Source organism: Roseivivax sp. CAU 1761, from assembly GCF_054482755.1.
In genome coordinates this window covers 55,697-151,630 of sequence record NZ_JBTLRM010000007.1, presented here as the reverse complement: position 1 = coordinate 151,630, position 95,934 = coordinate 55,697, and the positions used below count along the sequence as shown (strand labels likewise).

At 71.4% G+C, this 95,934-nt stretch carries 85 protein-coding genes (1 of these 85 running past the window's edge); 47 read left to right on the top strand and 38 right to left on the bottom strand.

Annotated elements, in window-relative coordinates:
• Positions 1–170 precede the first annotated feature (170 nt).
• On the bottom strand, positions 171–779 hold the full coding sequence (locus ACXYMW_RS06980) for an MOSC domain-containing protein (RefSeq protein WP_459034582.1): 609 nt from the start codon (positions 777–779) through the stop codon (positions 171–173).
• 53 nt (positions 780–832) lie between these two features.
• On the bottom strand, positions 833–1,900 hold the full coding sequence (gene recA / locus ACXYMW_RS06975) for a recombinase RecA (protein WP_459034581.1): 1,068 nt from the start codon (positions 1,898–1,900) through the stop codon (positions 833–835).
• Positions 1,901–2,086: 186 nt separating this feature from the next.
• Here recA and ACXYMW_RS06970 point away from each other — a divergent pair, with 186 nt between their 5' ends.
• The 3 genes from ACXYMW_RS06970 to ACXYMW_RS06960 all read left to right on the top strand — a co-directional run bounded on the left by ACXYMW_RS06970 (position 2,087) and on the right by ACXYMW_RS06960 (position 5,275).
• Positions 2,087–2,704 carry a gamma-glutamyl kinase gene (locus tag ACXYMW_RS06970; protein WP_459034580.1) on the top strand — a complete coding sequence of 206 codons (618 nt, stop codon included), beginning with the start codon at positions 2,087–2,089 and terminating at the stop codon, positions 2,702–2,704.
• Positions 2,705–2,879: 175 nt separating this feature from the next.
• On the top strand, positions 2,880–3,971 hold the full coding sequence (locus ACXYMW_RS06965; protein ID WP_459034579.1) for a carboxynorspermidine decarboxylase: 1,092 nt from the start codon (positions 2,880–2,882) through the stop codon (positions 3,969–3,971).
• A gap of 65 nt (positions 3,972–4,036) precedes the next feature.
• Entirely contained in the window at positions 4,037–5,275 is a 1,239-nt protein-coding gene (locus ACXYMW_RS06960; RefSeq protein WP_459034578.1) for a saccharopine dehydrogenase family protein, read from the top strand.
• Positions 5,276–5,798: 523 nt separating this feature from the next.
• Here ACXYMW_RS06960 and ACXYMW_RS06955 read toward each other — a convergent pair.
• Positions 5,799–9,230 carry an indolepyruvate ferredoxin oxidoreductase family protein gene (locus ACXYMW_RS06955; RefSeq protein ID WP_459034577.1) on the bottom strand — a complete coding sequence of 1,144 codons (3,432 nt, stop codon included), beginning with the start codon at positions 9,228–9,230 and terminating at the stop codon, positions 5,799–5,801.
• A 97-nt stretch (positions 9,231–9,327) separates the two neighbouring features.
• Between ACXYMW_RS06955 and ACXYMW_RS06950 the strand changes: the two genes are divergently transcribed.
• The 9 genes from ACXYMW_RS06950 to ACXYMW_RS06910 all read left to right on the top strand — a co-directional run bounded on the left by ACXYMW_RS06950 (position 9,328) and on the right by ACXYMW_RS06910 (position 19,792).
• Positions 9,328–9,795, top strand: coding sequence for an Lrp/AsnC family transcriptional regulator (locus ACXYMW_RS06950; protein ID WP_459034576.1), 468 nt, complete (start codon positions 9,328–9,330; stop codon positions 9,793–9,795).
• A gap of 234 nt (positions 9,796–10,029) precedes the next feature.
• Positions 10,030–12,489 (top strand): methyl-accepting chemotaxis protein, encoded by a 2,460-nt coding sequence (locus tag ACXYMW_RS06945; protein WP_459034575.1) that lies wholly within the window; start codon positions 10,030–10,032, stop codon positions 12,487–12,489.
• A 238-nt stretch (positions 12,490–12,727) separates the two neighbouring features.
• A complete protein-coding gene (locus ACXYMW_RS06940; RefSeq protein ID WP_459034574.1) occupies positions 12,728–13,003 on the top strand; it encodes a hypothetical protein in 276 nt (91 codons plus the stop codon).
• A complete protein-coding gene (locus tag ACXYMW_RS06935) occupies positions 13,000–13,374 on the top strand; it encodes a response regulator (protein ID WP_459034573.1) in 375 nt (124 codons plus the stop codon). Before ACXYMW_RS06940 ends, ACXYMW_RS06935 begins: the two co-directional genes overlap by 4 nt.
• Positions 13,371–15,521, top strand: a complete 2,151-nt coding sequence (locus ACXYMW_RS06930) for a chemotaxis protein CheA (RefSeq protein WP_459034572.1) — start codon at positions 13,371–13,373, stop codon at positions 15,519–15,521. Before ACXYMW_RS06935 ends, ACXYMW_RS06930 begins: the two co-directional genes overlap by 4 nt.
• On the top strand, positions 15,518–15,967 hold the full coding sequence (locus tag ACXYMW_RS06925) for a chemotaxis protein CheW (RefSeq protein WP_459034571.1): 450 nt from the start codon (positions 15,518–15,520) through the stop codon (positions 15,965–15,967). The genes ACXYMW_RS06930 and ACXYMW_RS06925 overlap by 4 nt, the downstream gene beginning before the upstream one ends.
• Positions 15,968–16,139: 172 nt before the next feature.
• On the top strand, positions 16,140–16,526 hold the full coding sequence (locus ACXYMW_RS06920; RefSeq protein WP_459034570.1) for a response regulator: 387 nt from the start codon (positions 16,140–16,142) through the stop codon (positions 16,524–16,526).
• Between the two features lie 181 nt (positions 16,527–16,707).
• Positions 16,708–16,893 carry a hypothetical protein gene (locus ACXYMW_RS06915; protein ID WP_459034569.1) on the top strand — a complete coding sequence of 62 codons (186 nt, stop codon included), beginning with the start codon at positions 16,708–16,710 and terminating at the stop codon, positions 16,891–16,893.
• A 604-nt stretch (positions 16,894–17,497) separates the two neighbouring features.
• The gene (locus ACXYMW_RS06910; protein WP_459034568.1) at positions 17,498–19,792 is read left to right on the top strand and encodes a Hint domain-containing protein; all 2,295 of its coding nucleotides are present in this window, start codon (positions 17,498–17,500) and stop codon (positions 19,790–19,792) included.
• Between the two features lie 59 nt (positions 19,793–19,851).
• On the opposite strand, the gene ACXYMW_RS06905 is transcribed toward ACXYMW_RS06910, so the two are convergent.
• The gene (locus ACXYMW_RS06905) at positions 19,852–20,460 is read right to left on the bottom strand and encodes a nucleotidyltransferase family protein (RefSeq protein WP_459034567.1); all 609 of its coding nucleotides are present in this window, start codon (positions 20,458–20,460) and stop codon (positions 19,852–19,854) included.
• A gap of 219 nt (positions 20,461–20,679) precedes the next feature.
• Here ACXYMW_RS06905 and ACXYMW_RS06900 point away from each other — a divergent pair, with 219 nt between their 5' ends.
• Positions 20,680–21,825, top strand: a complete 1,146-nt coding sequence (locus ACXYMW_RS06900) for a histidine kinase dimerization/phosphoacceptor domain -containing protein (protein WP_459034566.1) — start codon at positions 20,680–20,682, stop codon at positions 21,823–21,825.
• Here ACXYMW_RS06900 and ACXYMW_RS06895 read toward each other — a convergent pair.
• The 4 genes from ACXYMW_RS06895 to ACXYMW_RS06880 form a co-directional block, all read right to left on the bottom strand.
• Positions 21,767–23,098 (bottom strand): HlyC/CorC family transporter, encoded by a 1,332-nt coding sequence (locus ACXYMW_RS06895; protein ID WP_459034565.1) that lies wholly within the window; start codon positions 23,096–23,098, stop codon positions 21,767–21,769. The two genes, ACXYMW_RS06900 and ACXYMW_RS06895, sit on opposite strands and share 59 nt — an antisense overlap.
• Positions 23,099–23,168: 70 nt before the next feature.
• Positions 23,169–24,095 (bottom strand): site-specific tyrosine recombinase XerD, encoded by a 927-nt coding sequence (locus ACXYMW_RS06890; RefSeq protein WP_459034564.1) that lies wholly within the window; start codon positions 24,093–24,095, stop codon positions 23,169–23,171.
• Positions 24,092–25,618, bottom strand: a complete 1,527-nt coding sequence (locus tag ACXYMW_RS06885) for a hypothetical protein (protein ID WP_459034563.1) — start codon at positions 25,616–25,618, stop codon at positions 24,092–24,094. Before ACXYMW_RS06885 ends, ACXYMW_RS06890 begins: the two co-directional genes overlap by 4 nt.
• 52 nt (positions 25,619–25,670) lie before the next feature.
• Positions 25,671–25,820, bottom strand: coding sequence for a hypothetical protein (locus ACXYMW_RS06880; protein ID WP_459034562.1), 150 nt, complete (start codon positions 25,818–25,820; stop codon positions 25,671–25,673).
• A 100-nt stretch (positions 25,821–25,920) separates the two neighbouring features.
• Between ACXYMW_RS06880 and ACXYMW_RS06875 the strand changes: the two genes are divergently transcribed.
• Positions 25,921–26,490 (top strand): shikimate kinase, encoded by a 570-nt coding sequence (locus ACXYMW_RS06875; RefSeq protein WP_459034561.1) that lies wholly within the window; start codon positions 25,921–25,923, stop codon positions 26,488–26,490.
• Entirely contained in the window at positions 26,487–27,623 is a 1,137-nt protein-coding gene (gene aroB / locus ACXYMW_RS06870; protein WP_459034560.1) for a 3-dehydroquinate synthase, read from the top strand. Before ACXYMW_RS06875 ends, aroB begins: the two co-directional genes overlap by 4 nt.
• Before the next feature lie 353 nt (positions 27,624–27,976).
• On the opposite strand, the gene ssb is transcribed toward aroB, so the two are convergent.
• The gene (ssb, locus tag ACXYMW_RS06865) at positions 27,977–28,492 is read right to left on the bottom strand and encodes a single-stranded DNA-binding protein (RefSeq protein ID WP_459034559.1); all 516 of its coding nucleotides are present in this window, start codon (positions 28,490–28,492) and stop codon (positions 27,977–27,979) included.
• 302 nt (positions 28,493–28,794) lie between these two features.
• Between ssb and ACXYMW_RS06860 the strand changes: the two genes are divergently transcribed.
• Positions 28,795–29,358 (top strand): lytic transglycosylase domain-containing protein, encoded by a 564-nt coding sequence (locus ACXYMW_RS06860; protein ID WP_459034584.1) that lies wholly within the window; start codon positions 28,795–28,797, stop codon positions 29,356–29,358.
• A 10-nt stretch (positions 29,359–29,368) separates the two neighbouring features.
• On the opposite strand, the gene ACXYMW_RS06855 is transcribed toward ACXYMW_RS06860, so the two are convergent.
• Both ACXYMW_RS06855 and miaA read right to left on the bottom strand, forming a co-directional pair.
• A complete protein-coding gene (locus ACXYMW_RS06855) occupies positions 29,369–31,033 on the bottom strand; it encodes an ABC transporter substrate-binding protein (protein WP_459034558.1) in 1,665 nt (554 codons plus the stop codon).
• The gene (miaA, locus tag ACXYMW_RS06850; RefSeq protein WP_459034557.1) at positions 31,030–31,926 is read right to left on the bottom strand and encodes a tRNA (adenosine(37)-N6)-dimethylallyltransferase MiaA; all 897 of its coding nucleotides are present in this window, start codon (positions 31,924–31,926) and stop codon (positions 31,030–31,032) included. Before miaA ends, ACXYMW_RS06855 begins: the two co-directional genes overlap by 4 nt.
• Positions 31,927–32,243: 317 nt before the next feature.
• On the opposite strand from miaA, the gene frr reads away from it, so the two are divergent.
• From frr to lpxB, 12 genes are all read left to right on the top strand, one after another.
• Positions 32,244–32,807, top strand: a complete 564-nt coding sequence (gene frr, locus ACXYMW_RS06845) for a ribosome recycling factor (RefSeq protein WP_459034556.1) — start codon at positions 32,244–32,246, stop codon at positions 32,805–32,807.
• A gap of 35 nt (positions 32,808–32,842) precedes the next feature.
• A complete protein-coding gene (gene uppS / locus ACXYMW_RS06840; RefSeq protein ID WP_459034555.1) occupies positions 32,843–33,568 on the top strand; it encodes a polyprenyl diphosphate synthase in 726 nt (241 codons plus the stop codon).
• Positions 33,565–34,362 carry a phosphatidate cytidylyltransferase gene (locus ACXYMW_RS06835; RefSeq protein ID WP_459034554.1) on the top strand — a complete coding sequence of 266 codons (798 nt, stop codon included), beginning with the start codon at positions 33,565–33,567 and terminating at the stop codon, positions 34,360–34,362. Before uppS ends, ACXYMW_RS06835 begins: the two co-directional genes overlap by 4 nt.
• 2 nt (positions 34,363–34,364) lie before the next feature.
• Positions 34,365–35,573, top strand: a complete 1,209-nt coding sequence (dxr, locus tag ACXYMW_RS06830) for a 1-deoxy-D-xylulose-5-phosphate reductoisomerase (RefSeq protein ID WP_459034553.1) — start codon at positions 34,365–34,367, stop codon at positions 35,571–35,573.
• Entirely contained in the window at positions 35,561–36,904 is a 1,344-nt protein-coding gene (gene rseP / locus ACXYMW_RS06825) for an RIP metalloprotease RseP (RefSeq protein ID WP_459034552.1), read from the top strand. The genes dxr and rseP overlap by 13 nt, the downstream gene beginning before the upstream one ends.
• Positions 36,905–37,017: 113 nt before the next feature.
• Positions 37,018–37,143, top strand: coding sequence for a hypothetical protein (locus ACXYMW_RS06820; protein ID WP_459034551.1), 126 nt, complete (start codon positions 37,018–37,020; stop codon positions 37,141–37,143).
• A gap of 115 nt (positions 37,144–37,258) precedes the next feature.
• Positions 37,259–39,613, top strand: coding sequence for an outer membrane protein assembly factor BamA (gene bamA / locus ACXYMW_RS06815; RefSeq protein WP_459034550.1), 2,355 nt, complete (start codon positions 37,259–37,261; stop codon positions 39,611–39,613).
• Positions 39,613–40,314: an OmpH family outer membrane protein gene (locus tag ACXYMW_RS06810; RefSeq protein WP_459034549.1), complete on the top strand. Its 702-nt coding sequence runs from the start codon at positions 39,613–39,615 to the stop codon at positions 40,312–40,314. Before bamA ends, ACXYMW_RS06810 begins: the two co-directional genes overlap by 1 nt.
• A gap of 60 nt (positions 40,315–40,374) precedes the next feature.
• A complete protein-coding gene (gene fabZ / locus ACXYMW_RS06805; RefSeq protein WP_459034548.1) occupies positions 40,375–40,851 on the top strand; it encodes a 3-hydroxyacyl-ACP dehydratase FabZ in 477 nt (158 codons plus the stop codon).
• Complete coding sequence (lpxA, locus tag ACXYMW_RS06800; RefSeq protein WP_459034547.1) at positions 40,848–41,636, top strand: acyl-ACP--UDP-N-acetylglucosamine O-acyltransferase; 789 nt, start codon at positions 40,848–40,850, stop codon at positions 41,634–41,636. The genes fabZ and lpxA overlap by 4 nt, the downstream gene beginning before the upstream one ends.
• Positions 41,636–42,424: an LpxI family protein gene (locus ACXYMW_RS06795; RefSeq protein WP_459034546.1), complete on the top strand. Its 789-nt coding sequence runs from the start codon at positions 41,636–41,638 to the stop codon at positions 42,422–42,424. Before lpxA ends, ACXYMW_RS06795 begins: the two co-directional genes overlap by 1 nt.
• Positions 42,421–43,584, top strand: a complete 1,164-nt coding sequence (gene lpxB, locus ACXYMW_RS06790; RefSeq protein WP_459034545.1) for a lipid-A-disaccharide synthase — start codon at positions 42,421–42,423, stop codon at positions 43,582–43,584. The genes ACXYMW_RS06795 and lpxB overlap by 4 nt, the downstream gene beginning before the upstream one ends.
• 19 nt (positions 43,585–43,603) lie before the next feature.
• On the opposite strand, the gene ACXYMW_RS06785 is transcribed toward lpxB, so the two are convergent.
• The 11 genes from ACXYMW_RS06785 to ACXYMW_RS06735 form a co-directional block, all read right to left on the bottom strand.
• On the bottom strand, positions 43,604–43,996 hold the full coding sequence (locus tag ACXYMW_RS06785; RefSeq protein WP_459034544.1) for a hypothetical protein: 393 nt from the start codon (positions 43,994–43,996) through the stop codon (positions 43,604–43,606).
• Entirely contained in the window at positions 43,993–45,030 is a 1,038-nt protein-coding gene (alr, locus tag ACXYMW_RS06780) for an alanine racemase (RefSeq protein ID WP_459034543.1), read from the bottom strand. The genes ACXYMW_RS06785 and alr overlap by 4 nt, the downstream gene beginning before the upstream one ends.
• An 88-nt stretch (positions 45,031–45,118) precedes the next feature.
• Complete coding sequence (locus ACXYMW_RS06775) at positions 45,119–46,612, bottom strand: replicative DNA helicase (RefSeq protein ID WP_459034542.1); 1,494 nt, start codon at positions 46,610–46,612, stop codon at positions 45,119–45,121.
• 204 nt (positions 46,613–46,816) lie between these two features.
• Positions 46,817–47,491, bottom strand: coding sequence for an orotate phosphoribosyltransferase (locus tag ACXYMW_RS06770; protein WP_459034541.1), 675 nt, complete (start codon positions 47,489–47,491; stop codon positions 46,817–46,819).
• 24 nt (positions 47,492–47,515) lie between these two features.
• Positions 47,516–48,556: a dihydroorotase gene (pyrC, locus tag ACXYMW_RS06765; RefSeq protein ID WP_459034540.1), complete on the bottom strand. Its 1,041-nt coding sequence runs from the start codon at positions 48,554–48,556 to the stop codon at positions 47,516–47,518.
• A gap of 67 nt (positions 48,557–48,623) precedes the next feature.
• On the bottom strand, positions 48,624–49,583 hold the full coding sequence (locus ACXYMW_RS06760) for a phosphoadenosine phosphosulfate reductase (RefSeq protein WP_459034539.1): 960 nt from the start codon (positions 49,581–49,583) through the stop codon (positions 48,624–48,626).
• Positions 49,584–49,678: 95 nt separating this feature from the next.
• Positions 49,679–50,737 carry a glycosyltransferase family 2 protein gene (locus ACXYMW_RS06755; RefSeq protein ID WP_459034538.1) on the bottom strand — a complete coding sequence of 353 codons (1,059 nt, stop codon included), beginning with the start codon at positions 50,735–50,737 and terminating at the stop codon, positions 49,679–49,681.
• A gap of 3 nt (positions 50,738–50,740) precedes the next feature.
• A complete protein-coding gene (locus tag ACXYMW_RS06750) occupies positions 50,741–51,385 on the bottom strand; it encodes an FkbM family methyltransferase (protein ID WP_459034537.1) in 645 nt (214 codons plus the stop codon).
• A 15-nt stretch (positions 51,386–51,400) separates the two neighbouring features.
• Positions 51,401–53,722: a glycosyltransferase family 2 protein gene (locus ACXYMW_RS06745; RefSeq protein ID WP_459034536.1), complete on the bottom strand. Its 2,322-nt coding sequence runs from the start codon at positions 53,720–53,722 to the stop codon at positions 51,401–51,403.
• Positions 53,722–54,384 carry a sulfotransferase gene (locus ACXYMW_RS06740; protein ID WP_459034535.1) on the bottom strand — a complete coding sequence of 221 codons (663 nt, stop codon included), beginning with the start codon at positions 54,382–54,384 and terminating at the stop codon, positions 53,722–53,724. The genes ACXYMW_RS06745 and ACXYMW_RS06740 overlap by 1 nt, the downstream gene beginning before the upstream one ends.
• Positions 54,381–55,394: a glycosyltransferase family 2 protein gene (locus tag ACXYMW_RS06735; RefSeq protein ID WP_459034534.1), complete on the bottom strand. Its 1,014-nt coding sequence runs from the start codon at positions 55,392–55,394 to the stop codon at positions 54,381–54,383. Before ACXYMW_RS06735 ends, ACXYMW_RS06740 begins: the two co-directional genes overlap by 4 nt.
• Before the next feature lie 267 nt (positions 55,395–55,661).
• Between ACXYMW_RS06735 and ACXYMW_RS06730 the strand changes: the two genes are divergently transcribed.
• The 4 genes from ACXYMW_RS06730 to ACXYMW_RS06715 all read left to right on the top strand — a co-directional run bounded on the left by ACXYMW_RS06730 (position 55,662) and on the right by ACXYMW_RS06715 (position 60,708).
• Positions 55,662–56,570, top strand: a complete 909-nt coding sequence (locus ACXYMW_RS06730; RefSeq protein ID WP_459034533.1) for an AAA family ATPase — start codon at positions 55,662–55,664, stop codon at positions 56,568–56,570.
• Between the two features lie 109 nt (positions 56,571–56,679).
• Positions 56,680–57,939, top strand: a complete 1,260-nt coding sequence (locus ACXYMW_RS06725) for a vWA domain-containing protein (RefSeq protein WP_459034532.1) — start codon at positions 56,680–56,682, stop codon at positions 57,937–57,939.
• Between the two features lie 109 nt (positions 57,940–58,048).
• Positions 58,049–60,193 (top strand): OmpA family protein, encoded by a 2,145-nt coding sequence (locus ACXYMW_RS06720; protein WP_459034531.1) that lies wholly within the window; start codon positions 58,049–58,051, stop codon positions 60,191–60,193.
• A gap of 128 nt (positions 60,194–60,321) precedes the next feature.
• On the top strand, positions 60,322–60,708 hold the full coding sequence (locus tag ACXYMW_RS06715) for a DUF4174 domain-containing protein (protein WP_459034530.1): 387 nt from the start codon (positions 60,322–60,324) through the stop codon (positions 60,706–60,708).
• A gap of 44 nt (positions 60,709–60,752) precedes the next feature.
• Here ACXYMW_RS06715 and purL read toward each other — a convergent pair whose 3' ends face one another.
• Positions 60,753–62,912 carry a phosphoribosylformylglycinamidine synthase subunit PurL gene (gene purL / locus ACXYMW_RS06710; protein ID WP_459034529.1) on the bottom strand — a complete coding sequence of 720 codons (2,160 nt, stop codon included), beginning with the start codon at positions 62,910–62,912 and terminating at the stop codon, positions 60,753–60,755.
• A 138-nt stretch (positions 62,913–63,050) separates the two neighbouring features.
• Positions 63,051–63,278 carry a DUF1127 domain-containing protein gene (locus tag ACXYMW_RS06705; protein WP_459034528.1) on the bottom strand — a complete coding sequence of 76 codons (228 nt, stop codon included), beginning with the start codon at positions 63,276–63,278 and terminating at the stop codon, positions 63,051–63,053.
• A gap of 91 nt (positions 63,279–63,369) precedes the next feature.
• On the opposite strand from ACXYMW_RS06705, the gene ACXYMW_RS06700 reads away from it, so the two are divergent.
• The 3 genes from ACXYMW_RS06700 (at position 63,370) to rpsI (ending at position 65,925) form a co-directional block, all read left to right on the top strand.
• Positions 63,370–64,788, top strand: a complete 1,419-nt coding sequence (locus ACXYMW_RS06700; RefSeq protein ID WP_459034527.1) for an aminotransferase-like domain-containing protein — start codon at positions 63,370–63,372, stop codon at positions 64,786–64,788.
• Positions 64,789–64,966: 178 nt separating this feature from the next.
• Entirely contained in the window at positions 64,967–65,431 is a 465-nt protein-coding gene (gene rplM, locus ACXYMW_RS06695; RefSeq protein WP_459034526.1) for a 50S ribosomal protein L13, read from the top strand.
• 2 nt (positions 65,432–65,433) lie between these two features.
• A complete protein-coding gene (rpsI, locus tag ACXYMW_RS06690) occupies positions 65,434–65,925 on the top strand; it encodes a 30S ribosomal protein S9 (RefSeq protein ID WP_459034525.1) in 492 nt (163 codons plus the stop codon).
• 90 nt (positions 65,926–66,015) lie between these two features.
• Here rpsI and ACXYMW_RS06685 read toward each other — a convergent pair whose 3' ends face one another.
• Both ACXYMW_RS06685 and ACXYMW_RS06680 read right to left on the bottom strand, forming a co-directional pair.
• Entirely contained in the window at positions 66,016–66,663 is a 648-nt protein-coding gene (locus ACXYMW_RS06685) for a class I SAM-dependent DNA methyltransferase (RefSeq protein ID WP_459034524.1), read from the bottom strand.
• A 58-nt stretch (positions 66,664–66,721) separates the two neighbouring features.
• Positions 66,722–67,468: an IclR family transcriptional regulator gene (locus ACXYMW_RS06680; RefSeq protein WP_459034523.1), complete on the bottom strand. Its 747-nt coding sequence runs from the start codon at positions 67,466–67,468 to the stop codon at positions 66,722–66,724.
• A gap of 189 nt (positions 67,469–67,657) precedes the next feature.
• Between ACXYMW_RS06680 and ACXYMW_RS06675 the strand changes: the two genes are divergently transcribed.
• The 10 genes from ACXYMW_RS06675 to tsf all read left to right on the top strand — a co-directional run bounded on the left by ACXYMW_RS06675 (position 67,658) and on the right by tsf (position 80,435).
• Entirely contained in the window at positions 67,658–69,178 is a 1,521-nt protein-coding gene (locus ACXYMW_RS06675) for a M81 family metallopeptidase (protein WP_459034522.1), read from the top strand.
• Positions 69,179–69,295: 117 nt separating this feature from the next.
• Positions 69,296–70,900, top strand: coding sequence for an ABC transporter substrate-binding protein (locus ACXYMW_RS06670; RefSeq protein WP_459034521.1), 1,605 nt, complete (start codon positions 69,296–69,298; stop codon positions 70,898–70,900).
• A gap of 64 nt (positions 70,901–70,964) precedes the next feature.
• Positions 70,965–71,906 carry an ABC transporter permease gene (locus ACXYMW_RS06665; RefSeq protein ID WP_459034520.1) on the top strand — a complete coding sequence of 314 codons (942 nt, stop codon included), beginning with the start codon at positions 70,965–70,967 and terminating at the stop codon, positions 71,904–71,906.
• Positions 71,906–72,793 carry an ABC transporter permease gene (locus tag ACXYMW_RS06660; protein WP_459034519.1) on the top strand — a complete coding sequence of 296 codons (888 nt, stop codon included), beginning with the start codon at positions 71,906–71,908 and terminating at the stop codon, positions 72,791–72,793. The genes ACXYMW_RS06665 and ACXYMW_RS06660 overlap by 1 nt, the downstream gene beginning before the upstream one ends.
• 3 nt (positions 72,794–72,796) lie before the next feature.
• The gene (locus tag ACXYMW_RS06655; RefSeq protein WP_459034518.1) at positions 72,797–74,482 is read left to right on the top strand and encodes an ABC transporter ATP-binding protein; all 1,686 of its coding nucleotides are present in this window, start codon (positions 72,797–72,799) and stop codon (positions 74,480–74,482) included.
• Positions 74,479–75,645, top strand: a complete 1,167-nt coding sequence (locus tag ACXYMW_RS06650) for a M20 aminoacylase family protein (protein ID WP_459034517.1) — start codon at positions 74,479–74,481, stop codon at positions 75,643–75,645. Before ACXYMW_RS06655 ends, ACXYMW_RS06650 begins: the two co-directional genes overlap by 4 nt.
• A gap of 68 nt (positions 75,646–75,713) precedes the next feature.
• The gene (locus tag ACXYMW_RS06645) at positions 75,714–76,853 is read left to right on the top strand and encodes a M20/M25/M40 family metallo-hydrolase (protein ID WP_459034516.1); all 1,140 of its coding nucleotides are present in this window, start codon (positions 75,714–75,716) and stop codon (positions 76,851–76,853) included.
• Between the two features lie 4 nt (positions 76,854–76,857).
• On the top strand, positions 76,858–78,417 hold the full coding sequence (locus ACXYMW_RS06640; RefSeq protein ID WP_459034515.1) for a gamma-glutamyltransferase: 1,560 nt from the start codon (positions 76,858–76,860) through the stop codon (positions 78,415–78,417).
• A gap of 173 nt (positions 78,418–78,590) precedes the next feature.
• Entirely contained in the window at positions 78,591–79,367 is a 777-nt protein-coding gene (gene rpsB / locus ACXYMW_RS06635; protein ID WP_459034514.1) for a 30S ribosomal protein S2, read from the top strand.
• A 192-nt stretch (positions 79,368–79,559) separates the two neighbouring features.
• The gene (tsf, locus tag ACXYMW_RS06630) at positions 79,560–80,435 is read left to right on the top strand and encodes a translation elongation factor Ts (RefSeq protein ID WP_459034513.1); all 876 of its coding nucleotides are present in this window, start codon (positions 79,560–79,562) and stop codon (positions 80,433–80,435) included.
• 399 nt (positions 80,436–80,834) lie between these two features.
• Here tsf and ACXYMW_RS06625 read toward each other — a convergent pair whose 3' ends face one another.
• Both ACXYMW_RS06625 and ACXYMW_RS06620 read right to left on the bottom strand, forming a co-directional pair.
• Positions 80,835–81,596, bottom strand: coding sequence for a LuxR family transcriptional regulator (locus tag ACXYMW_RS06625; RefSeq protein ID WP_459034512.1), 762 nt, complete (start codon positions 81,594–81,596; stop codon positions 80,835–80,837).
• A 225-nt stretch (positions 81,597–81,821) separates the two neighbouring features.
• A complete protein-coding gene (locus tag ACXYMW_RS06620; RefSeq protein WP_459034511.1) occupies positions 81,822–82,100 on the bottom strand; it encodes a hypothetical protein in 279 nt (92 codons plus the stop codon).
• Positions 82,101–82,191: 91 nt separating this feature from the next.
• Between ACXYMW_RS06620 and ACXYMW_RS06615 the strand changes: the two genes are divergently transcribed.
• Both ACXYMW_RS06615 and ACXYMW_RS06610 read left to right on the top strand, forming a co-directional pair.
• Positions 82,192–82,863 (top strand): SDR family oxidoreductase, encoded by a 672-nt coding sequence (locus ACXYMW_RS06615; protein ID WP_459034510.1) that lies wholly within the window; start codon positions 82,192–82,194, stop codon positions 82,861–82,863.
• Between the two features lie 140 nt (positions 82,864–83,003).
• Entirely contained in the window at positions 83,004–83,786 is a 783-nt protein-coding gene (locus tag ACXYMW_RS06610; RefSeq protein ID WP_459034509.1) for a hypothetical protein, read from the top strand.
• Positions 83,787–83,856: 70 nt separating this feature from the next.
• Here the strand turns inward: ACXYMW_RS06610 and ACXYMW_RS06605 are convergent, their stop codons facing one another.
• The 10 genes in view from ACXYMW_RS06605 to ACXYMW_RS06560 are tightly spaced (at most 50 nt apart) and all read right to left on the bottom strand, a layout consistent with a single transcriptional unit that may run on beyond the window.
• The gene (locus tag ACXYMW_RS06605; protein ID WP_459034508.1) at positions 83,857–84,906 is read right to left on the bottom strand and encodes an alginate lyase family protein; all 1,050 of its coding nucleotides are present in this window, start codon (positions 84,904–84,906) and stop codon (positions 83,857–83,859) included.
• On the bottom strand, positions 84,906–87,635 hold the full coding sequence (locus tag ACXYMW_RS06600; RefSeq protein ID WP_459034507.1) for a hypothetical protein: 2,730 nt from the start codon (positions 87,633–87,635) through the stop codon (positions 84,906–84,908). Before ACXYMW_RS06600 ends, ACXYMW_RS06605 begins: the two co-directional genes overlap by 1 nt.
• A 27-nt stretch (positions 87,636–87,662) precedes the next feature.
• Complete coding sequence (locus tag ACXYMW_RS06595) at positions 87,663–88,292, bottom strand: alginate O-acetyltransferase AlgF (protein ID WP_459034506.1); 630 nt, start codon at positions 88,290–88,292, stop codon at positions 87,663–87,665.
• Entirely contained in the window at positions 88,289–89,644 is a 1,356-nt protein-coding gene (locus tag ACXYMW_RS06590; protein ID WP_459034505.1) for an alginate O-acetyltransferase AlgX-related protein, read from the bottom strand. Before ACXYMW_RS06590 ends, ACXYMW_RS06595 begins: the two co-directional genes overlap by 4 nt.
• A gap of 50 nt (positions 89,645–89,694) precedes the next feature.
• On the bottom strand, positions 89,695–90,450 hold the full coding sequence (locus ACXYMW_RS06585) for a hypothetical protein (protein ID WP_459034504.1): 756 nt from the start codon (positions 90,448–90,450) through the stop codon (positions 89,695–89,697).
• Positions 90,443–91,534: an alginate O-acetyltransferase AlgX-related protein gene (locus ACXYMW_RS06580; protein ID WP_459034503.1), complete on the bottom strand. Its 1,092-nt coding sequence runs from the start codon at positions 91,532–91,534 to the stop codon at positions 90,443–90,445. Before ACXYMW_RS06580 ends, ACXYMW_RS06585 begins: the two co-directional genes overlap by 8 nt.
• An 8-nt stretch (positions 91,535–91,542) precedes the next feature.
• Complete coding sequence (locus tag ACXYMW_RS06575; RefSeq protein ID WP_459034502.1) at positions 91,543–92,967, bottom strand: MBOAT family O-acyltransferase; 1,425 nt, start codon at positions 92,965–92,967, stop codon at positions 91,543–91,545.
• Between the two features lies 1 nt (position 92,968).
• Positions 92,969–94,348, bottom strand: coding sequence for a right-handed parallel beta-helix repeat-containing protein (locus tag ACXYMW_RS06570; RefSeq protein WP_459034501.1), 1,380 nt, complete (start codon positions 94,346–94,348; stop codon positions 92,969–92,971).
• Positions 94,341–95,747 carry a mannose-1-phosphate guanylyltransferase gene (locus tag ACXYMW_RS06565; RefSeq protein WP_459034500.1) on the bottom strand — a complete coding sequence of 469 codons (1,407 nt, stop codon included), beginning with the start codon at positions 95,745–95,747 and terminating at the stop codon, positions 94,341–94,343. Before ACXYMW_RS06565 ends, ACXYMW_RS06570 begins: the two co-directional genes overlap by 8 nt.
• A protein-coding gene (locus tag ACXYMW_RS06560; RefSeq protein WP_459034499.1) for a hypothetical protein crosses the window boundary here: on the bottom strand, positions 95,740–95,934 show its 3' portion. 972 nt of this gene lie beyond the right edge of the window; the window shows 195 of its 1,167 coding nt (coding positions 973–1,167); its start codon lies off the right edge, out of view; the stop codon is at positions 95,740–95,742. The genes ACXYMW_RS06565 and ACXYMW_RS06560 overlap by 8 nt, the downstream gene beginning before the upstream one ends.

Genomic DNA, 95,934 nt, shown 5'->3' with positions numbered 1-95,934 from the left:
CCCCCCCCCCCCCCCCCCCCCCCCCCCCCCCCCCCCCCCCCCCCCCCCCCCCCCCCCCCCCCCCCCCCCCCCCCCCCCCCCCCCCCCCCCCCCCCCCCCCCCCCCCCCCCCCCCCCCCCCCCCCGCGGCGCCCGCCCGCAAGGCGCTGCGGCCGCGCGCCGGGCGTCGCCTCAGCCGCGCGGCCGCCCGGCAAGCTTCTGCAGCCGATCGCCGGCGCGAATGGTGCCGTCGGCCATCACCCGGCAGAGGATGCCGCGCAGCCGGTGGCGGCGGTTCTCGGGCGCCGCCACCCAGTCCTTGGCATCGCTGCCGTAGCGGTGGCGCCATTTCGCGCAGGCCTCGTTGAACACCGCCGAGACCCGGAGCACGGCGCTGCCGGCCTGCAGGTACTGGCCCGCGGGCAGGTTGTCCTCGGACAGGTCCATGTCGACCACGAAGCTGTCGCCGGGATGGGCGACGCGGTCGCGGTCGCGCCAGACGAGGTCGAGCACGCGGCGCTGCAGGATGCAGACCTGGATGCCGGGATGCGGCGCACCCGAGGGCAGGCGCAGCCAGGGTCGCGTGGCCCAGCGCTCGCCCGGAATGCCCTCCGCCCGGGTCACCCGGATCTCCTCGACGAAGCGGCGCTGGCCGTAATCGGGGCGCAGGCACAGCATCTCGACCGCCGCGCCGTCCTTCGGCGCGGCGCGGATGGCGGGGATCGCCGCCTCGAGCTCGGCGCGCCGGACCTGCCGCTCGGGCGCCACGCGGGCGGTCTTGCCCGCGCCGTCAGAGCTCACAGCCGGCGCCGGCCCGTCCGCGCCCCCGGGGGACAGGGGACGGCCGGCCGCGCTCACCCCTCGACCACGTCGTCGTCGGATTCCTCCATGTGGAAGTCGAGCCCGTGCGCGGCGCGGATCTTGTCCTCGATCTCCATCGCCACGCCCTGGTTCTCCTTCAGGAAGGTCTTGGCGTTCTCGCGGCCCTGGCCGATGCGCTCGTCGCCGTAGGAATACCACGAGCCCGACTTCTCCACGACGCCGGCCTTGACGCCGAGATCAATCAGCTCGCCGGTCTTTGAGATGCCCTCGCCATACATGATGTCGAACTCGACCTGCTTGAACGGCGGCGCCACCTTGTTCTTGACCACCTTGACCCGGGTGGCGTTGCCCACCACCTCGTCGCGGTCCTTGATCGAGCCGATGCGGCGGATGTCCATGCGCACCGAGGAATAGAATTTCAGCGCGTTGCCGCCGGTGGTGGTCTCCGGCGAGCCGAACATGACGCCGATCTTCATGCGGATCTGGTTGATGAAGATCACCATGCAGTTCGAGCGGCTGATCGAGCCGGTGAGCTTGCGCATGGCCTGGCTCATCAGCCGGGCATGCACGCCCACCGAGCTGTCGCCCATGTCGCCCTCGAGCTCGCTCTTCGGGGTCAGCGCGGCGACCGAATCGACCACCACCATGGAGACCGCGCCGGAGCGCACCAGCGTGTCGGTGATCTCCAGCGCCTGCTCGCCGGTATCGGGCTGCGAGATCAGCAGCTCGTCGAGATCGACGCCCAGCTTCTTGGCGTATTGCGGGTCGAGCGCGTGCTCGGCATCGACGAAGGCGCAGACGCCGCCCTTCTTCTGCTCCTCGGCCACGCAATGCAGCGTCAGCGTCGTCTTGCCGGAGGATTCGGGGCCGTAGATCTCGATGATCCGGCCCTTCGGCAGCCCGCCGATGCCGAGCGCGATGTCGAGCCCGAGCGAGCCGGTCGAGGTCGCCTCGATATCCTTGAACGGGTTGTCCCCGCCCAGCTTCATGATCGAGCCCTTGCCGAACTGCCGCTCGATCTGCGCCAGCGCCGAGTCGAGCGCCTTCTGCTTGTCCGCGTTGCGCTTCGTGTCCATCGTCAGGAGATCTGCCGTTTTCATGAGAATCCTGTCCTTGTCTCACACGTGCCGCCGCGCGGCAATCGCTGCTTCGTTCGCCTCTTGTTCCGCGCAATATCGGACCAAAGAGGGAACATTGCAAGGAGAACGCCTTGCCCGCGGGTTACTTTTTCGTGCCCGAGTTAAGGCGTAGTTTACGCGGAACGAAACGATGCGGGGCGGGGGCGCATGCTGGTGTTCTGGAAGCAAAGACTGGTGCTCTTGGCGGTGCCCAAGACCGGCACCTCGGCCTATGCGCGGGCGCTGGCGCCGCATGCCGGGCTGGTGGTCAGCGACCCGCCCGAGCTCAAGCACGCGCCGGTCTACCGTTACAACCGCTTCTTCCGGCCGATGTTCGAGAAGATGGGCGCCGGGCAGATGGATGTGGCGGCGGTGATCCGCGAGCCGGTCAGCTGGCTCGGCAGCTGGTACCGCTACCGCCAGCGCGGCTTTCTCGACGGCCGCCCGGTCTCGACCCGCGGGCTCGATTTCGATACCTTCGTGGCGGGCTATCTGAGCGAGCCGCGCCCGGCCTGGGCCGATGTCGGCCAGCAGTCGAAATTCGTCGCGCCGCGGCCCAACGGCACCCGCGTCACCCATCTGTTCCGCTACGAGGACCAGGCGGCGCTGATCGGCTTTCTCGAAGAGAGGCTCGGCGTGGCGCTCGATCTGCCGCGCGAAAACGTCTCGCCGCGCGCCGATCTGGATCTGTCGCCCGATCTCCGGGCCCGTCTGCGCCGCCGCTGCGCCGCCGATTTCGCGCTCTGGGAGGGCATCGGCCGGGACGCTGCGCCGCCCCGCGCCTGAGCGCCGCCCGGCACCTTCTTCTGAGCCGAAATATCCCGGGGAGCCCGAGGGGCCGGCCCCTCGGTCCGGCGCCCGACGCCGCGCCGCCGCCGGGCCGGTTCGCGGCCCCGCCCGCCTTGCCCCCCGCGCCCCCATTGCCTATACGGACCGCTGCCGTCGCCGATGGAGGACGCAGATGCAGACGCCGTATTACCTGATCGACAAGGCGCGCCTGCTGCCCAATCTGGAGAAGATCGCGGGCCTGCGCGAGGCCTCCGGCGCCCGCGCGCTGCTGGCGCTGAAATGCTTCGCCACCTGGTCGGTCTTCGACCTGATGCGCGATTACATGGACGGCACCACCTCGTCCTCGCTCTTCGAGCTGCGCCTGGGGCGCGAGACCTTCGGCAAGGAGACCCACGCCTATTCGGTGGCCTGGGCCGATCACGAGATCGACGAGGCGGTGTCCTACGCCGACAAGATGATCTTCAACACCGCGGCGCAGCTCCTGCGCTTCGAGGCCCAGAGCGCCGGGCTGACCCGCGGCCTGCGCGTCAATCCCGGGGTCTCGACCTCGGGCTTCGACCTCGCCGACCCGTCGCGGCCGTTCTCGCGCCTGGGCGAGCACGCGCCCGAGGACATCGCGCCGGTGGCCGAGCTGATCTCGGGCTTCATGTTCCACAACAATTGCGAGAACGACGACTTCGACCGCTTCGACGAGATGCTGACCCATATCGAGGACCGCTTCGGCGCGCTGATCCGGCGCATGGAGTGGATCAGCCTCGGCGGCGGCATCCACTTCACCGGCGAGGGCTACCCGCTCGACCGGCTGGCCGAGCGCCTGAAGCGCTTCGCCGGCGAGAACGGCGTGCAGGTCTATCTCGAGCCCGGCGAGGCGGCGATCACCCGCTCGACCACGCTCGAGGTGACGGTGCTCGACACGCTCTACAACGGCAAGAACCTGGCCATCGTCGACAGCTCGATCGAGGCCCACATGCTGGACCTGCTGATCTACCGCGAGAGCGCCAAGATGCGCAGCGACGGGCCCGAGGAATGGATGATCTGCGGCAAGTCCTGCCTCGCCGGCGACGTCTTCGGGGAGTTCCGCTTCCCGGGCCCGCTGGCCCCGGGCGACCGGCTCTCGATCGACGATGCGGCGGGCTACACCATGGTCAAGAAGAACTGGTTCAACGGCGTAAAGATGCCCGCCATCGCGATCCGCGAGCTCGACGGAACGGAGCGGCTGGTGCGCGATTTCGGCTATGACGACTTCAAGGCGGCGCTCTCCTGACCGGCCGGCCCGCCGCGCGCCGCGCCGCCGGCCACGCGACATAACAGAGGGGACCTGACAGGCTCATGAAACGCAACGTGCTCATCATCGGCGCCGGCGGCGTCGCCCAGGTGGTCGCGCATAAATGCGCCCAGAACAACGACATCCTCGGCGATCTGCACATCGCCTCGCGGACCCGGTCGAAATGCGACGCCATCGTCGCCTCGGTGCACGAGAAGGACGCGATGAAGGTCGCGGGCACGTTCCAGACCCACGAGATCGACGCCACCCGGTCCGACCAGGTGGCCGCGCTGATCGAGAGGACCGGCGCCGAGATCGTCATCAACGTGGGCACCGCCTTCGTCAACATGCACGTGCTCGACGGCTGCCTGGCCACCGGCGCGGCCTATATCGACACCGCGATCCACGAGGAGCCCGACAAGATCTGCGAGACCCCGCCGTGGTACGCCAATTACGAGTGGAAGAAGCGCGACGCCTGCACCGAGAAGGGCGTCACCGCGATCCTCGGCGCCGGCTTCGATCCCGGCGTGGTCAACGCCTATGCCCGCTTCGCCATCGACGAGTTCATGGACGAGGTCACATCCATCGACATCGTCGACATCAATGCCGGCAGCCACGGCAAGTATTTCGCCACCAATTTCGATCCCGAGATCAACTTCCGCGAATTCACCGGCACCGTCTATTACTGGGAGGACGGCCAGTGGAAGGAAAAGGCGATGTTCGAGACCGGCCGCGAATGGGACCTGCCGGTGGTGGGCAAGCAGACCGCCTACCAGTCCGGCCATGACGAGGTGCATTCGCTGGCCACCAACTACCCGCAGGCCGATGTGCGGTTCTGGATGGGCTTCGGCGAGCATTACATCAACGTCTTCACGGTGCTGAAGAATATTGGCCTGCTCTCGGAGCAGCCGGTGCGGCTGGCCGAGGGCCAGGAGGTGGTGCCGCTGAAGGTGGTGAAGGCCTGCCTGCCGGATCCGGCGAGCCTCGCCCCCGATTACACCGGCAAGACCTGCATCGGCGATTTCGTCAAGGGCACCAGGGACGGCCAGGAGGTCGAGGTCTTCGTCTACAACGTCGCCGACCACAAGGAGGCCTACGAGGAGGTCGGCTCGCAGGGCATCTCCTACACTGCCGGGGTGCCGCCGGTGGCGGCGGCGATCCTGATCGCCCAGGGCCCCTGGGACGCCGAGACCATGCGCAATGTCGAGGAGATGGATCCCAAGCCGTTCTTCGAGGTGCTAGACCGCATCGGCCTGCCGACCCGGGTGCGCATCGGCGACGAAGACCGCGCCTGGAACGCCTGAACGCGGCGCTGCGGCCGGGCTGTCGGGTTGAACGCGCGCAGCACCGTCTCGTCGGGCCGGTGCGCGCGTGTGGCCGGTAAACCCGATCCGGTGACGGGCGCCCGCTTGTCTTTCCGAGAAGAGGGCAGCGTCGTCCCGCCGGGGTGGCGCTGACAAGCGCCGCCCCGGGGGGCGGGACGGCGCTGCCCGGCCTCGCAGCCGGGCGGGCCTTTGGATCGGCGCGGGGAACTTCAATAATGGCCGACACGGCCCGTCGACCAAATGACTTCCGCAAGCGTCCGCGCCACAGGCGCGCGGCCGTCGGTCGGGCCTGTCATCTCGGGAACCGCGCCAGAACCTGCGGGCGGCCTGTCATGCCGAGAAAAGGGCCGCGTCGTCTCGCCGGTGGGACGCTGACACGCGCCGCCCCGGCGGGGCCAGGACGGCGCTGCGCGGCCGAGTGGCCGGGCGCGGCCTCGGATCGGAGCGGGGGTCCTCGCGGCACAGAACCCACCGTGCCCGCAGACCCCAATTGCACGCCCGGCTAGGCCGCTGCACCCCGCCGCGCGAACATCGCGTCGGCCTGCGCGCGGACCTGCTCCGCCGCGGCCTCGCGCACCGGGCCGTAGCCGCGGATCTCCATCGGCAGGGCGAGGAGCGCCCGCGCGGGTTCCGGGTCGGCCGGGTCGAAGCTCTGCTCGACATGGGTCAGCACCTCCTCGAACCAGGTCAGCAGGGCGCGGTCGAGCCGGCGGTCGGCGCTGCGGGCGAAGGGGTCGTACCAGCGGTTACGGATGCGCCGGCCGCGCGCCAGCAGCCGCAGCGCCGGGGTCAGCCACGGCCCCAGCCGGATCTTGCGCGGCCGGCCGCGGGCATCGCGGCCCAGAGGCAGGATCGGCGGCGCCATGTGGTACTGCACCCGGAACGGGCCCGAGAACCGGTCTGCCAGTTCGTCCTCGAAGCCGGTCTCGGTGAAGAGCCGCGCGACCTCGTATTCGTCCTTGTAGGCCATCAGCTTGAAGAGCGACCGCGCCGCTGCCGCGACCACCGCGTCGGGCGCCTCGGGCAGGGCGGCGCGGAAGGCGCCCAGCCGGTCGCGGTAGCGCTCTGCATAGGCCGCATCCTGATAGCCGGCGAGGAAGTCGGCGCGCCGCGCGATCAGCGCCTCGGGCGTCTCCTCGTCCGGCGCGGCCTCCGCCAGCCAGGGGGCCAGCGCCTCGGGCCGCGCCGTCATCACCCGGCCGAGATCGAAGGCGCGGTTGTTGCGCTCCACCGCCACGCCGTTCAGCAGGATCGCCTGGCGTAGCGCGGTCTCGGAGACCGGCACGAGGCCGCGCTGCCAGGCGGCGCCGAGCAGCATCATGTTGGCAAAGACCGCGTCGCCCATCAGCGCCTCGGCGGCGCGGTTGGCGTCGAAGGCGCTGACATTGTCCGCGCCCACGGTGCGCCGGATCAGCGCCGCGCGCTCGCCGATCCTGAGATCGGCGTCGCGCCGCAGCACCAGGTCGCCGGTCGGCATCTCGGCCTCGTTCAGCACCACCCGCGTGCCCTGGCGGTAATGCACCGAGGCCTTGGGCGCGGAGCAGACCACCGCGTCGCAGCCCACCACGGCATCGGCCGAGCCGCGCTCGATGCGCACCTGGTGGATGTCGCCGGGCCGCGCGGCGAGCCGGACATAGCCCAGCACGGTGCCGAATTTCTGCGCGAAGCCGGTGAAGTCGAGCACGCTCGCGCCCTTGCCCTCGAGATGCGCCGCCATGCTGACCAGCGCGCCCAGCGTCACCACGCCGGTGCCGCCGACGCCGGCGACCAAGAGGTCCCAGGGCCGGGCCAGGTCGGGCAGGGCGGGCTGCGGCAGCTGCGCCTTCAGCGCCTCGAGGTCGAGACCCTGCGCCTCGGGCTTTCTCCGCTCCGCCCCCTCGACGGTGACGAAGCTCGGGCAGAAGCCGTTCAGGCAGGAGAAATCCTTGTTGCAGGTCGAGAGGTTGATCTTGCGCTTGCGGCCGAACTCGGTCTCGCGCGGCTCGACGCTCAGGCAGTTGCTCTCCACCGAGCAATCGCCGCAGCCCTCGCAGACCAGCGGGTTGATCCAGGCGAAGCGGTCCGGGTCGGCGGCCTTGCCGCGCTTGCGGCGGCGCCGCAGCTCGGTGGCGCAGGTCTGCTCGTAGACCAGCACCGAGACGCCCCTGACCTCGCGCAGTTCGCGCTGCACCGGGTCGAGCCGGTCGCGGGGATGGAAGCTGGTGCCCGGCGGGAAATCCCCCGACCGGAACTTGCCGGGCGCGTTCGAGACCACGGCGATGCGCTCCACGCCTTCGGCGCGGCAGGCCCAGGCGATGCCGGCGGGGCTGACCGGGCCGTCCACCGGCTGGCCGCCGGTCATCGCCACGGCGTCGTTGTAGAGGATCTTGTAGGTGATGTTGGCGCCGGCGGCGACGGCCTGGCGGATGGCGAGCGAGCCGGAATGGTACCAGGTGCCCTCGCCGAGATTCTGGAACAGGTGCTTGCGGCCGAAGAAGCGCGACCCGGCCGCCCAGGGCACGCCCTCGCCGCCCATTTGCGCGAAGCCCAGCGTGTCGCGGTCCATCCAGGCCGCCATGACGTGGCAGCCGATGCCCGAGGCCGCGACCGAGCCTTCGGGCACCTTGGTCGAGGTGTTGTGCGGGCAGCCGGAGCAGAAATAGGGCGTCCGCGTGGCGCCCGGCACCGACAGGACCGGGGCCGGGGTGGCGGTCAGCGCCTCGGCGCGCGCCTTGAGCCCTTCCTCGGGGAAGAAGGCGTGCAGACGCTCGGCGACGATCGGCACGAGCTGCAGCGGCGAGAGCTCGCCGGTCCAGGGGATCAGCGGGTCGCCCGCGGCGCGGTGCTTGCCGACCATCTTTTTCGGCTTCGAGCCCGGCCAGTCATAGAAGTATTCCTTGAACTGGCTCTCGATGATGCCGCGCTTCTCCTCGACGACCAGCACCTCCTCCTTGCCCTCGACGAAGGCCAGCGCGTCGCGCCGCGCCAGGGGCCAGACCATGCCGATCTTGTAGATGTCGATGCCGAGCCGGCGGCAGGCCGCCTCGTCGAGGCCGAGCAGCCGCAGCGCCTCCATCAGGTCGTGATGGCCCTTGCCGGTGGTGACGATGCCGTAGCGCGCGCCCGGCACGTCGTAGATGTGGCGGTCGATCGGGTTGGCCTCCACGAAGGCCTCCACCGCGTCGAGCTTGTGGCCGATCCGGGTCTCGATCTCGACGCTCGGCATGTCGGCGGCGCGCACGTGCAGCCCGCCCTCGGGCGCGATGAAGTCGGGCTGGGCGAAGACCGGCTCGGGCGGCAGCTCGATCGACTGGCCGGCCTCCACGGTCTCGGAGATCGCCTTGAAGCCGACCCAGGTGCCGGAGAAGCGCGACAGCGCGATGCCGTAGGCGCCGTATTCGAGGTATTCGCGGATGTCGGCGGGGTTCAGCACCGGCATGAACCAGGCCAGGAAGGCGGCGTCGGACTGGTGCGGCATCGACGAGGAAACGCAGCCGTGATCGTCGCCGGCGACCACCAGCACGCCGCCCTTGGGCGCCGAGCCATAGGCGTTGCCGTGGCGCAGCGCGTCGCCGGAGCGGTCGACGCCCGGCCCCTTGCCGTACCACATGGCGAAGACCCCCTCGACCTCGGCCTCGGGGCGCAGGCTGGCCTGCTGGGTGCCGAGGATCGCCGTGGCGGCCAGATCCTCGTTCACCGCCGGCAGGAACTCGATGCGGTTGTCGGTGAGCCTGTCGCCCATGCGCCAGAGTTCCTGATCGAGCCCGCCCAGCGGCGAGCCGCGATAGCCCGAGACGAAGCCCGCCGTGTTCAGCCCGGCGGCGCGGTCGCGCCGCGCCTGGTCGAGCGGGATGCGGGCCAGCGCCTGGGTGCCGGTCAGAAAGACGCGGCCCTCGGTGCGGTCGTAGCGGTCGTCCAGCGAATAGGTCTCGAAGCGGGTTTCGTGCCGGGTCATGGAATGCTCCTCCGATCCCGAAAGCATGCCCCGGATGGCGCGAGAAATGTGACCGGAATGCTTGCCCGACCGCGGCAGTCGTGAAAAATGTATCCGCATGGGGCAGGGTTACCGAAACAGATATCCGGAACTGGGCGAAGCGGAGCGCGCCATCCTGCGCGAACTGGCGCGCGACAGCCGAATCCCCAATGCCGAACTGGCGGCGCGCTGCGGCCTCTCGGCCTCGGCTTGCTGGCGGCGCGTGCGGGCGCTCGAGGAGGCCGGGGTGATCCGGCGCTACGGCATCGAGATCGACGATGCCGCGCTCGGGCTCGGCTTCCGGGCGATCGTCCACGTGGCGCTGACCCGGCACGACCCGACGCTCCTTGAAGGTTTCATCCGCGCGGTGCGCACCAAGGACGAGATCCGCGCCTGCTACGCCACCACCGGGCAGTCGGATTACCACCTGCATGTCGTCTGCGCCGATCTCGAGGCCTATAACCGCTTTCTCGAGGATTTCCTGTTCCGCCAGCCCGCGGTGGCCAGCGCCCAGACCAACCTCATCCTGCGCAGCCTCAAGGAATGACCGCCCGCCGGGTCGCGCGCATTCGCCTCGAATGCCGCATGTCCGGGGGGGGCGGGTTTCATCGCGCGTTAATCGCCCCCCGCGAAGGTGACGCCCGGCCGGAGACGAGACCGGCGGTTGCGGGGGCACGGCATGGAACTGGGCAATCGGAGGGACGGGGATGCGCCCCCGGATGCGCCTGAGCGGACCGCGGCGGGGATCCGGGTCCCGGGCTTTCGCTCGCTGCTGCCGCAGATGGCCGGCCTGACCTTCCTGTCGATCTTCCTGGTCTGCGCGGCGCTGACCGCGATCTATGCCCGCGGGCTCTCCGACACCGCGGCGCGGGGGGCCGCCGCGCGCGCCGCGGCGGAAACGACGTTCCTCGCGACGCTGCTCGAAGCCCCGGTGGCCGCGGGCGCACCGGCGGAGGTGGCGCGGCTCCTGTCGGCGCAGCGCCGCGCCGCGGGCCGCGCGGTGGCCGCGGCCGTGGTGATCGGCGCCGACGGGGCCGGGATCGCCGGCAGCGGCGACGGCGCGGCGCATCCGGCGCTCCGCGCGCTGGCCCGCCGCGCCCTGGCGGAGCGGCGCCTCGTCACCGCGGGAGACGGCCTGAAGATCGCCCGCCCCATCGGTCCGGACGCAGCGGGCGGGGCGGCGGCGGTGGCGTTCCGGTCCGGCGGTCTGGCGGCGCCGGTGGCCGGGCTGCATCGCGACGCCATGCTGGCCGCGGGGCTCGCCGGGCTGGCGGTGATGGCCGCGGCGCTGCTGCTGTACCGCCGCCTGCTGGTCACCCCGGTGCTGCGCGCCGGCCTGGTGATCGAGCGGCTGCGCGCCGGCGATTACGCCGTCCGGGTGCGCCAGACCGACCGGCGCGACGATATCGGCCGGATCTGCCGGTCGCTCGACGCCCTCCGGGGCGAACTGGCGGAGGCGGCGGAGGCGCGGCGCGCGGCCGAGCTGAAGGGCGCGGCCTTCCGCGACGCCTCGGTGGCGATGATGATCACCGATGCCGAGATGAACGTGCTGCACGCCAACCGCTGCATGGAGGTGGTGCTCGACGGGCCGGCCGGCGGGCTCGCTGCGGCGCGCCGCGCGGCGCCGCAGATCCTCACCGGGCGGGACGGCGATCTGGTGCCGCCGGAGCGGCTCGCCGCGATCCGCGACCGCCTCGCCGCGGGCGAAAGCCGGGTGCGCGAGGTCATGGAGGCGGGCGCGCGCTGGGTGTCGCTGACGCTGAACGCCATCACCTCGGAGACCGGCGGCCGCATCGGTTACGTGCTGGAATGGCGCGACGTGACCGAGGCGATGCTGTCGAAGGCCAGCCTCGAGGCGCTGCAATCGGGCCTGATGGTCGCCGAATTCGACGCCGATGGCGGCTTCCTCACCGCCAATCCCCCGCTGGTCGAGGCGCTTGGCCTCGAGGCCGAGACCGGCGCGGCGCTGCCGGATCTGGCCCAGCGCTTCGGCGACGGGGTCGCCGAGGTGCCGGAGATGCTGGCGCAGATCGCCGGGGGCATGAGCTTCGTCGGGCGCATCGCGCTGGCGCGGCCGCGCCGCACGCCGCTGCTGATCGAGGGCTCGCTGATCCCGGTCCCCGATCCCCGCGGCCGCACCGCCCGGCTGCTGCTGATCGGCCAGGACGTCACCGCCCAGAGCGAGGCGCTGCACGCCGCGCGGGCCGAGCGCGAGGCCGAGACCCGCCTCCGCGAAGACGCCATCGAGGCGCTGCGCGTGGCGCTCGGCCAGCTCCGCGGCGGCGATCTGGCGCTGCGGATCGAGGAGGCGTTCGGCGGCACCTACGAGGACCTGCGGCAGGATTTCAACGCCACCGTCTCGAACCTCGAGACGGCGCTCACCGACATCGTCGCCGGCGCCCGCAGCATCTCCGCCGCCTCGGGCGAGATCAGCGGCGCCGCGGAGGCGCTGACCCGGCGCACCGAGGCCAATGCCGCCACGCTGGAGCGCACCGCGGCGGCGCTCGACACGATCACCGCGGCGGTCCGCAGCACCGCCGAGGGCGCGGCGGAGGCCGATCAGGCGGTCGATGCGGCGCGCCTGCAGGCCGAGCAATCCGGCGACGTGGTGCTGCAGACCGTGGCCGCCATGGACCGCATCGCGGCCTCCTCGGACGAGATCACCACCATCGTCAAGCTGATTGACGACATCGCCTTCCAGACCAACCTCCTGGCGCTCAATGCCGGGGTCGAGGCGGCGCGCGCCGGCGATGCCGGGCGCGGCTTCTCGGTCGTCGCCTCCGAGGTCCGGGCGCTGGCCCAGCGCAGCTCCGAGGCGGCGCGCGAGATCAAGACGCTGATCGCCGCCAGCGGCTCGGAGGTGAAGACCGGGGTGGAACTGGTGGGCCGCACCGGCACCGCGCTGCAGCAGATCGTCGCCGCGGTCTCCGAGATCGCCGCGCGGGTCTCCGAGATCTCGGGCTCCGCCAAGGCCCAGAGCGTCAACCTCGAGGAGGTCAACGGCTCGGTCTGCCGGCTCGACCAGTCGACCCAGCAGGTCGCCGCGCGGCTCGAGGAGACCAACGCCGCCAGCGAGGCCCTGCGCAAGGATGCCGTGCTGCTGGTCGACACGCTGGCGCATTTCCGTCTCAACCCCGCGGCCCGCGCGGCGCCGCTCAGGGAGACCGGCACCGACTGCCCTTCCGGCGTGGTGGCGCTGCCCGGCCGCATGCGCCGCGGCGGGGCCGAGGCGGCGACATGACGCGCGGCCGGTGCAGAGCCGCGTCCGCCGCGCATCCCGCGTCTCCTTCGGAGACCGGGCGCGGGTCGGGGCCGGCGCCGCGGGCGCTGGGCGGTTGCCGCGCGCGCCCCCCGGCCGGGGATCCCCGGGACGCGGCCGCGCTGCGGCGTCCCGCCATCGCCCGGCGCGCGGAACGGCTCTGGGGGCGTGCGCTTGCGGCCGCCGCCGGGCGCGCAGATCGCGCCCGCGGGACCGCGCCGTGACCGCGCCGCTGATCCTCGCGCCCCGGCTCGACACCGACGCGGCCGCGGCGCTGGCCGAACAGCTGGCCGCCCGGCCCGGGCCGGCGCTCGGCCTCGACGGCCGCGAGGTGCGCCATCTCGGCACGCTCTGCGCGCTCGAACTGGCCGCCGCCGCCGAACGGATCCGCGCCCGGGGCGGGACGGTCGAGATCGCCATGTCGGCGGCGATGCGCGACGACCTGCGGCTTCTCGGCCTGCTCGACCTGGTGGCGGGCCCGGAGGGCGCGCCATGAGTCCGCGCATCCTCGCAATCGACGATTCCCGCACCATCCGCGCCATGCTGCGGCTGACCCTGGGGCGCGCCGGGTTCGAGGTCCACACCGCCGCCGACGGGCGCGCCGCGGTGGACCGGCTCGACGCCCTGGCGCCGGATCTGGTGATCACGGATCTGAACATGCCGCGCCTCGACGGCTTCGGCGTCATCGCGGCGATCCGCCGGCACGAGCGCTATACCGGCCTGCCGATCCTGGTCCTGTCGACCGAGAATGCCCGCGATCTCAAGGACCGGGCCCGCGCCCTTGGCGCCACTGGCTGGATCGTGAAGCCCTTCGAGGAGGCCCGCCTGATCGCCGCCATCCGCCGCGTCGCCGGGGCCGCGCGATGAGTGAGCTCGACGAGATCCGCGACTCCTTCTTCCTCGAATGCGAGGAATTGCTGGAGAGCGTGGCCGATCGCCTGGCCGGGTTGGGCGGCGAGCCGCATGAGCGTTCGGAAGCCGTCAACGCGGTGTTCCGGGCGGTGCATTCGATCAAGGGCGGCGCCGCCGCCTTCGACCTGCGCGCGGTGACGGCCTTCGCGCATGGCCTGGAAACGGCGCTCGACCGGGTGCGTCGCGAGGGCGCCGCGCTGGGACCGGCCGCCATCGCGCTGTTCGAACGCGCCGCCGACCACCTGGCCGATCTGCTCGAGGCCAGCCGGCTGCAACCGGCGCTCGCGGATCCGGCCGGAGCGGAGCTGCTGGAGCGGGTCGAGGCGGCGCGCCCGCAACAGACGGCCGTCGGCCCGGACGCCGACGCGGCCTGGCGGGACGCGCCTGGCATGGATGAGGCGTTCGCCCCGGTGGCGCTCTCCGCCGACCTGCTGCCCGCGCCCCCCGGCGCCGAGGCGGCAAGCGGCCTCGAGATCACCCTGCGGCCGACCCGGGCGCTCTTCGAGAGCGGCCACGATCCGGTACATCTGTTCCGCGAGCTCGAGACGCTGGGCCGGCTCGACGTGACGGCCGAGCGCGCGGCCAAGGCCGCCCCCGGCGATCCCGGCATCTGCTGGCGTCTCCGCCTTCACGGCCCGGTCGCCGAGGCCGAGGTGGCGGAGCTCTTCGAGTTCGTCGCGCCGCTGGCGGATCTCGCGATCCAACCGCTCGACGCGCCGCCCACGTCCGGTGCGGTGGCGTCCGGCGCGGCCCGGCAGGCCTCCGATCCGCCCGCGCCCGCGGTGACCGCGGCCGCGCCACCGGAGGCGCCGCCGCCCGATCGGCCCGTCGCGCCCGGCCCGGACCCCGAGGCGGCCCGGCCGACGATCCGGGTCGATCTCGCGCAGCTCGACGAGCTGAGCGACGCCCTGGGCGAGCTGATCGTCAACCGCTCCGCGCTGCACGACGCCCTGCACCGCGCGGGCCTCGCCGCGGCCAGCGAGATCGGCGTCGTGCTGGACGATTACGGCCGCCTCACCGAGCGCCTCCAGGACCGCTTCATGGCGCTGCGCGCGCAACCGGTGAAGCCGCTCTTCCGGCGCATGGCCCGGGTCGCGCGTGAGGCCGCCGACCGCGCCGGCAAGGCGGTCGGGGTGCAGATCGAGGGCGCCGAGACGCGCATCGACCGCACCATGATCGAGCGGCTGGTCGATCCGCTGACCCACCTGCTGCGCAACGCCGTCGATCACGGCATCGAGCCTGCCGGACAGCGCCGGGCGCGGGGCAAACCGGCGGCGGGGGCGATCCGGCTCTCGGCGGCCTGCCGCTCCGGACGCGTGGTGATCGAGATCGCCGATGACGGCGGCGGCATCGACCGCGCCCGGGTCCTCGACCTGGCGCGGGAGCGGGGCCTGGCGGCGCCCGAGGCGCGGCTCTCGGACCCGGAGATCGACGCCCTGCTGTTCGCGCCGGGCTTCACGACGCGGCCGGACATCACCGACCTGTCCGGGCGCGGCGTCGGGCTCGACGTCGTGCACCGCGCGATCCGCGCGCTGGGCGGCAGGGTTTCCGTCGCCTCGACCCCGGGGGCGGGGACCTGCTTCTCGATCGATCTGCCGCTGACGCTGGCGGTGCTCGACGGGCTGATCGTGGAGGCGGCGCGCCAGCGCCTCGTGGTGCCCACCGGCGCCGTTCTGGAGACCGTCACGGTGTCGGAGGGGAGCGCCGTGTCCGTGGCGCCCGACCGCCGCGCGATCCGCTTCCGCGACGCGCTGGCCCCGGTGATCGATCTGCGCGCGGCCTTCGGCGCCCGCGTCGGCGACTGGGTGGGCCGTGCGCCGCCGCCGGAGACGCAGACGGCCGACCGGGCCCGCATCCACGTCGTGGTCGAGGCCGAGCCCGGCGGGCTCTGCGCGCTCGCCGTGGACCGGGTGATCGACCGCCAGCAGGTGGTCATCAAGAGCCTCGCCGGGCCCTGCGGGCCGGTGCCGGGGGTCGCGGCGGCGACCATCCTGGGCGATGGCGGCGTGGCGCTGATTCTCGACGCGGCCGAGCTGCAGCGCTTCGGCTCACCGCCGGGGCGGGCGGCGGCGGGCGCCGCGACGGGGGGGGCGGGGCGATGAGACGGGATGCAGGGGCCTACCTGACCTTCGCGCTGGCCGAGCAGGAATTCTGCCTCGACGTGCAGGCGGTGCGCGAGATCCGCAGCTTCGCCCGGATCGCCGCGCTGCCGCGCATGCCGCGCCACGTGTTGGGCGTGGTCAACCTGAACGGCACCGTGCTGCCGGTTCTCGACCTCGCGCTGCGGCTCGGCCTGCCGGCGCCGCCCGGCCGGGGGCGGACCGTCGTGGTGGTGGCGCGGTCGGAGGCCGGGCCGGTCGGGCTCAAGGTCTGCACCGTGGCCGACATCGTGGCCCTGCAGGCGGAGGACATCTCCCGGGTGCCCGAGCGCTTCAGCGTCAGCGAGGCCGGCTGCCTGGCCGGGATCGCGGCGCCGGGCGGCCGGATCCTGCGCCTGCTGGATCTCGAGGCGCTGTTCGCCGCGCCGCTGCCGGAGGCCTGCGGATGAGCCCGGTCCGCGACGAGAGCGCCGCGCCGCGCGGCCGGCGAAACCGCCCGGCGGCGCCGCCGCCGGAGGCCGGCCATCCCCCGGCTCCCTCCGGCCAGAAGCCGGCGCTGCCCCGTGCCGCGGGCGTTCCGTCCCGATCGGCTGTTCCTGTTCCGAAGCGAGCGAGAGATCCATGGCTTTGAAAAAGTCCCTGTCGGTGATGGTCGTCGACGACATGAGCACCAGCCGCAGCCTGATCCTGATGGCGCTGGACCAGATCGGCCTCGAGAACATCGATTTCTGCAAGGATGGCCAGACCGCGCTGCAGCGGATCGCCGCGCAGCCGGTGCATCTGGTGATCTCGGATTACAACATGCCCGGGCTCAACGGCCTCGAATTGCTGCGCGCCCTGCGCGAGAACCGGCTGACCCAGCGGATCGGCTTCGTGCTGGTGAGCAGCACGCTCGACCGCCAGATCCTCGCCGCCGGACGCCAGCTCGGTCTCAACAACTTCATCCGCAAGCCGTTCGATGCGCGGCAGATGCGGGATTGCCTGCAGGCCGTCGTGGGACCGCTGTGACGGCGGGCCGCAGGGGGAAGGCGCCGACGGGCGCGGAGGTGCTCGCCGCGCTGGCCCGGGAACTCGGCGATCTGGAACGGGCCATGGCGCGGATCGAGGGCGCCGTGGCGGCGACGCTGAGCGCCGCGGCGGCACCCGATCCCCCGAGGCGCATCTGCAGGAACTCGACCGGAGCCGCCAGGTGCTCGCCGATCTGGCCCGGTTCTGCGCCGATCTCGCGCGGCTCGACTGGCTCTGCGACCCGCGGGCGCTGCGCGCCGCGGCGGCGGCGCTGCGGCTGCGGCACCTGTCCGAAAACCTGGCCGCGGACGGGCGCGCCGGGCCGGGCCGGACGCCGCGCCCGCCGGGCGACGTCGAGTTGTTCTGATCGGGACGGGCGGCGGGCCGAATCGTGGCCAAAGATGCGTCGGAAAGGATCAATATCGGCAATTGTTAACGATTGGTTCCCATGCCGGAACCTTCGCGCCGGGCGGTGTGTCGGAAATGGGGCGGAAATTTCACATTACCCAGAGGCGAGCCCGGCTCCGGTCCGCGGAGAGGAATTGGCGACCCGCCAGCCGGCAATGCCAAGCTTTACGGCATTTGCTCAAGATTTGACTCCGATATTCTGTAAACCGTCTCAACCTTGGGAAGAATTCAATTTTTCCAAGGTGATGCGAGTCCCGCCAAGTGATACAAGACCGCCGCAATTTCGCTTCAAATTTTAATTTACCGGCCCGATCCGAAGCTTAATTATCGCCTCAAGCCCGGCTGGGGGGCGTGAGACGGCAGGTCACGGGGGTGACCGCACATACCAAAAGCGACATCCGGAAGGATGCGGCGCAAGGCGGAGCCCGAAGGGTGTCCGCGGCGCCGGGGTGGAACGTTGTGCGCCTTCCGCAAGTCGCTGTGAGCAATCGGCTGCACCCGTGTGCAGCCCGGCGAGGCCCGCCCGTCGCGCGCGCATCGCCAAGCAAAGAAGGGTCGACACGATGAACGACATTCCCGGCAACCTCGATCCCAACGCCCAGGACGACGTGGTCTCCACCGCCATCGGCACCTCGGTCAGCATCGACGTTACCGCCAACGATTCCGATCCCGACGGCGATTTCATCGGCGTCACCTTCGTCAGCACGCCGGGCAACGGCACGGTCGAGATCACCGGCGACGGCACCGTGCTCTACACCCCGGATCCGGGCTTCGAGGGCACCGACACCTTCACCTACGAGATCGATGACGGGCGCGGCGGCCAGGACACCGCCACGGTGACCGTCTCCGTCGGCGACGGCAATGGCGGCGGCGGCAACACCCCGCCGGTGGCCAACGACGACGCCGCCACCACCACCGAGGGTACCGCGGTCACCGTCGACGTGCTGGCCAACGACACCGATCCCGACGGCGACGTGCTGGGCGTCAGCGCCTTCGAGCAGCCCGCCAACGGCACCGTGACCCAGGCCGATCCGCACGGCCCGCTCACCTATACCCCCGATCCCGGCTTCACCGGCACCGACACGATCCGCTACGAGGTCGATGACGGCATGGGCGGCACCGATTGGGGCGAACTGGTCGTCACCGTCACCGAGGGCGGCGGCGGCGGCCGCGACGGCATCGTCACCGGCACCGCCGGCGACGACCTGATCGACATCGACTATACCGGCGATCCCGACACGCCGCCCGACCGCATCGACAACGAGGATGCGATCATCGGCGACGACGCCCCGAACGACGACCGCGTGGTGGCCGGCGGCGGCAACGACACGGTGCGCTCGGGCGAGGGCAGCGATACCGTCGAGGCCGGAGACGGCGACGACGTCGTCGAGACCGGCAACGCCGATCCGCGCATCGACACCGATGTCTTCCCGGTCGAGGATCTGCCGCCGGGCTCGCCCTTCACCCAGGCCGACGACCCGCTCGACGGGCGCGACGAGGATCCCGATCCCGAAGATGACCGGGACTGGGTCGATGGCGGCGCCGGCAACGACACGATCCGCACCGGCGACGACCGCGACACGATCTTCGGCGGCACCGGCGCCGACGTGATCGAGGGCGGCATCGACGACGACTGGGTCGATGGCGGCGATGGTGACGACCGGATCACCGACGAACAGGGCTCCGACACGATCTATGGCGGCGCCGGGCACGACACGATCATCGCCGGCATCGACACCTATACCAACGCGCCGACCGGGCAGTCGGTGCCGCTGGGCTTCGAGGCCGATCCCAACCCGAATGACGGCCGCGACCTGGTCTATGGCGGCGACGGCAACGATTTCGTCCAGACCGGCGACGACGATGACACGCTGTTCGGCGATGCCGGCAACGACACGCTGGATGCCGGCATCGACGACGACGAGCTGCATGGCGGCGCCGGCGACGATTCGCTGATCGGCGGGCAGGGCGCGGACACGCTCGACGGCGGCGCCGGGATCGACGTCATCCGGGGCGATGCGGACCGCGACGTGATCCGCGTGGCCTCGGCCGAGGAGGGCGCCGGCGACACCGTCTATGGCGGCTCGGAGGGCGACGATTTCGACCGTCTCGACCTCTCCGGCATCGGCCGGGACGGCTTCCGGCTGACCAATGTGCGCCCCGACGACGACGGCGACCGGCCGTCGAACGGCATCGACGGCACGGTCGAGTTCCTCGACGGCACCGGCAATGTCACCGGCCGGATGGACTTCTTCAACATCGAGGAAGTGGTGCCCTGCTTCACCCCCGGCACGCTGATCGCGACGCCCGAGGGCGAGCGGCTGGTGGAGGATCTGCGCGAGGGCGACCGGGTGATCACCCGCGACAACGGCATCCAGGAGATCCGCTGGATCGGCCGCCGCGACCTGACGCCGTTCGAACTGGCGCGCAAGCCGCACATGAAGCCGGTGCTGATCCGCAAGGGCGCGCTCGGCAACGGGCTGCCGGAGCATGACCTTCTGGTCTCGCCCAACCACCGCATCCTCGTCAGCAACGACAAGACGGCGCTCTATTTCGAGGAAAGCGAGGTCCTGGCCGCGGCCAAGCACCTGACCGGCATGGACGGCATCGACGAGGTCACCGCGCTCGGCGTCTCCTACATCCACTTCATGTTCGACCGGCACGAGGTGGTGCTGTCGAACGGCGCCTGGACCGAGAGCTTCCAGCCCGGGGATTACACGCTCCGCGGCATCGGCGCGACGCAGCGCGAGGAGATCCTCGAGCTTTTCCCGGACCTGGAACATGCCGAGGGGCTGAGCGCCTACAGCGCGGCGCGCCGGTCGCTGAAGCGCCACGAGGCCCAGCTCCTGGCCCGCTGAAGGCGGCGGCAGACCGCTTGCAGGCCCCGCGGTCCCGTCGGCCCGCGGGGCCGCTTCGGTCAGGGGGCGCCGGGCCGGGCGGCGCGCCAGGCCGCCCAGGCCTCGGGGGTGTCGAGATCGGTCAGCGCATGCGCGCCGGGCAGCGTCACCAATTCGACCGACGCCGCCTCGCGGCGCAGCAGCGCGCGGGCGCCGGCATCGCCGGACAGGCCCGCGAGATCCGCGAACCGCGCGCGCGGGAACAGCACCGGGTGACCGGGCCGGCCATCGGCGCTGGCGCCCCGCAGGATGCGCGGCGCCGCCGGGTCGAAACGGTCGCGCAGTCGCGCCATGTCGGCGGCGTCGATCTCCGGCATGTCGGCCGGCAGGATCATCAGCCCCGCCGCGCCGTCGGGCAGCGCCGCGATGCCGGCGCGGATCGAGGCGGCCATGCCCTCCTCGGGCGCCGCCACCGGCACCACCTGCACGTCGAGCCCCGCCAGCGCCGCGCCGCGGGCGCCGGCCGGATCGGGCAGGGCGACGAGCACCCGCGCCGCCACCTGGCGCGCGCGGTCGGCCTGCAGGCGCAGCAGCGGCACCCCGTCGACCGGTTCCAGCAGCTTGTCCGCGCCGCGCATGCGTCGCGAGAATCCGCCGGCCAGTAGAAGTATGGATATTAGGTCTCTCATTCGCCGGCATTTTCTGTCATAGGGGCGCCCACGGAGCGGATTGATTGATTCGTCCGCGTTGCTGCACCGTGTCCGGCCTGAACCGGTTGACATAACCCGACCCATACTGCGAGTCTGGATCGATAATCGCCAACGACCTTCGCAGCATTGAGCAGTTTCCGACAGTGCGAACGGTCAGGGCCGCGATCTCTGCGATCGCCGCCGTCAATTGAGAGAACGATGCGCGCAGCCACCCCCCACAACCAGTCCGAACGCCTGGAGGAGCTGGAAAGCTACGGGATTCTGGATTCCGGCGCGGAAGAGAGCTTCGACGAGGTCGTCGAACTGGTGAAGTCGCTCTGCGACATGCCGATCGCGCTGATCAGCCTGGTCGACCGCGACCGGCAATGGTTCAAGGCCCGGGTCGGGTTCGAGCTTCCGCAGACCGATCTCGACCGCTCGATCTGCAGCCATGCGATCCTCGACGGCGACATCCTCGAGATCCCCGACACCTGGCTGGACGCGCGCACCCGCGACAACCCGCTCTGCGCGACGCAGGACCAGCCGGTGCGGTTCTATGCCGGCATGCCGCTGATCACCGCCAACGGCTTCACGCTGGGCACGCTCTGCGTGCTCGACACCCGGCCGCGCACCCTCACGGCCCTGCAGCGCAAGTCGCTGCGCATCATGGCGCGCCAGGTGATGCGGCAGCTCGATCTGCGCCGCGCCCTGCGCAACGAGGAGATCCTGCGCAAGGAGATCGACCACCGGGTGAAGAATTCGCTGCAGACGGTGGCCTCGTTCACCCGGCTCTACGGGCAGCGCGCGCATTCCGCCGAGACGCGCGACGCGCTGGCGGCCATCGATCGGCGGGTCAGCGCCATCGCGCAGCTGCACAGCGAACTCTACCAGACCAGCGAATTCGACCTGATCCGGCTCGACCGCTACCTCAAGCGGGTGACGGAATTGCTGCAGGGATCGCTCGGCCCGAATGTCCGGCTGAAGACTTCGCTGGCGCCGCTGCGGGTGGATTCGCGCAAGGCCGCGGCGCTGGCGATGATCGTCAGCGAATTCACCGCCAATGCTGACAAGCACGCCTTCCCCGACGGCCGGTCCGGCGTGGTGGAAATCGATCTGAGGGCCAATGGCGGGGATTCGATCCACCTCGAATGCCGCGACAACGGCGTCGGCGACCGCGCGGTCCGGCCCGCCGCCGCCGAGACCGGCATCGCCTCGATCGGCAAGCGGCTGATGGAAAGCGCGGCGGAACAGATCGGCGGCAGCTTCGCGCTGGATTCCACGCCCGCGGGCTACCGCCTGACCCTGATCACGTCTCCCGAGACGGCAGCGGCTGGGCCTCGAGCGGTCGCACTTTCAGCCGAGTGAGGCGGTTGTTCTCCTTTTCCACGACTTCGAAGCGGAAGCCGTGGAAGGCGAAGGCCTGGCCGACGGTCGGAATCATCTGCGCCTCGTGGATCACCAGGCCGGCCAGCGTGTTGGCCTCCTCGTCGGGCAGCTGCCAGTCGGTGGCGCGGTTGAAGTCGCGGATCGTCATCTGCCCTTCGACCCAGTAATAGCCGTCATCGGCCATCTTCACGACGTGGTCGGCGTCGGGGTCGAACTCGTCGGTGATCTCGCCCACGATCTCCTCGAGGATGTCCTCGAGGGTGATCAGCCCCTGCAGCGCGCCGTATTCGTCCACCACCAGCGCGAAATGCGTGCGCCGCTTCAGGAACTGGCGCATCTGGTCGTCGAGCGAGGTGGTGTCGGGGACGAAGTAGGGCGGCATGGCGACGTCGGCGATGCGGAAGCTCTTCAGCGCCTCCATCGAGCTCTCGGCGCCCTCCATCAGCTTGTACATCGCCCGGAGCAGGTCCTTGGCGTGGATCACGCCGATGATGTTCTCGGGGTCGTCCTTGTAGACCGGCAGCCGCGTGTGGCTCGATTGCAGGCATTGCTGCAGGATTTCCGACGGCTCGGTATCGCCGTCGATCATCTCGATGCCGGAACGGTGCAGCATGATCTCCTCGACCGTGCGCTCGGCGAGGTCGAGTGCGCCGAGGATGCGGTCGCGGTCCTCCTTCTCGACCACGCCCTCGGAATGGCCGAGATTGAGCGCCCCGGCAATCTCCTCGCGCACCGCCAGCACGTTGCTGTCCGGGTCGGTCTGCACGCCGAAGACGCGCAGGATCATCCGCACCAGGATGCGCACCGCGCCGACCACCGGGGCGAAGACGAAGATCACCGCCTGGATCACCGGCGAGACCCGCGCGGCGGCGGATTCGGGGTTGGTGATGGCGTAGGTCTTGGGCAGCACCTCGGAGAAGATCAGCACCAGGAAGGTCATGATCAGGGTGGCCAGCGCCACCCCGGATTCGCCCAGCAGCCGGGTGAAGAGCGCGGTGGCCAGGGAGGTCGCGAGGATGTTGACGAGGTTGTTGCCGAGCAGCACCGAGCCGATCAGCGCCTCGTTGTCCTCGGTGATCTTGAGCGCCCGCGCGGCGCCCTTCGATCCCTTGTCCATGGCGGCCCGGAGCTTGCCCCGCGAGGCCGCCGTCAGCGCCGTTTCGGAGCCCGAGAAGAAGCCCGACAGCACAAGCAGGAACAGGATCGCGGCGCAGGTGATCCAGAAGGCGGCGTCGATGCTGGCGGTGTCCATGAAGTCCTGCATTCGTTGTGGTACCGGACGTTATGTGCCGCGTCCGGTCCGGCTTCAAGAGGCTGCGGCCTCACTCCCGGGCCAGCGGGTGATGGTCGAAGACCAGATCGCGCAGGCGCTCCTCGAGCACGTGGGTGTAGGTCTCGGTGGTGGCGACATCGGCATGGCCGAGAAAGGTCTGGATGGCGCGCAGATCGGCGCCGTTGGCCAGCAGATGCGTGGCGAAGGCGTGGCGCAGGGTGTGCGGCGTCACCTTGCCCGGGGACACGCCGGCGGCCAGTGCGATCTCCTTGATCAGGGCGTAGAAGCCGTGCCGCGTCAGGTGCCCGGCCTTGCCGCGCGAGGTGAAGAGATACGCCGATCCGGGCCGCCGCACGGCCCGGGCCGCCTCTTCCTGGGCCTCGCGGCTGGCCAGCCAACGCGCCAGTGCCTGGCGCGCCGGCGGGCTCAGCGGCACCATCCGCTCCTTGCCGCCCTTGCCGCGGATCAGCAGCATGCGGGGATCGCCGCGTGCCGCCGCGAGGGGCAGGGTGACGAGTTCCGAGACCCGCATGCCGGTGGCGTAGAGCAGCTGCATGAGGCAGGCATTGCGCTGCCGGTCCTCGGGCGTGCGGCCGTGCCCCTCGGCCGCCGCCAGCAGGCGGTCGACCTCCTCGATGCTCAGCGTCTTGGGCAGCCGCCGCTCGCGGCCCGGCCCGGAGATCTGCATCGCCGGATTGTCGCTCCGCCGGCCTTCCTCGAAGAGAAAGCGGTAGAACTGCTTGATCGCGGAGAGACGGCGGGCCCGGGTCGACTTGGCGAAGCCCTGGGCGTCGCAATGGATCAGGTAGGCCTCGACGTCGTCCTGAGCGGCCGCAGCCACCGCCACGCCCCGGCCCGCCAACCAGCCGGCGAAATCCTTCAGATCGCGGGCATAGGCGAGCTGGGTGTTCTGCGCGGCGCCCCGCTCGGCGGCCTGCGCTTCGAGGAAGGCCGAGATCGGCGTGAGATCGGTCACCGCTGGGACTCCCGTTCGGACAATACGATGGCCTGCAGCGCGGCCCGCCGCGCGATGTCCTCGAGCCCGAGCGCGCGCAGCGTCGCCAACGCCTCGGTGAGATCGCGGCCATTGCCCGCCACGCCGCTGTCGAACAGCGCGATGGCGCGCAGGATCGCCTCGCCAAGGCGGTTCCGCTCGGCCATGGCGACCAGCGGCAGGCTGCCGGTCGCCGGGTCGAACCCGGCCTGGACCGCGGCGGCGAGCGGCAAGCCGCTCGGCTCGGCGCCGGACGGGGCCCCCGCGGCGAGGCCCGCCAGGAAGGCGTCGGCGGGACCGGGGCCGGCCAGCGCCGCCGCGCGGCCATAGGCGTCGGAGAGCAGGGCCATGCGGAACGCGGTGGCGGCGCCGCCCGGGGCCGGCGGACGGGCGATCACGTCGGGGCCGAAGAGGCGCGCCGCCGGCACCGCGAGCCCGGCCTCGAGCATGCGCGGCCAGAGATCGTCGAGCGCAGAGGCGATCTTCTGCGGCCGGCCCTCGGCCAGCGCGCGTTCCATGCGCTGCACCGCGGCGACCCGGTCCCAGACCCCGCCCGAGGCCGCCGGGGCGCGCAACGTGTAGATCTCGAGCAGGCGGTTTTCCGACAGCGCCCCGGCCCGCGCCAGCCGCTCGGCGGCGTCGAGCTGCGCCTTCCAGCCGCGATCGCCCGACAGATCGCGCCAGGCATAACGGCGCGACAGGCCGGAGGCCGGCAGCGGTTCGCCCACCGCGTCGTGCAGCGTCGCCTGCAGCGGCGTCGGATGCAGCGGCGGCGGCAGCGAGGGCAGCTCCTCGGCGATCTCGGGCGCCAGGAAACGCTCCAGCAGATCGGCCTCGCGGCCGCCCAGCGCGCCCAGGGCACGGCCGGATTCGAAGGCCAGCGCGGCGCGCGGCCAGGCGCCGGAGCGGGCGGCGCAGAACACCCGCGCCGCGACATCCGAGGACAGCCGCGGATCCTCCTCCAGCGCAGAGCAGGCCGGTTCGACCTCGCCGGTCAGCAGCGCCAGGTCGAACCAGAGCGGAAACAGCGCGGCGCTGTCCGGCCCGGCGCGCTCCAAGAGCGCCGCGGCCGCGTCGAGCGCGCCGTCGGCCATCAGGCGCTGCACGCGGAGACCCAAGAAGATGCCCTCGGGGGCGTCGCGCCGCGGCGGATCGGCCTCGGCCAGCATCAGCGTGTTGAGCAGCGCCTGCAGCGCCGGCACGGTGGGCTCGGCGGCGGGGATCAGCTGCGCCAGGGTCTGCGGGTCGCTGTCCTGCCAGAGCGTCAGCGGCAGCCCGCTGGTCTGCGGTGGCACCAGGCCCACGGCCCCCGCCTGAACCGGGCCCAGCGGCTCCTCGGTGACCTGCGGCACTGCCGCGGTGACGCTGACCGGCGGCTCGTTCCGGGAGGGCGCGGTGGCGCTGCCCGGCGGGGCGGCCGGCGGCACCGGCACGACGCTCGGCGCGTCGCGGCCGAGCCAGCGGATCGCCGACAGCGGCTCGCGCGCCCAGACGGGCTCCGTCAATCCGGCCGTCATCGCCAGGGCCAACAGGGTCCGGGCCGCGGCCGGGCGGGCTCTAGTCCACATCAAGGTCCACCGGCTGCCGCATCTCGGTCTGCGGCGGCGAGAAGTCGGCGCCGAAATACGGTCCGACATACGCATAGGCGACCAGCAGGATCGCTGCCAGAACCACCAGATAGAACAGCCATTTCAGGATACGTCCCATTGTCTCGCCCGTCCTCGCCCCGGCATTTTTTCGCACTTATAACTGGCCTTTTCGGCAAGTTCACGTCATTCACGCCGGAAACGGGAAATTTGGGCATTCGATGGCCGAAAGACGGGCGGAGCGGCACAGGCGGCTGATGAAGACGGTGGTCCTGATCGGCATGATGGGGGCTGGAAAGACCGCGGTGGGCCGGGCCCTTGCGGGCTGTCTCGGGGTGGATTTCGTGGATTCGGACCACGAGATCGAACGCGCCGCCAACATGACCATCGCCGAGATCTTCGCCCGCGACGGCGAGGCGTTCTTCCGCCAGAAGGAGGCGCAGGTGATCGCGCGCTTGCTCGACGGGGTGCCGCGCATCCTGGCCACCGGCGGCGGCGCTTTCCTGCGCACGGAGAATCGCGACAGTATCGCCGCCCGGGGCGTCTCGGTCTGGCTCGACGCCGATCTCGACCTGCTCTGGACCCGGGTGCGCCACAAGGAGACCCGGCCGCTGCTGCGCACCCCGGATCCCTACGGCACGCTGGCCGCGCTCTACGAGGCGCGAACGCCGATCTACGCCAAGGCCGACCTCGCCGTGAAGGTGGCGCGCGGCGCCCCGATCGACCGCAACTGCGCCGCCGTGGTGGCCGCGCTGGCCACCCGTCCCGACGTCCTGGAGGAGACCGCATGAGCATCGAGACCGTTCGCGTGCCTCTGGGCGCGCGCGCCTACGATGTGCGCATCGGCGCCGGGCTGATCGCGCGCGCCGGCGCGGAAATCGCGCCGCTGCTGGCGCGGCCGCGGCTGCGCATCGTCACCGACGCGCATGTCGCCGAGGCGCATCTGCCGCAGCTCGAGGCCGCCCTCGCGGCGGCCGGGATCGAGCATGCCGCGCTGGTCCTGCCGGCGGGCGAGGCGACCAAGTCCTGGGCCCAGCTCGAGACCTGCGTGGAATGGCTCTTGGCAGAGCGGGTGGAGCGGCGCGACGTGGTGCTGGCGCTCGGCGGTGGGGTGATCGGCGATCTCGTGGGCTTCGCCGCCGCCGTGCTGCGCCGGGGCGTGCGCTTCGTGCAGGTGCCGACCTCGCTGCTGGCGCAGGTCGACAGTTCGGTGGGCGGCAAGACCGGGATCAACTCGCGCCATGGCAAGAACCTCGTCGGCGCCTTCCACCAGCCGGCCCTGGTGCTGGCCGATATCGGCGCGCTCGACACGCTGCCAGACCGGGATTTCCGCGCCGGCTACGGCGAGGTGGCGAAATACGGGCTGCTCGGCGATGCCGACTTCTTCGCCTGGCTCGAGACGGAGGGGCCGGCGCTGGCGGCGGGCGACCGCGCCGCGCGGCTCCGCGCGGTGCGCCGCTCGGTCGAGATGAAGGCCGAGATCGTCGCCCGCGACGAGACCGAGCAGGGCGACCGGGCGTTGCTCAATCTCGGCCACACCTTCTGCCACGCGCTGGAGGCCGCGACCGGCTATTCCGGTCGGCTGCTGCACGGCGAGGGCGTGGCGGTGGGCTGCGCCCTGGCCTTCGACCTGTCGGCGCGGCTGGGTCTCTGCCCGCAGGAGGATCCGGTCCGGGTGCGCGCGCATCTGGCAACCATGGGGCTGCCCACCGACCTTTCGCAGATCCCGGGCGAGCTGCCGGACGCCGCGGCGCTGCTCGACCTAATGGCGCAGGACAAGAAGGTGCTGGACGGCCGCATCCGCTTCATCCTGGCGCGCGGCATCGGCGCCGCCTTCGTCAGCGACGGCGTTGAGGCCGAGGCGGTGCTGGGCGTGCTGCGCGACTCGGCGCGCGCTCCGGCGCGGGCGACGCTGCACCGCTGAAGGGGTATCGCCGTTTCCGGCAGTACCGCGGGCCCGGCGACGATCGGGCCCGTCCCCTGCCGACCGACCGGGTCTCCGGCCATGCCGAATCCGACCTGACCGGTCGGAACGCGATCGCTCCGGGGTCGGTCCTCAGGGGGCCGCACGGCGCGCCGACGCGCCGGTTCGCGGTCCCCGACGCCGACGCGCGGCTGAACGGCGACGCCGCCGCGCCGCGCGGGTCCGTTGACCGGACGCAGAACGCGGCGACCTAGCGTGACCGCCTCGCCGCAGCGTCGGGCCGCGCCACGAAAAAGGGGGCCGACAGATGCCGGCCCCCGCCCATCCCCGATCCGGCAGCGCGGTGCCGGTGCTCAGAACGGAATTTCGTCGTCGATGTCGCGCGAGGGGGCGCGGGAACCGCCGCCGCCGCCGCTGCCGCCGCTGCCGCCGCCGTAATCGCGGTCGCCGCCGCCGTATTCGTCGCCGTAGCCGCCGCCGGAATAGCCGCCGCCACCGCCGCCGCCGCCTTCGCCGCCGCGGCTGTCGAGCAGCGTCAGCTCACCGCGATAGGGCCGCAGCACCACCTCGGTGGAGTAGCGGTCCTGGCCCGACTGGTCCTGCCATTTGCGGGTCTCAAGCTGGCCCTCGATATACACCTTGGAGCCCTTCTTGAGGTATTGCTCGGCGATCCGCGCCAAGGGCTCCGAGAAGATCGCCACGGAATGCCATTCGGTGCGCTCGCGCCGCTCGCCCGTGTTGCGATCCTTCCAGGTCTCCGAGGTGGCGATGCGCAGGTTGCAGACCTTGCCGCCGTTCTGGAACGTCCGCGTCTCGGGGTCGCGCCCGAGATTGCCGACGAGGATCACCTTGTTCACCGATCCGGCCATGAAAATCCTTTCCGCTCGCTTCTGCGGCCAAGCGCGGCCGCGATTCCCGGGCGCTGGCCCGCTTTGCAGGCAGGTTTACACAAGCCGCCGCCGCACCGAAACCACGTTGCGCGCCCGACGCGACGGGAGGGGCGCCGGTTCAAAAGGCTGGCGCGGAGCGGCGATTTCGGTAAGCTTCCCGGCAAAATGCACCAAACCGGATGCGAGGGACGATGATTGCAGCTCAATGCGGGGCCGGCGCGCCGCCCGCGCGCGGCCGTCTGACGCGCTGGCACGGACCGGCGGCCTTTGTCGTGGCGCTGATGGCGGCGCAGCTTCCGGCCAGCGCCGACGTGCTCTCCTCGAAGAGCCGCGCGCACCTCTTCAGCTCGCAGACCCGGGTGCTCGACAGCCGCGCGGCGCAGCAATACCGCAGCTCGGTCCGGCTGCAGCCGCCGCGCGTGGTGACGCCGACCAAATGGGATGACGGCGCGGGGCAGAGCCCGGCCTACCGGGGCGCCTATCGCGGCGCCTATCTCGCGGTGGCGCGCGACGCCGCCCGGCGCCACGGCATCCCGGAGGACCTGTTTCTGCGCCTCGTGCAGCAGGAATCCGGCTGGAACCCCAAGGCGCGGTCGCACAAGGGCGCGCTGGGGCTGGCGCAGCTGATGCCCGGCACCGCGCGCGGGCTCGGCGTCGATCCGCACGATCCGGTGCAGAACCTCGAGGGCGGCGCACGCTACCTGAAGGCGCAATTCGCCCGCTTCCGCTCCTGGCCGCTGGCGCTCGCCGCCTACAATGCCGGGCCCGGCGCGGTGGAGCGCTACGGCGACGTGCCGCCCTATGCCGAGACCCGCAACTACGTGAAGGTGATCTGGGGCGGCTGAGCCCGGCCGTTCAACTCTCCGCGAAGCCCAGTGCGTAGAGATGCAGCTCGAAGGCGGGGTGCATCTCGGCGCCGACCACGCCGGGCCGGGCATGGCGGTAGAGCGAGCGCCAGTAGGGCTGCACGATCACCGCATCGGCGCGCAGCAGGCGCTCGAGTTCGGCCATGGTCTCGGTCCGCTCGGCCGCCGGGACCTGGGCCTGCGCCCGGTCCAGCAACGCGTCGAAATCGGGATTGGCATAGCCGGTCTCGTTCCAGACGGCGCCGCTGCGATAGGCCAGCGACAGGGTCTGGATGCCCAGCGGACGGTGGTTCCACTCGGTGATCGAGAGCGGGAAGTCCTTCCATTCCGACCAGAAGCGCGAGCCCGGCAGCACGACCTGGCGCGCCTTGATGCCGGCATCGCGCAGCATCGCCTCCACCGCGGCGCCGGTGCGCCGCGTGACGCCGTCGTCGAGGGTGACGATGCGGTGCTCGAAATCGGCGTAGCCGGCGGCGACGATCAGCGCCCGGCCGCGCGCCGGGTCGTGCGCCGCGGGACCGATATCGGCGTGGTCGGGCTGGATCGGCGCGACGTGGTGGTTGGCGGCCACGGTGCCGCGCCCGCCATAGCCGAGCTCCAGGCAGATCGCGTTGTCGACGGCCAGCGCCAGCCCCTCGCGCAGCCGCCGCTCGGCATAGGGCCGTTGCCCCGCCACCTCGGCGCGCTGGTTGCCGCGCAGCACCACCGTCGCCGCGGTGCTGACCTCGGAGGGCTGCCACCCCAGCGCCTCGGCGCGCTCGATGAAGGGGCCGACATTCTCGAACAGCATGTCGACCAGATCCTCCTCGACGCCGCGGATCCAGCTGGCCGGGTCGGTGCCGAGATCGACGAACTCGATGCGGTCGAGCGTCGCCGGCCCCCATTCCGGCAGTGCCGCGCCCCACCACTCATGCGCGTCGTTGCGCACCAGCGCGGCGCCCCGGGCGGGGGTGACATGCTCGGGCAGGAAGGGCCCGGTCCCGACCGGTGCGGCGAGCATGGTCTCGGGGTCGAAGCCCGGCGGGATCACCGCGGCGGGGTAATCGGCGAGCGTCGCCATCAGCGTCGCATCCGAGCGCGGCAGCGTCACCAGGACGGTCTGCGCGTCCTCGGCCGTCACCGCGCCGGCGCGCACTTGCTGCGTTTGCGGGTCGACGAGGCTGGCCAGCGCGGCGGCCATGACGTTTCCGGGCACCGTGGCGTCGCACCAATAGGCGAAGTTGCGCAGCACGTCCTCGGCGGTGAAGGCGCGCCCGTCGCTCCAGCGCACGCCCGGCCGCAGCCGCAGGCGGTACTGCCGGGCGTCGTCGCTGGCCTCCCAGCTCTCCAGAAGCATGCCGCGCAGGCTGCCGTCATGGCGGTACTCGACGAGGTATTCGAGCCAGCCGCGGGTGATGTTGGCGATCTCCGGCCAGTCCATGGTGCGCGGATCCTTCAGCGGCCGCACCTCCTGCTGGATCCGCAGGGTGCCGCCGGGGCGCCGCGCCGGGGTCGGGGCGGGCGTCTCCTCGGCCCGCGCCGGGCCGGCGAGCCCGCGCGCCAGCGGCGCCGCGAGGCCGAGCGCGGTGGCCCGGGTCAGGAAGTCGCGCCGCGTCATCGCCCCGCGCTGCAGCGCGGCCAGCAGGTCGGGCAGGGCGGCGGGGGGCCGGGTCATGCCACGCCCTCGCGTTGGGTGGCGGGGTCGAGCCGCTGCCAGCCCGCCATCCGCGCCCGGAACCAGGTGCGCTGGCGCTTGGCGAATTGCCGCGTGGCGATGCTGGCCCGCTCGATCGCCGTCTCGAGGTCGAGCCGGCCGTCGAGATGGGCCATCAGTTCGGCCGCGCCGATCGCCTTGGCCGAGGGCCGGTCGGGCGACCAGCCCGGCCGGTTGGCGCGCGCCTCGTCGAGCGCGCCGCCCGCCACCATGGCGCGGAAGCGCCCGGCGATGCGCGGGTCGAGCCAGGCGCGCGGCGCCTCCACCACGTAGGCCCGGGCGCCCGCCAGCGGCAGCCGCGGCGGCGGCGTCTCGTCCTGCCAGGCGGCGATGCCGCGCCCGGTCATGCGCAGCACCTCCCAGGCGCGCTGCACCCGCATCGGGTTCTGCAGGTCGATCCGGGCCGCGCTGTCGGCGTCGAGCTCGGCGGCCAGCGCGGCGAGCCCGCGCGCCGTCAGCCGCGCCTCGGCCTCGGCGCGGATCTCGGGCGTGGTGGCGGGGACCTCGGCCAGCCCCTCGGTCAGCGCGGTGAAGTAGAGCCCGGTGCCGCCGACGATGATCGGCCGCTCCGGCCCGGCGAGCAGCGGCGCGACCGCGCGCAGCCAGGCGCCCACGGAATAGGCGACATCGCCCGGCACGTGACCGTAAAGCGCGTGCGGCGCGCGCGCCTCCTCCTCGGCATCGGGTCGTGCGGTCAGGACGCGCCAGTCGGAATAGACCTGGATGGCGTCGGCATTGACGATCACGCCGCCCTGCACCTCGGCCAGCCGCAGGGCCGCGGCCGACTTGCCGGAGGCGGTGGGGCCGGCGATCAGCACCGGCTGGTCCGGGGCGACCTCGCGGGGGTCGATCATCTTCGCGTGATCCTTTCGGTCCCGGGGCGTCGCGGCGGGCGCGGCGATGCGATTGTCCGCCTTCGCGCCGCCGGCGGCATTGTCTCTGCAGGAATTTTCCGACACTAGTGAGCGGGATTCTAGACCGCCCGTGGCGCCGGACGCAAGCGAGGGGCCGGACGCGCGCCGGGGCCGCCGCGGCGTGGCGCGAGGCGGGCGGGGCCCGGACAGGCGGGCCTATACAAGCGGCATGGCGGGGCCCTATGGTGCCGCGCGATGCGGATAGCCGGACGCGCCACGACGCGGTGCCGGCCCGAGAGACCGAGGACGACAAGAGCATGGCTGACGAGTTCGAACTGGATACCGACGACCTGAAACGGCGCATGGACGGCGCGATGAGCAATCTGCGCACCGAATTCGCCTCGCTGCGCACCGGCCGTGCCTCGGCCTCCATGCTGGAGCCGGTCCAGGTCGAGGCCTACGGCCAGATGACCCCGATCAACCAGGTCGGCACCGTCAACGTGCCCGAGCCGCGCATGGTCACCATCAACGTCTGGGACAAGGGGCTCGTGGGCAAGGTCGAGAAGGCGATCCGCGAAAGCGGGCTCGGCATCAACCCGCAGCTCAACGGCACCATCATCATGCTGCCGATCCCGGAGCTCAACGAGGAGCGCCGGCGCGAGCTCACCAAGGTGGCCGGGCATTACGCCGAGGGCGCCCGGGTCTCGATCCGCAACGTCCGCCGCGACGGCATGGACCAGATCAAGAAGGCCAAGGGCGACAGCCTCTCCGAGGACGACGCGAAGTTCTGGGAAACCGAGGTGCAGGAGCTCACGGATACGTATATCGCCAAGGTGGACAAGGCGCTCGAGTCCAAGCAAGAAGAGATCATGCAGGTCTGATCGGGACCTGTGACGGGGGCGAAGGAGGACACGCGATGGCGAAACCCATCCGCGACGGCGCAGGCCCGCGTCACGTTGCGATCATCATGGACGGCAATGGCCGCTGGGCCCAGAGCCGCGGCCGGCCGCGGCTCTTCGGCCACCAGGCCGGGGCCCGGCGGGTCCGCGAAATCGTCGAGGCCTGCCCGGATTCGGGCGTCAAGTACCTGACGATCTTTGCCTTCTCGACCGAGAACTGGAAGCGCACGCAATCCGAGGTGGCCGGGCTGATGAGCCTGTTCCGGCGCTACATCACCAAGGAGGCGCGGGCGCTCCGGGCCGAGAACGTGCGCGTCCGCTTCATCGGCGACCGGGTCAAGCTCGACGACAAGCTGCGCCTGCTGATGGACGAGCTCGAGGCCGCGACTTCGCATTGCACCGGCGTCAACCTGACCATCGCGCTGAATTACGGCGACCGCGACGAGGTGGCCCGCGCCACCAAGCGGCTGGCCGAGGATGTCGCGGCGGGCCGGCTCGACCCGGCCGAGATCGGCGAGGAGACGCTGCCGCGCTATCTCGACACCTGCCTGCTACCGGATCCCGACCTGGTGATCCGCACCTCGGGCGAGGCGCGCATCTCGAACTTCCTGCTCTGGCAGTCGGCCTATGCCGAATACGAGTTCGTCGACACGCTGTGGCCGGATTTCAGCGCCGCCGAATTCGCCCGTCTGACCGCCTCCTTCGGCGGCCGCGAACGCCGCTTCGGTGCGGTCCCGGCATGACGACACGGTCACGCTGGCACGATCTCGGCGAGCGGCTGCTCTCCGGCGCCGTCCTGGTCGGCCTCGGCGTGGTGGCGATCTGGTTCGGCGGCCTGATCTTCCACGTCCTGGTGGCGCTGATCTGCGGCGTCATGGTCTGGGAACTGGTCTCCATGCTGGAGGCCAAACGGCAGCGCGCGCCGCTGTTGCTGGGCACCGCGGCCGGAATCGCCATGCTGGTGGCCAGCGAGGTGCCGCCCTCCTTCGCGCTGCCGCTGGTGCTGGCGCCGACCATGCTGGGGCTCGGCCAGATGACCCGGGGCGGCGTGACCTATGCCTGTTTCGCGGCGCTGATCATGCTGGCGGGCTACGGCATGATCGAACTGCGCGACCGCTACGGCATCGAATGGCTGCTCTGGCTGGTCGGCATCGTGGTCGCCACCGACATCGCCGGCTATTTCGCCGGGCGCTCGATCGGCGGGCCACTGCTCTGGGAGCGGGTGAGCCCCAAGAAGACCTGGTCGGGCGCCGCCGCCGGCTGGATCGCCGCGGGGCTGGTGGGCTTCGCCTACGCCACCATGACGCCCGCGCATCTCGGCCTCATCGGCCTGTCGATCTCGGCCTCGATGGCGAGCCAGATCGGCGACATCGCCGAAAGCGCCATCAAGCGCCGCGCCGGGGTCAAGGACAGCTCGGCGCTGATCCCCGGCCATGGCGGGCTGTTCGACCGCTTCGACGGCATGCTCGGCGCCTCGGTCTTCTACCTGATCGCCGGCCAGATGGTCGGCTTCCCGCCCGGCATCGCCGCGCTCTGACCATGGCAGAGCGGCGGCGGATCAGCATTCTCGGCGCGACGGGGTCGATCGGGCAGAACACCCTCGACCTGATCGCGCGCGCGCCCGACGCCTACCGCGTGGTGGCGCTGACCGGCGGGCGCAACATCGCCCGGCTGGCCTCTGATGCGCGCGCCCACCGCGCCGAGATCGCGGTGACCAGCGACCCGGCGCGGCTGGACGAGCTGCGCGCCGCGCTTGCGGGCAGCGGCGTCGCCGCGGCAGCCGGGCCCGAGGCGCTGATCGAGGCGGCGGCGCGTCCGGCGGACTGGGTGATGTCGGCGATCGTCGGCGCGGCCGGGCTGGCGCCGGGTCTCTCGGCGCTCGAAACCGGGGCCACGCTGGCGCTCGCGAACAAGGAAAGCATGGTCTGCGCGGGGCCGCTGATGCTGGCCACGGCGCGCCGATCGGGGGCCCGGATCCTGCCGGTGGACAGCGAGCATTCGGCGGTGTTCCAGGCGCTTCTGGGCGAGGACCCGGCGGCGGTGGAGCGCGTCGTGATCACCGCCTCGGGCGGCGCCTTCCGCGACTGGCCGGAAGAGCGGCTGGCCCGCGCCACCCCGGAAGAGGCGGCGCGCCACCCCAACTGGGCGATGGGCCAGCGCATCACCATCGACAGCGCGTCGATGTTCAACAAGGCGCTGGAACTCATTGAAACGCGGGAGTTCTTCGGGTTCGCGCCCGAGCAGATCGAGACCGTGATCCACCCCGAGTCGCTGATCCACGCGCTGGTGGGCTTCCGCGACGGTGCGCTGATGGCGCATGTCGGCCCGCCCGACATGCGCCACGCCATCGGCTTCGCGCTGAACTATCCCGAGCGCCGGAGCCTGCCGGTGGAGCGGCTCGACCTCACCGCGCTCGGCCGGCTGAGCTTCCGCGCGGCGCCGGAATCGCGCTGGCCGGCGCTGCGCCTGGCGCGCGAGGTGATGCGCCAGGGCGGGCTGGCGGGCGCGGTGTTCAACGCCGCCAAGGAGCGCGCGCTCGATGCCTTCATCGACCGCCGCATCGGTTTTCTCGACATGGCCCGCGTGGTCGAGCAGGTGCTCGGCCGCGCCACCGCCGACGGCACGCTGGCCGAGACGGCGACCACGCTGGACGCGGTGCTGGAGGCGGACCGCGCGGCGCGGCGGATGGCCGACGCGGCCGCCGCCACCCTGCGCAACAGACACGGGACGGATCTTTGGACATCGTGACCCTGATACCGCAATTCGGCGGGCTGCTCTGGACCCTTCTGGCCTTCGTGGTGGCGCTGTCGGTGATCGTGGCGATCCACGAATACGGCCATTACATCGTCGGCCGCTGGTCGGGCATCCATGCCGAGGTGTTCAGCCTGGGCTTCGGCCCGGTGCTGGCCTCGCGCACCGACCGCCGCGGCACGCGCTGGCAGTTCGCGCTGCTGCCCTTCGGCGGCTACGTGAAGTTCAAGGGCGACGCCAACGCCTCGGGCGGGCGCGACGCGGCGGCGATGGACAAGCTCGCCGAGGCCGAGCGCCGGCGCACCATGAACGGCGCCCCGCTCTGGGCGCGCAGCGCCACGGTGGCCGCCGGCCCGGTCTTCAACTTCGTGCTGTCGATCCTCGTCTTCACCGGCATCTTCCTCGCCCGCGGGGTGATCTCGGAGCCGCTCACCGTGGGCGACCTGCGCCCGATGCCGGGCGTGCAGGACCTGGCGCCGGGCGACGAAATCCTCGAGATCGCGGGCAGCGCGCCGCCCTCGTTCGAGGCGACGGCCGAATTCGCGACCTTCCTGGCCGAACTGCCGGTTGCGCCGGAACTCGATTACCTCGTGCGCCGCGACGGCGCCGAGCGCCGGGTCACCGGGCCGTACGTCTATCCGCCGGTGGTCAGCCAGGTGATGCCGCTCTCGGCGGCGTCGGAGGCCGGGTTGGAGCGCGGCGACGTCATCGTCGCCATCGACGGCACCGAGGTCTTCGCCTTCGACCAGCTGCGCCAGCGCGTCGAGGCCTCGGAGGGCGCGCCGCTCGACCTGTCGGTCTGGCGCGACGGCGAGCTGCTCGACCTCGCCCTGGCGCCGCGCCGCATCGACGAGCCGCGGCCCGAGGGCGGCTTCCGCACGGTCTACCGGATCGGCATCGCCGGCGGCATGGCCTTCGAGCCCGCCACCGAGACGCCCGGCGTCTTCACCGCGGTCTGGGCCGCGGTGGGGCAGGTGGGGGCGATCATCCAATCGTCGTTGTCCGGCCTGTGGCACATGATCACCGGCGCCATCTCGACCTGCAACCTCTCGGGACCCATCGGCATCGCCGAGACCTCGGGCGCGATGGCGAGCCAGGGCACCCAGAGCTTCATCTGGTTCATCGCCGTGCTCTCGACTGCGGTGGGACTCCTGAACCTCTTCCCGGTGCCGGTGCTCGATGGCGGCCATCTGTGCTTCTACGCCTACGAGGCGGTGGCCGGACGGCCGCCCTCGGACCGGGCGCTGCGGGTGCTGATGTCGATCGGCCTGACCCTGGTGCTGGGCCTGATGCTCTTCGCGCTGACCAACGACATCTTCTGTCCCTGAGACCTTTCCCCGGACCGGCCCCGACGCCGGTCCCGAAGCCGCCGCCGCGGCGCCCCATTGCCGCCGCATTCACCGCCTAGATTGGGTCCGGCTTTGCGACGGGAGTATCCCAAATGACGGCACTCGGCGGCGGCTATCGCTCTCTATGCACGGTCTGGCACCTGGCCGGCGACCGGCTGCTCACCGCCGGCGGGATCGGCGTCGCGCTGTGGATCAGTGGCATCCTCGCAACCCTCTGACCGCTCTGGGGCCATACCCCACATCTTGTGGCTCGCCCGCCCCAGACGCCTTTTGACAAGGCATACCGTTCCCGATACTGACTTTGCTCGAGGGACAGGTGACAGGGTAGCGGCAATGACCGACAAGACGAAACCGCGCCGTGCCGGGCGAACGGCCCTGCGGCGCGCGCTGGCTTCCACGGCGACCATTCTGACGCTGAGCGCCGCCGTCGGCAGCGCCGTCGGTCCGGCCCCGGCCATCGCGCAGACCTATACGTTCAATTCCGTCGCGGTCGAGGGCAACCGCCGGATCGAGACCGGGACCATCCTGAGCTATGCCGGCATCGGCCGCGGCCAGGCGGTGAGCGGCGCCGAGCTGAACGACGCCTATCAGCGCATCCAGGGCTCGGGCCTGTTCGAGACCGTGGAGATCGTGCCCCAGGGCGGCACGCTGGTGATCCGGGTGGTCGAGTTCCCGACCATCAACACCATCGCCATCGAGGGCAACCAGCGGCTCGACGACGACGTGCTGTTGCCGCTGGTGCAGTCGCAATCGCGCCGCGTCTTCAGCCCGGCCCAGGCCGAGGCCGACGCCCAGGCGATGACCGAGGCCTATTCCCAGCAGGGCCGGATCGCCGCGCGCATCCAGCCCCGGGTGATCCGGCGCAGCGACAACCGCGTCGATCTGGTCTTCGAGGTCTTCGAGGGCGGCGTGGCCGAGGTCGAGCGCATCGCCTTCGTCGGCAACCAGGCGTTCTCGGACCGGCGCCTGCGCCGGGTGCTGCAGACCAAGCAGGCCGGGCTGCTGCGCGCCATCATCTCCGCCGATACCTTCATCGAGGACCGGGTCAGCTTCGACCGGCAGGCGCTGCAGGATTTCTACGCCTCGCGCGGCTATGTCGATTTCCGCATCACCGGGGTGAATTCCGAGCTGTCGCGCGAACGCGACGGCTATTTCCTGACCTTCAACGTGCAGGAAGGCCAGCAATTCTCCTTCGGCCGGATCTCGGTCGCCTCCGAGATCCCCGGCGTCAACACCGCCAAGTTCCGCGCCGCCGCCGAGGCCCGCCCGGGCGAGGTCTATTCGCCGGCCCGGATCGAGCGCGACATCGCGCGGCTGGAACGCCTCGCGGTGCGCGAGGGCCTGGATTTCGTCCGCGTCGATCCGCGCATCACCCGCAACGACCGGGCGCTCACGCTCGACGTCTCCTACGTGCTGACCCGCGGGCCGCGCATCCTCGTCGAACGCATCGACATCGAGGGCAACACCACGACGCTCGACCGGGTGGTGCGCCGCCAGTTCGACACTGTGGAGGGCGACCCGTTCAACCCGCGCGAGATCCGCGCCGCGGCCGAGCGCATCCGCGCCCTGGGATACTTTGCCGATGCCCAGGTCGAGGCGCGCGAGGGGTCGACCCCGCAGCAGGTGATCGTCGATGTCGACGTCGAGGAACAGCCCACCGGCGCGCTGAGCTTCGGCGGCTCCTACTCGACCTCCTCGGGCTTCGGGCTCGGCATCTCGTTCAGCGAACAGAACTTCCTCGGCCGCGGCCAGCGGCTGCGCTTCGGCATCACCACCGGGGCCGACAATCGGCGCTATTCGTTCAACTTCGTCGAACCGGCGCTGCTGGGCCGCGATCTCGAGTTTGGCATCGGGCTGAGCTACTACGAGAGCGAACAGGACAACGCCCGCTTCAACACCACGATCGGCACCTTCCAGCCGTCTCTGACCTTCCCGATCTCGGAAAGCACCCGGCTGCAGACGCGCTACACCGCGCGCTATGCCGACCTGACCGTGCCCGATCCCGCCGATGTCGGCCGGATCGTCAACGCCGAGGCCGACCGCGGCGCGCTCTGGGAAAGCTCGGTGGGCTACACGCTGAACTACGACAGCCGCCGCACCGGCCTCGACCCGAATGCCGGCGTGGTGCTGGAGTTTGGCCAGGATTTCGGCGGGCTCGGCGGCGACACGACCTTCATCAAGACCACCGCGCGGGCCCAGGCGCAGCGCCTGGTCTGGAACGAAGAGGTGACCCTGCGCGCCTCCATCGAGGGCGGCGCGCTGCATTACGACGGCGACGGCAGCCGGGTGGTGGACCGCTTCTTCCTCGGCTCCTCTCTGATGCGCGGCTTCGAGCCGGGCGGCCTCGGGCCGCGGGAATACGACCAGTCCGGCGGCAACGACATCAACGACGCGCTTGGCGGCAACTACTTCACCGTCGCCAGCCTGGAGGCGGAATTCCCCCTCGGCCTGCCGGAGGAATACGGCATTTCCGGCGGCGCCTTCTACGATGTCGGCAATCTCTGGGGGCTCGACCAGAGCAACGACGACGTGCTCTACGAGGACGGCTCGTTCCGCCACGTGGTCGGCCTGTCGCTGTTCTGGGAGACCCCGCTCGGGCCGCTGCGCTTCAACTTCAGCGAGGCGCTGAAGAAGGAGGAAGAGGACCGCGCGCAGAACTTCGAGCTGACCATCTCGACCGAGTTCTGATGCGGGGCGGGGGGCTCGGCGCGCTGGCGGCGGTCCTCGGGCTCGCCGCCGCGGCGGTCCCGGCGCAGGAGGCGGCTCCGGGCGGCACCGGCGCCGAACGCGCGCTCGACCGCGGCCAGGCCGATGCCGCGATGGTGCGCAGCGCCATCCTCACCGTCGAGACCGAGCGGTTGTTCGAGCAGAGCGCCTTCGGCCGCCGCGTGCTGGCCGAGATCGAGGCGGAGGGCCAGGCCCTGGCCGCCGAGAACCGGCGCATCGAGGCCGAACTCACCGCCGAGGAGAAGCGGCTCACCGAGCTGCGCCCGGAGATCGATCCGGCCGAGTTCCGGCGCCGCGCCGACGCCTTCGACGCCCGCGTCCAGGAGTTGCGCGAGCAGCAGGACGCCAAGGCCCGCGCGGTGACCGGTGCCTCGGAGACCGCGCGGCGGCAATTCCTCACCGCGGCCCAGCCGGTCCTGGCCGAGATCCTGCGCGAGGCCGGCGCCGCGGTGATCATCGAGCGGCGCAGCGTGCTGGTCAGCCTCGACGCCACCGACATCACCGCCCTGGCGATCGAGCGGATCGACGCGTTCCTGGGCGACGGGCGCGGCCTCGACGCGCCGGCGCCCGATGCGGCCGCGCCGGAGGCCGAAGCCCCCGGGACCGAATCGCAAGATCCCGCCGGCGCGGAGGACACCGCGCCGGTTGCGCCGCAGGACTGAGCCCGGCTTGCCCGGCCGCCCGGGCATTGCTAGGGACAGGCGAAAAGAAGGAAGACGCCCATGTCCGAGACGCCCGCCGCCGCGCCGCTCCAGAGCGCCGACATCCAGCGCATCCAGCGCATCCTGCCGCACCGCTATCCCTTCCTCCTGGTCGACCGGGTGGAGGATATCGACGGCACCAGCCGCGCCGTCGGGCTGAAGAACGTCACCATGAACGAGCCGCATTTCCAGGGCCATTTCCCCGGCACCCCGATCATGCCCGGCGTCACCATCGTCGAGGCGATGGCGCAGACCGCGGCGGTCATGGTCGGCGTCACCATGGCGCTCGAGGACAAGGAGATGCTGATCTATTTCATGGGCATCGACGCCTGCAAGTTCCGCCGCAAGGTGGTCCCGGGCGACCAGCTGCGGATGCATCTCGAGACCCTGCGCGGCAAGCCCGGCGCTAAGGTCTGGAAGTTCCGCGGCCGCGCCGAGGTCGAGGGCGATCTGGCCTGCGAGGCCGAGTTCACCGCGATGATGGACCTGCAATCTTGAGCGAGCCGGCGATCCATCCCAGCGCCGTCGTCGAGGACGGGGCCGAGATCGGCGCCGGGGTGCGCATCGGGCCGTTCTGCCATGTCGGCCCCGCGGTTCGTCTGGCCGAGGGCGTCGAGCTGAAGAGCCACGTCGTGGTGACCGGCGACACCAGGATCGGCGCCGAGACGGTGGTCTTTCCCTTCGCGGTGATCGGCGAGGTGCCGCAGGATCTGAAGTTCCGCGGCGAACGCACGCGGCTCGAGATCGGCGCCCGCAACCGCATCCGCGAGCACGTGACGATGAATGCCGGCACCGAGGGCGGCGGCGGCGTCACCCGCATCGGCGATGACGGCCTGTTCATGGCGGGCTGCCACGTGGCGCATGACGTGCAGGTGGGCAACCGCGTGATCCTGGTCAACAATTCCGCGCTGGCCGGGCATTGCGTGATCGCGGACGACGTCATCGTCGGCGGTCTCTCCGGGGTGCATCAATGGGTGCGGATCGGCCGCGGCGCGATCATCGGCGCGGTCACCATGGTCACCAACGACGTCATTCCCTACGGCCTCGTTCAGGCGCCGCGCGGCAAGCTCGACGGGCTCAACCTCGTCGGGCTGAAGCGTCGCGGCGTGGCGCGTGCGGACATCACCGCGCTGCGCGCGGCCTTCCAGATGCTGGCCCAGGGCGAGGGCGCCTTCGTCGACCGCGCCCGCCGGCTGGGCCAGGAGACGCAATCCGACTACGTGCGCGAGATCGTCGAGTTCGTGCTCGCCGATACCGACCGCCATTTCCTGACGCCGGGCTGATGCTGGCGCTGATCGCCGGGCGGGGCACCCTGCCGAAGGTCGTCGCGGCGGCGCAGACGCGTCCGCCCCTGGTCTGCGCGCTCGAGGGCGCGGCGCCGGAGGGGCTGAGCGTGGATCTCAGCTTCCGCCTGGAGCGCCTCGGCAGCTTCTTCGCCCTGCTCAAGCGGCGCGGCGTCACCCGGGTCTGCCTGGCCGGCGGCATCGACCGCCCAGCGCTCGATCCGCTCAAGCTCGACCTGCGCACGCTGGCGCTGCTGCCGCGCATCCTGACGGCGCTCCGGCGCGGCGATGACGGCGCGCTGCGCGCGGCGCTCGGTCTGTTCGAGCGCGCCGGCTTCGAGATCGTCGCGGCGCACGAGGCGGCGCCGGGGCTGCTGCCGTCTCCGGGCGTGCCGACCCAGGCCCGGCCGGGGCCGGAAGCGCGCGAGGAGGCGCTGCTGGGCGACCGCGTGATCGCCGAGATGGGGCGCGCCGATCTCGGCCAGGCCTCGATCATCCGGGGCGCCAGCGTGCTCGCCCGGGAAGGCGACAACGGCACCGACGCGATGCTGCGGGGCCTGGGCTACTTTGCCCGCGGCGCGGTGCTCTACAAGGCGCCGAAGCCCGGCCAGGACCGCCGCGTCGATCTGCCCACGATCGGCCCCGGCACCGCCGACCGGGTGGCCGAGAAGGCGCTGCGCGGCATCATCGTGGAGGCCGGCGGCGTCATCGTGCTGGAGCCCGCAGAGGTGATCCGCCGGCTCGACCGGGCCGGGGCCTTCCTCTGGGTCCGGGAGCCCGGCGCATGAAGATCTTCATCGTCGCCGGGGAGCCCTCGGGCGACCGCCTGGGCGGGGCGCTGATGGCGGGGCTGCGGCAGCGCTGCCCGGACGTCTCCTTCGCGGGCGTCGGCGGGCCGCTGATGGCCGAGCAGGGGCTCGCCAGCCTGTTCCCGATGGACGAGATCGCGATCATGGGGATCGCCGAGATCCTGTCCCAGTACCGCTTCCTGAAGCGCCGGATCCGCGAGACCGCCGCCGCCGCGGTGGCGGCGCGTCCCGACGTGGTGATCACCGTCGACCTGCCGGAATTCGGGCTCCGGGTGGCCGAGGCGGTGAAGGCCGCGGCGCCGGGCATCCGCACCGTGCATTACGTGGCGCCCAGCGTCTGGGCCTGGCGGCCGAAGCGCGCCCGCCGCATGGCCCGGCACGTCGACCAGGTGCTGGCGCTGCTGCCCTTCGAGCCGCCCTACATGGAGGCCGAGGGCATGCGCTGCGACTTCGTCGGCCACCCGGTGGTGACCGAGCCGGTGGCCAGCGCGGAAGCCGCGGCGGCGTTCCGCGCCCGCCACGATCTCGGCGCCGCGCCGCTGGTGCTTTTCCTGCCGGGATCGCGGCGCGGCGAGGTGGCGCGGCTCGGCCCGGTCTTCGGCGCGGTGGCGGCGCGGGCCTGTGCCGCGCGGCCGGATCTGCGCCTGGTGGTGCCCGCGGCGCCCTCGATGGCCGCCACGGTGCGCGAAATGGCGTCAAGCTGGCATGGCGCGCCGGTGGTGCTCGACCCGCGCGAGGCCGGCCCGGCCGAGGCGCTGGACGAGAAGCGCGCGGCCTTCGCGGCGGCCGATGTGGCGCTCGCCGCCTCGGGCACGGTGTCGCTGGAACTGGCGGCGGCGAACACGCCCATGGTGATCGCCTACGACATGAACTGGCTGTCGCGCGCGGTGATCTCGCGGCTGCTGCTGACCGACACGGTGACGCTGGTGAACCTCGTCAGCGAGACCCGCGCGGTGCCGGAATTCATCGGCCGGGCCTGCCGGCCGGAGGCCATCGCGCCGGCGCTCCTCGACGTGCTGGAAAAGCCGGAGGCGCAGAACGCGGCGATGGCGCTGACCATGGAGCGGCTGGGCCGCGGCGGCCCGCCGCCGGGGCTCCGCGCCGCCGACGCGGTGCTGGCAGGTCTCGGGCGCGGCTGAGACGGGCCGGCCTCCGGGCTCAGGTCAGGCGGGTCGCCAGCCAGAGCCCGGTCAGGCCGGCGAACATCGCCAGATGCAGCACGTCGATCAGGCCGATGCGGCGCCCGGGCAGCAGCATGCTGAGCGCGAAGAGCGCCGACAGCGCCAGAGGCACCGCCATGCCGCCGCCGGCATTCAGCACCTTGGCCACCGGCCCGTACCAGGCTCCGGCGGCCAGCTTGAAGGCCGGCGCGAAGATCCCCGCGGTGGCCGCCAGTGCCGCCAGCGCGGTGAGCCCGGCCACCAGCCGGGACGGGCCGCGGGCGGTGAAGACCCGGATCAGCGCCAGCAGCGCCAGCGCCTCGACATAGAGGAAGCGCTTGGCGAAGAGCAGCGGCAGGATCGGCCAGCTCGGCTCGAGCAGCGAGGTCATGAAGCGGAATAGCGGCGCCGGTAGCGCGGGCCGAGCGCGGTCAGGATCTCGTAGCCGATGCTGCCGGCCCAATCTGCCAGCGTGTCCACCGATTGGTGCCGGCCGAGGATCTCGACGCTCTCGGGCGGCTCGGGCACGTCGGTGACGTCGATGCCGATCAGATCCATGGAGATCCGGCCCACCACCCGGCAGCGGGTCTCGCCGGCATAGACATGGGCGTGCGGCGACATGATGCGGTGCAGCCCGTCGGCATAGCCCGCGGCGATGGTGGCGATGCGGCGCGGTCCCGGCGCCGCCCAGCTGTTGCCGTAGCCCACCGTCTCGTCCGCAGCGATGTCGCGGATCTGGATCACCGGCACGTCGAGATAGGCCACCGGGCGGGCATCGACGAAGGGCAGCCCGCCATAGAGCCCGATGCCCGGGCGGGTGACGTCGAACTGGAAGTCCGGCCCGAGCAGGATGCCGCCGGTGGCCGACAGCGAGCGCGGCGCGTCGATGCCGTCGGTCATCTCGCGGAAGGCGCGCAATTGCTGCTGGTTCATGGCGTGGTCGGGCTCGTCGGCGCAGGCCAGGTGGCTCATCACCAGGACCGGGTTCTGGGCCAGCGCGATGTCGCGCAGCGCCGCCCATTCCGCGGGCTCCATGCCGAGCCGGTTCATGCCGGAATCGAGCTGGATGCCGAAGGGATGGCCGGGCAGGGCCTCGACATGCAGGAGCATCTGGTCGACCGAGTTCAGCATCGGCACCAGGCCGGCCTCGCCGATCATCTGGGCATCGCCGGCCATGTGGCCGTTGAAGACGAAGATGTCCGGCCCGTCGCCCAGCACCCGGCGCAGCGCCACGCCCTCCTCGGGCTGGGCCACGAAGAAGCGCCGGGCGCCCTCCGCGGCGAGCGCCGGGGCGACGCGGTCGGCCCCCAGCCCGTAGGCGTCGGCCTTCACCACCGCGCCGGTCTCGGCGCGCGAACGTGCGGCGAGGTCGCGCCAGTTGGCGGCGAGAGCGGCGAGGTCGATGGTCAGGGTCGGTGCAGCCATGAACGCTGTTTCGCAGGGATTTCGGCCGGGTCAAGAGCGAAGTGGCGCCGCCGCGGCGGGCCGCCGTCCCGGCCGTCCCGGTCCGCTCCTAGAAGGCGTCGGCCGGGGCGGTCTGCCAGGGCTTCACGAGGTTGCCGAAGCGGGTGAAGCGGCCCTCGAAGCTGAGCTCGACGGTGCCGATGGGGCCGTGCCGCTGCTTGCCGATGATGACCTCGGCCTTGCCGTGCACGCGCTCCATCTCCTCCTGCCACTGCGCCATGCGCTCGAGGTCGTGGTCGCCGGGCTTTTCGCGTTCCTTGTAGTACTCGTCGCGGTAGACGAACATCACCACGTCGGCGTCCTGCTCGATGGAGCCGGATTCGCGCAGGTCCGAGAGCTGCGGACGCTTGTCCTCGCGGCTCTCCACCGTCCGGGAGAGCTGCGACAGCGCGATGACGGGGATGTTCAGTTCCTTGGCGATGGCCTTCAGGCCCATGGAGATCTCGGCGATCTCCTGCACCCGGTTGTCGCCGCGCCCGGTGCCGCGCACCAGCTGCAGGTAGTCCACCATCAGCACGTCGAGCCCGTGGGTCCGCTTCAGCCGCCGCGCCCGGGCGGCGAGCTGGGCGATCGGCACGGCGGGCGTGTCGTCGATGTAGAGCGGGCAGGCCTCGAGGCTTTTGGCGGCCTCGACGAAGCGGCGGAACTCGTCCTCGGTCATGTCGCCGCGGCGGATCTGCTCGGACGGCACCTCGGCGGCCTCCGACAGGATCCGCGCGGCGAGCTGCTCGGCCGACATCTCGAGGCTGAAGAAGCCCACCACGCCGCCCTCGACCGCGCCCTCGCTGCCGTCGGGCTTGGTGCCGCGGCGATAGGCCTTGGCGACGTTGAAGGCGATGTTGGTGGCCAGCGAGGTCTTGCCCATCGAGGGCCGCCCGGCGAGGATCAAAAGGTCCGACGGGTGCAGGCCGCCGAGCTTCTTGTCGAGATCGACGAGCCCGGTCGAGATGCCCGAGAGCTGGCCCTCGCGCTGATAGGCGGCGTTGGCGACGTTCACGGCGTCGGTGACGGCGCGCAGGAAGGACACGAAGCCCTTCTGCGCCTGGCCCTGCTCGGCCATCTGGTAGAGCGCCTGCTCGGCCTCGACGATCTGTTCGCGCGGCTCGGAGGCGACGTCGACCTTGGCGGCCTTGGAGGAGATGTCGCGGCCCAGCGCGATCAGGTCGCGGCGCACCGCGAGGTCGTAGATCATCTGCGCGTAGTCGCGCACCGCGAAGGACGACACCGCCGCACCGGCAAGGCGCACGAGGTAGGCCGGGCCGCCCAGTTCCTTCAGGCCCTCGTCATCCTCCATGAAGGCCTTGAGGGTGACCGGCGAGGCGAGGTTGTTCTTGGCGATCCGGGCAGCCGCGATCTCGTAGATCCGGGCATGCACCGGCTCGTAGAAATGCTTCGCCGAAATGATCGCCGCGACCCGGTCATAGACGTCGTTGTTGGTCAGGATCGCGCCCAGCAATTGCTGCTCGGCCTCGATCGAATGCGGCATCGTATCGGGCGAATCGATTTCCGCCCGGCCGCGCGGGAAACTGGCGATTTCGCTCATCCTGTCGTCCTCGACTGCTCTGCGCTCGGACGCGCCTCTTAGGCGCTCGTCCCCGACTCGTGCAATTGCCCCGAAAGGCTCGGCAAACCGCCATGACGCGAGGTCGCCTCCTCCGATACCGGATGTTGCCAGCCGGTTCGGTCGTGCGTCAACATCTTGACAAGTGATCCAATATGGATCTGACGCTGTTCGGCAGCACTTTGCCTAGGCGCGCGCCGCTTGCCACTCCCGCGGATTCTCCAGAAAGGCGCTGACCTCGGACAGCGTGGCGGCGTCGAAGGCGTCCTGCGCGCGGGCCTCGGCCAGCACGTCCCACCAGGTGCACAGATGGTGCAGGGCGACGCCGTGCTCGGCGAGCCTCGCGGTCGTCTCGGGATAGATGCCGTAATAGAAGATCACCGCCGTGTGGCCGCAGGCGGCGCCGGTTTCGCGGATCGCGTCGACAAAGCTCAGCTTGGAGCCGCCATCGGTGGTCAGGTCCTCGACCAGAAGCACCCGCTGGCCCTCTGTCATCACGCCCTCGATGCGGGCATTGCGGCCGTAGCCCTTGGGCTTCTTGCGCACGTAGCTCATCGGCAGGGCCAGCCGCTCCGCGATCAGCGCGGCGAAGGGGATGCCCGCGGTCTCGCCGCCGGCGACGTTGTCGAAGGCCTCGAAGCCGGCATCGCGCATCACCGTGACTGCAAGGAAATCCATCAACGTCGACCGGATCCGCGGGAAGGAGATCAGCTTGCGGCAATCGACATAGGTCGGCGAGGGCAGGCCGGAGGCCAGGGTGAAGGGCGTCTCGGCGTTGAAATGCACGGCCCCGGTCTCGAGCAGCATGCGGGCGGAGAGACGGGCGATTTCCTCGCGGGCGGGAAAGGAACTGGGAATCATCGGGGTGGGGCCTTCGGGCAGAGATCAGGAACGGACGACGCGCCAGGCGAGCGGGAAGCCGGGATCGAACACCGTCACCGTCTCGCCCCCGGCCTCGATCCTGGCGGGCAGGTCGGGCGCGCCGCGCTCCAGCGTCAGCGTCGCGTCGTTGGGCGCCATGCGGTAGAAGGCCGGGCCGTTCAGCGACGCGAAGGCCTCGAGCCGGTCGAGCGCGCCGGCGGCCTCGAAGACATGGGCGAGGATCGGCATGGCGTTGGGCGCGGTGAAGCAGCCGGCGCAGCCGCAGGCGCTTTCCTTGGCGGTGTCGGGATGCGGCGCGCTGTCGGTGCCGAGGAAGTAGCAGGCCCGGCCCGAGGTCGCGGCCTCGACCAGCGCGGCGCGGTGGCTTTCGCGCTTGGCCACCGGCAGGCAGTAATAATGCGGCCGGATGCCCCCGGCGAGGATGTGGTTCCGGTTGATCACCAAGTGATGCACGGTGATCGTCGCGGCCAGGTCGTCACCCCCCGAACCGGCGTAGTCGGCGCCCTCCTTGGTGGTGATATGCTCCATCACCACGCGCAGGCCCGGCGTGCGGCGGCGCAGCGGGTCGAGCACGCGGTCGATAAACACCGCCTCGCGGTCGAAGATGTCGATCTCGGCATCGGTGACCTCGCCGTGCACACAGAGCGGCACGCCGGCCTCGGCCATCGCCTCGAGCACGCCCTGGACGCGGTCGAAATCGCGCACCCCGGAGGCCGAATTGGTGGTGGCGCCGGCGGGGTAGAGCTTGACCGCGGCGATCAGCCCCTCGCGATGCGCGGCGACGACGTCGGCGGCGTCGGTCTCCTCGGTGAGGTAGAGCGTCATCAGCGGCGTGAACGCCGCGGCCTCGGGCAGCGCGGCGCGGATGCGGTCGCGGTAGCCGCGCGCGTCGGCGGCGGTCACCACCGGCGGCACCAGGTTCGGCATGATGATGGCGCGGGCGAAGTCGCGGGCGCTGTGCGGCGCGACGGCCTCCAACATCGCGCCGTCGCGCAGATGCAGGTGCCAATCGTCGGGGCGGCGGATCGTCAGGGTCTCGGACATGGCCCGGGCGTTAGCACGGCCCGCGCGCGGCGCGCCAGTGGGATTCGGCGCGGCCCGAGTGCGGCGCTCAGACCGCCGCCATCCGCGGCGCCTCCGCCGCTTCGTCGATCTCCGCCTCGAGCGCCGCGAGCCGGCGGCGAAAGCGCGGCGCCCGCATCCGGCCCAGCACGTTGCGGCAGAGCATCAGCTCCAGCCCGCGCCGCTCCTCGGCCTCGAGCCGCGCCTGCAGGCGCCGCAGGTAGGGGCCGTGGCCGCGCCGCGCCCGCACGATCCGGGCAAAGGAGGCGCGGCTCAGCGTGCCCGCCATGGCCTCGGTCAGCAGGGTGTCGAGCCCGCGCATGGTGATCAGGTCGGCCTGCAGCGCACTGCCCATATGCGGCAGACGCAGCCGGTCGACATTGGGGCGCACGAAGAGCGAGGCATGCATGGCGTCGAGCGTCATGCGCGGATCGTAGACCAGCCAGACCCGCTCGGCGGCGTCGATCATGTCGGGCGCGTAGCCGTAGCGGCTGGTGAAATCGCTGCGCCGGGTCTCGGGGAAGCGGTCGTCCCATTCGGTCCGCCGCGCCTCCAGCGTCGCCTGCGGCTGCAGCGCCAGCACCCGCGCGCCCGGTGCGGCCACCGAAAAGGCGCAGGCCGCGTAGCCGCAGGATCCGGCGCCATAAAACAGGATGCGGTCGAATTCGTCGAAGAAGCCGTCATCGTTGAGCTGGTCGAAAAAGGCGTAGATCTCCGGCCGCCGGAACCAGCTGTGGCGCCGCGACACTACCGCCAGATGCGACCAGCCCTGCGCCTCGGCCAGGGCTGCGGTAAGCGGGCGCCCGTCCGGCGACAACGCGCCGATATCGTCGAAGGTCTCGAAGGAGACGATCAGCGTCTGGCCCTCGGTCTCCACGAAATGCGCGTGGTGCTCCGCGTCCAGCCGTTCGAAGAAGCCCTCCGCGGTGCCGATCTGCTCCATCCGGGCGACCCAGTCGGGATAGTCGAGGTCGGCAAGGTCGCTGGTCGGGGCGGGTGCGTCCTGCATGGATCTTCCTTTCGCTGCGCGGGCGGGGGCGGTGGCTGCTCTGCGCGGAACCTGCCCGCGCATTCCGGCAGAAATGTGCCGCCATCCGGCGAGATTCAGGGCGATGATCGCAGATTGGCGGCACGGGCGCGACGGCCGTATTCGAGCAGCCAATGCGCCGCGTCGGGGGGCAGCGGGCGGGTCGGCTCAGACATCATCAGCCGGCCCATCATGGCGCGCCAGCGATCCTCGAGCATCAGCGCCTCGAAGCGGGCGCGGCGCCAGCGCACGGCCTCGGAATGGAGCCGCGCGAGCACCGGGTCGGCGGCCAGCCGGGTGCGAATGGCGGCGGCTTGCGGCGCCAGGGCGAGGATGCTGGTATCCTCCTCGGCGGCGAAGTTGCGCTCGCTCCAATAGTCGAGGCCCAGCGTCTCCCCGGCATGGACGGCGCGGCCGCGCGCGGCCTTCAGGATATAGCTCTCGCAACAGCCCAGCGGGTAGTGGTTGAGCTGCGCCAGCCCGTAATTCGGCCGCCCGAAGGGCGAGTAGATGCGCGACTTGCGATAGCTGTCGGGCAGCCGGCGGCCATGGCCGTCGAACCAGCGCGCCGCCGCCAGCCGGTCGGGATCGGGGGCGCGCGGGCGGTGCACCCCTGGTTTCCGATAGGTGCCGTCGTTGCGGTAGAGCGTCTTGAACATCGCCGCCCGCCATGGCCAGTGCAGGATCTCCGGCGCCGCCCGGGTGAAGCGCCGCGGCACCGGCTCGTCGCGCCAGCGCACCGCGCCGCCATTGCCGAAGAGCCGCCAGGTCAGGGTGATGGCGGTGGCCTCGGGCAGGGCGGCGATCAGGTCGGGCAGGCGGCGGGCGCCGACATGGACGTTGACGAATTCGTCGATGTCGAGCGGCAGGATCCACTCGGCGTCGCGAAGAACCGGGCTTCGGGCGGCGTGGTTCAGCGCGCCGAACTGGAGGCCGCCTTCGCCGTGCGGGCCGTCATTGCGGTGATGCGTGACATGGCCCAGCGCGGCCAGCCGGTCGAGCATCGCGTCGGTGCCGTCATCGCAATCGTTGGAATAGGCCAGGACGTGGCCGATCCCCGCGGCGAGGTGATGCGCTAGCCAGTCGAGCAGCAGGGCCGCCTCGTTGCGCACGCAGAGAATGGCCAGGATGCGCATGTCTCACCCCCCCTTCCGGACGGTCATATCCGTGCCGCGGGAAGCCTTGGGACAACAGCTCGGCCCGGCGCGGTGGCAGGCGGCGAAAACCGCCCGTGCCCGGGCCCGGCCGATCCCTTGCGGGTGCGGCTCGACGATGGCGGCGCGCAGCCGGTCGCGCGGCGCCGGAGGCATCAGCTCGGCCTCGGCGCCCTCGGTGTCGCAGAGCAGCACCTGGGGGCGCAGATCCGCCATCGCCCAGCGGATACCGTTCCGCGGCACCAACGCCGCCCGCTCAATCGAGCCGCGCTCGACGCTGGCGTCGAGCGGGCCGGCGAGGAAATTGCGCCGCGCGCAGAGCGGCACCGGCGGGCGGTCTCCAACCGCCGGCTGCGCGGTGTGCACGGCCACGTTGGCAGCGGGCGCCGCGCGGATGCCGGGCATCAGCGTAGGGTCAGCCTCGTGGCGGATCACCCGCCCGACCCGGCGCTTCCCCGCGATCGGCGTCGACAGGTGGCCGTCGCCGCCGGGCTCGAGAATCCGGTCGCTCGCCTTGCGCAGGGCCTCGCGGATCCGCCCCGTGACGATCCTGCCGTCCTTCGGACTCTTCAGCCCGCGCGCGCGCAGGACCGGGTCGCTGGGCGGCGGGACGGGGCGGGCATCGGCCACCTTGCGGGCTCCTTCTCAGCTCTCGGTGTCGAGCGCCAGCGCATAGGCCACGCGCTCGGTCTCGTCGAGTTTCAGCGCCAGGGCCTGGTCGTAGAGCGCGGCGAAGTCGGGGCGGCCGCGCAAGGCCTCCGCCCGGTCACGGTGCCAGGCCAGGCCCTCGGCGTGCAGCCGGGCGATCTCGGGATCGGCCCGCAGGCGGTCGTATTCGGCCCGAAGCCGCGGCAGGTTGCGCTGGATGGTGATGTCGCGCGCGCCGGACCAGTCCATGCGGATCCAGTAGTTCAGGCCGATCTGGCGGTCGACATGCAGGGCGCGGCCGCGGTCGCGCTTGACGAGGAAGCTGTCCGCCGAGCGCAGCGCGTAGTGGTTGAGCTGCACCAGATCGTAGCCGATCGTCGTCTTGGAGCTGCGCCAGCCGCCGTCGCGGGCCTCGGCGGTGATGTCCTCGCCCGAACCGTTGACCCAGCGCACCTCGGGCGCGCGTTCGGGGCGCAGCTTGGTGGGCCGGTGGCAGCTCAGCCGCCGATAGGCGCCGAGATTGCGGAACATCGTCTTGTAGCCCCAGGCGGTGTGCGGCTTGGGGCAGAAGCGCGGCGCGCAGGCGGTGAACTGCTCGGTGACGAGGCGGTCCTCGAGACGGGCGATCCCGTCATGGCCGAACAGCCGCCAGGTCATGGCGATGTTGCTGGCGCCGGGCACCCGGGCGCGCAGGTCGTCGAGCGTGCCGTTGCCGCAGCGCACGTTGATGAACTCGTCGACGTCGATATGGATCAGCCATTCGGCGTCGCGCACCAGCGTCTCGTCGAGCGCGCGGGCCAGCGCGTGATTCTGCGGCGAGCGGCCCGACCAGTCGTCGTTGCGGCGATGCGCGACGATCCCGGTGGCGTCCAGCCGGTCCAGCAGCGCCGCCGTCGTGTCGGCGGAATCGTTGGTGTAGATCAGGAAGTGGTCGACGCCGATGGCACGGTGATGGGCGATCCATTCGAGGATATAGGGCGCCTCGTTCTTCATGCAGGCGACGATCACCGTGCCGGACGTGCCCTCGGGCAGGGTTCGCGGCGGCGCGGCGGTGAAGGGCTCGGCCAGCTCCTCCTCGTTGACGCGGCCCAGCCGGTTGTGCGGGGCGAAGGGCGAATTGCGCAGCCGCGCCACGTTGAGCCGCGCCAGCGCCGGCAGCGCCGAGCCGTCCGCACCGCCGGCGGATGACGTGGCGGCCTCCTCGGCGGCATCGGCGGCCTTGATCTCGGCCACGCGCAGGCCCTTTTTCTCCAGCGCCGGCAGCATCGCCGCCAGGTATTGCGTGGCGCGGTAGCCGTAGCCCGGCGCCGCCTCGCGCCAGACCGGCGCGCGCGGATCGGGGCGCAAAGCCGCGGCCAGCGCCGGGTCCTCCGCGCACAGCCGCTCGCAGGCAGCGCGGAAGCGGTCGGAGACCGGGCCCAGCGATCCCGCGGCGATGGGCGCGCCGGGCACCGCAATGCGGGCCATCAGCCGGGCGCGCAGATCCCGCGGGCAGTAGAGCCCGGCCTTAGCGGCGTAGAGCACGAGGAGCGGGTTCATGGCGCGCGCCCGGGCCAGCGTCGCGGCGCTCGGCGCCGCCGCGGGCGCCGCCGGGGCGACACGGCCCAGCCCGTCCTCGAGCCCCAGAGCTGCGGCCAGTTCCGCCCCGGCCTCCTCCCCGTCGAGCCGTGCCGCATCGGTGCCGCGGAAGGTCACGGATCCGGCGCCGAAGCCGGCCTCCCATGCGCCGCGCAGGGCCTCGAAATCGAGCCAGGCCGGCGGCGCCTCGAGCGCCCGGTAGCGCCCGGCATAGGGCCGGCACGGGCCGCCGCCCTCGAGCGCGGCCGGCCACCAGTCGCGGCCCGACCGCGCCAGCGCCAGCTCCTGGTCGAGCGGCGTCGTCCGGCCCTCCAGCACCCTTTCGGCGTAATGCCGGGCCAGCATCCGCGCCGGCGCGTCGAGATGGGCGGTGATCCGCACTTCGTCGGCGACCGGTTCCAGAAGCGCGCGCAGCCGGGCGATCTCCGACGGGCGGCAGAGCAGCCGGCCGAGCTGCCCGCAGGCCAGCACCAGCCGCTCCGCCCCCTGGTCGGCCAGACCGCGCAGCTGCGCCGCAATTTCCCGCCGCAGCCGTGCCTGCGCCGCCGGCGTGCGCACGCCGCGGGCGAAGCGCAACGCGGTGTGCCGGTCGGGGTCAGCGCAGGCGAGATAGAGCCGCACCGGGTTCCAGCCCGGCACTTTGATCCCGTGCCGCGCCAGCGCGCCGGACTTCTCGCGCAGCACCGTGCGGAGCCGCATGGCGACCCGTTCCTCGGGTCCGATCAGCAGATCGACGCGCATCAGCGGTCCTCCACCGCATCCGCCGCGGCGGGGGCGCAGCGGTTGGCCCGGCCCCACCAGGGCAGGTCGAGGCCGAGAAAACCGCCGATCCGCCGCGGCGCCTCGGGATCGGCGATGTCATAGGCCAGAAAGCGCGGATCGCCGGCGAAGAAGGCCGGGATGGCGCGCTGATGGCCGTCGATCCAGCGCGCCAGCTGCGCGGCCCGCGCGCCGAAGCCCGGCGGCAGGCCGGGCACCGAATGCTGCGGCAGCCGCGCCGTGCCGAGCCCGTGCCAGCGGCGCATGCTCCGGGCCGCCGCCTCCGGGTCGCGCATCGACAGCAGGAACAGCGTCTCCGGCCGGGTGCGCCGGATCGCGTCGATCAGCGCCCAATCGGTCTGCGGCCAGTAGATGCGGTCGGGCGGCGCCATCGCGCCGGCCTCGGTGATGGCGTCGAAATCGCGGCCCAGCCGGGCCAGCGGGGCGCCGCTGGCGAAGTAATCCTCGTAGAGGATGCGGCCCACCAGCCGCCCGGTCAGCGCCGCAGCGCCCTGGCCCGGGCGGATGCGCCAGTCCGCGACCCGGAGCCCGGCGCGGCGCAGCGCGCGCGCCAGCGTCGTGGTGCCGGTCTTGGGCAGGCCGAGATTGACCACCATCGCCCCCTGCAGGCCGCCGCCGGTCATGCCAGTTCCAGCAGGCTGCGCAGCGCCGCCTCGGCCGGGCCGTAGCGCGGCGCGTGGCGCAGCGCGTCGATCAGCGCCGCGCCCTCGGGCCCGTCGCGCAGCGCCGCGATGCGGGCGCGGTGCGCCGCCACCGCGGCGCGGTGGGCCTCGGCCACGCCGGGTAGGGCGCAAAGCCGCGCGGTCTCGCGCGCCAGTTCCGGCAGGTGGCGCTGGATCGAGGCATCGCGCCAGGCCGGGTCGTTGCGGGCGCTCCAATAGGCCGCGTCGAAGCTGCGCCCGGCGCGGTTGACGTCGCCGCGGGCGATCTTCACGAGGTAGCTCTCGAGCGAGCGCAGCGCGTAGTGGTTGAGCGTGGCGTGGCGCCGCGCGCCCGCCGCCGGAAAGGCGCGCAGCCGCCGCTTGGTCCGGCGGTCGCGGAAGGCCTCGGGCACCGGGCGCCCCGAGGCGTCGGTCCAGACCGGCTGGCTGCGGCGGTGGAAGGGCCGGTGCGCGCCGAGATAGTGCAGGGGAAAATCCCGCCGCACCAGAGTCTTGACCTCGATGGCGCTCTGGTCGCACCAGATGTCGGGATTGTGCGAGCGGTCGAACTGGGCGATCACCGGCCGGTCCTCGAAGCGCTCCACCCCGGCATTGGCGAAGAACTGGAAGCTGACCGAGATCGCCTGCGGATCGCCGCAGGCCGCGACCAGCGCCGGAATGTCGTGGCCCGGGGCGTGGATGTTGAGGAACTCGTCGATATCGGCCACCCAGAGCCAGTCGGCCGCGGCCACCACGGCGTGGCGCGGCGCGTCCTTCAGCGCCGCCATCTGGTAGGCCCGGCCGCGGGCCGGGTTGGGCAGGTGGGCGACGATGCCATGCCCGGCCAGCACGTCCAGCAGGGCGTCGCTGCCATCGTCGCAATCGTTGCTGTAGAACAGGAAATCGGTGACGCCGATCAGGCGGTTATAGGCGATCCATTCCAGCAGGAAGGGGCCCTCGTTCTTCACGCAGGTGACGGCGGTCACCCGCATCGATGCGCCCGTCCCGCATCCGCGCGGCGTGCCCTGACCATGCGCCTGTCGCCTCCCAGATGCGGAGCCGGCCGCCGGCTCCCGCGCTGTCGGGCGACACTCTGGCATCCCCCGCGGAGCCGGTCAATGAAGCGCCGCGACGGCGCCGCCAGACCCGGCCGCCGCGGCCCGTCTCTGCCCCGCCTCTGCCACGTCTCTGCGACCTTTGCGCTATTGACCCGCCGGGACCGGCCTGAGAGCCATGGCGGGGCAGAGGAGGAACCCCGCATGTCCGGCATCGCATCCATCGACGACGTCCAGGCCCGGCTCGCCGCGACCGGCTATGTCTGCGGCCGCGCGCTGGCCACGGTGGTGTTCCTGTCGCTGAAGCTCGGCCGGCCGCTGTTTCTCGAGGGCGAGGCCGGCACCGGCAAGACCGAGATCGCCAAGGCGCTGGCCGCGAGCCTCGGCCGCCGCCTGATCCGGCTGCAATGCTACGAGGGTCTGGACGCGGCCTCCGCGGTCTACGAGTGGAACTTCGCCGCGCAGATGGTGGCGATCCGCACCGCCGAGGCCTCGGGCGGCGCCGAGCGCGGCGCGCTGCAGGCCGAGCTCTTTTCCGACGCCTACCTGGTGGAGCGGCCGCTGCTCGAGGCGATGCGGCCGCAGCCGGGCGGCCCGCCGGTGCTGTTGATCGACGAGCTCGACCGCACCGACGAGCCCTTCGAGGCCTTCCTGCTGGAGGCGCTGTCGGATTTCCAGGTGACGATCCCCGAGCTTGGCACGGTCCAGGCGCCGGAGCCGCCGATCGTGGTGCTGACCTCGAACCGCACCCGGGAGGTGCACGACGCGCTGAAGCGGCGCTGTCTCTACCACTGGGTCGACTACCCGGGCTTCGAGCGCGAGATCGAGATCCTGCAGTCCCGCGCCCCCGAGGCCGCCGAGACCCTGAGCCGCGAGATCGTGGCCTTCGTCCAGCAGCTGCGCACCGAGGACCTGTTCAAGAAGCCGGGCGTGGCCGAGACCATCGACTGGGCCAAGTGCCTGCTGGCGCTCGACGTGGTGCAGCTCTCGCCCGAGGTGATCTCCGACACGCTGGGCGCCATCCTGAAATACCAGGACGACATCCAGAAGGTGCAGGGCTCCGAAGCCGCCCGCCTCCTCGACGAGGCGCGCCGCCATCTGCCCGCGGCCTGAGCGGTGGCGGTCCCACGCAGAACCGGCCGCAAAGGGGCGCGCGTCCTTCTTCTGAGCCGAAATATCCTCGGGGGGTGCGGGGGGCGGACAGCCCCCCGCCGGCGCTGACATGGCCGAATACGCCCCGCTCGAGATACCCGACACCCCGCAGCTGGCGCGGAACATCACCCATTTCGCCCGCGCCCTGCGCCGCGCCGGGCTGCCGGTGGGGCCGGGGCGGGTGATCGACACGGTGCGCGCGGTGGAGGCGGCGGGCTTCACCTCGCGCACCGATTTCTACTGGACGCTGCATGCCTGCTTCGTCTCGCGCCCCGAGCACCGCGCCGTCTTCGCGCAGATCTTCCGGCTCTACTGGCGCGATCCTCGCTATCTCGAGCACATGATGTCGATGCTGCTGCCGGCGGTGCGCGGGGTCCAGGAGGAGCGCGCCGCCGAGGCCGCCGAGAAGCGCGCCGCCGAGGCGCTGCTCGACGGCCGGGCGCCGGACCTGCCGCCGCCGCCGGCGGGCGCCGAGGAGGAGACGCTGATCGAGATCGACGCCTCCGCCACGATGAGCGGCGAGGAGCGGCTGCGCAGCCTCGATTTCGAGCAGATGTCGACCGCCGAGATCGCCGAGGCCAAGCGCATGCTGGCGCGCATGCGGCTGCCGGTGAAGCCCATCGCCTCGCGCCGCGGCATTCCCTCGCCGCGCGGCCGCCGGCCGGATTGGCGGCGCAGCCTGCGCCTCGCGCTGCGCCAGGGCGGCGACCTGCACGCCATCGCGCGGCGCGCGCCGCGGCCGCGCTGGCCGAACCTGGTGGTGCTCTGCGACATTTCCGGGTCGATGTCGCAATATTCCCGCATGGTGCTGCATTTCCTGCACGCCGTGTCGAATGCCCGCGGCGCCGGCTGGGCCCGGGTCCATGCCTTCACCTTCGGCACCCGGCTCACCAACATCACCCGCCAGCTGGCCACCCGCGACGTCGACGCGGCGCTGAAGGCCGCCGGCGCCGAGGCCCGCGACTGGGAGGGCGGCACCCGGATCGGCGCCTGCCTGCACGCCTTCAACCGCGACTGGTCGCGCCGCGTGATGGGGCAGGGCGCGGTGGTGCTGCTGATCACCGACGGGCTCGACCGCGATGCCGGGCCGCAGCTCGGCCACGAGACCGAGCGGCTGCAGCTCTCGGCGCGCCGGCTGATCTGGCTCAACCCGCTGCTGCGCTGGGACGGATTCGCGCCCCGCGCCGGCGGCATCCGGGCCATGCTGCCCTTCGTCGACAGCTTCCGCGCCGGCCATTCGATCCGCTCCCTGGAGGAGCTGGCGGAGGCGATCGCGGGCGCCGAGGATGGCGGCGACAAGGCGCGGATGATGGCGCTGCTGGAGCGCTGACCGGCGGGATGCCGCGCACCCGGCGACGTTGCGACATTTCCTGAAACCGCCGGCCCCGATCCGCGTTGGTCGATGACGCCGGACGATGCGGCGAGTGAAAGGAGATGCTATGAAGATCGGCATTCTTAAGACGACGACGGCGATGGCCGTCTCCCTGGGCCTGGCGATGCCGGCTCCCGTGATGGCGCAGACCGACACGACCGGGGAGACCGCGGGCAGCGCCCAGTCCGCTGACACGACCTCCAGCGACACCGCGACCGCGCCGGGCGATTGCCCGACCGACCCGCAGGCCGCATCGGACGGCTCCGATCCTGCCGCTGCCGATTGCCCGCCGGAGGATCCCTCCGCGGCCCAGGCGGACGGCACCGACACCGGCACCACGCAGGACGGCGCCGCGGCGCCCGCCGAGGCGCAGGCCGAGGGCGGCGCGGACGCGCAAGCCGGGGAAGCCACCGCCGAGAGCGGCGCCTCGGGCGAGGCAACGGCGGATCCTGCCGCGCCTGACGGCGCCGAGGCCGCCGCCGGCGCCGAGGCCGAGGCTGCCCCGGGCAGCGACGGCGACACCGCCGCGCCCCCCGAGACCGCCGACACCCCCGACCAGACGATCGCGCCCGCCGGCGACAGCGCCGCGCAGGATGGCGCGGCACCGGAAGGCGGCGATGCCGCGGCCGACGGCTCCGCCGAGACCGCGCCCGAGGCCGGCACCGACCCCGCCGCGGCTGCGACCGAGGCCCCGCAGGACGGCACCGGCACGGAAGATCCCGCCGCCGCGCCCGCCACGGCCGAGGCCGGCGCCTCCGAGGGCGGCACCGCCGACATGACGCCGGACGATGATGCCACGCCGCCGGCCACCGCGCAGACCGGCGATGCGGCTGCGGCCGACACCACCGCGGAAAGCGGTGCCGGTTCCGCCGACGCCGCCGCGGAGACCGCGCCCGAGACCGCCACGGCCGGCGGGTCCGCCGAGACCGATGCCGCCTCCGGCGAGGTTGCGGCGACCGAGAGCGACGCGGCTGCCGGCGAAGCCCCCCAGACCGCCGAAAGCGAGAGCCAGACCGCCGAAGGCGAGAGCCAGCCCGCCGAGGGCGAGGCCACGCTGACCGCCGAGGAAGACGGCCCCGCGCCGGAAGCCGAATCGCAGGTCATCGCCGAGGAGGTCGCCCGCGAGGACGAAGCCGCAGCCTCTGCCGCGGCCGTGTCCGGCGACACGTCGGAGGCCGAGGTGGTCGAGGAGACGGTCACCGAGGAAACCGCGCGCTCCTCGAACGAGGAGTTCGAGAGCGGCTTCAGCAGCGAGGCCGAGGCGCAGGCGGAGCAGCAGGCGACCGTCGAAGACGACGACGAGGATGACGGCGCGCAGGCCGAGAAGATCCGCTCGATCCTCGGCGGCGCCGCGCTCGGCGCGCTGGGTGCGGTGGCGCTCGACCGCATCCTGCGCCCGAACGAGGAGATCGTGGCCCGCAGCGACGACCGCATCGTGGTGCAGCGGGACGGCGAGTTCCGGGTGCTCCGCGACGACGACGCGCTGCTGCGCCGCCCGGGCTCGGACGTGACCACCTACCGCTACGAGGACGGCTCGACCCGCAGCGTGGTGGTCCGCGAGGACGGCACCGAGATCGAGACCATCCGCGCCGCCGACGGCCGTGTGCTGCGCCGCACGCGCACGCTGAGCAGCGGCGAGGAAGTGGTGCTGTTCGACGATACCCGCACCTTCCAGCAGGTCCAGGTGGACCAGCTGCCGCGGGCCGAGCGCCGCGAGGCCATCGATGCCGACAGCATGAGCGAGGAGGAACTGCGCGCCGCACTCCAGCGCGCGGGGGTCGAGAACTTCGATCGCAGCTTCTCGCTCAACCAGGTGCGCAACCTGCGCGAGGTGCGGTCGCTGGTGCCCGAGTTGAACGTCGACTCGGTGAACTTCGAGACCGGCTCGTCGGTGATCCGCGCCGAAGAGGCGGAGGAGCTGGCCGCGCTTGGGCGCGCCATCCGCGACATCATCGCGGAGAACCCGAACGAGGTCTTCCTCGTCGAGGGCCACACCGACGCCGTCGGCTCGGCGGGCATGAACCTCGCGCTCTCGGATCGGCGCGCCGAATCCGTCGCGCTGGCGCTGACCGAGTATTACGACGTGCCGCCCGAGAACCTCGTGGTGCAGGGCTACGGCGAATACGACCTGCTGGTCGAGACGCAGGATTCCGAACGCGCCAACCGCCGTGCCGCGGTGCGCCGCATCACGCCGCTCTTGAACGGCGGCTGACCGCGGCCACGACACGGCTACGCCGCTGCGACGCCCCGCCATTGTGCGGGGCGTCTTTTCCTCTGCGCATCAGCCCCGGGCCCGGATCGCCGCATCCGTCCGGAACGGCCCAACAAAAGAACAGAATGATGACCAACGTCACGCCGCTGAGGCGCCTTCGCGTCCAAGCCCTCGACCCCGACCGTGCCGACCTGTCCGACCTGCGCATCCGGGCGCGGCCGCTGCTGCTCTTCGCCGATGCCCCCGAGGACCGCGCCTTCCTGCGGCAATGCGACCTGCTCGAAGCCGCGGCCCCGGATCTGGCCCGGCGCGACGTGGCGCTGTTCTGCGACACCGATCCCGCCGCCGGCGGGGGCCTGCGGGCGCGTTACGCGCCGCGGGGGTTCCTGCTCATCCTCTGCGACCGCTCGGGCGGGCTGATCCGGCGCGCGGTGCGGCCAGTGGCTCCGGAACGTCTGCTCGACACCATCGACCGGATGCCGGTGGCGCCACCGCGCCAGTTCGCCGCCGAGTGAGCGACGGGGCCGGGCCGCTGGGCGCCCGGCTCCCGCACCAAGCCTCAGGCGAAGAGCGCCGCGAAGGTGCTGGCGTGCTGCTCGGTCAGGCTCGAGAGCGGGGCTTCGCTGCCGCCCATGCGCACCGCCTCGCCGCCGAAGCGGCCGACACTCAAGAGCGCGACACCGGCGCTGGCTGCGCGCGTCATCAGCTCTTCGGCGCAATCGAAGTTGCAGGCGATCAGGTAGCGCGCCTGGTCCTCCCCGAAGAGATCTGCGGTGCCGGTGGCATCGAGCGTGACGCCCACGCCCGACGCCGCCGCCATCTCGAAGGCGGCCAGCGCCAGACCGCCATCCGACAGGTCAGTGCAGGCGCGGATCAGGTCGCGGTTGGCGCGGATGAACTCGCCGTGGCGGCGCTCGGCCTCGAGATCGACCGGCGGGGCGTCGCCCTCGTCGCGTCCGAAGACTTCGGCCAGGAGGGCCGAGCGGCCGAGATGGCCGGCGGTGTGGCCGAGGACGAGCGCCACGTGGCCGTCGCGGGCGCGGTCGAGGATCGGCTGCTCGCCGGCCTCGATCAGGCCCACCGCGCCGATCGTGGGCGTCGGCAGGATGGCCTGACCGTCGGTCTCGTTGTAGAGCGACACGTTGCCCGACACGATCGGCATGTCGAGCGCCCGGCAGGCCTCGCCGATGCCCTGGATGGCGCCGACGAACTGGCCCATGATCTCGGGCTTTTCCGGGTTGCCGAAATTCAGGTTGTCGGTCGAGGCCAGGGGCCGCGCGCCGACCGCGCAGAGGTTGCGGTAGGCCTCGGCCACCGCCTGCTTGCCGCCCTCGACCGGGTTGGCGAAGACGTAGCGCGGCGTGACGTCGGAGGTGAAGGCCAGCTTCTTGCCGGTGCCATGCACCCGGATCACCCCGGCGCCCCAGCCCGGGCCCTCAACGGTGTCGGCCATGACCTGGCTGTCATACTGCTCCCAGACCCAGGCCTTGGAGGCGTAGTTGGGGCTGCGCAGCAGGTGCATCAGGGCATCGATCGGGTCGATCTGCGGCACGTCCCAATCGCTCGACGGAACGGCGGTGGGGACGTGCGGGCGGTCGTATTCCGGCGCCGTGCCGCTCAGCGCCTTGAGCGGCAGGTCGGCCTTCACATCGTTGCCGTGGACGATCAGGAAGCGGTCCTCGGGGATGGTCTCGCCGACGATGGCGAAGTCGAGATCCCATTTCTCGAACACCGCGCGGGCCTCGGCCTCCTTGGCGGGGTCGAGCACCATGAGCATGCGCTCCTGGCTTTCCGACAGCATCATCTCGTAGGCCGTCATGCCGGGTTCGCGGCAGGGCACGCGGTCGAGGTCGAGCCGCACGCCGAGGCCGCCCTTGTCGCCCATCTCGACCGCCGAACAGGTCAGGCCGGCCGCCCCCATGTCCTGGATCGAGATCACCGCGCCGGTTGCCATCAGCTCGAGGCAGGCCTCCATCAAGCGCTTCTCGGTGAACGGATCGCCGACCTGCACGGTGGGGCGCTTCTCCTCGATGGTCTCGTCGAACTCGGCCGAGGCCATGGTGGCGCCGCCGACGCCGTCGCGCCCGGTCTTGGCGCCGAGATAGACGACGGGGCGGCCGACGCCCGAGGCGGCGGAGTAGAAGATCTTGTCGGCATCGGCGAGGCCGGCAGCGAAGGCGTTGACCAGGCAATTGCCGTCATAGGCTTCGTGGAATCGCACCTCGCCGCCCACCGTGGGCACGCCGAAGGCGTTGCCATAGCCGCCGATGCCCTCGACCACGCCGTGCACCAGCCGCTTGGTGCGCGGATGGTCGGGCCGCCCGAAGCTCAGCGCGTTCATCGCCGCCACCGGCCGCGCGCCCATGGTGAAGACGTCGCGCAGGATGCCGCCCATGCCGGTCGCCGCCCCCTGGTAGGGCTCGATGTAGGACGGGTGGTTGTGGCTCTCCATCTTGAAGACCAGCGCCTGGCCGTCGCCGATATCCACCACGCCGGCATTCTCGCCCGGGCCGCAGATCACCTGCGGGCCGTCGGTCGGCAGGGTGCGCAGCCATTTCTTCGAGGACTTGTAGGAACAATGCTCGTTCCACATGGCCGAGAAGATGCCGAGCTCGGTGAAGCTGGGCTCGCGGCCGATGATCTCGAGGATGCGGTCGTATTCCTCGGGCTTGATGCCGTGCGCGGCGACGAGCTCGGGCGTGATCTGCGGTTCCTGCATGGGCGTCCCCTGTCCTCTGTCGCGGGCTCTTTAGGCCAAGGGGACGGGACAGGGAAGAGGCCGGGACCGGCGGCCGCCGGGCGGACAAAAAAGGAGCCGCCCGGAACGAGCGGCTCCCAGACCGGCAGCGGCCAGGGATCAGCCCTGCCAGAAGGCGCGGCGGGATTCGCGCCAGGCGTCCCGCCGGTCGAGCCCGATGTCGCGCAGCAGGTGGTCGTCGAGATGGGCGAGGGCGCGGCGCGAGCGCGCCCGTTCGCTCCACAACGTCGCGGCCACCGCGAGTTTCAGCGCCACCCCGGCCAGCGGCACGAGGCGCGGCTGCGCTCCGAGAACGGCGATCTGGGCTTGATGCGGCGCGGCGGACATGGGATGTTCCTTTTTGTATTGATACAATGTGCGGTGTTCTGTATCTATATTGATACATTTTGCGCCGGTTGGGGTCGAGAGAAACATTGTGATGGATACAATTCAGGCCGCTTATGAAACCTGCCGCGGCACCGGCCCGAAATACCGCGCCGTGGCGGAATCGATCCGGCGCGGCATCGGCGCCGGCAGCCTGACGCCCGGCGCCAAGCTGCCGCCGGTGCGGGAACTGGCCTGGCAGCTGGGCATCACCCCGGGCACCGTGGCGCGCGCCTATTCCGAGCTCACCGATGCCGGCGTGCTGGAGGCCGAGGTCGGGCGCGGCACCTTCGTGGCGCGCCGCCCGCAGGACACCCCGCCGCTGATCGCGCCCTGGCCCAACGCCGAGACCCCCGAGACCCCGGAGGCGGTGCGCGACGCGCCGGTCAGCCTGTTCGCGCCGCGGCTGCCGGATTGCGGACAGGTCGCGCTGCTGCACCAGGCCTTCTGCCGGCTCGCCGAACGGCCGCCCGCCGACCTGCTGAACTATCCCAGCCGGGCCGGCTTCCGCGGCGCCCGCGAGGCGGTGCGCTCCTGGCTCGGCGACACGCCGCTCGGGCCGGTCTCGGAAGAGGATATCGTGCTCAGCCATGGCGGCCAGAACGGCATCGGGCTGGTGCTCCAGACCGTGCTGCGCGGCCGCCGGCCGGTGGTGCTGGTGGAGGAGCTGTCCTATCCCGGCTTCCGCCGTGCCGCGGAACTGCTGCGCGCCGAGGTGGTGGCGGTGGCGATGGACGGCGAGGGGCTGCGCCCCGACGCCCTGGCCGAGGCGATCCGGCGCCACGAGCCGCAGGTGCTCTGCACCTCGCCCGAGATCCACAACCCGACGGGCATCTTCACGCCGCTGTCGCGCCGCGAGGAACTGGCCGCGGTGATCCGCGGCAGCGGGCTGCAGATCGTCGAGGACGATTGCTACCGGGTCAGCCGCGCCCATGCGCCGACCTACCGGATGCTGCTGCCGGACCAGGCCTGGTACGTGTCCTCGATCTCCAAGATTCTCACCCCGGCGCTGCGGGTGGGCTTCGCGGTGGCGCCGGGCGGGCAGGGCGGCGCGCTCCGGCGCAGCGCCGAACACGGCTTCTTCGGGCTCGCCCGCCCCCTGGCCGACATCACCGAGGACCTCCTGACCCGGCCCGAGACGCGCGAGATCGCGGCGCGGGTGCGGGCGCGGCTGATCGACTACATCCACGCCGCGGTGCGCGCGCTCGACGGCCACGACGTGGTCTGGCGCGACGACATGCCGTTTCTCTGGCTCACCCTGCCGGCGGGCTGGCGCACCGGCACCTTCGTGCAGGCCGCCGAGGCGCGCGGCGTGCAGATCCGGCCCGCCGACGAATTCGCGCTGCGCGACGGCACCTCGCCGCACGCGGTGCGCATCGGCGTCAACGCGCAGGTCCCGCTCGACACCTTCGCCGAGGCGGTGGGCCGGCTGCGGCGGCTGCTCGACGAGCCCCCGGAGGAGATCGCCATCTGAGCCGGGAATTTTTGGGGTATTTTGATACCTAAATTGTAACGTGCTGGAAAACTTAGTCTTTTCAGAAGTTCCGGCGCTTGACCATGCGTGCAACCTGTCTATAACCCGGCCATCGGATTTCGCCGGCGGACACCCTCCGTCGCGCGGCACGCATCAGACAACCAGGGGATCCCCCGTCATGAAGACCTTCTCTGCAACGCCTGCAGACATCGACAAGAAGTGGATCGTGATCGACGCCGAGGGCGTCGTTCTCGGCCGTCTCGCCTCGATCGTCGCGCAGCGTCTCCGCGGCAAGCACAAGCCGAGCTTCACGCCGCACATGGACATGGGCGACAACGTCATCGTCGTCAACGCCGACAAGGTGCAGCTGACCGGCAAGAAGCGTCAGGAGCACTTCTACTGGCACACCGGCCATCCCGGCGGCATCAAGTCGCGCACCAAGGAGCAGATCCTCGAGGGCGCGCATCCCGAGCGGGTCGTGTTCCAGGCCGTCAAGCGCATGCTGCCGGGCAACCGCCTGTCGCGCCAGCAGCTGACCAACCTGCGCATCTATGCCGGCACCGAGCATCCGCACGAGGCGCAGTCGCCCGAGACGCTCGACGTGAAGGGCATGAACTCCAAGAACACCCGGGTGGCGAAGTAATCATGGCTGAACAGATCAATTCCCTCGAAGAGCTGGGCCAGGCCGCGGGCATCGAGGCCTCGGCCGCGCCGCAGCAGGAGATCACCCGCGAGCCGCAGCGCGACGCGCTGGGCCGCGCCTATGCCACCGGCCGCCGCAAGGACGCCACCGCGCGCGTCTGGATCAAGCCGGGCTCGGGCAAGGTGACCGTGAACGGCAAGCCGCTGAACGAGTATTTCGCCCGTCCGGTGCTGCAGATGATCCTCAACCAGGCATTCTCCGTCGCCGGGGTCGAGGACCAGTTCGACGTGATGGCGACCGTCAAGGGCGGCGGCCTCTCGGGCCAGGCCGGCGCGGTCAAGCACGGCATCTCGCAGGCGCTGCAGCTCTACGATCCCTCGCTGCGCCCGGCGCTCAAGGCCGCGGGCTTCCTGACCCGCGACAGCCGCACCGTGGAGCGCAAGAAGTACGGCCGCCGCAAGGCCCGCCGCTCCTTCCAGTTCTCCAAGCGCTGATGGCGGCCGGGCCCTTCGGGGCCCGTTCCGGCAGACCATTCGAAGGACCCGTTGCCCGGCCGGGCGGCGGGTCCTTCCGCGTTCGGGGGATCACGTCTTCCGGCAGGTGACGTAGATCACCCCGATCTCGTCGCCGAACTCCGCGTTGCCGGGCAGGTAGGGACGCGGCGCGGTGACCTCCACCGCGTCGAGGCCGGCATCCCGGGCCAGCGCGTCGAGCATCGCCGGCCCCCCGCGCGTCTGCCACAGATCGCTGCGCTGGGTGAAGATCAGCCAGCCGCCGGGCCGAATGGCGCGACCGATATCGGCCAGCAGCGGCGCGGCCTCCTCGATATAGGTCAGCACCCCGATGGAGGCGGCGGCGTCGAGGCTGGCTTCCGCCACCGGCAGCGGCAGGTCCTGCAGATCGTGGCGCGCCAGAGACGCATAGACCCCGCGCGCCCGGGCCTGCTCCAGCGAGGCGGCCGAGAGGTCGAGCCCGGTCAGCGTCACCTCGGCCTGGCGGGCCAGCGCGGCGCCGAAGCGCCCGGTGCCGCAGCCGGCGTCGAGCACCTTGGCCCCGGGCGAGAGTCGCGCCGCCAACCGCGCCGCCGCCTCCTCCGGTGCGCGGTATTGCCACTCGTCGAGCGCCGCGTCGTATCCCTCGGCCCAGGCGTCGTAATACTGCTCCACCGCGGCGCTGTCGGTGGAGCCGTCGCGGAGCGCGAAGCCGCCGCCATTCCTGTCCTTGCCGCTCATGCCGATCTCCCTGTCGTCTTCGCTCCCCTCGCGCGACCCGTCGTCCCGGGCCGGCCGGTCAGAGGCCGGACCGGACGGCGCGCGCGGCTTCCACCGCCAGCGGCGCCGCCTGCGCGACGAAATCCTCCAGCGTCCATTCCGACAGCGTGCCGGCGACGTGGATGGCGCCGAGCAGCCGCCCGGCCTGGTCGGTGATCGGCGCGCCGATGGCGACCTCGCCGAGCACGAATTCCTCCTGCACCGCGGCGAAGCCGTCGCGCCGCGCCTCGGCCACGCGGGCCAGGATGCGCGCGGGATCGGTCTCGGTCTGGGCAGTGTAGCGTTCCAGCGGCAGCCGTTCCAGCAGCGCCGCGGCCTCGGCCTCGGGCAGGGCCGACAGCGCCGCGCGGCCGCCGGCGGTGCAATAGAGCGGGATGCTGTGGCCGACCATGGTGGCGTAGAAGGTCTCGCGCTTGCTCTGCAGGCGGAAGGCGTAGATCAGCCGGGTCTCGTCGAACAGGCTGAGATCGACGCGTTCGCGCACCGAACGGCGCAGTTCCAGAAGCACCGGCGTGGCGCGCTGCACCACCGGGTCGAGCCGCAGCACGTCGAGCGTGTGGTCGAGGAGGCGCAGCCCCGGTAGGTAGCCGCGGCCGTCCGGGGCTCGGCGGATGTAGCCGAGCTTCGACAGGGTGTGGATCAGCCGCTGCGCCGCCGAGCGGTCGAGCCCGGCGCGCTGTGCCACCTCGCTCAGAGTGAGCGCGCCGCTGCTGTGGTGGAAGGCGGCCAGCACCTGCATGCCGCGCGCCGCGGCGCGGACGAACAACGTGTCAACTTCATTTGCATGCAAATGCGCCGTTTCATTCGGATCGGCGCGCAGAATGCTTTTCACGGTGACCTCCGCTTGACGAATCCGAATCCCAATTTCTACGATCGTTGTGCAATATGACTGTATCGTCCAGCGATACTTTAGCCGGGGCGGACCGCGCCCCCCCAACTGCGAACCGGAGTGCTCATGCGCGTCGCCCTTGCGGGATTTCTTCACGAGACCAACACCTTCGCGCCCGATCCCGCGGGGATGGAGGCGTTTCGGCAGGGCGGCGGCTATATCCCGATGAGCCGGGGCGCGGCGCTGCCGGAGGCGGCGGCGGGCGTCAATCTCGGCATCTCGGGCGCGCTCGACGTAGCGCGGGAGCGCGGCTGGGACATCGTGCCGATCCTCTGGGCCGGGGCGATTCCCTCGGCGCCGGTCACCCGCGACGCCTTCGAGACCATCGCGGCCGAGATCGTGGCCGGGCTCGCCGCGGCGGGGCCGCTCGACGGCGTGTTCCTCGACCTGCACGGCGCCATGGTGGCCGAGCATGTCGAGGACGGCGAGGCCGAGATCGCCCGCCGGGTGCGCGACGCGGTGGGGCCGGGCGTCCCGGTCGCCGCGGCGCTCGACCTGCACGGCAATATCGGTGCCGACTTCGTGGCGGCGGTGGACGCTGCGGTGGGCTTCCGCACCTATCCGCATGTCGACATGGCCGAGACCGGGCGCCGCGCCGCCGACCTCCTCGACGAGATGATGCGGAGCGGGCGGCGCCCGGCCAAGGCCTTCGCCCGGCTGCCCTACCTGGTGCCGATCCCGCTGCAATCGACCGACATCGCGCCGGCCGACGAACTCTATGCCGAACTCGCGCGGATCGAGGCCGGGGGCGTCCGCTCCGCCTCGCTCTTCATGGGCTTTCCGGCCGCCGACATCCCCGAATGCGGCCCCACCGCCATGGCCTTCGCCGACGACGCGGAGGCGGCGGAGGCCGCGGTTTCGCGCATCGCCCGGGCCTATGCCGAGGCCGAGCCGCGCTTTGCCGGACGCACCTATGACGCCGCCGAGGCGGTCGCCGAAGCGCAGCGCCTGTCCGGGCCCGGCGGGCCGGTCATCCTGGCCGACACCCAGGACAATCCCGGCGCCGGCGGCGTCTCGGCCACCACCGGGCTGCTCGGCGCGCTGATCGCGGCCGGGGCGCGCGACGCGGCGCTCGGGCTCATCGTCGACCCCGCCGCGGCGGCGCGGGCGCACGAGCTGGGCGAGGGCGGGCAGGCGCGCTTCCGGCTCGGCGGCCATGCCCGGCTGGGCGCGCCGCCGCTCGAGGCCGAGGCGGTGGTGGAGCGGCTCTCGGACGGCCGGTTCCGCGCCACCGGGCCCTATTACGGCGGCACCGCGATGGATCTGGGCCCGTCGGCCTGCCTGCGGATCGGCGGCGTGCGCGTCGCCGTGACCAGCCGCATCGCCCAGATGGCCGACCGGGAGATGTTCCGCTTCCTGGGCATCGATTCCGAGGCGCAGGCCATCCTCGCGGTCAAGAGCTCGACGCATTTCCGGGCCGATTTCGCGCCCATCGCCCGCGCCATCCTGATCGCGCTGGCGCCCGGGCCGATGCCCTTCGACCCGGCCGAGCTGCCGTTCACCCGGCTGGCTCCGGGGCTGCGGCTTTCGCCCGGCGGCCCGGCCTTCGCCGCGCCGTCCCGCGCCGCCGCCGCGGCGGCGCCCTGAGTTGCGCGCCGCCCGGCAGGGCGGTGCGTCCCGGTCCGCGGCAACGCGGGTCCAACACGTCCGCGGGGCCATGGCCCGAGCGCGGCAAACGACACCGAAACCAACAGGACGACAGACATGCTGACACATTCCCTACTTCGCCCCGGACGCACGGCGCTCGCCAGCGCGCTGCTGGCCGGGACGGCGCTGCTCAGCCCGGCGATGACCGCCGCGCAGGAGGAGACCACGATCACCGCGGTGATGCATTCCGGCCTGCGCGTGCTCGACCCGGTGATCACCACCGCGCACATCACCCGCAACCACGGCTACATGATCTACGACGTGCTGACCGCGGTGGACGAGAATTTCGAGCCGCAGCCGCAGATGGCCGATTGGGAGGTCTCCGAGGACGGGCTGACCTACACCTTCACCCTGCGCGACGGGCTGAGCTTCCATGACGGCGCGCCGGTCACCGCCGCCGATGCCGTGGCCTCGCTCCAGCGCTGGGGCCAGAAGGACAGCGGCGGCCAGATGATCTTCGACGTCACCGCCAGCCTCGAGGCGACCGACGACAAGAACGTCACCTGGACCCTGAACGAGCCCTTCCCGCCGATGATGACGGTGCTGTCGAAGCAATCCGCGGTGCCGCCCTTCATCATGCCGGCGCGGATCGCCGAGACCTCGGCCGACGAGACCATCACCGAATATGTCGGCTCCGGTCCCTTCGTCTTCAACGAGGCGGAATACGAGCCCGGCGTCTCGGTCACCTACGAGAAGTTCGACGAGTACGTCCCGCGCGAGGAAGAGCCCTCCTGGATGGCTGGCGGCAAGGTGGTCAATGTCGACCGCGTGGTCTGGACCACCATGCCCGACAGCCTGACCGCGGTGAACGCGCTGGCCGCCGGCGAGATCGACTATATCGAGCAGGTCGATGTCGATCTGATGCCGATCCTCGAATCCGCCCCCGACGTCACCGTCGAGCAGCGCGACCCGCTGGGCTACGTCACCATCGGCCGGCCGAACTTCCTGCACCCGCCGTTCGACAACAAGCTGATCCGGCAGGCGGCGCTGCACGCCATCGGCCAGCCCGACGTGCTGCAGACGATGATGGGCAACGAGGAATACTTCACCGTCTGCGGCGCCATTTTCGGCTGCTCGACGCCGCTCGGCGACGAGGCCGGGGCCGAGCCGATCCTGAAGGCCGATCCCGAGCGCTCCAAGGCGCTGCTCGAGGAGGCCGGCTATGACGGCACCCCGGTGGTGCTGATGCAGCCGACCGACGTGCCCTCGATCTCCAAGCAGCCGGTGGTGGCCGCGCAGGCGCTCCGCGAGGGCGGCTTCGAGGTCGACATGCAGGCGATGGACTGGCAGTCGGTGGTGCAGCGCCGGGCGCAGCAGAACCCGGTTTCCGAAGGCGGCTGGAACCTGTTCTTCACCAACTGGATGGTGCCCGAGATCTCGGACCCGCTGATCAACGTCATGGTCAACGGCCGCGGCAACGACGCCTGGTTCGGCTGGCCCGACGATCCCAAGATCGAGGAGCTGCGCGCGGCCTTCGTCGATGCCGAGGACGAGGCCGGCCGCAAGGCGGTGGCGGTCGAGATCCAGCAGCACGTGATGGACAACGTCAACTACATCCATCTCGGCGAATACGTGCTCCAGCAGGCCCGCCAGAACAGCCTGCAGAACATGATCCAGTCGCCGGTGCCGGTGTTCTGGAATATCACCAAGGACGCGCAGTAAGGCGCAGCTCGGGGGCGGGGCCGCGAGGTCCCGCCCCCGGCGCATCCATGGACAGGGAGCGCCCATGCTCGGCTACATCCTGAAACGGATCCTCGCCACCGTGCCGGTGATGATCATCGTGGCGATCTTCGTCTTTCTGCTGCTGCGGCTCACGCCGGGCGACCCGGCGGCGATCCTCGCCGGCGACGCCGCGACGCCGGCGCAGCTCGAACGCATCCGCGACCGCCTGGGTCTCAACGACCCGATCCACGTGCAATTCCTGACCTGGGTCGGCCAGATGCTGCGCGGCGATCTCGGCACCTCGCTGATTTCCAACACCGATGTCGCCGGCATGATCGGCAGCCGGCTCGGCCCGACCATCAACATCGCGCTGATGACCATCGTGATCTCGGTGCTGCTCGCCGTGCCGATGGGGGTGATCGCGGCCTGGCGCCACCGCACCTGGATCGATTTCATGGTGATGTCGTTCTCGGTGCTGGGCTTCTCGGTGCCGGTCTTCGTCATCGGCTACATCCTCATCCAGATCTTCTCGCTGGAGCTGCGCTGGCTGCCGGTGCAGGGCTACAAGGCGCCCTCGGAGGGACTCTGGGACTTCCTGTCGCGCGCCATCCTGCCGTCGCTGACGCTGGCCACCATCTATGTCGCGCTGATCGCGCGGATGACCCGCGCCTCGATGCTCGAGGTGCTAAGCGAGGATTACATCCGCACCGCCCGCGCCAAGGGCGTGCGCGAGAACGTGGTGCTGTTCCGGCACGCCCTGCGCAACGCCGCGGTGCCGATCCTGACCATCATCGGCACCGGCTTCGCGCTGCTGATCTCGGGCGTGGTGGTCACCGAGAGCGTGTTCAACATCCCCGGCATCGGCCGGCTCACGGTCGATGCGATCCTCGCCCGCGACTACCCGGTGATCCAGGCGATGATCCTGTTCACCGCCGGCATCTACGTCTTCGTCAACCTGCTGGTCGACGTCTCCTATTCCTTCTTCGACCCGAGGATCCGCTACTGATGACCGAGATCCCCCAATCCCGACACAGCGCCTTCCAGGTCCTGACCGGAATGCTGTCGCTGCCGGCGGGCGCGCGGCTCGGCGCCGGGCCGGCGATCGCCGCGGCGACCCTCGTGGCCATCGTCCTGGCCTCGCTCTTCGCGCCGCTCTACGTGCCTTACGACCCGATGACGATGGACGCCATGGCGCGTCTCAAGCCGCCGTCGGAGGACCACATGCTCGGCACCGATCCCTACGGCCGCGACATCTTCAGCCGGGTGATGACCGGCGGCCGGGTGTCGCTCCTGATCGGCATCGGCGCGGCCATCGTCTCGGTCGCCATCGGCCTGCTGATCGGCCTCGTCGCGGGCTTCTTCCGCGCCGCCGACGGCATCATCATGCGGGTGATGGACAGCCTGATGGCGATCCCGGCGATCCTCCTGGCGATCGCGCTGGTGGCGCTGAACGGGCCGAGCCTCGGCTCGGTGATCATCGCCATCACGGTGCCGGAAGTGCCCCGGGTCGTGCGCCTGGTGCGCTCGGTCGTGCTCTCGGCGCGCGAGGAGCCCTACGTGGAGGCGGCGATCGCGCTCGGCTCATCGATGCCGAAGATCCTGTTCCGCCACCTGATGCCCAACACCCTGGCGCCGCTGATCGTGCAGGGCACCTATATCTGCGCCTCGGCGATCCTGATCGAGGCCATCCTGTCCTTCCTCGGCGCCGGCGTCTCCACCGAGATCCCGACCTGGGGCAACATCATGGCCGAGGGCCGGACCTACTTCCAGATCAAGCCGGGGCTGATCTTCTGGCCGGGGCTGCTGCTGTCGCTCTGCATCCTGTCGATCAACCTCCTGGGCGACACCGCGCGCGACCTGCTCGATCCGCGCATGAAGAAGCGGGAGGGCTGAGCGATGCAGTTCAAGTCCAAGGATTTCTCGACCGCGCAGCAGGTGCTGACGATCCGCGATCTCAGGGTCGGCCTCGCCGGACGGCCCGACGCGGCGCCGGTGCTCGACGGCATCGACCTCGACATCCGCGCCGGCGAGACGCATTGCCTGGTCGGCGAAAGCGGCTCCGGCAAGTCGGTGACCTCGCTGGCGGTGATGGGCCTCTTGCCCAAGGGCGCACTGGAGGTGCAGGGCGGTCTGATCGACCTCGAGGGGACCGAGATCACCGCCGCCAGCCCGGCCCAGATGCGGGCGCTCCGGCCGCGCCGCATCGCGATGATCTTCCAGGAGCCGATGACGGCGCTGAACCCCGTGCTGCGGGTCGGCGAGCAGATCGAGGAGGTGCTGAACATGCACACCGATCTCTCCGCCGCCGAGGCCAAGAAGCGCACGCTCGAGATCATGGAGGACGTCCACCTGCCGGATGTGGAGCGGATCTATGCCGCCTTTCCGCACCAGCTCTCGGGCGGGCAGCGCCAGCGCATCATGATCGCCATGGCGCTGGTGCTCGATCCCGACCTGCTGATCGCCGACGAGCCGACCACCGCGCTCGACGTCACCACGCAGCTGCAGATCCTCAAGCTCATCGCCGAGATGCAGGAGCGCCACGGCACCGCGGTGCTGTTCATCACCCACGACATGGGCGTGGTGGCCGAGATCGCCGACACGGTCAGCGTCATGCAGAAGGGCCGCATCGTCGAGCGCGCGCCGATCCGCGACCTGCTGACGGCGCCGCAGGACGGCTATACGCGGCGGCTGCTGCAGGCGGTGCCCAACCTCGCGCCGCGCCCGGCGCGGGCGGCGCCCGAGGGCGACAAGGTGCTGTCGGTCGACCGGCTGCAGATGACCTATGGCGGCGGCGGCTGGTTGCGCCGGCGCGAGGGGGTGCAGGCGGCGCGCGACGTCACCTTCACCATCGCGCCGGGCCGCACGCTCGGCATCGTCGGCGAAAGCGGTTCCGGCAAGTCCACCGTGGCGCGCTGCATCATGCGGCTGATCGATCCCACCGGCGGCGAGGTCCGCATCGCCGGCACCGAGATCGCCCGCCTGTCGCGGCGCCGGCTGCAGCCGCACCGCAAGCACTTCCAGATCGTCTTCCAGGACCCGTACCGGTCGCTCAACCCGCGCTGGACGGTGGCCAAGTCGCTCTGCGAGGGGCCGATCAATTTCGGCACGCCCAAGGCCGAGGCGATGGCCCGCGCCGCCGAGCTGATGGAGCTGGTGGAGTTGCCGCGCGACGCGCTCGACCGTTACCCGCACCAATTCTCCGGCGGTCAGCGCCAGCGCATCGCCATCGCCCGCGCGGTCGCCATGCGGCCCGACCTGCTGGTCGCCGACGAGGCGGTCTCGGCGCTCGACGTCAGCGTGCAGGCGCAGGTGCTCGACCTGCTCGACGACGTGCAGGCCCGCTTCGGCATCGCCATGCTGTTCATCACCCACGACCTGCGGGTCGCGGCGCAGATCTGCGATGACGTGGTGGTGATGCAGAAGGGCGCGGTGGTCGAGCAGGGCCCGGCCGGCGCGGTGCTGTCGAACCCGCGCCACCCCTATACCCGCGACCTGATCGAGGCCGCCCCCGGGCGGCACTGGGATTTCGCCCATTTCCGCGCGCTCGAGCGCGCCCCCGCATTCGAAGGAGCCCCCGCATGAGCGTCATTCCGAAAATCGCCGAATTTGCCGACGAGCTGACCGAGATCCGCCACGACATCCACGCCCATCCCGAGCTCGGCTTCGAGGAGACCCGGACTGCGGCGCTGGTCGCCGAGAAGCTGCGCGCCTGGGGCGTCGACGAGGTCCACGAGGGCATTGGCGGCACCGGCGTGATCGGCCTGATCAAGGGGCAGGGCGGCGGCAACCGCCGCATCGGCCTGCGCGCCGACATGGACGCGCTGCCGATCGAGGAGGCCTCGGGCGTGGCCTATGCCTCGACCAATCCCGGAAGGATGCATGCCTGCGGCCATGACGGCCACACCACGATGCTGCTGGGCGCGGCGCGCTACCTCGCCGCGACACGGGAGTTCGACGGCACCGTGGTACTGATCTTCCAGCCCGCCGAGGAGGGCCTGGGCGGCGCCCGCCGGATGCTCGCCGAGGGGCTCTTCGAACGCTTCCCCTGCGACGAGATCTACGGCATGCACAACGACCCGACCGCCGATCCCGGGATCGTCACGGTGACCCCGGGCCCGGCCATGGCGGGGGCGACCTTCTTCGACATCACCGTCAAGGGCACCGGCAGCCACGCCGCCATGCCGCACCAGTCGCGCGACCCGATCGTCATCGGCACGGCGCTGGTGCAGCAGCTGCAATCGGTGGTCAGCCGCAACACCCCGCCGACCAAGCCGGTGGTGCTGTCGGTGACCACGTTCAATGCCGGATCGGCCTATAACGTCGTGCCTGACCGGGCGACGATCTCCGGCACCATCCGCTATTTCCACGACGAGGTGGCGGAGCTCGCCGAGACCCGCATCCGCGAGCTCTGCGCCGGGCTCTCCCAGGCCTACGGGGTGGAGATCACCGCCGAGCTGCGCAACGTCTTCGACGTGCTGATGAACGATCCCGAGCTGTCGGACGCCTATGTCGCCGCCGCCGCCGACGTGGTGGGCGCCGGGCAGTCGTCGCTCACCGACGACCAGATGACCGGCTCGGAGGATTTCGCCGACATGCTGAAGGCCGTCCCCGGCGCCTATTGCCGGATCGGCCATGCCGGCTCGATCCCGCTGCACAACCCGGCCTTCGTGCTCGACGACGCGATCCTGCCGGTCGGCGCCTCGGTCTATGCCCGCATCGTGGAGACCCGGCTGCCGCGCGGCTGACCTCGCCGCCATCCCGTTTCCGTCTTTCACGCGGGTCGCGCGCGGCCCGCGCCACAGGAGTATTGCCCATGTTCGACGCGCCCGGACTGCCCTTCGACACCGACCAGATGCTGGCCGGACTGAAGCCCTGGATCGAGACCGAGAGCCCGACCTTCGACGCCGCCGCGGTCAATCGCATGATGGATCTGGTGCAGCACGAACTGGCCGCGCTCGGCGCCCGGGTGGAGCGCATCCCGGGCCGCATGGGCTGCGGCGACAGCGTCCGCGCCGCCATGCCGCATCCGCGCCAGGGCGAGGGCGGCATCCTGCTGCTCGGCCACATGGACACCGTGCACCCGGTCGGCACGCTGGCGCAGCTGCCGTTCCGGCGCGAGGGCGGGCTCTGCTACGGGCCGGGCATCATGGACATGAAGGGCGGAAATTACGTCTATCTCGACGCGCTGCGCAAACTGCTGGCCGCCGGCATCGAGACGCCGCTGCCGGTGACCGTGCTGTTCACCCCCGACGAGGAGATCGGCACGCCGTCCACGCGCGAGCTGATCGAGGCCGAGGCGCGGCGCCACCGCTTCGTGCTGGTGCCGGAACCGGCGCGTCCCGACGGCGGCGCGGTGATCGGCCGCTACGCCATCGCGCGCTTCGACCTGCAGACCCGCGGAAGGCCGAGCCATGCCGGCTGGCAGCTCTCCGAGGGCCGCTCGGCGATCGCCGCGATGGCCGCCAAGGTGGCCGAGATCGAGGGCATGACGACCGAGGATTGCACCTTCTCGCTGGGCGTCATCCATTCCGGACAATGGGTCAATTGCGTCTCCTCGGTCTGCGACGCCGAGGTGCTGACCATGGCCAAGACGCAGGAACTGCTGGACGAAGGCGTGGCCAAGATGCTGGCGCTGAACTCCGACAAGGGCGAGGTGATCATGGAGGTCCGCCGCGGCGTCACCCGCCCGGTCTGGGAGCCCGACCAGCCCGGCACCATGGCGATGCTGCAGCTCGCCCAGGAGATCGCCGGCGAGATCGGCTTCGAGATCTCCGGTGCCTCGGCGGGCGGCGGCTCGGACGGCAACTTCACCGGGGCGCTGGGGATCCCGACGCTCGATTCCATCGGCGTGCGCGGCAAGGGCCTGCACACCCTGACCGAGCATATCGAGATCGAAAGCCTGGTGGAGCGCGCGCGCCTTGCCGCCGGGCTGTTCTGCCGGCTCGGGGCCTGACCCGGTGTCGGAGGCGCTGTCGCACAGCATGGAGATCGCCAAGCACGTGGTGGAGACCCGCCACGGCGTGGTGGCGGCGCAGCACCGGCAGGCGGCGGAGGCCGGCGCCGAGGTGCTGCGCGCCGGCGGCGACGCGGTCGATGCCGCGGTGGCCTGCGGTTTCGTCGTCTCGGTGCTGGAGCCGTGGATGTCGGGGCCGGCGGGCGGCGGCGCGGCGATGCACTGGCGCGCCGGGACCGGGGAGGCGCATGCCCTGAATTTCGGCATGAAGGCCCCCGCGGGGCTGCGGGTGGAGGATTTCGCTTTGTCCGGCGAGGGCGTCGCCGACGACCTCTTTCCCTGGGCCCGGGTGGTCGAGGACCGCAACGTGCGCGGCGCCCGCGCGGTCGCCGTGCCGGCGATGGTCGACGGTCACGCCGCGGCGCACAAGCGCTGGGGCCGGCTGCCCTGGGCCGAGCTGCTGGCGCCGGCGGTGGCGCAGGCCCGGCGCGGCATGGCGCTCGACTGGTACGCCACGCTGATCGTCGCCACCGCGGCCTCGGACCTCGCCCGCGACGACGACGCGGCGGCGATGTTCCTCGGCCCCGACCGGCTGCCGCGGCCCTACGGCTGGACCGCGCAGGCCGAGGCCCGGATCGACCAAAGCCGGATGGCCGACAGCCTCGACACGCTGGCGCGCGAGGGCGCGGCGGCGCTGCATGGCGGCGATCTCGGCGCGGCGCTGGCGCGCGATGTCCGCGACAAGGGCGGCTATCTCAGCCGCGACGACCTCGCCCGCCACGGCGCCCGCTTCGAGCCGCCGCTCGCGGTGCGGGCGCGCGACGCGCTCTACCACGTTATGCCGGGGCTGACCGCCGGGCCGACCTTCGCCGCGGCGATCACCGCGCTCTCGGCCGACGATCTCGGCGATCCGCGGCGCGCCTACCCGGCCTATGCCCGGGCGCTGGCCGCCGCCTATCGCGACCGGCTGGCGCGCATGGGCGCGGCCGGCGAGGTGCCCGAGACCCCGGGCTGCACCACGCATTTCTCCGTCGTCGACCGCGACGGCAACATGGTGGCGCATACCCAGACGCTGCTGTCGCTGTTCGGCGCGCGCATCGTGTCGCCCGAGACCGGCTTCCTGCTCAACAACGGCATCATGTGGTTCGACCCCGAGCCGGGGAAGCCGAACTCGCTGGGCCCCGACCGCGCCTGCCTGATGAATGTCTGCCCGGTGCTGGGCGAGGCCCAAGGCCGGCGCTTCGCGCTCGGCGCGTCGGGCGGGCGCAAGATCCTGCCCGCGGTGACCCAGATCGCCTCCTTCCTCGGCGATCTCGGGCTCGACCTGCAGGGCGCCTTCGACCAGCCGCGCATCGACGTCTCGGGCGGCGCGGCGATCGTCGCCGACGACCGCCTGCCGGCCGAGGTGCAGGAGGCGCTGGGGCAGGTGGCGCCGGTGACCGCGGTGCGGCGCACGCTCTTGCCCTATCCGTTTGCCTGCCCGGCAGCGGTGCTGCAGGACGGTGCGCGCCGTTTCGGCATGACCGAAGTGATGACCGCCTGGGGCGACGCGGTGGCCGAATAGTCCGGCGCTGCCCGGGATCGGCGCTTGTGCCCGGTCCGCGGGGCTGCTAATGGCGCGACGTTCAATCCCGCAGGCGGGGTCGGGCGGCCCGGGGGAGACATCCCCGGACGTCCACCGGTTGGGGCTCCGGCCCCCTCAACCCCGCCAAGGCGCAAACCGGAAAGGAAAACGGCATGGCTCTTCCCGAGTTCTCCATGCGTCAGCTGCTCGAAGCTGGCGTGCATTTCGGCCACCAGACGCAGCGCTGGAACCCCCGCATGGGCGAGTTCATCTACGGCGCGCGCAACGGCATCCACATCATGGACCTGACGCAGACCGTGCCGATGCTCGACGCGGCGCTGAACGTCATCCGCGAGACCGTCGCCAAGGGCGGCCGGGTGCTGTTCGTCGGCACCAAGCGCCAGGCCCAGCAGCCGGTGGCCGATGCCGCCGAGCGCTGCGCGCAGTACTACATGAACCACCGCTGGCTGGGCGGCACCCTGACCAACTGGCAGACCGTGTCGCAGTCGATCCAGCGCCTGAAGACCATCGACGAGCAGATGGCCGCCGGCGCCGAGGGCCTGACCAAGAAAGAGCGTCTGGGCATGGAGCGCGAGCAGGCCAAGCTCGAGGCCTCGCTGGGCGGCATCCGTGAGATGGGCGGCCTGCCGGACCTGCTCTTCGTGATCGACGTCAAGAAAGAGCAGCTGGCCGTCGCCGAGGCCAAGAAGCTGGGCATCCCGGTGGTCGCCATCGTCGACACCAACTGCTCGCCCGAGGGCATCGACTACATCGTGCCGGGCAACGATGACGCGGCCCGCGCCATCGCGCTCTACTGCGACCTCGCCGCCCGCGCCGCGCTCGACGGCATGTCGGCGCAGATGGAAGGCGCCGGCGTCGACATCGGCGCGCTGGAAGAGGCCCCGGTCGAGGATGCCGTGGCCGAGGCCGAGGGCGGCGCCCAGGCCTGATCGGGTCCGGCCGGACCGGCGGCGCGGGGGCAGGGGCCTTCCGCCCGCCCCCTTTCGCCAAGCCGGTCCGGCCCCCATATCCGCTGTCGCAGGCGCGACACGCTCCCGTGACATCAGGCGGCGTATGAGACCGGCCCGACCCGCGGTCCGGCTCCGCCGCCGAGCTTAGACAGACAGACGAGGAGAGCCGACATGGCGATCACTGCCGCACAGGTGAAAGAACTGCGCGAGATGACCGGCGCAGGCATGATGGATGCCAAGAAGGCGCTGACCGAGACCGACGGCGACATGGACGCGGCGGTCGACTGGCTGCGCACCAAGGGCCTGGCCAAGGCGGCCAAGAAATCCGGCCGCACCGCCGCCGAGGGCCTGGTGGCCGTCAGCGTCGAGAACGGCACCGGCGTGGCCGTCGAGGTAAACTCCGAGACCGACTTCGTCGCCAAGAACGCCGAGTTCCAGAAGCTCGTTTCGCAGATCGCCGACAAGGCCACCGGCGTCGACGACGTCGAGGCGCTGAAGGGCGCCGATCTCGGCGGCAAGACCGTCAACGACGCGCTGACCGATGCCATCGCCAAGATCGGCGAGAACATGTCGGTGCGCCGCATGGCCAAGGTCTCGGGTGAGACCGTCGCGACCTACGTGCACAACGCCGCCGCGCCGAACATGGGCCAGATCGGCGTGCTGGTGGCGATGACCGGCGGCGACGAGGCGTTCGGCCGCCAGGTCGCCATGCACATCGCCGCGGCCAACCCGGCCTCGCTCGGCGAAGCCGATCTCGACCCGGCGGTGCTCGAGAAGGAGCGCCAGATCCAGATCGACATCGCGCGCGAGTCGGGCAAGCCGGAGCAGGTCATCGAGAAGATGATCGAGGGCCGCATGAAGAAGTACCTGGCCGAGATCACCCTGCTGGGTCAGGCCTTCGTCGTCGACCCGGACAAGACCGTGGCCCAGGCCGCCCAGGAGGCCGGCGCCGAGATCACCGGCTTCGTGCGGCTCGCCGTGGGCGAGGGCATCGAGAAGAAGGAAGAGGACTTCGCCGCCGAGGTCGCCAAGGCCGCACAGGGCTGAGGCACCACGCGACGCGGCAAACGTTTGGAAGCCGCCCCGAGGGGCGGCTTCCTTGCCGTTCGGCCGTCAGGCCGGACAGTGCCGGTTCTGGGTGCAGGCACCGTGGGACCCGACCGACCCCGGAGACATTGGGGATGAGCAAACAGGGCCGGTCGGACCCGCGACACACGGATGAAAATGCATCCAGGCGCCGCTCTGGCATAATGCCGGGAGGCCCCTCAGGGCCCCGATATTACGGGGATGAGGTCCTCCTGTCCCATGGCCGGTAGGCCACTCACTCTCGGAACAGGTGCATCATGATCGGTGACCCGAGGTAAGGGAAAGTCTGGAATCCCTGACCTGCGGCAGAAAAGAGCCTGACCAATTCGCGCTCCGTTTAAAAGCGGACTCGAAACCAATTCAAAGGTCGGGGTTGTACATTTGGTTTTGGACGGTCGCCTTCATCACCGCCTGTGCGGTGGTCTCGACGTTCAGCGCTTCCCGGGCCAGCCGCAGATGTTTTTCCACCGTGGCCTGGGTCAATCCGAGAATCTGCGCGATATCCGCCGTGGTCTTGCCGGCGCCCACCCATTCCAGAGCCTGGCGCTGGCGCGGCGTGAGCGCCTGGTTGGCTGGGCGGTGGGGCAGGGTGAGGATTTTCAGGTGGACGATGTTGTTCATCAGCACGATGGCGCGGCCATTCACCTGCCAGAGCGCGTCGACATCGTCGTGGCCCAGCCCGCGCCGGGCGGTCAGGGCGATGGCGCCCTTGCCGCGGCTCGACATCGAGCGGAAGCTGATCGAGTAGCCGGCGACCACATCGTGCTTGCGATTGAATTCAAGGACTTCCTTTTCCTCGCGCGTGAGGGCGCCGGAGGCATGGCGCTGCCGCAGCAGGCTCCAGGAGCAGGCTCCGTCATTGGACAGCGCCCAGCGCACCATCGGGGCGTGATAATACAGCTTCCGGGTCAGAAATCCGTCCAGGTATTCGCGATCATGATTGCTGAAGACAACGAAATCATTCGGATCCCCGAGCGACGTGTCGGTGCGGAACATAGTGAATCCATAGATCAAACGGTCGAAGCCATATTCCAGCATGTTTGCACAATGCTGGGTCCACAACTTCTCCACGGAATCGGCATCCGTGAGAGCGTTGATCTTCTCCAATAGTCTCGGATCCATGCTTGATCCCGAAATCGGACCGCCCGTGGCGGCGGGTGTGAGCGGCACACCAACTGAATGCAGTAGTAAACTCTTCACGTGAAAAACAATATTCGGCAACACCCCCGAAAGTCCAGATGATTGGAAACGGTCGAAATCGCCCAGAGGTTGCTTTCATGCAAATGGATATAATTTCGGTAATTTCGTCAATTCGAATGACGCGCCGGAAAACGGCGGGTCGAATTCTCAGGCGTTCTCGGCCACGCAGCGGACATCGGGCAAATCGGCGCTGCGGTCGAACAGGATCGGCGTGCCATTGTCATGGACTGCGGGCATTCCGGCGACTTCGCGCAGGGTTTGCTGGCATTCCGCCAGCTTTTCCAACGGCACCTCGATCTCGATGATCTCGCTGGTGGAGGGGCCGTCATTGGCGGCGAGTGCGGCGGCGCCCAGCGTCACGAGTCCGGCGGCGGCGATGGCGAGGCGATGCATATCGAGGCTCTCCAGAATTCTGTGTTGCCACATAAACAATCGAGTCCGGGAAAAGTTTCCGGACAGCGCTGGACGGGTTGCCAAAGCGGGCCAGTTGTGAAGCGCTGCAGGACGGGAGCGCACCATGGCACGAACGCTGTTCATCACCGGCGCATCGAGCGGCATCGGCGCCGCCACGGCGCGCCAGGCCGCCGCGCAGGGCTGGAATGTCGGGCTCTTTGCACGCTCGCGCGACAAGCTCGACCCGCTGGCCGAGGAGATCGGGTCCGCCGCCACCGTGCTGCCGGGCGATGCCGGACGCCTCGAGGACCAGCAGGAGGCGCTGGCCGAACTCGCCGCGGCGCGTGGCGGCGTTGACGCGGCCTTCGCCAATGCCGGGACCGGGCTGTCGAAGGCCGGCACCGCCGAGGGCTACCCGGAAGAATGGCAGCGCCTCGTGCAGTTGAACATCCTGGGCGTTCTCTGGACGGCCAAGGCGGCGATGCCGCATCTGCAGGAGCGTGGCGGGCATCTGGTGCTGACCGGCTCGGCGGCGGGCCGGACGCATATCAAGGGCTCGATCTACTCGGCGTCGAAATGGTTCGTGCACGGCTATGCCGGCAATCTCGCCGAGGAGATGCGCGAATGGGGCGGCCGCTGCACGGTGATCGCGCCGGGCATGGTGGACACCGCGTTCTTCGACGAGCCGAAGCCCGACAAGCTGCAGCCGGAGGACGTCGCGGCGGCAGTCCTGCACGCGCTGGAAGCACCGGACCGCGCCACGGTGCGCGAGATCTTCGTCATGCCAACGCATTAGCGGCCCAAGGCGCAATTTACATAATATTGATTATCCGCCTTGCTTGGCGCCAAGTCACACACTGACCATGCGTGCGAGAAAGAGATGTTTCGGCGGGAACCTGCCGAGGCCGCGCGCCCTTCTGATCACAGGAGGATTGCATGACATCACACTGGTTCCGAACTCTATCCGGCGTCGCCCTCGCGCTGTTCCTGCACGGGCCCGCCGGCGCCGAGCCCGACTTCGTTCCCCACAGCTACAACGGCAAGCCGCCAATGCAGCGCGGCGCCGAGACCGTGTTCTCGCTGCCGGCCTCGGATTGCTCCGAGCGCGAATACGCGGCACGCGAGGTCAGCGACTGCTATCATGGCAACGATCGCAGCCTGCTGAAATCCACGCTGCTGGCCGAGCCCGGATGGGCCATCCGTTACCGCTTCAGCCTCAAGGTGGACCAGCCCTTCGTCTACCGCGGCGGGCCGAACCGCCGCAGCCTGCTCACCGTCGCGGATTGGCGCCGCGACGAGACGAGCCAGAACAAGCTCTATGCCATGCATCTCGATGCCGTGACCGGTCTGAGCTTTGGCGATACCACCTGCGCCGCGCCGCGCCAGCTGGCGCAATGGACCGATGTCGAGGTGCTGATCCGCTGGCACCGCCAGGACGGCCTGTTGCAGGTGCGCTGTGACGGCCGGACCGTGATCGCCCGCCGCGGCATCGACACCATCGTGCCGGCCGATTGCGCGGCGCCGTTCACCTACCATTGCAACCCCGCGGTGCAGCAGCCCGATCACCCGGTGGAGATGCGCCTGGGGCTTCTGCATCAGGGCTACGGTCCGATGGACCGCCGGCGCGGCCTGTCGCCCGAGGGGCGCATCCTGACCGCGCCAGTGACGGTGCGGGTGCGCGACATGGACGTGCGGCGCGTCCGGATCGCCGGCAGCTGATGCCTCGGGCCGGTTTGCATGATAAAGGCCGGGCACCCTGCCCGGCCTTTCTCCGTTCTGCCGCACCCGCTTACCAGAGCAGCGACTGGCTGCCGCCGAGCTTGGAATTGCCCAGCGGGCGATAGGCTTCGGCCAGGCGTGCCACCTCGTCATCCTCGAAGACCGACAGGTAGGCCTCGGCCCAGGCCAGTTCGAAGGATTGGATCTCGTCTTCGCCGGTCTGGTAGGTCTGCTTCTCGCCGGCCTTGGCCTCGACCAGATCGGGGGACTCCACCGCGCGGGTGGTGAAGCCGACGATCCGCGGGATCGCGTCCTCGCAGGCCGAGAAGATCTCGTGCCCCTGCTGTTCCAGCATGGCGGCGGAGACGACCAGCGGCGCCACGGCGTGCAGCTGGTAATGCAGCGCCCGCGGGCCGCGGTCCATCTCCAGCGGCAGCGCGCCGTCGGCATCGGCGGAACAGGCGATCAGCGATGCGGTATAGCCGCCCCAGCTGCTCAGCACGTCGTCGCCCGAGGCGCGGCCGATCGCCGTGGCGGCCAGCCCGGCCCAGGCGCGCAGGTTGTTGCGGCTGGCCTTGGGCGGCGCCTCGCCGTCGAAATAGGCCATCGCGGCGCGGCCGCGGTCGCGCAGCCAGGATTCGACCAGTTCGGCCCGGTCGGGATCGATCTCGCCGCTCTGTTTGGCCTGCAGATAGGCCAGCGCCATGCCGCCGATCCGCGACGGGCTCGAGATCCGCGCGTTCATGGTCTCAAGCTCGCTCAGCGCATCGGCCGCGGCCCAGACCGCCAGGGCATCGACCACGCAGGTGGCGGCCTCCGAGCCGTCCTCGGCATCCACCGCCTCGTTGGCGCGCGCCGCGAGGTCGGACACGAAATCGTCGATCGGCCCCAGCGCCTCGTTCACCGCGGCATTGGCCTTCTTGTCGAGGTCGGAGCGGTCCGCGCTGTCGTCGGTGTAGCGGCTGCCATAGGCAAGCGAGACCACGGGTTCGGGGACGTCCATGCAGGTCACGTCACCGGCCTGCGGGGCGCTGGCGCGGCTCTCCTGCTGCGCCCAGGCGGGGGCTGCGCCGAGAAGCGCAATGCCCGCCGCGGCGGTCGCTTGGGTGAAACGGCTCATCAGCTGTCGGTCCTTTCGTCGCTGTTCAACATCGGCGCGATGGCGCGCGCCTCGGCATTGCCCGCCCCTGCGGCGCGGCGCAGCCAGTCGCGCGAGGCCTCGGGGTCCTGGGCGGTGCCGATGCCGTAGGCATAGGCCCGGGACAGCAGCAGCATCGCCTCGGCATTGCCCTGCTCCGCCGCGCGCCGCAGGAGATCGGCGTACTGATCCAGTTCGGCCGCGCCGGAGGCGTCGTCCCGGACGAGCTTGGCGAGTTCGAGCTGGGCCAGCGGATCGCCCTCCTCGGCAGCGGCGCGGTAGACCTCCCGGCGGTCCACCCGGTCCTCGACCCGGGCGGCCAGTTCGGGTTCGACATATTCGAGAGAGGCCAACGCAGAGACCACCTGATCGGTTTCGGCAGTGCGGATCAGCTCCTCGTAGAGCGCCACCGCCTCCTCGATCGGCATCTCCAGCCGGCCCTCGTCCCGCAGGTCGAGCATGCGGCGCATGCCCGGCGCGTAACCGGCATCGGCGGCGCGCCGGTAGAGGGCGACCGCCTCGTCGAGGGGCGCGTCGCCCAGGCCGTGATCGAGAATGGCATCGGCCACTGCCACCAGCTCCCATTGCGGCCGGTCGACGGAGGCGCGGGCGACCTCGATCCAGTGCCGCGCGCCCTCGGCGTCGCCGACGTCGTTTAGCGTCAGCGCCAGTTCGAGCGCGCTGCGGCTGGAACAGTTCATCACCGTCCGGGCGCGGTGGACGTAATCCTGCCGCGCCTCGGCGGAGTCGAGATGCGGCAGCGCGAAGACCAGCGCGGAGAAGTCCCCGTTGCGCGCGATGGCGTCGCCATAGGTGGCGAAGGCGGCCGCCGCATCGGTCTCGGGATCGAGCCGCACCAGCGCGCGGATGGCATCGCCATTGCCCTCCGCGGCCAGCCGCGCCGCAAGGTCGAGCAGCCTCTGGCGGCCCTCCTCGTCGCGCTTGGTGGCGTCCTCCAGCAGGTTGATGACCATCGGGCCGGCTTCCGCCTCGCCGCGGGCTAGCGCGTCCTCCAGGTGGGCGATCGCCTCCTCGCGCCGTCCGAGGCGGAGATCCAGCTTGGCCTCGGCCACGCCGAGCCGGTCGCTGTCCTCGCGTGCCAGCCGGCGCAGCGCGGCGAGATCGGGCGCCTCCGGATGGTTGCGGGCGACCTCGAGGAAATTGGCGGTCGAGCGCGAACGCGCGTTGACGGCCTGGGCCTGCAGATGGGCGTAGAAGAGCGGGTCGCTGTCGGGCGCGATGCTGCGCAGATCACCGTCGCTGGGCGACAGCGTGGCATCGCTCGAGAAGGCCTCCATGCGGTCCCAATAGGCCGCGTTCTCGGGCTGCGGCGCCGAGGGACGGCGGCACAGGAAGGCGTCGCCCAGGGTCTGCATCGGTGCGGTCAGGCCCTCCGCCCGCACCGCGTAGCGCAGGTGGGAGGCCACCGTCTCGAAATCCTCCGGCGATGCGACATGGCGCAGTTCCAGATCCGCCAGACGGGTGCGGGCGGGCACGTGGCCGGGATCGATCGCCAGCGCCTTGCGGTACATCTCCATGGCCTCGGCCTCGCCGCCCCAGCGGCCGTCGCGTTCGAGGATCCGGTCGCCGAGCTGGAGATAGGCCCAGGCCGGCGGCTCGCCGGCGGCCAGCAGCCGTTCCAGCGCGGCGATGACCTCGGCGCGGTGCTCCGGCCCGTCGCCGGCGCGCCGTTCGAGGCGGACGAGACGGATCAGCGCCGTGCGGTCGCCCAGATCGGCGGCCTCGCGGTAGAGCGCCCGCGCCCGGTCGAGGTCGCGCGGCAGCAGCGCGCCGCGTTCGAGCTGTTCCGCGAAGGCCAGCATCGCGTAGGGCAGATCGGCATCGGCGGCCTGCTCGAGATGGCTCAGCAGGGTCTCGACGTCGCGGCCGACCCCCTCGGCATCGATGTGCAGCTGGGCCACGTTCCAGGCCGCGTCGGCGCCGCCGAGCCGGGCGCCGAGGCGGTACCAATCCTCGGCGCGGGCGAGGTCCTGCACCACCACGTCGCCCTTGCGGTAGCGCGTGGCGATGCGGCTGATGCGGTCGCAGACGGTGGCGTCGAGATCGCCCAGCATGGCCCCGAACCCCATCGTCACGGCGATGTCGGGGGCGATGGTCCAGTCCTCGATCTCGGTGCCGTCGGCGGTCAGCCCGGCCATCTGCAGGAGCGCGCCGGCATGGCCGGCATAGGCCGCGCGGCGCCAGTAGCCGATCGCCCGCTCGCGGTCGCGCTCGAAGCCGGTGCCGGCGGCCAGCATCTCGGCCAGGGTGACCATGGCGCCGCGGCTGCCGCCATCGGCGATCTCCACCAACCGGTCGAGAAGCCCGCTTTCCTCCAGCTCGGCGATGCGTCCGGCCGCCACCAGCAGGTCGATCTGGTCGAGCGCGCGGTCACGGGGACCGTAGCTCTCGACCTCGGCTTCGAGCCGGTCATAGGCCGCCACGATCGTGTCGAACCACCGTTCCGGAGCGTTGTCGCGCATCAGGCGCAGATCGCGCCGGATCAGCGCCACGGGCCGGTCGTCCAGCGTGCCGTCCCAGTCGCCCCAGCGCGCCTCGAGCTGGGCGGCGGTGGGGCGCGGGACGCAGACATTCTGGGCGGCAATCTCGGGCGGAGCGAAATCCACATCGACGGGCTCGGCCGAGGCGACGACCGGCGGGGTCAGGCCCAGCGCCAGCGCGGTCGCGAAACGGATCGGAAAACGGGTCATCTGACCTCCGGAACGGTGGCGGAAGAATTATTCGTAGACGCTGTCCATGGCGGACGCCTCGACCGCGTCGGGCGCTCCGCGGACCACGATCGTCGTCGCGGCGCCGCGCCGCAGGTCCACGGGGTCGAGCGCGGCCAGCGTCCGGTCGTCCTGGCGGACCTCGAAGGTCAGGGTCAGCGGCGCCTTCAGCCCGACGCCCTGGTGGCCGCCGGCCGCGACATCCGACAGGGCCTCGGTCTCGGCCTCGACGGCATAGAGATCGACCTCACCGGCCTGCGACAGGTTGTAGATCAGCAGATCGGCCTGGGCCGGCGAATCCTTCACCGCATCCTCGATCAGCGCCGGCGTCCCGCCTTCAGCGGTCCACGTGTAATGCTGGTTCGCGCCGACCTCGACGGTCGCGGTCTCGCCGCCGACCTCGATCTCCACCGTTCCCGGCGCGACCTCGGTATAGGCGGTCACGCCGCCGGCCACGGGGGCGAGCTTGGCGCCGTCGATCTCGGCGCTGCCGTCCTCGGGCAGGATCATTCGGAGGAAGGAGGCGTCGGGCGCCGAGGGCTCGGGATACAGGCTGTCATCCTGGGCCATGGCGGGCTGCGCCAGCGCCGCTGCTGCGGTTCCGAGAAGACCGGCGAAGGCAAAGGGTCGAATGGTCATGATTGCGTGCTCTCCGTTTCGCAGATGGCCAGGGACGCGTCGTCCGTGGCGGCTTGGTCGAAGCTCACTTCGACATGGGTGAAATCGGTCCGGCGCAGCGGCGCCAGCGCCTTGTAGAACCAGCGCGTCTGCTCGTAGCGGTCGGGGCGGATGATGGTGCTCTCGACCACGGTGGCGTCGCCGGCCCGGAAGGTGAAGGTGGCCTGGCGGCCGGTGGCCTCGCCGGAATCGGCGCGGATGGCGGTGTCGGGGCCCAACGCGCCCGGCGCCAGATCGGCGGCCAGCGTGCCGTCGGCCAGGATCTCGGTCTCCACCGGGCTGCACTCGTCGCGCACCGCGGCGATCAGTTCCAGCAGCGGCTCCTCGCCGAACTCGCCGAGATTGTTGTAGATCGGGTTTTCCCAGACGATCACGTCGGGGGGCGCCGCGCGGAAATCCTCGGACAGCAGATAGGAGGTCAGGCTGCCGTACTGGTTGCCGCCGGTGATGGCGTAGTTCGCCACCTCCATCTCGGCCGCCTCGGCGAGGAAGCCGGCGAAGTTGAAGGCCGGTTCGGCCGACATCGAGGTTCCGACCAGCGAGATCGGCGGCGCGCTCTCGGCATCGGCGAAGATGCCGCCCCCGGAATCGGCCTGGCCGGCGGCCTCGGTGACAAAGCCCTGGGTGCGCGCCTGCGGCAGGCTCTCGGCGCAATAGGGCTGGATCTGGCGCCGCATCGGAGAGGCGATGGACACCGGATCGGTGGCCCGGGTGACATGTTCGGTGCGCGGCAGCTCCGCCATGCCCGGCAGCGCCTCCAGCCGCTCGGCCACCGCCCGGGCGGCGGCCCGGGCACCCTCGGCCGACCAGTGGAAATCGCTGGCGATGAAGGGCAGTTCGGCGCCCTGCCCCGCTTCGCGCAAGGCCGCGACCGCGTCGACCGCGGCGATGCCGGCGCCTTCCAGCTTGCCGAGGAAATCCTGGTAGGCCGCATCGGCGAGCCGGGTCTCGTAGCCGTAGGTCGCGGCGCTGTCCGGCAGATGATCCGGCAGCGCGAGGCTCTTCGTGGGCACCGGCAGATAAACCAGCCTCGTGCCGCGCTGCGCCAGCGCCTCGGCCAGCCGGCCGACCGCCTCGGCGGCGCCCGCGGACAGCGGGTGGCTCATCCGCATGTCGAGGTTGAGCCGGTAGAAGACGCCGTCCCGCCCCTCGAGAACCGCCATCGGATCGGCCGTGGCCAATCCGGTGCAGCCATAATTCGACGCGGCGGCATCCGGGCCGCCGGCCTCGGCGTCGCTGTCCTGCGCCGCCGCGGCGCCGGCCAGCGTGCAGGCGAGCGCGGTTCCGGCAAGGATCGAAGTCGATCTGTTCATTGCATGTCCTTCCGTCCGGCCGTTTCGGAAAAACGGCCCAGTTCCGTTGCTCAGGGCTGGCTGTCGGACGCCTCGGCGCTCTCCGATCCGAGCCCGCGCAGCAGGTTCTCGGCCATCGTCCGGCGGCCCAGCGTCTCGGCGTTGCTGGCGACCTGGTCGAGCAGGCTGCGCATCTCCGCCTCGGTCAGTTCGGCCTCGCCCGACATCGACCGGGTGACCAGCGTCATCGCCGCCTCCTGGTCGCCGGCCTCGGCGCGTTCCAGAAGCAGGGACTGCGCCCGTTCGGGATGCCGGCCGAAGGGGCTGCCCTGCTCGTAGAAGCGGGCCAGCGCCTCGGAGGCATGCGGATTGCCGCGGATGGCGAAGGCGCGCAGCGCGTTCTCCAGGTGGTCGAGCCGCTTCTCCGACATGCCGTGATCGCCCCGTTCGAGGATCCGGATCAGCGGCCGCACGGCGTAATCGCGGTCGGTATAGGCGGCCGAGGCGAAGTACAGCGCGGCGTCGGGCAGCAGGTCGGGATCGTCGAGGGCGACGAGGCGCTTGCCATAGCGGAACGCCGCCAACCCGTCGCCGGCATCGGCGAGCCGCCGCATGTCCTGGAACGACAGCCGCTGGCCGGCCTGCATGCGCTTGCGCAGGCGCTGCAATTCCCAGGTCGGCAGATCGGTGGTGCGCTCGACACGGTTGTCGAAGGCCGCCACCGGCGCCGACCGCGGAAGGTCCGGGGCCAGCGGCGCCACCGGGGCCGCGGCGGCCGGCGCGGCCAGCACGGCGGAGAGCAGCAGCAGGGAGAACGGTTTAACCATGAATGATCTCCGGAGTTGCGGTTTGCGGGCGGTCCGAGCCCGGCGCGACCTCGCCGAGGTAGCGCACGGGGATTTCCCACAGCACGTAGCGCGGCGGGGTCTCGGCCAGGGCCGGGTCGGACAGCAGGGCCTGCATCGGGGCGAACGGCCCCTGCCCTTCCTCGGCCAGGTTCAGGATGTCGCGGCCCAGCGCCAGCTTGAGCGCCGGCGCAAAGCTCCAGTTCGGGTTGGCGCTGTAGCTGGTGCCGACCAGCACCGTGTCGATGGAAGCGGCCTCGGTGGCGAAGATGCCCCCGGAGGTGCCGCCCGCCTCCTCGGCCACGTAGGGCGTGACCCGCTCCGGTGCGAGGCCGATCTCGGGGGCCAGCGCCTCGGAGGTCACGAAGGAGACCAGGTCGCCCACGAATTCCTCGGGCCGGTCGGCGCGCCGGACGAACTCGGTCCCGCCCGGCTCGATGGCGTTTGAGGCGGCGGCGGCCTGCGCCACGGCGCGGGCCCCGTCCGGGGTCCAGTGGGTGTCGCGGGTCAGGAACACCGGCGTCTCGGACGCGGCGGCGCGCAGCGCCGGCCGGGCGTCGACATGGGCGATGCCGGCCGCGGCCAGGCCGTCGCGGAAGGCGGCATATTGCTCCGCCATGGCCGCGCCGGTCCCGTCCGGGCCGCGGTCGCGGTAGAGGTCGACCTTGGCGGGCAGCGGGATCACCACGAGTTCGGCGCCGTGCTCGGCCAATTGCGCCGCGACCGCGCGCACCTGCTCGAGCCCGGTCGCGATCTGCGCCGGCTCGGCCGGACGCATCTCCTCGTCGGTGAACAGCCAGCCGTCGCGGCCCACCGTCACCCCGGGCCGGCCTTCGCCGAGCCCCAGATAGCGCGCCGCGCCAAGCGCCGACACGGCCAGGTCGCGGTGCGGCTGTTCGGCGCTGTAGAGATCGTCGAGGGCTGCGGTGGCGCCGCCCTGCGCGATGTTCTCCGGCGTCTGCCCGAGGCCGTCCCAATCGCTGAAGATCGAGACGTTCACGTAGCCCGCATAGCCCAGGAAGAGCAGCGGCAGCGCGTATCGCGTGGCGGAGAGAAGTCGCGTCATGTCGGGGCCTAGAACTGGAAGTACAGGAAGGGCGAGAAGCTCTGCTCGGCGAGCTTGAGCACGGTGAGGCCGGCGATCAGCGTGATCACCGCGCTCGGCAGGAGCGTGTTGGCGAGGGTCACCGCGCCGCCGCCCATGCTCACCCCGGGCGTCGTGCGGACGGCCCGGCGGAAGGCCGGCTCCACCGTCGCCACGAGGAGCGCGAGGGCGAGGAAGACGAGGCTTTCGCGCGTCATCTCGAGCGCCGCGGCGCCGCCGAGGGCGATGCCGTTGAGCCCGGCCATGCCGGCCAGCACCGACCCGGCCTCGGGCACCGAGGCGGCGCGGAACATCGCCCAGCCCAGCAGCACCACCAGAAGCGTGCGCAGCAGCGCCGCGGGCGAGCGCGCCTTGGCCCAGCCGCTGTAGCGCTCGAAGGCGAGCCAGCCGCCATGCCAGGCGCCCCAGAGCACGTAGGTCCAGGCGGCGCCGTGCCAGAGCCCGCCCAGCACCATCACAATCATCAGGTTCAGGTAGGTCCGCACCGCGCCGGCGCGGTTGCCGCCGAGCGGGATGTAGAGGTAGTCGCGCAGCCAGATCGACAGCGAGATGTGCCAGCGCTGCCAGAACTCGGTGATCGACCGCGCCACGTAGGGCGTGTCGAAGTTCTCGACGAAGCGGAAGCCCAGCATCATGCCGAGGCCGATCGCCATGTCGGAATAGCCCGAGAAGTCGAAATAGAGCTGCATCATGTAGGCCACGGCGCCCAGCCAGGCCAGCGCCAGCGACGGGTCGGCCGTGCCGAAGGCGAGATCGGCCAGCGGCGCCACGGCATCGGCCAGCAGCACCTTCTTGGCCAGGCCGATGAAGAACCGCTCCATGCCGCTCGTGAACAGGTCCAGCGAATGGGTGCGGTGGCGGAACTGGTGCGCCAGATCCTTGTAGCGCAGGATCGGCCCCGCGATGAGCTGCGGGAACAGCGCGATGAAGGCCGCGAAGTCGAGCAGCGACACGCCGTCATCGGGGGCGTCGCCGCGATGCGTGTCGATCAGATAGCTGACCGACTGGAAGACGTAGAACGACACGCCGATGGGCAGCAGCACCTGCCAGTGCAGGCCGATGGCGTCGGGCGTGGTCCCGAAAAGGGCGGTCAGGCTGTCGAGGAAGAAGCCGAGATACTTGAAGACGCCGAGAACGCCGAGGCAGCCCGCCACCCCGATCCCGGTCCAGATCCGGCGCCGCCGCCCATCGCTGGCGCGGATCGCGCGGCCGACGAGGTAGGCCCAGATCGTGGTGCCGACGAGCAGCAGCAGGAAGTCCACCCGCCACCAGGCGTAGAAGACGTAGGATCCGGCCAGCAGCGTCGCCGATTTCCAACGCCAGGGCGTCAGGTAGTAGAGCGCGAGAAAGCCCGGCAGGAACAGGAAGAGGAATGTCTCGGACGAGAAGACCATGTCAGGCGCCTCCTTCCTCGGTGGGACCGCAGGCCGCGAAGGCCGCCGTCGCGGCATCGCGGCGCAGCGGGGCGTCGCTGCGCGCGGCGACGCGGTCGATCACCATGCTGGTGGCGCGGTCGTCGCGGCGGTCGCTCAGCCAGAGCGCGCTGTGCTGGTCGAGATCGCCACCGAAGAGCCGCGGCATCTGCCCGCCGAGATCGTTGCGCGCCAGCCGCAGCGTGGCGAGCTGGGAGCCGCGCAGGCCCTGGCGGTTCTTGGCGAAGCGGTTGCGCAGGACCAGGCCCTCGCTGCCCTCGTGCTGCGCGACGACGGCAAGGCCCGGCCCGACATTGCGCTCGATCGCGTTGCCCGACAGGATGAAGGCCCCGGTCTCGCGTACGGCGATGCCGGCGCCGCGGTTCCCCGCCACGCGGTTGTTGTCGAGCCAGATGCAGGCCGCGCCCTCGGCCAGGGTCAGGCCGGAGCCGTCGAAGCCGGTCACCTCGTTGTCCGCGAAGCGCAGGTTGCGGCTGCGGTCGTCGAGGCGGACGCCCTTGCCCTGGCCGTCGAGGAACCGGTTCCGGGCGATGACGCCGCCGCTCAGGTCGGAGGCGTGCAGCGCCTCGGCGCCCTGCGGCCGGCGGATCTCGTTGTCGTGCACCCGGGCATCGCTCAGCGCGTCGAGCCGCAGCGCGCTGCCGCGGTTGCCGATCAGGCGGTTGCCGCTGAATTCCAGATCGTCGAGATCGCGCAGGCTGACGGTTCTCAGATCGACGAACTCGTTGCCGGTGATCGCCCCGGCCGTGCCGCTGCCGAGCAGGCCACGCCCGCTCAGCGCCACGCCGCCGGTCTCGCGGCTGCCGCCATAGCCCAGATCGACGAAGCGGCTGTCCTGCAGGTGCAGGCTGCTTTCGCCCAGCCCGGCGATGAACGGGCGATAGCCCGCGATCCGCGGATGGCGCCCGCCCGAGGAGGCGACCTCGGCGCCGTCGAAGCGGGTGCGGCCGAGCGACAGCAGGAAGGCGCCCTCGCGCCGGTCGAGACGCAGCCGGTCGCCCGGGCCGAGGATCAGCTCGGCGCCCTGCAGCACCACGATGGGCCGGAGGGCGGTCACGGTGCCGTCCTCGGCCACCCGCAGCGTATCGGCGAGGCCCGCCGCCTCGGCGGCCGCCACCAGACCGGACAGGGTGGCCTGCCCCTCCTGGAGATAGAGGGCGCGGTCGGCGGCGTCGAGCAGGTCGGTCTGGGCCTGCCCGGTCCCCGCGGCGAGCTGCATCAGCGCCAGCCGGGCATCCGACAGGCTGAGCGTGGCCTCGGACTGCGCCGGCGCCGCGGCGGGGACGCAAAGCCCCGCCGCTAGCGCCGCCGCGGCGGCCCATCTGAGCAGACGCTCACGCACTGGCGCGGCCCCAGCGGCCGGGTTCGCCGGCCTGCGCCAGAGTGAGCTCGGTGCGGGTGTCCTGCGACAGCTCGATGGTGATCAGGCGCAGGTCGCTCTCGCCGTGGTTTTCGACCAGCATGGTCTCGCCCGGGCCGACCGAGAGATGCGCGCCGGCCGATTTCGGCCCGGTCTTGGAGCCGTTCAGCACCGCCGCCTCGCCCGAGACCACCGCCAGGATGGCGCCCGCCGGCTCGCCGCCGACGACCCGGAGCGCGCGCCCCGAGGGCACGTTGTGGGCCGCGACGTCGTTGCCGCCCAGCGGCGAGGTCTCGCGGTGCGTCATCACCTCGCGGCGGTTCTCGGCCTTCAGCTTGTTGACCGCGTCCTTCACCATCTGGGCGTGGGCGTGGTTGGTGACGAGCAGCGCGTCGGGCGTGTCGACGACGATCAGATCCTCCATGCCGATCACCGTCACCAGCTTGTCGCCGGCCCGGATCAGCGAGTTGCGGGTGTCGAGGGTGACCACCTCGCCCGACTCCACGTTGCCGGATTCGCTCTTGTCGCCGATCGAATGGATCGCGGTCCAGGCGCCGACATCGCTCCAATGCACCGAGGAGGGCGCCACCGCGACGCGGTCGGTGCGCTCGAAGATCAGCCGCTCTGTGGGCTCGTTCTCGGCGTCGGCGAAGGCCTCCGCCCCGAGGACGTGGCCATGCGCCACCGGGCGCGCCGCGGCATGGGCGGCCCGGACCGCCGCCAGCGTGTCGGGCGCGTGCCGGGCGAACTCGTCGATCAGGATGTCGGCCCGCATCATCGAGATGCCCGACGCCCAGAAGGTCTCGCCGCCGGCCACCAGCGCCTCGGCATGGGCGAGGTCCGGCTTCTCGACGAAGCGGGCGACGCGCGAAATGTCGCTCATGCCCTCCAGCGCGGTGCCGGCGGTGATGTATCCGAAGCCGGTCTCGGGGCTGCGCGGCACGATCCCGAAGAGCACGATCCAGCCGTCGCGCGCCGCCTGGCGCGCCGCCATCACGGTGTCGCGCATGCTGCCCTGGATGCGGTGATCCGACGGCAGCACCAGCAGCAGCGCCTCCGGATCCGTCTCAGCCAGGTGCAGCGCCGCGGCGAGGACGGCGGGGCCGGTATTGCGGCCCTTGGGCTCCCCGATGAAGCGGCCCGCGACGTCGATCTCGCCCAGCTGCTTGAAGATCAGCTCTTCCTCGGACGCGCTCGCGACGAGCAGCGGGTCGTGGTATTCGGGACCGCGGTGGCGCAGCGCGGTGTCCTGCAGGAAGCTCGGGCTGCCGGTGCCGTCGATGGGCTGGAACTGCTTGGGTTGGTGCACCCGCGACATCGGCCAGAGGCGGGTCCCCATGCCCCCGGAGAGAACGATCGGGTGGATCTTTTGGTCACTCATTTTCAGCTCCATCGGTTTGGGTATCCCCGGCCAAGAGCGGCCGAATGTTGCGGGTCCACTGCGCCTCGGCGGTGTCCCCGATGGTCTCTCCGGCCGCGATGACCGGCCCGAACGGGGCCAGCGGATCGCGTGGCACGGTCAGCGCCGCCACCTGGCCCACCGCGTCGTCGGGCAGTGCGGTCGCGGG

Coding starts and splice junctions, on each gene's coding strand:
- rpsB (WP_459034514.1), top strand. CDS start 78,591: ATGGCTCTTCCCGAGTTCTCCATGCGTCAGCTGCTCGAAGCTGGCGTG.
- rplM (WP_459034526.1), top strand. CDS start 64,967: ATGAAGACCTTCTCTGCAACGCCTGCAGACATCGACAAGAAGTGGATC.
- bamA (WP_459034550.1), top strand. CDS start 37,259: ATGACCGACAAGACGAAACCGCGCCGTGCCGGGCGAACGGCCCTGCGG.
- ACXYMW_RS06880 (WP_459034562.1), bottom strand. CDS start 25,820: ATGGGACGTATCCTGAAATGGCTGTTCTATCTGGTGGTTCTGGCAGCG.
- ACXYMW_RS06700 (WP_459034527.1), top strand. CDS start 63,370: ATGGATACAATTCAGGCCGCTTATGAAACCTGCCGCGGCACCGGCCCG.
- ACXYMW_RS06730 (WP_459034533.1), top strand. CDS start 55,662: ATGTCCGGCATCGCATCCATCGACGACGTCCAGGCCCGGCTCGCCGCG.
- ACXYMW_RS06740 (WP_459034535.1), bottom strand. CDS start 54,384: ATGACCGGCGGCGGCCTGCAGGGGGCGATGGTGGTCAATCTCGGCCTG.
- ACXYMW_RS06585 (WP_459034504.1), bottom strand. CDS start 90,450: ATGGTTAAACCGTTCTCCCTGCTGCTGCTCTCCGCCGTGCTGGCCGCG.
- pyrC (WP_459034540.1), bottom strand. CDS start 48,556: ATGTCCGAGACCCTGACGATCCGCCGCCCCGACGATTGGCACCTGCAT.
- ACXYMW_RS06810 (WP_459034549.1), top strand. CDS start 39,613: ATGCGGGGCGGGGGGCTCGGCGCGCTGGCGGCGGTCCTCGGGCTCGCC.
- ACXYMW_RS06655 (WP_459034518.1), top strand. CDS start 72,797: ATGCAGTTCAAGTCCAAGGATTTCTCGACCGCGCAGCAGGTGCTGACG.
- ACXYMW_RS06745 (WP_459034536.1), bottom strand. CDS start 53,722: ATGCGCGTCGATCTGCTGATCGGACCCGAGGAACGGGTCGCCATGCGG.
- ACXYMW_RS06610 (WP_459034509.1), top strand. CDS start 83,004: ATGACATCACACTGGTTCCGAACTCTATCCGGCGTCGCCCTCGCGCTG.
- ACXYMW_RS06970 (WP_459034580.1), top strand. CDS start 2,087: ATGCTGGTGTTCTGGAAGCAAAGACTGGTGCTCTTGGCGGTGCCCAAG.
- ACXYMW_RS06650 (WP_459034517.1), top strand. CDS start 74,479: ATGAGCGTCATTCCGAAAATCGCCGAATTTGCCGACGAGCTGACCGAG.
- ACXYMW_RS06605 (WP_459034508.1), bottom strand. CDS start 84,906: ATGAGCCGTTTCACCCAAGCGACCGCCGCGGCGGGCATTGCGCTTCTC.
- ACXYMW_RS06625 (WP_459034512.1), bottom strand. CDS start 81,596: ATGGATCCGAGACTATTGGAGAAGATCAACGCTCTCACGGATGCCGAT.
- ACXYMW_RS06855 (WP_459034558.1), bottom strand. CDS start 31,033: ATGACCCGGCCCCCCGCCGCCCTGCCCGACCTGCTGGCCGCGCTGCAG.
- ACXYMW_RS06795 (WP_459034546.1), top strand. CDS start 41,636: ATGCTGGCGCTGATCGCCGGGCGGGGCACCCTGCCGAAGGTCGTCGCG.
- fabZ (WP_459034548.1), top strand. CDS start 40,375: ATGTCCGAGACGCCCGCCGCCGCGCCGCTCCAGAGCGCCGACATCCAG.
- lpxB (WP_459034545.1), top strand. CDS start 42,421: ATGAAGATCTTCATCGTCGCCGGGGAGCCCTCGGGCGACCGCCTGGGC.
- ACXYMW_RS06895 (WP_459034565.1), bottom strand. CDS start 23,098: ATGGACACCGCCAGCATCGACGCCGCCTTCTGGATCACCTGCGCCGCG.
- ACXYMW_RS06925 (WP_459034571.1), top strand. CDS start 15,518: ATGAGACGGGATGCAGGGGCCTACCTGACCTTCGCGCTGGCCGAGCAG.
- ACXYMW_RS06860 (WP_459034584.1), top strand. CDS start 28,795: ATGGCGGCGCAGCTTCCGGCCAGCGCCGACGTGCTCTCCTCGAAGAGC.
- ACXYMW_RS06835 (WP_459034554.1), top strand. CDS start 33,565: ATGACGACACGGTCACGCTGGCACGATCTCGGCGAGCGGCTGCTCTCC.
- ACXYMW_RS06715 (WP_459034530.1), top strand. CDS start 60,322: ATGACCAACGTCACGCCGCTGAGGCGCCTTCGCGTCCAAGCCCTCGAC.
- ACXYMW_RS06900 (WP_459034566.1), top strand. CDS start 20,680: ATGCGCGCAGCCACCCCCCACAACCAGTCCGAACGCCTGGAGGAGCTG.
- ACXYMW_RS06720 (WP_459034531.1), top strand. CDS start 58,049: ATGAAGATCGGCATTCTTAAGACGACGACGGCGATGGCCGTCTCCCTG.
- recA (WP_459034581.1), bottom strand. CDS start 1,900: ATGAAAACGGCAGATCTCCTGACGATGGACACGAAGCGCAACGCGGAC.
- ACXYMW_RS06755 (WP_459034538.1), bottom strand. CDS start 50,737: ATGCGCATCCTGGCCATTCTCTGCGTGCGCAACGAGGCGGCCCTGCTG.
- ACXYMW_RS06670 (WP_459034521.1), top strand. CDS start 69,296: ATGCTGACACATTCCCTACTTCGCCCCGGACGCACGGCGCTCGCCAGC.
- rpsI (WP_459034525.1), top strand. CDS start 65,434: ATGGCTGAACAGATCAATTCCCTCGAAGAGCTGGGCCAGGCCGCGGGC.
- ACXYMW_RS06685 (WP_459034524.1), bottom strand. CDS start 66,663: ATGAGCGGCAAGGACAGGAATGGCGGCGGCTTCGCGCTCCGCGACGGC.
- purL (WP_459034529.1), bottom strand. CDS start 62,912: ATGCAGGAACCGCAGATCACGCCCGAGCTCGTCGCCGCGCACGGCATC.
- ACXYMW_RS06955 (WP_459034577.1), bottom strand. CDS start 9,230: ATGACCCGGCACGAAACCCGCTTCGAGACCTATTCGCTGGACGACCGC.
- ssb (WP_459034559.1), bottom strand. CDS start 28,492: ATGGCCGGATCGGTGAACAAGGTGATCCTCGTCGGCAATCTCGGGCGC.
- ACXYMW_RS06920 (WP_459034570.1), top strand. CDS start 16,140: ATGGCTTTGAAAAAGTCCCTGTCGGTGATGGTCGTCGACGACATGAGC.
- ACXYMW_RS06935 (WP_459034573.1), top strand. CDS start 13,000: ATGAGTCCGCGCATCCTCGCAATCGACGATTCCCGCACCATCCGCGCC.
- ACXYMW_RS06875 (WP_459034561.1), top strand. CDS start 25,921: ATGGCCGAAAGACGGGCGGAGCGGCACAGGCGGCTGATGAAGACGGTG.
- ACXYMW_RS06620 (WP_459034511.1), bottom strand. CDS start 82,100: ATGTGGCAACACAGAATTCTGGAGAGCCTCGATATGCATCGCCTCGCC.
- uppS (WP_459034555.1), top strand. CDS start 32,843: ATGGCGAAACCCATCCGCGACGGCGCAGGCCCGCGTCACGTTGCGATC.
- ACXYMW_RS06775 (WP_459034542.1), bottom strand. CDS start 46,612: ATGAGCGAAATCGCCAGTTTCCCGCGCGGCCGGGCGGAAATCGATTCG.
- frr (WP_459034556.1), top strand. CDS start 32,244: ATGGCTGACGAGTTCGAACTGGATACCGACGACCTGAAACGGCGCATG.
- ACXYMW_RS06905 (WP_459034567.1), bottom strand. CDS start 20,460: ATGAGAGACCTAATATCCATACTTCTACTGGCCGGCGGATTCTCGCGA.
- ACXYMW_RS06565 (WP_459034500.1), bottom strand. CDS start 95,747: ATGAGTGACCAAAAGATCCACCCGATCGTTCTCTCCGGGGGCATGGGG.
- ACXYMW_RS06760 (WP_459034539.1), bottom strand. CDS start 49,583: ATGCAGGACGCACCCGCCCCGACCAGCGACCTTGCCGACCTCGACTAT.
- tsf (WP_459034513.1), top strand. CDS start 79,560: ATGGCGATCACTGCCGCACAGGTGAAAGAACTGCGCGAGATGACCGGC.
- ACXYMW_RS06725 (WP_459034532.1), top strand. CDS start 56,680: ATGGCCGAATACGCCCCGCTCGAGATACCCGACACCCCGCAGCTGGCG.
- ACXYMW_RS06960 (WP_459034578.1), top strand. CDS start 4,037: ATGAAACGCAACGTGCTCATCATCGGCGCCGGCGGCGTCGCCCAGGTG.
- ACXYMW_RS06580 (WP_459034503.1), bottom strand. CDS start 91,534: ATGACGCGACTTCTCTCCGCCACGCGATACGCGCTGCCGCTGCTCTTC.
- ACXYMW_RS06930 (WP_459034572.1), top strand. CDS start 13,371: ATGAGTGAGCTCGACGAGATCCGCGACTCCTTCTTCCTCGAATGCGAG.
- ACXYMW_RS06785 (WP_459034544.1), bottom strand. CDS start 43,996: ATGACCTCGCTGCTCGAGCCGAGCTGGCCGATCCTGCCGCTGCTCTTC.
- ACXYMW_RS06660 (WP_459034519.1), top strand. CDS start 71,906: ATGACCGAGATCCCCCAATCCCGACACAGCGCCTTCCAGGTCCTGACC.
- ACXYMW_RS06950 (WP_459034576.1), top strand. CDS start 9,328: ATGGGGCAGGGTTACCGAAACAGATATCCGGAACTGGGCGAAGCGGAG.
- ACXYMW_RS06645 (WP_459034516.1), top strand. CDS start 75,714: ATGTTCGACGCGCCCGGACTGCCCTTCGACACCGACCAGATGCTGGCC.
- ACXYMW_RS06705 (WP_459034528.1), bottom strand. CDS start 63,278: ATGTCCGCCGCGCCGCATCAAGCCCAGATCGCCGTTCTCGGAGCGCAG.
- ACXYMW_RS06675 (WP_459034522.1), top strand. CDS start 67,658: ATGCGCGTCGCCCTTGCGGGATTTCTTCACGAGACCAACACCTTCGCG.
- ACXYMW_RS06575 (WP_459034502.1), bottom strand. CDS start 92,967: ATGGTCTTCTCGTCCGAGACATTCCTCTTCCTGTTCCTGCCGGGCTTT.
- alr (WP_459034543.1), bottom strand. CDS start 45,030: ATGGCTGCACCGACCCTGACCATCGACCTCGCCGCTCTCGCCGCCAAC.
- ACXYMW_RS06615 (WP_459034510.1), top strand. CDS start 82,192: ATGGCACGAACGCTGTTCATCACCGGCGCATCGAGCGGCATCGGCGCC.
- ACXYMW_RS06735 (WP_459034534.1), bottom strand. CDS start 55,394: ATGCGGGTGACCGCCGTCACCTGCGTGAAGAACGAGGGCCCCTTCCTG.
- ACXYMW_RS06595 (WP_459034506.1), bottom strand. CDS start 88,292: ATGACCATTCGACCCTTTGCCTTCGCCGGTCTTCTCGGAACCGCAGCA.
- aroB (WP_459034560.1), top strand. CDS start 26,487: ATGAGCATCGAGACCGTTCGCGTGCCTCTGGGCGCGCGCGCCTACGAT.
- ACXYMW_RS06910 (WP_459034568.1), top strand. CDS start 17,498: ATGAACGACATTCCCGGCAACCTCGATCCCAACGCCCAGGACGACGTG.
- ACXYMW_RS06600 (WP_459034507.1), bottom strand. CDS start 87,635: ATGACCCGTTTTCCGATCCGTTTCGCGACCGCGCTGGCGCTGGGCCTG.
- ACXYMW_RS06590 (WP_459034505.1), bottom strand. CDS start 89,644: ATGAACAGATCGACTTCGATCCTTGCCGGAACCGCGCTCGCCTGCACG.
- miaA (WP_459034557.1), bottom strand. CDS start 31,926: ATGATCGACCCCCGCGAGGTCGCCCCGGACCAGCCGGTGCTGATCGCC.
- ACXYMW_RS06965 (WP_459034579.1), top strand. CDS start 2,880: ATGCAGACGCCGTATTACCTGATCGACAAGGCGCGCCTGCTGCCCAAT.
- ACXYMW_RS06665 (WP_459034520.1), top strand. CDS start 70,965: ATGCTCGGCTACATCCTGAAACGGATCCTCGCCACCGTGCCGGTGATG.
- ACXYMW_RS06945 (WP_459034575.1), top strand. CDS start 10,030: ATGGCCGGCCTGACCTTCCTGTCGATCTTCCTGGTCTGCGCGGCGCTG.
- ACXYMW_RS06770 (WP_459034541.1), bottom strand. CDS start 47,491: ATGATTCCCAGTTCCTTTCCCGCCCGCGAGGAAATCGCCCGTCTCTCC.
- ACXYMW_RS06820 (WP_459034551.1), top strand. CDS start 37,018: ATGACGGCACTCGGCGGCGGCTATCGCTCTCTATGCACGGTCTGGCAC.
- dxr (WP_459034553.1), top strand. CDS start 34,365: ATGGCAGAGCGGCGGCGGATCAGCATTCTCGGCGCGACGGGGTCGATC.